Here is an 82,069-nt window from a genome sequence, read left to right as displayed (position 1 = left end):
CCATTCCGAACAGAGCAGTTAAGCCCGTTAGCGCCGATGGTACTACATACCGTGGAAGAGTAGGTCGCCGCCTTCCTTATTTTAAAACCCTTCATTACAAACGTAATGAAGGGTTTTTTAGTTTATAATAAGTTAGTTATAACCAAAAAAATCTGCATAAATTCAATTATGCAGATTCCTGTTTTAAATGATTGAATAAATATCTATATCAACCCGGCTCTCTCGAGAAGAGCCTTTGGATCTGGTTCTTTACCTCTAAACTTCTTATAGAGCTTCATAGGTTCAATAGTTCCTCCCTTTTGTAGTATGTTTTCTTTATACTTTTTAGCTACTATCTCATCAAATATTCCATTTTCTTTAAAATACTCAAAAGCATCCGCATCTAAAACTTCTGCCCATTTATATGAATAATATCCAGAACTATATCCACCTTGAAAGATATGACCAAAAGCAGTACTCATACAGTTATTATTTACTTCAGGTAAAAGTTCAGTGGATCGAAAAGCTTTGTCTTCGTGCGCTTTTACATTAGTTATATCTTCAGTCTTATCTACAGCATGCCAAGCCATATCCAATTTACCAAAACTAACTTGTCTCGTGGTTTGAAGACCTTCCATGAAGTTGGATGATTTCTTAATCTTATCTATATACTCTATAGGTAGTATTTCGTTGGTTTCGTAGTGTTTTGCAAAAAGCTCCAATGCTTTTTCTTCATAACACCAATTTTCCATTAATTGACTTGGAAGTTCTACGAAATCCCAATACACTGAAGCTCCAGAAAGTGAAGGATATGCTGTGTTTGCGTTCATCGCGTGAAGTGCATGGCCAAATTCATGGAACAGTGTAGTTACTTCATTGAATGTTAAGAGTGATGGTTTATCTTTCGTTGGTTTTGTAAAATTGCAAACTATCGAAACCTGAGGTCTCTCCTCTACACCTTCGTAATTTGATTGATCTTTATAAGTAGTCATCCAAGCACCGTCTCTCTTACCTGCTCTTGGATGAAAATCTGCATATAATGTAGCTAGATATTTATCTTCTTCATAAACTTTATAAGTAACTACATCTTTGTGGTAAACATCTAAAGTGTCAACCTTTTTAAAACTTAGATTGAATAATTTAGAAGTGATTTCAAACATTCCATTAATTACCTGATTTAATTCAAAATAAGGTTTTAAGGTTTCTTCATCAAGATCAAATGTTTTTTGCTTAAGCTTTTCTGTATAATAGGCTTTATCCCATTTCTGAAAATCATCAAGACCATCAGTATCCATAGCAAAAACCTTTAGTTCTTCAATTTCTTTTTTTGCTACAGGTAAAGATTTGTCAAGTATATCATCGAGAAATATTTCTACATTGTCTATACTTTTCGCCATCCTTTCTTCAAGAACAAAATTAGCGTGAGATTTAAATCCTAAAAGCTGAGCTCTTTCTAATCTTAGCTTCACAATCTCTAAAACATTTTCTTCATTATTAAACTCATTATCCTTAAATGCTTTGGATCCAAAACCTAAGAACATCTGTTTTCTTAGATTTCTGTTTTTTGCAAACTTCATTACTGGTATGTAGGTTGGAAAATCTAATGTAAGAATATAACCTTCTTCACCTTTGTCTTTGGCAATTTCTTTAGCTGACTCTTTTACAGCTTCAGGTATGCCTTCTAATTCATTTTCATCAGAAATATATAGTTGAAAATTATTGGTTTCAGCTAGAACATTTTCTCCAAATTTTAATGAAGTTAAGGATAATAATTTATCAATTTCTCTCAGTCGGGCTTGCTTTTCCTTATCTAAATTGGCTCCATTTCGTGTAAAGTTTTTATAAATCTTTTCAAGCAACATGATCTGCTCTTCAGTTAAATCATGATTTGATCGATCATCAAAAACTTTCTTGATCTTTTTAAATAATTCTTTATTCAGTAGTAAGTCATTATTGAATTCACTTAATAATGGAGATATTTCCTGAGCTAATTTCTGAATTTCAGGATTTGTTTCAGCTGAATTTAAATTGAAAAAAATACTAGCAATTCTACCCAATTGATTTCCTGAAAATTCTAAAGCTTCAATTGTATTCTTAAAAGAAGGTGATTCAGAATTAGCTACTATAGAGTCAATTTCTTCTCTAGCTTCTTTTAAACTTTTTTCGAAAGCAGGTTTGAAATGCTCTGTTTTTATTTTTGAAAATGGTGGATGATCAAATCTTTCTAGTAACGGGTTTACTTCTACCATAAATATATTTTAATTTAACTTTTTTCTTCTTTATTGAAGTAGACGAGATAATAAAACATCTGTCGGTCTTCATCCCATCCTTTTTCGATGAACTTTTCTGCACTATCACCACTCACAAAGTCCATCTTGATCTGAATATTGGTATCCAGATTTATTACACTTTTAATTTTCTTGCGAGCAGCGGTGACTGCTGTATTTGATATTGGAAAGTCTGAAAGGTCCTCAACCTTATATTTTGGTGCCTTCTCTGTTTTGTAATTTTGAAATTCAGGTTCTAAAGCTGGGTTTTCAAGTACATCATTTAAAAAATTTTGTTCATTAAAATTATCATTGGAAGCAAAGTGGTTCATAGCTTTATTCATGAAGAGCACTTCCTGCTGTTTGTCTTCTGCTGGAAGCACAACGTCTTTCGCAAAATTCTCACAGAACTTTAAATATTTCTTGGTGTAGAAGTTTTCATCTTCAAAAAAATCCACCTGAAGAAATTGCTCTAGCCAATATTTGGTATCATATTTATTGGAATCAACAGATAATATCTTGTAACCGTTTTCTTTTTCAGTATTAAAAATTAAAGCGCCTTTATCCAATTTATTCAGATAAACACCTTGTTGTAGAATTACGTCAAGGTTGTTTTGTTTCTCCTCAAATTGAAGAAAATCGTGTTTCAACTCAGATTTGAAAATTCCAACGGCTGAAACTTTCTCATTGTCAATGAGCATATTTTCAAAATAAACGACATAAACTTCACCACCTTTAATGTGTTGATGTTTGGATTCTTCAAAAAGCAAACGGGTTATTTTCTTTGAAATCTCATGACTTTCCAACGGATTGTTAAAAATATCGGTAGCTAAATTGTAAAGTTGATGAAATTCTAAATCGGTGTCATGTACGAAGTGATAGTAGTTTTCTTCTTTATCCCTAAACGACTTTAGAAAATATTCTTTGATGAGCGGTTTTAATTCATCAGAAAGCTCGTGAGCCTCTTCTGAAATAAATAATGATTCATTTCTGCTTTTATTACCAACCCGATGTATGGACATGCTCTCAATCTGAGCACTGAATAAGTTTATCATATATTAAGTATGTGTTTATCTATTTTTGATACTTTACTGTAATTAATTCCAATTTTCATCAAAATCAAAATCATCTAAATTTTCAAATTCAATATCATCATTAACATCGTCATTATAATCGTCTAATTCTTCGGCTTCAAATTTCTTTTCGGGAGGCGACTCAGGCAATTGACCTTGAGCAAACATAAGGTTTGGGTAATCTTGACCGTCTTCAGGTTCTGCAATATCAGCCAATTCTACATAAAACGTCCACATGCTGAAAAAGTCGTAGACATAAATCATTTTGGTGTTTTCTCTTGAGAATACAGAATCCAAACTGGTTTCGTTCATCATATTCACATCTCCTTGTCCATCGCTCATGTCGAAAAGCAGGTATTCTTCACCTTGATTCCATTCTTCATCACTGTTGTAGAAAGATGCCATTTCTGTGCCATCAAATCCAAATGCCTGAGCAATAGAATTGTGTAGGTCTTCGAGAGTGGAATCATCTTTTATTTCAATATCTCTTATAACGTCATCTAAAGTATCAAAGACAACTCTATATTTATAAATCATAATTTTTACGTTTTCGAAATTAATTTTGCTTCAAAACTTTGCATTAAAATATAAAATTGAATTCCAAATAGCAAAGCTGCAAATACCAAATGTAAAGGTTGAGTAAGATATGGGAAATCAAAATAAAACATGGCAATTCCTGTTAAGATCTCGATGATTAAAATAATCATCATCCAATTAGTGAGCTTAAATCCTAGATTCCTCTTTTTATTTAACCACCAAATTCCAAGATTGATAAGTAAAACTAAAATAGAAAATGACCTATGTGCATAAAAAACCAGAGTGGGATTTTCCAACCACTCGCTTTTATTGGAATAACCTACTAAGTCAACTTGTTCATCTACAAATTGTCTGACTTGAGTTCCCATTGTCACTTGTATTAGGCTAAGTATAGCCGCAAATACCAAAAGATTTCTGAAGGTGAAGGTGCTTTTCAAGCTTATATTTTCTTCTGAAGATAATTTTAGAATATAAATAAGCAGTGCTACAAGTAGAAGAGCTACCAACATATGTATGGTGATTCTCACAGGAGATAAAACTGAATACACAACTGTAGCACCAAGCCAGGCCTGGAAAAGTAACAAGACTAAGCATAAAATTGAGAATAAAGTCAATTTTTTATTATTCTTCCATTGTCCAAAGGAACTGATGGTCATGATCAAAATCGCTATACCGGATAGAGCGCCTAATAATCTATTAAGGTATTCAATCCAGGTGTGTGCAGCATTAAACTCTGCATAATCATGTTTATCATAATTATTCCAGTGGGTTTGCTCAAAATTGTCTGATGAAGTAAAAGCTTCCTTAGCTACTTTTAGCGATTCGTCAACAATGATAACCTGTCCTTTGAAATATTCATGATCTGGAGCCCATTCCAACTGACTTTCCTCTGTTGGAGGAATGTAGTACCCAAAACATTTTGGCCAATCTGGACAGCCCATACCACTTCCAGTCATTCTCACCACAGCTCCAGCGATTATGACAAGGTATATAATGATAATCGAAGCTTTTATAGATTTTCTGAACACGATTTTTGATTTTGTGCAAAGATAATTTATATCCACTAGTTGGACCACTCATTATAAGTTTTACAAGTTTATTTTGGGAGGTTTTTGATAAATATTAAGCCTGTTGTCTAAAGCCGTAAGATTCACCTTCTTTAAGCATGTATTCAAAAGCTGCATCATATTCATTAGGAATAATTCCATCCAGAATGGCTTCTTTTATTTTTGCTTTAATGTTACCAACTGCCTGACAAGGTTCAATGTTGAAAGTTTCCATAATTTCATTACCAGAAACAGGGGGTTGGAAATTTCTAACTTTATCTCGTTCTTCAACTTCTTGGATTCTACCCCGTACCAGTTTGAAATTGTTGTGGTACTTTGTATAACGTTTTGGATTCTTGGTAGTAATATCTGCCTCACATAGCGTCATTAAATCTTCCAGGTGTTCACCTGTATCATGAACAAGTCTTCTTACTGCAGAATCTGTCACGTCTTCATCAACGATAGCAATTGGTCTGGAACTCAGCAAAACAAGTTTTTGGACAAACTTCATTTTGTCATTCAACGGCAATTTCAATCGTTTGAAAATTTGATATACCATTTTGGAACCTTTGAATTCGTGCCCATGAAATGTCCATCCAATCTTCTTGTTAAACCGTTTAGTAGGTGCTTTTCCTACATCGTGCAACAGGGCAGCCCAACGTAACCAAAGATTGTTGGTTTCTTTAGAAATGTTATCCACTACTTCTAGAGTGTGCCAAAAGTTATCTTTGTGTTTTTGACCATCGATTTCATCAATCCCTTCAAGATTTGTTAGCTCCGGGAGTATTCTCTTAAGTAAACCTGTGTCATGAAGTAATTTTAAACCGATAGATGGCTTTTCTGATTCCAAAATTTTATTCAACTCAGTGACGATGCGTTCCTTGCTAACGATATCTATTCTTGTAGCATTTTCTTGAATAGCTTTCAAAGATTGAGGTTCAATAACAAAATTTAGCTGGGAAGAAAATCGAATAGCTCTTAGCATTCTTAAAGGATCATCAGAATAAGTCACTTCCGGATCCAGAGGTGTTTTAATGAGTTGATTTTTAAGATCTTGTAAACCGCCAAAAGGGTCCAGAAGTTTGCCGAAATTGGATTTATTCAGTTGAAGTGCAAGTGCGTTAATTGTAAAGTCTCTTCGATTTTGATCATCCTTTAGGCTTCCTCGTTCAACTTCCGGATTTCTACTATCTTCAGAATAAGATTCTTTTCTAGCTCCGACAAATTCCACTTCCAGGTCAAACACCTTTAGCATGGCTGTACCATAAGTCTTGAATACTTTAACGGGTGGTTTTCCAGGAAGTTTTTCAGATACTTTTTTGGCGAGTTCTATACCACTACCTACAGCAACTACATCTATATCTTGAGCCTTTCCTCTTTTCAAAAAAAAGTCCCTTACGAAACCACCTATAGCATATGCTTCTATATCTAGTTCGTCGGCAGCTTCAGAAAGGAAATTGAATATTTTATGTTGTAAAGCTTCTTGGTAATAAATCTCTGACATATTATTTACGAATCACTTCAACCTTCCCATCAAGGTCTAATTTGATGATAGTCGATGGTTTTTTGTTTTTGTTGGATTGGTGCAAATTTACAACATAGTCAACGCCTTTTAAAATATCTTCTGAAATTTCAAAAAAGTTAGCAGGTGTTTTTTGACCGCTAATGTTGGCTGAAGTTGAAACAATTGGCTTCTTGTATTTTCTTACCAATTCTTTTGCAAAAATATCATTCACTACTCTAATGGCTAAGGTATCATCCTCTGCGATGAGATTGGTGGCCACACGAATGGGATTTTGATAAATGATAGTAGTGGGTTTATCTGCATATTTTAAAATATCATAAGCCACTTCAGGAATTTCCTCTACGTATTGATTTAACATCTTAAAGTCAGACACTAGGCAGATTAAAGACTTATCGTTTGGTCTTTGTTTTAATTGATAAATTTTATCAATAGCTTCTGCATTTGTAGCATCGCAGCCAATTCCCCAAACCGTATCGGTAGGATAGAGGATAAGTCCACCTCTTTTAAGAGTTTGAATACAGTCTTGTATAGTTTCTTTTTGATCTTTCATTTTGTTACTCGAATTATTTTTTTAAATCCTTTGAACATAATGTTTCACAGAACTGAAATGGTGAATATCAATTCTATTGAAAGGATTTATGCAAATGTAGTATCGATTCGGCTTATTTATAAATTGTTATCAATATTATTTTTAAATATCTCGTATCCTTGCTTTTGTAGTTTTTCCTCAGGAATCAGAAACACATTATCAATTTTTAAACACTTATTTAAGGAGTTAATTTTTTTCCACTTGAAATCAACAGGTTTATAAATATTGTAATTTTCTGGAATTATTTTTAAAAATACAGAGTCTAGCTCAATATTCCGGGCTTCATAATAATGTTTGTTTACTTCCATCAAAATACTTGGTCGATGACTTTCAATTGTCTGCTTACCCCCTTTTAGGCAAAAATCTTCGTGGCCTTCAATGTCCATTTTGATAATATCGATTTTGCCTAAATGTGAAAATTCTTTTTCCCATACTTCATCAAGAACTTTCAGTTTTATTGGGGAAAGTTTGAATCCTTTATCCATTTCTTCATTAGTCTGAATAGCAGCATTTCCCGTATTGGAACCGTGCTTGAAATCTTCTCGTAAGGTAATTTTTGTGTCGGAAGATTGGTCGGATAATCCATAATTACCAATCAGACAAAAGTTTTCTAATGAATTGAGTTTTACGTTTTGCATTAAACGCTCGTAATTTCCTGTGAAAGGTTCAAAGGAAACAACTTTACCACTTGATTCGTTTTTCTTCAAATAATTTCCCATCGCTACTGTGTAAAAACCAATATTAGCTCCAATGTCTAGAAAGCACTTCTCAGTTCTAAAAAGTGATTTAATTGTTGAAATAAAAAAAGTATCGTACTTCCCCGTGTAGAAAGATAGTCTTTCAGTTCTAGTACTTAGATCAACTTGAATTTGTGTTCCGTCATTCATTTCTGAAACAACTTTTGTGTCGTGACCGAACGCTCAAACAATTCTATTTATGTGCTTATATAATTGATTTAATTTTCGATGTTCAGGAAACTTCCTTGTTAAACTTGAAATTTTCTTTAATAAACTGGAAGTCTTTTTCATGGCTTAAAATTCAGTTGAATGCTAATTATAAAAATTGATCTACGCCTTTTTCAGCATAAATCAACTTCTTTTCAGTTGTTTGCTTTTCTATTTCTTGATTGATTTCTATATGAGATTTTGATTGTTCTTTGTGGTAGATATGATAGGCAACTCCTGCAAATTTTAACCGTTTTCCTTTAATCCCAACATTATGAAGTCTTTGTGTCATTTCTGAATCGTCAATTCCCCAACCTACCAGATTTTCATTGAACCCATTTATCTTAATAAAATCTTTCCGCCAAAAGGACATATTACAGCCTCTTAATTTTCTGGAACGTTTTTCAACAGGTTTTATTTGATTTGTTAAAAATGGAAATCTTAAGGTTCTACCTCTTTTTTGTATGCCTTTCGAAAAGAAATGAAATCCTAATTTTTGATTTTGAAACAACTTCCCTAAAAATTCCTTTTGAATGTTAACTCTAGAGCCAAAAAGATAAAGCCCAGCTTCAGAAAAACGTAAGTGATCTTCAACGAAATATTTGTTCATAATGATATCACCATCGATTTCAATAATATATTCGTGCTTTGCTTTGGCAATAGCCTTATTCATGATTCTTGGCTTTCTATTTCCTTTATCTTCATGCCAAATATGAATCAAAGGAACAGGAAAGGTTTTTTGAAAATTTTGAATGAGTTCTTTTGTTTCTGAAGATGAACCATCATCTGCTATTATAACTTCATCTGGAGGATGTGATTGGTTTAAAATACTTTTTAGCAATAATTCTAAAGCTTCTGGCCAATTATAGGTTGGAGTGACTAAACTACATTTTGGAAACGGATTCATTGTATTTGAAATATAATATGCGATTTACGATAAAAAAATAAGGATTTATGTCTAATGAGACATTCATTGGCTTTAAATTTGAAATTTAAATAATACCAATGAATTCTGACTATAATCCTGCATTTATTCAATTTAAAGATGCTCTTCTGGAGCTCATTAATTCTTTTGACACTGTAGGAACTGTTTTTGGGAATGGAGATAGGAATATCATTAAAACGGTTGATTTTGAAGATTTAACTCTCAATATTAAATCCTTTAAGGAACCAAATTTTATAAATCAAATCGCTTATCAATATTTTAGAAAATCCAAAGCAAGGCGTTCTTTTGAATATGCTACAATTTTAAGAGAAATAGGGATTGGAACGCCAAATCCAGTTGCCTACTTTGAATTTAAAAAAGGGATTGGCTTTGGAAAGTCTTTTTATATCAGTGAGCATACGGTCCCAGATTTGACCTACAGAGAATTGGTTCATGAACCAAACTATTCCAATCATGAAGAGATTCTGAGAGCTTTTACAAGGTTTACGTTTCATCTTCATGAGAAAGGAGTAGAGTTTCAAGACCATTCCCCTGGAAATACATTGATTTTTATTGAAGACAACGATTATAAGTTTTCCTTGGTCGATTTAAATAGGATGAAATTTAAAGTCTTAAATTTTAAAGAGCGCATGTATAATTTCAGACGATTAACTCCTAAAAAAGAAATGGTAGAAGTGATGAGTGATGAATATGCAAGGCTTATCGATAAACCAAAAGAGGAAGTATTTAAATTGATGTGGAACTACACATCAGAGTTTCAAAGAAAATTTCAATTGAAGCAGAAACGCAAGAAAAAACTGAAGTCAATTTTTTGAAATTTCCTTTAGTATTGGATACCTTTTGTAAACGCTTAAAGCATTTAAATAGCAAATAATAATGCCTTTTCTGCCATCCAGAAAGCCTAATCTTATGATGTAATCGTACAAGAACTTAAAAGTTGGTTTTATGATAAAGTGAAAGGCGTTGGGCTTGATCCCTTTTTCATGCAGCTCTTTTGCTTTCAATCTGGCATAATTAACCATTTTTTTTTTGTAAGATTCGTAGCTGCTGTAGGAATAGTGAATAAGTTTACTTTTCATCGAAGACTTTGACCCTTGCACCTTTAAAACTTCATGAACTAATCGTTCTGCAGTGTACTCAGCTTTACTTTTTTTGAAAAGTCTAATATTTTTATCGGTTTGCCAGCCGCTAAAATGAAGAGGTTTTCCTTTAAACATGAATTTTCTGTAAAAAAAGTAGGCATCAGCTGTTTCTTTTTTCTTTAGAGTATTTAAAATTTCTTTTTTAAGAGGTTTTGTAAGTCTTTCATCGGCGTCCAAAAATAAAATCCATTCATGGTTGGCTTTGCTTAATGCAAAATTTCTTTGAGAGGTGAAATCTTTAAAGGTGTTTTGATAGACAGTAACATTTGAATAGGATTCAGCAATTTCAATAGTATCATCTTCAGAAAAGGAATCCACAATGATAATTTCGTCGGCAAAATTTATATTCTCAATGACTGAAGCAATATTTTTAGCTTCATTGAGGGTGATGATAAGTGCCGAAATTTTGGGCATGCCAGATTTGCGTCTTAAATAGTGGTTATATTCGCAAATGTAAAATAATGTTCAGTTTAGATATAATAATTTGTAAATTGATTTGTGAAGTTTTAAAAAAAATTATTTTTGTACGATAGCCTATTTCTATGGAAGCATCTGTTATCATAAGCACCTATAATTCTCCAGATTGGTTAGAAAAAGTCTTGTGGGGGTATAGTGTACAGACAGAAGATGATTTCGAAATCGTCATTGCAGATGACGGATCTACAAAAGAAACTAAGCAAATTTTAGATTCAATAAAAGAAAAAACTCAGCTATCAATCATTCACGTTTGGCATAAAGATGAGGGTTTTCAAAAAACAAGAATTCTCAATAAAGCCATTTTAGCTTCAAAAGCTGACTATTGTATTTTTACGGATGGTGACTGTATTCCACGTAAAGATTTCGTAGAAACTCATTTAAAATTTAGGTCAAAAAACTATTTTTTATCGGGTGGACATTTTCCATTATCCAAGAACTTATCCAAATTGATTTCAAAAAATAATATTTTAAGTCAGGAGTGTTTTGATTTAAAATGGCTAAAAAGTAAAGGCCTAAAGGCAAGTTTTAAAAACACAAAACTGGCGAAAAGCAAATCAGTTGCACTGTTCATGAATTTTATTACTCCTACTAGGCCAACTTGGAATGGTGGAAACGCATCAGCCTGGAAGAAAGATATTCTTGCTATCAATGGTTTTGATGAGCGAATGAAATATGGAGGAGAAGACAGGGAATTTGGTGAAAGACTCATTAATCATGGAATACGACCTTTGAAAGTTCGCTATTTGGCAATTATTGTTCATCTAGAACATGAGCGGGGATACGTAAACGATGAAGCCTGGAAGATAAATAATGAAATAAGAGAGCAAACTAGAAAAGAAAAAAGAGTAAAAACTTCTTACGGCATTAATTTACATGCTTAATTAAAAATGTTTTCAAGCTTTCTAAATAAAGACTTGGACTAAACTCTTCATACATTTCCATATAATCTGTTCGAGACTTTTCTAAAAAAAGATTTGGTTTATAATCTTTCACATGAACGGATACGTGGTTAAGGTTTTCATCTTCAAAGCCATTCCACCCTTCTTTATTGATTTGTGGAGAAAATATTGAGAATGTAGGAACATCCAAAGCTTTAGCCATATTGATGGCTCCACCTTCATTACCAATTAAAGCCTTGCAAAATTTTGAAACTGACATTAACTCTCTTAGACTTTCAATCTTAAAATTTAATAAAATTTTTCCTTGTGTGTTTTTATCGCAGAGAAAATAGAGTTTTTTAATATCTTCAAACTGTGAAGGCATGTAGTTCATGATTAGCAAAGCATTAGAATTCAAAACAATAAAGTCTAAGACTTTTGCCATGAATCTTAAAGGATATGTTTTTGCTTCACTGCTCCCTAAAGCACTTATCATAATAAAAGTTACAGGCTTAGTCTTTTGAAATTCTTGAATTTTATTTTTAGCATTATCCAGTTCATCAGGCTTTAAATGAATTTTAGGTAGACGGGTAAGTATTTTTGAACCCTTCAATGCGCTCATTAGATTTAGTCTATTTTCTATGGCTGAGCCTAAACCAATTTTTGACTGATTTGAAATTTTAACAGTAGAGGAATAGATAAGATTAGTTAGTGGCTTGTTCCAGCCTATTTTTGTTTTAGCACCAGAAAATAGTGTGATTAAATTACTTTCTAATTTGCCATATGCGTCGATTACCACATCGTACTTTGCCTTATTTATCTGCTTTAAAAACTTGTAAAATTTTAGTTTACTTGACCGATATTCATCTTCAAAAATTACGATTTTATTGATGTACGGATTGTTCTCAATCACTGGAATGGTGAACCTATTGACGAGATAGTGAATCTCTGCCTTAGGATAATTCAATTTTAAATTTTCACAAATCAGACTGGAGACGAGTACGTCTCCAATCATCTTTTGCTGAATAACCAGTATTTTCATTAAGAAAAAATTATAATGATCTCTAATTTAAACCGCTACATCATAAGTTCTCAGTGCGTCATTCAAGGATGTTTTCTTGTTGGTGCTTTCTTTTCGCTTTCCAATGATTAAAGCACAAGGAACATTGAATTCTCCAGCTGGAAATTTCTTGGTATAACTACCAGGAATAACGACTGAGCGAGCAGGAACAATGCCTTTCATCTCTTTTGGTTCATCTCCTGTAACGTCGATGATTTTAGTTGAGGCTGTTAAGACCACATTAGCGCCAAGAACTGCTTCTTTTTCTACTCTAACGCCTTCTACTACGATACTTCTTGACCCTAAAAAGGCGTTGTCTTCAATGATAACTGGAGCTGCTTGCAAAGGTTCTAAAACACCACCAATTCCTACGCCACCTGAAAGGTGAACATTCTTCCCAATTTGAGCACAACTTCCAACCGTTGCCCAAGTATCCACCATGGTTCCTTCGTCAACATAAGCGCCAATGTTGACATAGCTTGGCATCATGATTACACCACTTGAAATGTAAGCACCGTGTCTGGCTACTGCATTTGGAACTACACGAATTCCTTTTTCTTTGTAACCTCTTTTAAGAGGCATCTTATCGTGATATTCAAAAATACCAGCTTCAAGGGTTTCCATTTTTTGGATAGGGAAGTAGAGTACAACTCCTTTTTTCACCCATTCGTTCACTTGCCAACCCTTATTTGTAGGTTCTGCGCAACGTAATTCACCACTATCTAGTTTTGATACTACAGTTCTTATGGCTTCAATTGTTTCTTGTTCTGTTAATAAGTCTCGGTTGTCCCAGGCTTTTAGAATTTTTTGTTTTAATTCTTCCATTGTAATTTTTTTTAGCGAATATAAGGTTTATGGTTAAATTCAAAATACCTCACAGTGCCTTATATTTGCTGGACAATTAAGTTTATGAAAACGAAAGTACTGGCTTTAGATTTTGGAATAAAACGAACAGGTTTAGCCATTTCTGATGAGATGAAAATGATTGCATCCGGATTAAAAACAGTAGATAGTAGAGTTTTAATGGAAGAATTAAAAGCAATAATTCCTTCAGAATTCATTGATACCCTGGTGGTTGGAGAACCCAAGTTTACCGACGGAAAACCGATGCAACTTGAAAAAAACATTTTGTTTCTTATTGAAGACATTCAGAAATTATTTCCATACTTAAACATCGTGAGAATAGATGAGCGTTTTACTTCAAAAATGGCTTTCCAAACTATGATTGATTCTGGTCTTAAAAAGAAAAAGAGACAGAATAAAGGACTCGTAGATGAAATAAGCGCTACAATTTTGCTTCAGAATTATTTGAAATAGATTCAGATTTTTAAAGTTTGTATTTGTCAATTTCAAAAGAAATAAAACCCGTATTTTTGCATTTCTAAATTAAAAGGGTCTATCCCTCTCACTTAAATTTGAGATTATGATATTACCAATTGTAGCTTATGGTTCCCCAGTTTTAAAAAAGAAAGCTTCAGATATTTCAAAAGATTACCCTAAGCTTGATGAGCTTATAGAGAATATGTTTGAAACGATGTATAATGCAAATGGAGTAGGACTCGCAGCTCCTCAGGTTGGTTTATCAATTCGTTTATTTGTCATCGATGCAAAACCTTTTGCACAAGATGAATCTTTGAGTGAAGAAGAAGTCAAAGAGTTGGAATCTTTTAAAAGAGTCTTTATCAATCCGAAACTAATTGAAGAAAACGGAATAGAATGGGATTTTAATGAAGGTTGCTTAAGCATTCCAGATGTTCACGAAGACATTTTCAGAAAGCCAGAAATTAAAATTGAATATCTAGATAGAGATTTGAATCAACAAACTGAAACTTTGAGCGGGCTACCGGCTAGAGTGGTTCAGCACGAATATGATCATATTGAAGGAATTCTATTTACCGACAGGATTTCCAGTTTAAAAAAGAGATTAATCAAAAGTCGATTAACAAATATTACTAAAGGTAAAGTAGATGTAGGTTATAAAATGAAATACCCTCTGGCTAAAAAAATTCGCTAAGATCTTTTCAAAACAAGAACTAATTGCATATTTGCGATCCAAAAAAATAAGATATGAAACTAGACAAAGTATTATCTATATCTGGGAAACCAGGACTTTACGAATTAAAAGCTCAAACCAGAGGTGGTTTTCTGGCGGAATCGTTTATCGACGGGAAGAAAATTCCTGTGAGTATGAGGAATAATGTGAGTATTCTTAGTGAAATCGCTATTTATACGTATACCGAAGAAATTCCATTGAGAGAGGTGTTTCAGAAAATATATGAAAAGGAAGATGGTAAACCTTCCATAAACCATAAGTCCTCTAAGAATGAGTTGACAGATTATTTCAGCGAGATTTTGCCAGAGTACGATGAAGATAGGGTTTATCCATCTGATATCAAGAAAGTTATTCAATGGTATAATTTATTGATCTCAAAAAATGTAACTGATTTTTCTGACCCAAAAGCTGAAGAAGATCCAGGAAAAGAAGAAAAAGAAAACTAAAATCAAATTGCTTGAACCCTCTAAAATTTAGAGGGTTTTTTGGTTTTAAACCTACTCTCAAATAAAGATTATATATTCGCTTTAGGTCAAAATCAAACTATTAAGTGTCTGGTCGAGCGTAGTAGAGGCGTTTTTATTTAACCCTTCAACTTCTTGTAGTTTATTCTGAACGTAGTTGGAGGGCACAGGGAGATAAAAATTATCAAAACGGAAAAGTATGTATACAAGAGAAAAACAACTTAAAGCTTTTGAAAGACTTCTCGATATCATGGATGATCTAAGAGAGAAATGTCCTTGGGACCGTAAGCAAACTATGGAATCTCTGAGAAATCTAACTGTTGAAGAGGTTTACGAACTGGGAGATGCTATTTTAGAAAAGGATACAGAGGAAATTAAAAAAGAGCTGGGAGACGTTTTGTTACATATTGTCTTTTATTCTAAAATTGGAAGCGAAACCAAAGATTTTGACATTGCCGATGTCATCAATTCTCTTTGTAAAAAACTCATAGATCGACATCCTCACATTTATGGAGATGCTGAAGCTAAGGATGAAAAGCAAGTCAAAGAAAATTGGGAAAAGTTAAAGTTGAAAGAAGGGAATAAAAGTGTTTTACAAGGTGTTCCACAATCGTTGCCAGCCCTTATTAAAGCAAGTCGAATTCAGGATAAGGTTGCTGGTGTTGGCTTTGATTGGGAACAACCAAAGCAAGTTTTTGAGAAGGTTAAAGAAGAACTCGAGGAACTTCAGGTTGAAGTAGAGCAAAATCAGCAAGACAAAATTGAAGATGAATTTGGAGACGTTTTATTTTCAATGATCAATTATGCTCGTTTTTTAAAAATTGACCCAGAAACTGCTTTAGAGCGGACTAATAAAAAATTTATTTTTAGATTTCAATATTTAGAACAGAAGGCCAAAGAAAATAATTTGGACTTATCTGAAATGTCTTTAGCAGAGATGGATAAATTCTGGGAAGAAGCTAAATCTTTAAAACTTTGATAAAACTATAAAGCTTATTGTTAAAGCTGTCATTATTTTGCGGATATTTTTTTGACAGCTGTTTAATTTCCATATTATTGTCAATTATAAATCGAAAATTAATTAAAATTAAAATCATGAAAAAGGTAATTTCAACAGTTGGTATGTTTTTGTTTACAGTTTTTGCTGTTACAGCTCAAACAGAAGGAGAAGTAACAGATGCTCAATTGCAAAAGTTTGCGGATGCATATCAGGAAGTGCAAATGTCCAACCAAGCTATACAACAAGAGATGGTTGTTGCTATTGAAAAAGAAGGGCTTACTCCAGAGCGTTTCAACGAATTATATGAAGCCAAAATGGATCCTGAAAAGGAAATAGAAGCTACTGAGGAAGAGATAGAAAAGCAAGATGCTGTAATGGTTGTTATCCAAGAAATTCAGAAAGATTCTCAAGCTAAAATGGAAGAAAAAGTGAAGGAGAAAGGTTTGACTATGGAGCAATTTCAAAAAATTGGAGCACAAATCCAGGAAAGTCCAGAACTGCAACAAAAAATGCAGGCTATGATGATGAAGCAGCAAACCGGAAAAAATCCAATGAAGAAAAATTAATTTTTCCTCATTTATTTTAAAAAGGCTAGAATTTTATTCTAGCCTTTTTTATTTTAGTACAAGTCGCTTTATTTGAGAAATTCCTTCATGCTTAATTCTCATTAAGTAATTACCAGTTTGTAGTTGACTCAAATTTTCAGAATAATTTTTTAAATAGGTTCTTCTCTTTAAAAGTAATCTTCCATTTAAATCGTAAATCTCAATAATTTTGAGCCCTCTTTGATTAAAATCTAAACTGATTTGAAAGTTTTTGGAGGGATTAGGATACAGAAGGACTTCTAGTTTGTCTTTGAAAGTATAATTGGATAAGAGATACTTTCCTTCTCCTTCTACAAGAAAATTATCTATTGTCCACCTAGTAGCACTTTCTCCATTTGTTGTGTCATATTTGAAAGCCATATATACTTCGCCATTTATATCTGAGATATCAATTTTATTTGCTGAATAAACAAACAAATTATTATCGCCTTCAGGATGAAGAGGTATGTCCACATTTGGTATTTCTTGCCAATCAAAATTAGATGGGTTTCCATTTCTATCATAAGATGAAGAATATAAAAGTTGAAGTTTGGTATTACCAAGACTAGCAGAAGCCCAAAAACTAATTTTCTCTACTTCATAATTTTCAAAGTCTATTTTATCTGATGTAATCAGCCAGTCACGGCTAGGTACTTCCTGACTGTTTTGAAAGGCATTCATTTGGTAACCTCGCGTGTTGTCTTTTCCAAAATTATCAACACATTTCCAGTTGATACCGCTTAGCTCGCTTACAGATATGAAATTGCTGGATACAGTATTGCAATTTTCGAAATCTTCCCAAACCAATATATCCGATTCGGATAAAGTTATTACTTCCAGATTTTCACTTGGATCGGAAACATTTCCGCTTTGATCTACAGCATAGATTCTAAAATTATAAAGTGTTTCCGGAGAAAGTTCTTGAACAGTATAATTCAATGTTTGCGAAGACACTTCAACTAAACTGATATCGTCTAACTCTAAGATATATTTTACTATAGCTACGTTATCCTGAGAGAAATCCCAACTAATATTAACACTTGAATCCGTAATATTGCTAGCTTGAAGATTTTGTGGAGCAGTAGGAGGTAGATCGTCTGAATCTCCCCAAATATCATAAGCAAACTCTGGATGATCTATTAATGGATTTCTATTTCCCTGATATTGAAAACCATTATCATTTCGATCTATTTCTTTTTGACTTACAGGATCGTTTAAATGCCATGATAAGAGTAAATTGATATACCAGTCCACAAAAAAGTCCTGTGCATTGTCAGCAAGGACATCATTTGTTTTCCAGCTGCTGTTAAATTCGTCTTCGTACCTAATCGCAAAATAAAGTACAGATCTTGCTATATCTCCTTTGAATTCATCGATCGGTTCAAATACAACACCTGAATATCCTGGAAATGTGTTTACTCCACGTTTTGAGCCGTTGGTCGAAACGTAACTTGGATTACTCACTTCACCAAAAGGATAACTTCCGCGGGCTCCATTCACCTTTCCATCAGATGGAACAACATGGAAATAATCATTTCTCATAGGTGAAGCACTGTTGAATGTGGATTGCGGCACCAAATGTTCGCGATTATAACAATCCCCTTCATTGCTATAATTTCCGCATTGATTTTGAAAATGCTGATAATTATAAGCTTCACTACCATTGGTTACTTCAGAATACATATCTAGTACCGTACCGTCATTTTCATAATAATCGTCGGTATCTCCGCTATTTTCTGAAGCATATGCGTCGTATAAACTTCTATATCCTTGATCTTGGTGAAATGGTAGACCATTTCCATCATCTATATCGTCTATGATATTTTTTAAGGCAGTTTTTAATTGGAAACCACTTAGACCTTCTGCACTTTTATAGTATTCTGCTGGGGCTTGTGCAAAGCTGAAACCAAACACTAAAAAGGATAAGAGAAATAAATATCGTTTCATCACAATATTAGGTCTAGGATGAGGATTTTATGAAGTAGATCTTTGAAGAACGGCATAATAAAAACCATCAAAACCAGATTTATGGGCTAAAATCTTTTTATCCTTATTCAGTTGAAATCCGCTCCCATTTTCAGAATTGAGGAAATCTTGAACTTGCATTTGGTTTTCTGAAGGTAATATGGAACAGGTTGCATAGACCAAAATGCCACCAGGCTTTACCATTTTACTATAATCTCGTAGTAAATCCTGTTGTTTTCTCTTGATTTCTACCAAAAACTCTGGAGATAACTTCCATTTGGCACCTGGGTTTCGTCGTAAGACACCAAGTCCAGTACAAGGAGCATCTATAAGAACTCGATCTGCAGACTCATGAAGTTTTTTTATCACTTTTGTTGAATCTATCACTCGAGTTTCCAAATTATGAGCTCCAGCTCTTTTGGCTCTTCTTTTAAGTTCCTTTAATTTATTGCCATAAATATCCATGGCAATAATTTGTCCTTTATTTTCCATTAAAGCGGCAACATGTAGAGATTTTCCTCCAGCTCCGGCACAGGCATCTATTACTCTCATACCAGGCTCTAGTTTGAGCGCATGGGCTACTTTTTGAGAAGAAGCGTCTTGTACTTCAAACAGCCCTTTTTTGAAAGCATCGGTTTTGAAAACATCGGCACGTTCATAAAGCTCTAAGGCTTCAGGGTAACCCTTTATTGTCTTGGTAGGAATGAATTCTTCATCTAAGATAAGTTGAAGCTTCTTTGGTGTAGTCTTTAAAGTATTGGTTCTTAGGATAACTTTAGCTTGCTCGTTGAGCGCTTTTATTTCTTCCTCCCACAGTTTACCTAGTTCTTTGCGTCCAAGCTCGTCAAGCCAATCTGGTATTGATTCAGCATATTTGGTGATTTTGGAGAGTTCATCAAACCTTCCTTTTATTCTCCTTGTAGGTGTGTCTTCAAACTGTTTCCAATCTGGAATTTCTATGCCTTTCAATGTAGCCCAAACTGTAAAGAGCCTGAATAAATTTGGTCTGGAATATGGAGCATTAACGTCGGCAATTTCAGAATAAAGCCTTTTCCATCTTACTATATCGTAAGTGGTCTCAGCGATAAAGCCACGGTCTCTTGATCCCCAGCGTTTATCACGCTTTAAAGTGTTCGATATTTCTTTGTCGGCGTACTTGCCTTCGTTAAAAATAAGATGTAAAGTATCTATAACGGCGAAAACTAAGTTTCTGTGTAAGCGCATGATTATAATTTAATCTGCAAAAATAGAGTTTTAGTTCTTAGAAGACTTATCAGATTGATATTGTTTCAAAAGTTTTTTGTGAAAATCATATTCTGCTTTTTTAAGCATCATAATCTGCTTTGGAGAAATCACTTCTTTAAGATTGTCTACAAAATCTTCTCTAAGCTCCACTCTCGATTTTTTGTAAGACATGTAATTATCTAAAAGTCGGCTAGCTTCTTCCTGATTCAAATTCTTGATGTTATCAAGTTTCGATTTAATATCAGACCATTCACTATTTCTTAAATTTTCGTAGCGTTTATTATGTTCAGTATAAACGGGCCAAAATCTCTTAGCTTCACTTGGCGTGAGATTCAACTCTTCCGTGAAAAAAGCGATTTTCAATTGCTGAATTTTTTCACTTTCGCTGTTTTGCGCGTTTCCGTAGAAACTACATATAAAAGTGAAAACGAGTAAGAGTATATAATTTTTATTCATTGTCAAAGTCTTGATCTTCAATTTTATCATTCAAATACTCAATAATATCTTTGTCATCCAGTTTTGATATATTTTGGTTGACTAAATCTTTTACAGAAGTATTTTCATAGTCTATAAATTCATCTGGGGTTTCAATGTGATAATCTAAATACCTTTCAATCATATCATTATCAAGATCAGAAAACTGAATATTCTGATTCGGACTTATTCTATCAATATACAAAGCGCCTATGACTGCAATTGCAACAATTGACGCAGCAACCATCCACTTACTAAATTCTTTCAGTTGAATAACTTTAGTTGGTTTTTCTTCTAAAGGAATATTTACTTTAAAACCTGAGAAATAGTCATTTGGAATTTTGAAACCAGATTTTTCAGTGTAAGATTCAGATTTGATTGTATTCAATAAAGAATCCTCCAAGGTTTCAAAATAGTCTTTTGGAACCTTAAATCCTGTTTTTCTATCTTGTATGTGTTGATTGTCTTCCATTACTTATAAGACTCAATTTCAATTTAAAAGTTTAATCTGACTTTAAAAACTTTTCTACTTTCTTTCTGGCATGGTGGTAGTTAGATTTTAGTGCTCCCACACTTGAATCTAAAATTTCCGACATTTCTTCGTATGGTATTTCTTCAAAATAACGCATGTTGAAAACTATCTTTTGTTGATGCGGTAAAGCTTCAATAGCTTTTTGTAGTTGAAGCTGAATCTCACTCCCTTCAAAATATACATCGCTTTCCAATGTTTCTAAAAGATAGTCATTTAATTCCTGATCCGAGAGCTTTAGTTTTTTAGCCTTTTTATTTAAAAAAGTGATAGACTCATTGGTGGCAATCCTATACATCCAACTGAAAAGTTTACTATCTCCTTTGAAAGATTTTATATTCTTAAAGACTTTTATAAATGTATTTTGAAGAACATCATCTGCATCTTCATGAATTTTCACAATAGTTCTTATATGCCAGTAAAGTCTGATCTTGTGTTCAGAAATAAGAGCTCTGAAGGCTTCATCAGTATTGGTGCCTTGTTGCAAATTTTCTATGATTTCTTCTTCTTTCAACTGAATCTTATTCGAAGGATTGCATATTAACTAATTTCTTATAAACACCGTCGCTAGTCATCAATTCGTCATGTTTACCTTGTTCTACAATTTCACCCTGGTGTAATACTAAAATTGTGTCTGCGTTTTTAATTGTGGAAAGTCGGTGAGCTATAACAATAGAAGTTCTGTTCTGCATCATATTTTCCAGAGCTTTTTGAACTAATTGTTCACTCTCCGTATCCAAAGCCGAAGTGGCTTCATCTAGTATCATGATAGGTGGATTTTTCAACACCGCTCTGGCAATAGAAATCCTTTGCTTTTGCCCTCCACTTAATTTTCCACCGCTATCACCAATATTGGTATCTATGCCTTTCGGAAATGCACTTACAAATTCATAAGCGTTTGCAATCTTTAAGGCCTCAATTAATTCTTCGTCTGTAGCATTTGGTTTACTAATCTTTAGATTTTCCTTGATGGTATCGTTGAATAATATAGAGTCTTGAGTCACAAGTCCCATTAAACCTCTTAAAGATTTTTGTTTTATTTTTTTGATATTCATACCGTCGATCTTAATTTCTCCTTCTTCAAGATCATAAAATCTGGTTACCAAATTGGCGATGGTAGACTTCCCGCTACCAGATTGACCAACCAAAGCGATGGTCTTGCCTTTTTTCAATGTTGCGCTAAAGTTTTTAAGGACATATTCTTTTTCATATCTAAATGAAATATGTTCCAAAGTCAATTCTGATGTAAACTCCTTTTTGTCAATTGCATTTTTATCATCTTGGATTATATTTTCAGTTTCCAAAATTTCTAAAATACGTTCGGCAGCAGCATCTCCTTTTTTCACGCTGTAGGATGCTTTAGATATACCTTTAGCTGGTGTTAAGATATTATAGGCTAACCCCATATAAGCAATAAAGGTACTTCCATCTAAGGTTCCATCGATTAATACCATTCGTCCACCATACCAAAGCAAAATAGCGATAACGCTAATACCCAGAAATTCACTGGCGGGAGAGGCCGAATTTTGACGATTCAATAGCTTATTGGAAAAATCATAAAAATTTTGAGTAGAGTCTTTAAATTTTTTGTAAAAAATAGATTCAGCATTAAATCCCTTGATGATTTTGAGCCCACCTAAAGTTTCTTCCAAAATTGATAAAAACTGACCTTGCTCTTCCTGAACCTTATCTGACTTTTTCTTCAATGATTTTCCTATCAAAGAGATAATAAAGCCTGAAATTGGGATGAAGACGAACACAAAAATAGTGAGCTCCCAGCTTATCAACAGCATCATTCCAATGGTAAATAAAATGGTAAGTGGTTCTCTTACGATCAATTCCAAAATCGACAAAAATGAATGTTGTATTTCCAATACATCACTGGTAATTCTGGCAATTGTATCGCCTTTTCGCTTTTCAGAATAATGAGAAAGTGGGAGTTCTATAGTTTTCTTATAAAGTGCATTTCTCAAATCTTTGAGTACTCCATTCCTTAAAAAAGTGATGAAGTACATGGCAATATAATTCGAAATATTTTTCAGGAAAAATAAGATAATTACCAAACTGATGACCAAAATCAAAGCTATGGACGCATCATCCTGTGCAATTTCGTTGACTTGAAAAGACAAATAATCTTTGAAATAGTCCTTGGCTTTTCCAATTCCGTTGTAAACTGGTGGTTCTGTAATCTTCTCGGCATCTTTACCTTTGAAAAGTACATCCAGCATTGGGATAAGTGCTACAAATGAAAGTGCACTAAAAAGGGCATAGAAGATATTGGCTATAATATTGAGTACCGCAAACCGCTTGTAGGGTTGCGCAAAGCGAAGTATTTTCTTGAAATATGTCATAAACTTTTTTACTCAGTGAGCCCTAGTTCCTTTTTTATAGTTTCAATCTTCGAATCTAATTCTTTATCAATGGATTTAAACTCTGAAGTTTCTTTTAAATTAGAATTTACACTGATATAAAATTTGATTTTTGGCTCCGTGCCACTTGGTCTGGCCGCAACTTTGATCCCGTTTTCGGTATAATATATCAACACATTTGATTTTGGCATATCAATAGGATGAGTTTCGTGAGATTGCAAATTTTTTGCTTGAGAAGTCAAGTAATCCTCAATAAGGACTACTCGTTCTCCTACTATCTCTTTAGGAGGATTATTTCTCAGTTCTACCATCTTAGCTTTTATTTCTTCAGCTCCTTCGAGTCCATGCTTTACAAGAGATACTAAATTCTCCTTAAAAAAACCGTGGTCTTTATAAATTTTAATTAGTTGATCATATACAGATGCTCCTTGAGACTTTAACTCAGCTGCCATTTCACAGACTAGCAAAATTGCAGTATTAGCATCTTTATCTCTTACAAAATCTCCAACCATGTAACCAAAACTTTCTTCGCCCCCACCGATGTAATCAAGTTCTGGATTATCTTTTATAAGTTTTGCGATCCATTTGAATCCCGTGAGACTTTCCATGTATTTCACTCCGTAAGCTTCAGTGAGAACCCTCATAAGGGGTGTAGAAACAATTGTAGAGGCAACAAAGTGTGAATCTGTAAGAGCATTATTTTGCTTCATTTTATCCAGCAAGTACCAGGTCATCAATACCATAGTTTGGTTGCCATTGAGTAAAACAAGCTCATTTTCCTTATTTCTAACCGCAATTCCTAACCTGTCTCCATCTGGATCTGTGCCAATTGCTAGGTCGCTATTTTGTTCATTGGCAAGTTCAATTGCCATTTCAAGTGCCTCTGGTTCTTCAGGATTAGGAGATTTTACAGTTGAAAAGTCAGGATCAGGTTCTGATTGTGCGTCAACAAGCTGTAAGTTTTTATATCCTGCTTTTTCGAGTAGTTTTGGGACTGTAGTAATCGATGTTCCATGTAGTGATGTGAAGGTTATATTCAGTGCTTTTTTTACATCATCAGACAGATTGAAATTAACGTTTTTTACTGCTTTCTCCAAATAGGTGTTTTCTACAGAATCATCTAAAACCTCAATTAACTCCGAATTTTTATTGAAATCAATGTCTGTAAACTTTAGCGCATTAATTTCTGAAATAATCTCCTTATCCTCAGGTGGAACAAGCTGTCCGCCGTCTTTCCAATAGACTTTGTAGCCATTATACTCTGGCGGATTATGACTTGCCGTAAGCATAATTCCACACTGGCAACCTAAATGTCTTACTGAATAGGAGAGGAGAGGTGTTGGTCTTAATTCTGGAAAAATATAAACCTGAATCCCATTTGCTGAAAACACATCGGCGACATGATGAGCGAATACTTTACTGTTGCGTCGACAATCGTAGGCTATGACAACCTTCAAATCCTCGTTTGGAAACACAGATTTCATATAATTGGAAATCCCCTGAGTGTTTTTTCCTAAGGTATATTTATTGATTCTGTTGGTGCCAACACCCATTATTCCTCGCATTCCTCCAGTCCCAAAATCTAGATTTTGGAAGAAACTTTCCTCAAGGACTTTCTGGTCGGTGTCAATGAGTCGGCGCACATCATTTACAGTATCAGCATCAAAAGTATCAGTTAGCCAAGCTTTAGCTTTATCTAAAATATTACTCATAATTTTTATATTTTTTCAGAAATTAAATATCGTTTTTGTTGGTGTTTTGTCTTAAGAAGTAATTCACCTATGAATCCAGCTAAAAACATTTGGACACCAATTATCATAGCCGACAAAGCTATGTAAAACCAAGGATTATCCACCACAAGAATATTTGGCAGACCGTTCCAAAGTTTATAGAGTTTGGAAGTTCCTATCCATAAGGCTGATAAAAATCCAACGAAAAACATCAAAACCCCTACGGCACCAAAAAAGTGCATTGGCCGTTTACCGAATTTTGCAAAAAACCACAATGTTACCAGATCTAAAAATCCGTTGATGAAGCGCTCTGCTCCAAATTTGGTTTTTCCATATTTCCTTGCCTGGTGTTTAACTACCTTTTCACCAATTTTGGTAAAGCCAGCTTGTTTTGCAAGAACCGGGATGTAACGGTGCATTTCTCCATTGACGTCGATATGCTTAACGACTTCATTTTTGTAGGCCTTAAGACCACAATTAAAATCGTGTAGTTTTAATCCTGAAGTCCATCGGGCAGCTTTATTGAAAAGTTTGGAAGGAAGATTTTTAAAAATTACTGAATCGTATCTTTTCTTTTTCCATCCTGAGATGAGATCATAGTCTTCTTTTACAATGAGATCGTATAATTCCGGAATTTCCTCTGGATTGTCCTGTAAGTCTGCATCCATGGTAATAACAACATCTCCTTTAGTCTCGCTGAACCCTGCGTGAAGTGCCTGAGATTTTCCGTAGTTAGTCTTGAAATTAATCCCTTTGACGCTATCAAATTCAGAAGAAAGTGTTTTTATGATATCCCAGGATTCATCAGTACTTCCATCGTTTATGAAGATAATTTCATAATCAAACCCATGCTTTTTCATCACTTCTTCAATCCAGCGATGAAGTTCTCTTAAAGACTCAGATTCATTGAGAAGGGGAATTACTATCGATAAATCCATACATTTATCAATTGTTTCGTTTGATCATTCCTACAATAAGTCCTACCAGAAAAGTTTTGAAAATAATGGAAAGTAAGCCGATTGTTCCCAAAACAAAAGGCGAAGCAAAAACTCCAGACATATTTCTGGTCATTTCGGCTTCTTCATTACTCATTTGTTGTTGTTCAATCTGAGCTTCCATCTCTGCTTCCATACTGGTTTTCATTTCAGTAATGTATTCTGGTTCAACAAACTCGTAATGGATATAGGTATAAAAGCCATAAATCAATCCTCCAATCACTCCAACAGCTAGTCCTATTTTAATTGCCGTAGTCAGGTCAATTTGTCCATCATTTTCAATTTTGTAGACATGAATCGCATACCACACTATGGCTGCAGTAATGATAAAATTCAGAACTGAAATTACAGTATTGGTTTCATAACTGAAAGCATAAAGCAATACCAACATAAGTATCGAATAGGCACCGAATATGACACCATAATTTATGGCGTATGGTTTTACTGGAAGATCTTCTTGTTGCATGATGAACTTTTAAAAGTCAAATATACGCAATAGCCTATATTTTCAGTTTTATTTGTAAATCTACTTACTTTTACTTTCGCCAGAAACAGATTCGAGCAGCATTTCTTCTAGTTTTTTCGTGATTTTCTCAGGTAGATTATCCTCAAATTCTTCTAAATGCAATTGAGATGTAAAGGCTAGATCTTGAAAATGAACTAAAGCTTTTCCATCTTCAATTTCTTCCACAAGCACCTTTAAAGGAAGGTCAATAGAAAAGTTTTGATTTTGCTGCATCAATTTTGTTCCCATTTTTGGATTTCCAAATATGAACAAATGGAGAGGCTTCAATTCTGCACCAATTTCTTCAGCATCTTTTGAAAAATCTTTGGATTCAAAAAGAGTGAGATCTTCATTGTTTTCTATCATTTCATTTATGGAAGCCACAGTTTGATCATATGGTTTTGAACTTTCAACCGATCGTATTCCATTAGTATTCAAGGAGTCAATTGGGGAGTCTTGAGTGAAAGCCGCTTTAGAACTTTGTTTCAAAAATGTTTCAGAAAGCGTTCCAATACTTCTTAATGCTGCGCTACCTGTTAAATTGTAGCGGTTCATAAAATAATCTTCACTTCTGGCAACTACATATTGATTGTCGTTGATGCTGTAGAATCCTATTCTTATCGGGAATTCTAAGGCCATTAAAGGATTCTCATCTATCAACGGTACACTGTATCTTGCATTGTCAATAAAGTAAACTTGATTGAAATCTAATTTAAGATCTACATCTGCAGCATTTTGTGAGTGATTTATTTCTGTTGAAACTTGTAAAGTTCTATCAGTATCTACATAGGATTTAAAATCTTTAGAAGCTTTATCTAAATCATCGGTCTTGGTAAAAATCAATCCAGGCGAAATGTTTTCATCAATTTTTGATATGTCTTTTTTTTCAGAATTGTTTTTGCAAGAAATAAAGAAACCGAAAAATATTGTAAGTATTAATAATAGTGGAGTACGTAGCATTTAATTTTTTTTTTACAAAACTACCAAAATACAGGCTATTATATCAGTAATTGATTGAATATATAAAGGAGATGCTTTTAAAATCTTTTATATTTACCCTCAAACTTTATAAAACCATGAAACATTTGCTAAAAGCTAAAGTGAATGATGTACATGAGTTTGAATTTGAACAAGAACAAATTCAAAACTTGGACGTTCAGAAAACTACTTCTGGATCACATCATCTGCTTGTAAACGATAAGTCCGTAATCTCTAAAATTGTCTCTTCAGATTTTTTGAACAGAACGTACACTGTAAAAATTAATGCAAATCTTTACCAAGTTCAGATTTCAAACGAACTCGATGTCCTCATAAAAGATATGGGACTTTCTTTGTCTGCCAATCAAGTCATCAATGAAATAAAAGCACCAATGCCAGGGATGATTCTGGACGTCATGGTAGAAGTTGGGCAAGAGGTGAAAGAGGGAGATAATTTGCTGGTTTTGGAAGCGATGAAAATGGAAAACACTATAATGGCTCCACGGGGTGCAATTATAAAATCTATTAATATCCAAAAAGGCAAAACCGTAGGTAAAAATGAAGTTTTAATTGAAATGGAATAATAAAATTAATATGAAAAAAATATTAGTTGCTAATCGAGGAGAAATAGCATTGAGGGTAATGAAAACTATCAAACAGATGGGAATCAAAACCGTTGCTATTTTTTCTGAAGCCGATAGAAACGCACCACATGTAAGATTTGCAGATGAAGCGATCTGTGTAGGTCCGGCACCGTCCAACCAATCTTATTTATTAGGAGATAAAATCATTGAAATTGCAAAAGCACACCAAGTGGACGGGATTCATCCTGGATACGGATTCTTGAGTGAAAATGCAGATTTTGCAGAAAAAGTAGAGAAAAACGGCTTGAAGTTTATAGGACCAAAATCTCACGCTATCCGAATCATGGGAGATAAGCTTTCTGCAAAAGAAACTGTAAAATCTTATGATATACCAATGGTCCCTGGCATCGATGAAGCTATTATAGATCCCCAAAAAGCAAAAGCTATTGCTAAAGAAATAGGATACCCTATTCTTATAAAAGCATCTGCTGGTGGTGGTGGTAAAGGTATGCGAGTCGTTGAAGAAGAAGGCAAACTTGAAGAACAAATGAAACGCGCCATTAGTGAAGCTGAATCTGCTTTTGGAAATGGAGCTGTTTTTATTGAAAAATACGTAGGATCTCCAAGACATATAGAGATTCAAGTTCTTGCCGACACTCACGGTAATGTTCTGCATTTGTTCGAACGTGAATGTTCCGTGCAAAGAAGACATCAAAAAGTAGTGGAGGAAGCTCCGTCTACAATATTAATCCCAGAGTTACGTGAGAAAATGGGGCAAGCAGCTATTAATGTTGCAAGGTCTTGTGATTATGTAGGTGCTGGTACTGTGGAATTTTTGATGGATGAGAAGAAGAATTTTTATTTTTTAGAAATGAATACGCGTCTTCAAGTGGAACATCCTGTTACTGAATTAATTTCGGGAGTAGATTTAGTTGAACAACAAATACGCATCGCAAGAGGAGAAGTTTTAAGAATCAAACAAGAGGACTTGAAAATAAATGGTCATGCTTTAGAACTTAGAGTTTATGCTGAAGATCCTACCGATGATTTCTTACCTAGTGTTGGAGTTTTGGAACGTTACAGAAAACCAAGCGGAAAAGGAGTACGCGTAGATGATGGGTTTGAAGAAGGAATGGAAATTCCTATTTATTATGACCCCATGTTGTCTAAATTGGTTACTTATGGAGCAAGTAGAGAAGAAGCTTTGCATATAATGCTTGAAGCAATCAATAACTATGAAGTGAAGGGTGTTGCTACAACACTTCCTTTTGGAAAGTTTGTCTTTAATCATGAAGCTTTTAGATCTGGAAACTTTGATACTCACTTTGTCAAAAACTTTTACACACCAGAAATTCTTGAAGAAGAAGCAAAAGAAGAAGCTTACTTAGCAGCATTGATGGCTATGAGACAATATCAGGTGGACCAGAGAAAATTACGATTACCAGAAGTAACATCAGAATCTAAAACCAATGAGTAAAAATATAAAAATACTTCAAGATAAGCTAGAGCAAGCCAAACTTGGCGGAGGGCAAAAACGAATTGACAAGCAACACGAAAAAAAGAAACTTACTGCCAGAGAACGCGTAGAATATCTTCTTGATGAAGGTTCTTTTGAAGAAATGGGAGCTCTTGTTACGCACAGAACTACAGACTTTGGGATGCAGGATCAAATTTATTGTGGTGATGGTGTTGTGACGGGTTACGGCACCGTGAACAATAAATTGGTATATGTCTATGCTCAGGACTTCACTGTGTTTGGTGGTGCTTTGTCAGAAACTCATGCAGAGAAAATTTGTAAAGTCATGGATCATGCCATGAAAGTAGGTGCACCAATTATTGGACTCAACGATTCTGGAGGAGCCAGAATCCAGGAAGGTGTTCGTTCTTTGGGTGGTTATGCCGATATTTTCTACAGAAACGTACAGGCTTCAGGTGTAATTCCACAAATTTCAGCCATTATGGGACCTTGTGCTGGTGGTGCTGTGTATTCACCGGCGATGACCGATTTTACTTTCATGGTAGAAAATACAAGTTATATGTTTGTGACTGGTCCCAATGTGGTAAAAACCGTTACCAACGAAGAAGTCACCTCTGAAGAACTTGGTGGAGCGAGTACGCATTCAACAAAATCTGGTGTGACGCATTTTACGTCGGTTAATGATGTAGAATGTCTGGAACACATCAAAGTTTTACTCAGCTATATACCACAGAATAACACTGAAACTCCGGAGCATTTTCCTGTTGATCTTGAAGATGAAGTTCGAGAAAATTTGGATTCGCTTATTCCGGATAGCCCAAATAAACCTTATGACATGCATGAGGTGATTAAAGGTATCATCGATGAAGATTCATTTTTTGAAGTTCATAAAAATTATGCGGAGAATATTATAGTGGGATTTTCACGAATTGGTGGAAGAAGTGTAGGTGTAGTGGCCAACCAACCGATGAGCTTGGCTGGAGTTTTGGATGTCGATGCCTCCAAAAAGGCAGCAAGATTCGTAAGATTTTGCGATGCGTTCAATATTCCATTATTAGTTCTAGTTGACGTGCCGGGATTTTTACCAGGAACAGACCAGGAATGGAACGGAATAATATTGAACGGTGCTAAGCTGCTTTATGCGTTAAGCGAAGCAACTGTTCCAAGAGTTACCGTGATCACCAGGAAAGCCTATGGTGGTGCTTATGATGTTATGAATTCCAAGCATATTGGAGCCGACCTTAACTTTGCATGGCCAACTGCAGAAATCGCAGTAATGGGAGCAAAAGGCGCTTCAGAAATTATTTTTAGAAAAGAAATACAAGAAGCAGAAGATTCTAAATTAAAACTATCTGAAAAAGAAGCAGAATATGCCGAGACATTTGCTAACCCATTTAAAGCCGCTCAAAGAGGGTTTATTGATGAGGTCATTATGCCTAGGAACACACGTAGAAAGCTTCTAAAAGCTTTTGCTATGCTCGAGAACAAAGACGTACAGCGTCCAAAACGAAAACACGGAAATATTCCATTATAAATCTAAAAAGCCTCAGGAATGAGGCTTTTTTTAGTTTTCCATTTAGGTTTGGTTACTCAATCTTCAAGGTTAAATTTTTTAATTAATCTCAATGCTTTCTATGGGCTTATCCCGTGTTTGCTGTAGTTTGAGAATTTGCAACTAAATCAAAATAGCTACCTTCTCATTTTTGTTTATACTCATCTAAATTCAGTATTAATTTGAGAGTTGAAATATTAAGTTTATGAAAAATGTATTTGTTGTTATTATCCTTATTTTCAGTGTAAGTACTTTTGGACAAAGAGTTTTGATAAAGGGTGTCGCAATTGACACTTTTGAAAATAAAAGTGCAGTTCAAATTTCAGTTAACGATACTCGATTGAAACGTTTTTCTTCAGATTTATCAAAATATGATAAGCAATCAGAAATTAAAAAAAATGAAGATTTATTTGTGAAAACAGATGAAAATGGATATTTTGAAATAGAGGTAAAATTGACTGACTCTTTATTTTTTAAGTCTTGGAAACACATAATCGAATCATATCTCGTTTCAGATTTATTTAAAAGAGATAGTGTAAGAATAGAATTAAAACCAAAAGTTTGTACTGAATATATTCCATGCGATGAAAAACCTAGAATGCTTTATGCATTCATTGGAAAAAAAATAAAAGTAGAGCTTGCAGATGAGATCTTTTATTGCAATATAATTCCAATGGATCCCAAATATAAAGCTAAATATGAAATACTTGAAAATTTGCATGGCGAATATGCTAAGGACACTATTAATTTTGTTTCATACGACCATGCTTCTATAGAACGTTACGATGATTATGATAATGTTCTAATCTATGTTGCTGATTATTGTGGGGAGTTAATTCATGTAAAATACCAATATCACGAATTATTTAAAACTATAGACGGTAAATGGGCTTCACCATATAATCCCCATGATTATAGAAAAATTGATTCCACATTTCACGTAAAGCCACGAAGGATTAAGTTTGAAAAACCAGTAGTTATTGAGTTTAAAAAAGAAAATCTGGAATTAATTGAAGAAAAATATCCTGAACCTTATTATGAAATAAAAAATGGGAAGGTTAAGATTTTATATGGCAATTATCCGAATGAATTATTTGAATTAAAAAAATCAACTATTTTAAAAGATAGGGGGTTTTTTGATTAAAAAACTACAGGCAACACTTAGCATAGCCAATAGCTTCTATGTGCTAAACAGAAAGTTTTGGTATATTTAAAAACATAAAAGTTAAACTTAAAATTAAGCTAATATGTACTCGTTGCTGACTATACTAGAGAAACACTCATTATTATTTTTCAAAATTACATGCGTTGAGGAACTGAAATTCCAAGCACTGAAAAACTCTTTTTTATGACTTCAGCAACCAATCTTGCCAATTCCACCCGGAATTCAATTTGTTGAAGTTCATCGGCTCCCAATATTGAAATGTTTTGGTAAAAAGAATTAAATTCTTTTACCAAATCGTAAACGTAATTGGCGACAAGTGCGGGACTATACTGCTCTGCACTTTGCTGAATTATCTCCGGAAACTGATTTAAAATCTTTATAAGCGCTTTTTCTTTGACATCAAACGTGTAAGTTGATAAATCTAAAGAAGTGGAATCCAGATTTGCTTTTCTCAATATAGATTGAATTCTCGCATAAGTATATTGTATAAAAGGACCTGTGTTTCCTTGAAAATCAACAGATTCTTTAGGATCGAATAAAATGCGTTTTTTTGGATCAACTTTTAATATGTAGTATTTAAGCGCACCGAGACCTATCATTCTGTATAACTCATTTTTTTCATCTTCATCATAACCCTCCAATTTACCAAGGTCTTGAGAAATATTTCTAGCGGTAGAAATCATTTCATCAACTAAATCATCTGCATCTACAACATTTCCTTCACGACTTTTCATTTTTCCGCTTGGTAAATCTACCATACCATAACTCAAATGAAATAGATGGTCCGCCCACTCAAAGCCTAACTTTTTCAAAATCAGAAACAGCACTTTGAAATGATAATCCTGTTCATTTCCTACGGTGAAGACCATCTCATCGATGTCATAATCTGCAACTCTTTGTATGGCAGTCCCAATATCCTGCGTCATGTAAACTGCAGTCCCGTCAGATCTTAATACAATTTTTTCGTCAAGACCCTCTTCCGACAAATCTATCCAAACGCTGCCATCTTCTTTTTTGAAAAACACACCACTTTCAAGTCCAGCTTTAATGTGATCTTTACCAAGAAGGTAGGTTTGACTTTCATAATAATTCTTGTCAAAATCTACACCCAGATTTTTGTAAGTAATTTCAAAACCATCATACACCCATTGGTTCATGGTTTTCCATAACTCAACTACTTTGGGGTCTCCAGCTTCCCATTTTTTCAACATCTTTTGAGCTTCTACAAAAATGGGAGCTTCTTTTTTAGCTTCTTCAAGAATTTTACCCTTTTGCACGAGATCTTCAATTTCAGCTTTATAGGCTTTATCGAACTCGACATAGTATTTACCAACCAAGTGATCACCTTTAACTCCAGATGTTTGTGGAGTTTCCCCATCACCAAATTTCTGCCAGGCGACCATGCTTTTACAGATATGGATTCCTCGGTCGTTGATAATTTGTGTTTTGTAAACTTGTTTTCCAGCTGCTTTTTGAATTTCAGCTACTGAATATCCTAGCAAGTTATTTCTTACGTGACCCAAATGTAGTGGCTTGTTAGTATTTGGAGATGAATATTCAACCATCACCTTGTCACTGTCTTTAGTGACCTCTTTGAAACCAAAGTTTTTGTCCTTTCGAATGTTATCAACCATTTCTGTAAAGAAATTTTCAGACAGAGATAAATTCAAAAATCCTTTTAAAACATTATATTTTGAAACTTCGTCAGAGGAATTTGTAAGGTATTCTCCAATTTGTTCACCTAGCTTGGCAGGATTGGTTTTAATGTATTTTAAAATTGGAAAAACTACTAATGTAAGATCTCCTTCAAATTCTTTTCTCGTCTGTTGAAATTCAAAGGATTCTATTTCAACTTGATAAGTTTCTTGTAAAAAAGTAGTGAGTTGTTTAGAAATTTTTGCTTCTAGGGTCATGCTAATAGAGTTTCAGTTGCAAAGATAATCTAAAAATTAGAGGGCATTCCAAGATGTGACTTTGGAATTCAGTATATTTCAAATAAAAAAATGCTTTTAAATGTTTCTTACAACCGCCCCAAAATAAAACAACAAATCATAGATAAAGTCGGAAAACCATTCACCTTCATGGAAAGAATAAAACTAGGAGGAATTGGATCTGGAAAATTAAATATCAATTCTTCAAGTATTCAAATTTACAATCTTCTAATTTTAGATAATAATTTGAATGTTTGTGGTGTAGAAATGAGACCAAACGGAATAATTGTAACCTTCAGATCCTTATTAGAAACTTATGCACTTGTAATTCCTTACTATAAGTTGAAATTATACAAAGGACAATCCAAGGTTTATTCAATTTATATGGACAATTATTTTATAAAGGTTGAAGCTAAAGAAAAGAGAAATCATGAATTTTTGAAAAAGATTTTAAAATACAAATCAGATAATTTCTCCAACGATTTTGAAAATTACTAATTTATGAAAATACTTCTCACAGGGGCAAATGGTTACATAGGAATGCGAGTTTTGCCATTGCTTCTGGATCTTGGACATGAGGTTGTTTGTGCAGTAAGAAGTGCAGACAGACTTTCTGTGGACAAGGACGTTAAGAGTAAAATTGAGATTATTGAAGTGGACTTGTTGGACGATGTAAAACCAAATCTTTTTCCTAAAGATATTGATGCAGCTTATTATTTGGTGCATTCAATGACGAGTTCAAATTCTAACTTTTCTCAAAAGGAGCAAACCACTGCAGAGAATTTTAATGCTTACATGAAAGAAACCGACGTAAAGCAGGTTATTTTTTTAAGCGGCATCGTGAATGAGGACAATCTCTCTGAACATTTGGAATCTAGAAAAAATGTAGAAAGTATTTTATACAAAGGCAATTACAACCTCACTGTGGTAAGAGCTGGGATCATAGTTGGTTCTGGTAGTGCTTCTTTCGAAATCATAAGAGATTTGTGCGAAAAACTCCCTTTGATGATTACGCCAAAATGGGTGAACACCAAATGTCAACCCATTGGAATCCGTGATGTATTAAAATTTCTGACTGGCGTATTAGGTAAGGAAGAAACTTACAACGACTCTTTTGATATTGGTGGTCCAAATGTGCTTTCCTATAAAGATATGATGAAGGGTTACGCTAAAGTAAGGGGATTGAATCTTACAATTATTAATGTTCCAATAATGACTCCTAAGTTATCTTCCTACTGGTTATATTTCGTAACCTCAACTTCTTATAAACTTGCAGCAAATCTGGTTGATAGCATGCGAATCAACGTTATTGCAAAAGACCATAGATTACAGGATATTTTAGGAATCCAGCCTCACACTTACGAAGAAGCTATTCAAATGGCTTTTGTGAAAATTGAACAAAATCAAGTTATTTCAAGCTGGAAAGATTCTAAAGTGAGCAGCCGCTATTCACAAAAAGATTTGAATAAATACATCAAAGTTCCCAAGTACGGTTGCTTGCACGATAACCAATCTATGAAAGCAGACGATCCCCAAAAAGCACTGGATAAAATATGGGCTATAGGTGGAAAAAACGGTTGGTATTACGCAAATACACTGTGGAAAATAAGAGGATATATAGATAAGCTTTCTGGAGGTGTTGGGTTGAGAAGGGGAAGAACCAATAAAGATAAAATATATCCTGGGGATTCCCTTGATTTTTGGAGAGTTCTTATGGCTGATAAAGAAGAACGCAGACTATTATTGTTTGCAGAAATGAGAGTTCCAGGAGAGGCCTGGTTGGAATTCTATATAGATGAAGACGGAGTAGTTCACCAAGATGCTACATTCAGACCAAGAGGACTCAAGGGAAGATTATACTGGTATTCTATGCTGCCTTTCCATTATTTTATTTTCAATGGAATGTTGACTCAAATTTGTAAAGCATCTTAAGTTAGTTTTCAATTTCAATTGTTTCATTAGTAGTATCAATTTGAAATATCCCGAAACCTTGTGAATTCAGTCGAATTGTACGTTCAGAATCGACGTTTTCCAAAGTTATGTTATTAAAAACAACAGTAATGTTGAATCGCCTAGACAAGATGTTGTTTCTAAAGAAATCGACGGTAAGGGACTCAGTTGAAGTCGGGTCTAAGTAATTTGGTATTCCATTTCCATTACTGTCATCATCTCTAGGATTCAAATCTGTCTGATTTGGAGGATTACGCTGATCTAATGCATTAAGGTCCTCATAGCGAGTAATAACACCATCACCATCATCATCTGGATCCAAGTAATTTGGCACACCATCGTCATCTGAATCAAGGGCAATATCTGGTGCATTTTCGCCACCGATTTCCGTAATAGTTGGAATATTGTCATTATCGTCATCTCTATCCAAGAAATTTGGAATGCCATCTTCATCGGTATCATAGTTGAAAATGTCATTATTAGGTCCACTTTCATCAACATCAGGAATGCCATCATCATCGGTGTCGACATCTGGGCCAGAGACTTTAATGATTTCAAACTCAACGCTTCCACCACTTGTGCTCACAAACTCCTCAAGAACATTGGGATTGCTTGGTGGAATTTCTTGGCAGAAGTAGTCATCGCTATTTACAGTAGCGTCCAATCGTCTGTAATTAATGCGGTTGGAATTATTTATCGGAACTGAAAATGTACCTGGACGGATTACGCCTTCAATATTTTCCAAAATATTTTGTTCAAATGTCAAAGAGATCGCTTCATTAGATTCAGTTACAATATGAAGCACTTTACGATTGCCTTGAAATTCACAAAGATTTAAATCAGAATCCACATCAAAATTAAAGTCGCTTACTATGATATCACCATCATCACAACCCATCAAAAAAACATTGCACGCGAACAGTAAAAAGATTCTTTTCATAATATTAAATTCATCTTCAAATATAAAACAGTTAAGGGATTCCAATTAAATTTGATTTATTTTTGTGAAAGAAATTTTTTATGCAAACAGTTTATCTAGATAATGCGGCAACAACTCAAATCGATAAGGAGGTAATTTTATCTATGCATGAGAGTATGGTTTCCAATTTTGGGAATCCTTCTTCAACTCACGCATTTGGGCGCAAAGCTAAAGCTGTTGTAGAAACTGCCAGAAAATCGATAGCCTCTTTATTAAACATTCAGTCCTCAAACATCGTATTTACTTCTGGTGGTACCGAAGCAGATAATATGGCTATATCCTGTGCTGTAAGAGATCTTGGGGTCAAGCGAATTATTTCTTCGAGGATTGAACATCATGCAGTTTTGAATTGTGTTGAATTTTTAAATTCTGAAAATAAAATTGATTTGCAGTTTGTAAACTTGGATGAAGATGGTTCTGTAGATTTAAATCATTTAGAAAGCCTTTTGGCTGAAGATTCTTCCAAAACCCTTGTCTCTTTAATGCATATCAATAATGAAATTGGAAATATGCTTGACCTAAAGGAAGTTGGAGAACTATGTCATAAGCATGGCGCTTTATTTCACAGTGATACTGTACAGTCGGTTGGTCATTATGAGATGAACCTGGCAGATTTACCCGTAGATTTTATTGCTGTAAGTGCACATAAGTTTCATGGCCCCAAAGGGGTTGGGTTCCTATATGCAAAAAGCAGAAATTTTCTAAAGCCTTTAATCCATGGAGGATCTCAAGAACGTGAACTGCGAGCAGGAACTGAAAGTGTGCATAATATTATTGGCTTGCAAAAGGCGATGGAACTGGCTTATCATAATTTGACAGAAGATTCAGATTACATTAAAGGTTTAAAAAATTATTTTATTGATTCTCTCAAAAATGAAATACCTGGCGTAAGATTCAATGGGCTTTCTGGAGACTTAGATAGAAGCACATATACAATAGTCAATGTTAGCATTCCTCTATCGAATTCAGAATCTGATATGATGCTATTTCAATTGGATCTTAAAGGTATTGCATGTTCCAAAGGAAGTGCCTGCCAAAGCGGTGCTCAGCTAGGGTCTTTTGTCTTAAATGAGGTTTATGGCGAAAAGCTAGATTACCCAGGAATCCGATTTTCGTTTTCAAAATTTACCACCAAAGAAGAATTGGACTATGTTATCTCTACTTTGAAAAGTTTAGCGGTTTCAAAAGCGAGCTGAAAACTTTAGATTGAAGACTCTTGGGCTCAGAAAGTTTGGGATAGCAAATTGATTTCTTGAGGATGCGTCTCTCACAAATGTATTTGTTATTGAATTCAATCGGTCAAACATATTGAAGACTTCAAACCCTATATCCACATTTTCGAAGATATTCAACCAATGATCTTTCCTTAAATTATCGTTTGGTTCTTTTAACGCATAGAAAAAGCCAACATCAAGTCTTTGATAATCTGGCAATCTGCTTTGGAAATCGTAGGGATCCTCAAATTGAGGAGAACCTCCAGGTAAACCTGTGTTGTATACAAGATTAAGATATAATTTCAATTTAGGAATATTAGGGACATAATCCTGGAATAGGGCAGCAAATTTTAATCTTTGGTCTGTAGGTCTTGAAATATATTCGCGATCACCTTGGCGTTCTTCAGTCTTCAAATAACTAAAACTAAACCAGCTTTCAGTTCCAGGGACAAACTCGCCATTTAGTCTCATATCGAGTCCATAAGCATAAGCTTCTGCATCATTTCTCGCTCTATACCTTATCCTCACATTTTCTATGGTGTAGGGATTGACATCATTCATTTTTTTATAATATCCTTCAGTCACAAGCTTGAACGGTCTATTCCATAATTTGAAACTGTAATCGTTAGCAGCTACAATGTGAATGGATTCCTGAGCTTTAACCGTTGGGATAACCGTACCGGTAGAATCTCTAAGCTCTCTGTAGAAGGGTGGTTGATGATAAAAGCCTGCGGAAAGTCTAAATAACATGTCTTTTTCCCAGTTGGGTTTTATAGAAATTTGAGCTCGTGGACTTAAGACCTGTTGTGTGTTAGATTCAATTTCTTCTCCGGAAATACGCCATGCCTGTGTTCTTAATCCTGCGTTCATCCATAGTTTAGAATCACCAAGACTTGTTCTATAACTCCATTGTAGAAAAGCAGTGAGTCTATCGATTTTAGTGGAGTTTAAAGCCCTGATACTTTGAAAAGCTTCTATCGGTGAATTGAAGGGATTGTAAGGTTGGTCGTTTGCAAAATCGGGTAGAGGAGGTCGGATGCTGAAGCCAGCAGAATCAATTACTTCATATTCCTGCAGACGATCTCTTATATCTTCATGAGAATACCTTGCCCCATATTCTATAAGATGTTCATCAATTCTATGACTTGCCAGGTGTTGAGCATTGAAAATTAAAGCGTCAAGATTATTTCTTGCATGCGTAAACTGTGAGCCTGCACCTTCAGTAAATTCGACTTCACCAAGATTTTCATCGCCAAAATCAGTGCTAACACTTCCTAATCTATAATTGGCAAGAATATCAAAATATTCCTGCTCTTTGGTATGGTAAGCAGAAGCTATAAATTTTCCAGTATAATTTTCATTGGGTTTGTAGGTTGCCTTTAAAGCACCAAAGTAAGTTTCATATTTGTCTTCTTCTTCACCTTCATAAAACACTAAAAGAGCCTGAGGATCATCGATGGTTCCAAAATTAGTCTGCCTGGTAAAAGGCTCATATTTATAAGTATTAATAGCAATGTTTCCTAGAAAACTCAGTTCAAATTTTGGGCTGAATTGATAGGTTAAAAAGGTTTGAACATCAGCAAATCTGGGTTTAAAGTTGGCTTCAGTTTCTTTAGAGTTAACAAATAAAGAATTGTCACGATAACGCATACCTACAATTGCAGAAAGTTTTTTGTTTTTTGAAATTCCCTCTACAGAAGCACTTCCACCTAGAAAACTCGCTTCAAAACTTCCTCCAAAACTCACAGGTCTTCTGTATTCGATATCCAAAACTGAAGACATTTTATCACCATACCTAGCTTTAAACCCACCCGCAGAAAACTCCACATTTCTCACTAAATCAGTATTAACAAAGCTAAGGCCTTCTTGTTGTCCACTTCGGATTAAGAATGGTCTATAGATTTCAATATCATTAACATACACCAGATTTTCATCAAAATTTCCGCCTCTTACAGAATATTGAGTGCTCAACTCATTGTTTGAATTGACTCCAGGTAGGGTTTTAAGAAGGTTTTCAACTCCAGCATTTGCTCCCGGAATTTTCCTAACGGTTTCAGGAGTAAGTGTTGTTACTCCTTCAATTCTGGCTCGTCCTTCATTCTGTAAAATAACTTCTCCTATTTGTTCAATATTGGTTTTTAAAACAAAATTAATTTCCTCCACCTGTTCTGGTTTCAGTTTAATTTTAAGAGTAATGGGTTGAAAACCCACGTATGAGATTTTTAATTCAACGGTTTGATTTGAAGGAATTTCTAATTTATAAAACCCATTGCTGTTGGACACTGTCCCAGAAGAAGATGTGCTAACATTTGCAGATGCAACTGTGTTTTTTTCTTCGTCAAATATTATTCCTTGAACCAGTGCTGTCTGAGATTGAGCAGCAGCCAAACTAAAAAAGATTAAAAGTAAGGAGAAGTATTTCAAGCTTATGGGATTAGTTTTTTCTGGAGAATCCTGCTTCAAATATAGCAGTATTTCCAACTTTATCTGTGACAATCACCTTTAAATTATTTCTGGTTTCTGTCACAACACCATCGTTGAAATCGTGAGTAAGGGTTTTGGTTTTATAGTCATATTCCATCAATACGAATTCTCCATTAACTGTAGCTCTATAACTTTCAATTCCTGTTTCCGCATCATCAATTTCCATTTCAAGGTATCTGTAGTTTGACAACCATTGACCATCTTTAAAGTTTTTCGGTTTGATAGTCGGAGGTGTGTTATCTTCAAATAGCTTGTATGTTCCAAACTGGTTTGTTTTTGTAGTTAGTCGGTCTTTTTTCTTGTAAGTGCTTACGTAGTACTTACTGCCCCAGGGTGCAACTTTAGCAATATATAATTTTGCCTGATCTTCTTTTGAATATTGACTAACGTCAAATCCAATAGTGATTGATTTATGAAGAGGTGTGGTTTCTTTATGTAAATCAACACTTAGACCTTCAATAGTTATATCCAAAAATGTATCATCATATAGCGCATTTTTAGGAATATAAATGTCAATCTTTCCTTCTTCAAAAACAGTTGCTGCGTTTGCTTTTGCAAAATATTCAGTTTCATTTATTTCTTTAATGGGTAGATCCTCTCTGAAATCTGTCTCTAGCGGAATTATAATGCTTTGAGAATTTCCCTTGAAGTCTGAAACTATGATTTCAAAATTTTGATCCAGATTGTCTTTTTGAATAGTAATAGTTCCACTTTCAAAAACATCTTTAAACACACTTAACGGATTATTTTCTTCAACAAAAAGCTTGTGAATTTTTCTCTTTTCTGTGGTGTAGTATTCGAAATCAATCAAACGATTGATGTAGCGGGTTTCATAAAAGGAAAATTTGTCAAACGTATTTTCAAAAACAGGTTTACCATTGAGTAAAGTTTTAACCGAATAAACACCATTCTTATTGTAAGTTAAATCTAAAATATCATAAGCATCAATCCCAAAGCCTATTTCACCAAAGGCTTTCACAGGTTCAGTTCTGTAACTTCCATCATTACGTTGTTTTAGTTTTAGCTGAACACGTTCAGTGTGGCCATTGATGTGTGAATTTGCATTTAAAGGATAGGCGTGCAAAGCAAATATTTGCGGTTTTCTAGTATCTTTTATTTCTTCAAATCCAAATATAAAAGGATTCATGGGTTTCGAATTATAATCTCTAATCTCAAAATGCAAATGAGGACCTCCGCTAGAACCAGAATTACCACTATACCCGATTATATCTCCTTGAGAAACTACCAATTCTTTATCTGATGGAAATAGTTCTATTTCATAAGATTCTTTTTTGTACTGGGCTTTTTTGACCAGAGCTTCTATTTCTTTTGAAAAATTTTCTAAATGTGCGTAAACACTTTGATAGCCATTGGGATGATAAATGTAAAGGGCTTTTCCGTAACCTCCATGCTGAATTTTGATTCTTCCAATATAACCTTCTGCAGATGCAGTTACAGCAAGGCCAGTCACTCCTTTAGTTTTGATGTCCAACCCAGCGTGAAAGTGATTCGATCTTAACTCACCAAAGGTTCCAGACAGCAGTAAGGGAATGTCTAGTGGAGATTCAAAATAATTTTTCGGGATTTCATCCTGAGCAAAGGTTATGCTAATGCATAATAGGAAAATTGAAATCAGAAATTTTTTAAACATCGGGAGGTATTTATTTAAATTTAAAATTATTTGTTTAATCGTTGGCGTTTGGCTTCAAAAATCAGAATTGAGGCAGAAACTGACACATTGAGAGAATCAACCTTTCCTTCCATTGGAATTTTTACAATTTTGTAGGCTTGTGATCTCCAACTCTCAGATAAACCTTCATGTTCTGTGCCAACAACTATTGCAGTGGCTTCTGTAAAATCTTCTTGCAGATACGAACTTGAGTTTTGGAGTGCTGCTGCAAAAATATTTATGTTATTTATTTTAAGGTACTCAATTATTTCCGAAGTTGACCCTACAGCAATTTTGTTTGTAAAAACTGTCCCAACGCTTGATCGGATGATGTTAGGGTTGTAAAGGTCTGTTTTGGGATTTGCAATAATTACAGCATCCAGATTTGCAGCATCACAAGTTCTAAGTAATGCCCCAATATTTCCGGGTTTTTCAGGTGCTTCAGCAACCAAAATAAGAGGGGTTTTAGTTATAAAACGTAAATGATCCAAACTTAAACTCTTGGCTCTAGCGATAGCTACAATGCCGCCTGTTGAGGAGCGATAAGCGATTTTTTCAAAAACGTCTTTAGATATTTCAATCACCTCACAGTCTAAGTCAGTTAATTCAATAGTAGTTTCAAAAACATCATTACATACAAGGACTTGCTTTAGTTTATAGTGAGCTTGTATGGCATAAGTTAGTTCTTGAACGCCTTCAATAACAAATTCATTTTCACTATTTCTTAGTTTTGACTTCTTCTGAAGTAAAAGCAAATGTTTGATCAGTGAATTGCTAAGACTTGTGATTTTTTTTCTCATCATATAGAACTAAAAAAGCTTCTGAAATTTGACTTTCAGAAGCTTCAAATGTAATTAAAACTCAACTATTATAAGTGAATTACTTCGTCGTAAGCATCTGCAGTTGCTTCCATCACAGCCTCACTCATAGTAGGATGTGGATGTATAGCTTTTAGGACTTCATGACCTGTAGTTTCAAGCTTTCTACCCAAAACAGCTTCAGCAATCATATCGGTTACTCCAGCGCCAATCATGTGACAACCTAACCATTCACCATATTTAGCGTCAAAAATAACTTTCACGAAACCATCTTTAGCTCCAGAAGCACTCGCTTTACCAGATGCTGAAAATGGAAACTTACCAACTTTGATCTCGTATCCAGCTTCTTTAGCTTGTTTTTCTGTCATTCCAACACTTGCAATTTCAGGATTAGAATAGGTACATCCAGGAACGTTTCCATAATCCAGAGGTTCTACTTTTTCACCTTTAATCTTTTCAACACAAAGAATACCTTCGGCAGAAGCTACGTGAGCTAGAGCTGGACCAGCAGTGACGTCACCAATAGCATAGTAGCCTGGAACATTCGTTTGGTAAAAGTCATTGACCGTGATTTTGTCTTTATCTGTTTTGATGCCAACTTCTTCAAGTCCAATGTTTTCGATGTGAGTTTTGATACCCACAGCAGAAAGAACTATATCCGCTTCGATAACTTCTTCTCCCTTTTTAGTTTTTACTGTAGCTTTTGCCTTCTTTCCAGAGACATCAACACTTTCTACTGAAGAATTGGTCATTACTTTAATGCCTTTCTTCTTGTATATTCTTTCAAACTGCTTTGAAACTTCTTCATCTTCAAGAGGAACGATATTAGGTAAAAATTCTACCAAAGTCACTTTAGTCCCCATGTCGTTATAAAAACTTGCAAATTCACAACCAATAGCTCCGGATCCTACGATGATCATGGATTCTGGTTGCTTATCAAGGGTCATTGCTTTTCTGTATTCGATCACTTTTTTACCATCTATTGGTAAATTAGGAAGCTCTCTGGCATGTGCACCAGTTGCGATAATCACGTGATCTGCTTCGTATTCTGTTAATTTACCCTTATCATCTTTTACAGAAACTTTCTTTCCTTTTTTAAGAGTTCCATGTCCCATGATAACGTCAATTTTATTTTTTTTCATCAGGAACTGAACACCTTTACTCATGCCTTCAGCAATACTTCTACTACGTTTGACGACTTTCGTAAAGTCTTTATCTGGGTTTTCAACACTTAGACCGTAATCTTCAGCGTGATTTAAATATTCAAAAACTTGTGCGCTTTTTAATAATGCTTTTGTAGGAATACATCCCCAGTTAAGACAAATACCGCCTAAGCTTTCTTTTTCAATTACCGCTGTCTTAAAGCCGAGTTGTGAAGCTCGAATAGCTGCAACATAACCGCCTGGACCACTACCTAAAACTATAATATCGTATTTACTCATAACATTTTGTTTGCTAATATTTTTAAAACCGCTAAATTAAGAATAATCCACATATTTAGCACTGAAAACAACAGTGTTATTTATAAGATCAAGGCCAATACAATACCCAAAACTATAATACCAAATTTATAGATATTAAATTTGTGGTCTTTGGAAGATTCAAATAAAATGGTGGTAGATACATGAAGAAAAATACCAATAACGATAGCGTTTAAATACAAACCAATATCGTCAAGTAAAGCTGTGTTAGCCTGAACAAAACTCCCCAGAGGAGTCATGATGCCAAAAAACAAAAGGAAGATTATAATTTTAAACTTTGATAAGTTGGTGTTGAATAAAAATGAAGCGATGATGATGGCAATAGGTACTTTATGAATAATTACTGCATAAAGTAAATGGTCGTTTTCATGTATCGGAATTCCTTCCAAAAAAGCGTGGATACACAAGCTGATAAAAAGAACAAATGGAAAGCTCGTTTTTTCTTTAGATATGTGTAAATGACCGTGTTCTGCGCCACCTGATAAATATTCCAGCATAATTTGAAGCAGTATGCCTCCTAAAATATAAACACCAATAGAATCCACTCCTGAATTGTAAATGTCTGGAAGAAATTCTAAAACTGTAACCGATAATAAAAACGATCCACTAAAGGCAAGAAGTAGATTGATCGTAATTGATTTTTGATACACGAAATATGAGATTCCAAATCCTATAAGTACAGCGAGAATAGGTAAAAGTAGGTTCATATTTAAGGTATAATTCTTTTTGGTTATTTTAAAATTTCGATTCAAAAATTTAAGGGTGCAAAATTAGTGTATTTTTGCACTCCAAAATATCTTCTTCATGGAAAATAATTTCAAAATGATTGCCAAGTGTCTTTATGAATTTGAGGATGACCTTGCAAAAGAATTGAGACAACTCGGAGCTATGGACATTCAGAAAGGAGTAAGACATGTCTCTTTTGTTGGAGATCTTGGTTTCATGTACAAAGCCAACTTAAGTTTGAGAACAGCAATAAGCATTTTGAAACCTATTTTTAGTTTCAAAATTTATAACGAAGAAGATTTTTATAAAAAGATAAATGCCTTTGCCTGGGAGAATTTAATCGATAAGAATGGAACTTTTGCCGTAGAATCTACTGTGAATTCTGAAATCTTCACACATTCCAGGTATGTAGTTTTTAGAACGAAAGATGCTATTGTTGATAGATTCCGGGATAAATTTGAATCCAGACCAAATATTGATACTGATAGACCAGACCTCCAGGTTAGTGTTCACATCGACAGGGAAAATTGTGAAATCAGTTTGAATTCCTCTGGAGATCCTCTATTTAAAAGAGGTTATAAGACTGCAACCAATATTGCTCCTATTAATGAAGTTTTAGCTGCGGGTTTACTTTTGAAGTCCGGCTGGTCTGGTCAATGCGACTTCCTCGATCCTATGTGTGGAAGTGGAACACTTCTTATTGAAGCAGCTATGATAGCATGTAATATCCCGCCAAACATCAATCGTGAGCATTTTGCTTTTCAGACCTGGGAAGATTTTGATGAAAACTTGTTTGAAATCATCAAAGACTCTTCCTTAAAAAAAGTAAGATCTTTCGATTTTGAAATTAAAGGTTATGATAAAGCTCCATCGGCAGTAGAAAAATCAATTCAAAATATTGATAATGCTAATCTTTCAGAATTTATTGATGTAAAGCGCCAAGATTTTTTCGAAACTTCTAAAACATCAGAACGTCATTTGCACATGGTTTTCAATCCTCCATACGGGGTGAGATTGGACGTCGATATCCCTAAATTTTATTCTAAAATTGGAGATACATTGAAGCAAAATTATCCAGGAAGCTCAGCCTGGTTTATTGTTGCTGACCTTGAAGCTATAAAACATGTTGGCTTAAGACCTTCTCGTAAGATTAAATTATTCAACGCCAAATTAGAATCCAGATTATTGAATTATCAAATTTATGAGGGTTCCAAAAAAGCAGCAAAGCAATAATTAATTTTTCGCAGCTTGAGTTTTCATTTTGGTGTAAATAGGAATCAAATAACTTATGGAGTAACCCCATCCAGCGCCTATACTTGAGTTATCAAAGGTTCTTCGGAATCCTGGAACGTAAAGATTATCATAATTTGGAATTTCGGTAGTTGTTATCATATTTTTGAGTTGCACGTGAGCCCCCAGATAAAAATTATCGAAAATATTCACCCTTAGTCCAGCCTGAAATTCTACCCAACTGGCTGTAAGGTTTCCAAAACTCCTACCATCATCCCTTATGTCTGGAGGAAAATAATCGTCCGTTGTGTAGATTCTGTAGTTTTTCAAATTTTGAGAGTAAGCTGCAAAACCGTATCGAAATCCAACGTAAATTAGGTTTTGCATCCCAATCCAGTTATCGTACACATTATAATTGACCCCAATTTTTATGTAACTCCCATCAGATTCATTAAGAATGTTTTGATTGTTAAATGTGGCTTGCTCGTTACCCAATTCACCGGCTATATATAAGTTTTCTGAAAACCTATAGTCAGCGCCAATTTCGAGTCCTTGATAATCCTCGTCCCAAAAACTCTGACCAATTCTACTTAAGTCTAGGCTTAACGTAAGTCCGTATTTATCTTTATAAAAAATAGAATCGCTGACTTGCTCATACTGCACTTCACTCTTCTCTTGCGCTATAACATAACTAGAAAAGAGTAAGAATAATGAACTAGTAAAAGATAAAAAGGTGAGTTTCAGATTCATTTTCTATTGTATTTTCTATGACTTGGATATCTTTTATCCAGCCTTCTGAACTTGTTTCTTGATCTTCAAGGCTTGCTCTAAAATCAAAAAAGTTCACTTTAAATCCGCAAGCTCTGCTCACATAAAGTTCCTCTGTGGCGTAAGAAAAAATGAGCGTATCTCTAAGTCCTCCTGATTCTGCCAATGCATTCAAATTAAAAACATAGCTAGTCTCAATAGTATCAGTTTTTAAAGGAATGGAAATAGTTGAGGTTGAATTGAAAAGTAAAGCTGTATCTTTTTCAAAAGTTCTAACTGCTAAATCTCTTATGTTTTTTGAACTCTCTGTGTTATCGACATCAAAAAACTCTATCACCAGTTTTGGTGTGGTAGGTGTAGCTGCAGGACAAATATCATCCCTTTCACAGGAAAACAAAAGAAGTAACACCGCTGTTAGAAATAAAAATTTAAGAATTATGTTTTTCATTCTCTTAAACTTAAACAAACCACATTCTCGACGTGATGTGTCTGTGGAAACATATCTACCGCCTGGCTTTTTTCAACTTTATAGAATGCATCCATGAGTTGTAAATCTCTTGCTTGAGTCGCTGAGTTACAGCTCACATAAATAATACGCTTTGGTTTGACACTAAGGATTTGTTCAACAACTTCTTTGTGCATTCCCTCTCTTGGAGGATCTGTAATAATGACATCTGGTTGGCCGTGTTCTGAAATAAAATCGGATTTAAAAATTTTTTTCATATCACCAGCAAAGAAAGACGTATTTTCAATACCATTCAATTTTGCATTGGCTTTTGCGTCTTCGATGGCCTCTGGTACGGCTTCAATACCAACCACATGTTTCGCCTTTTTAGCTACAAATTGAGCAATAGTTCCTGTACCTGTGTATAAATCGTAGACAAGCTCGTCACCACTTAAGTCAGCAAAATCTCTTGTTATTTTATAAAGCTCATAGGCTTGTTGAGAATTGGTCTGGTAAAAGGATTTGGCGTTGATCTTAAACTTTAAGCCTTCCATTTCTTCATAAATGAAGTCCTGTCCAAAATACTTGATCACTTCCTGATCATAAATAGTATCATTACCCTTTTCATTGATGACATATTGTAATGAAGTAACACCAGGAAACCCTTCAATGATATAATCGAGGAGAAGTTCACGCTTAGCTTTATGATCTTGATAAAACTGAATTAAAATCATGTATTCACCTGTGGAGCTGGTTCTTATCATTAACGTTCTAAGCAGCCCGATTTGATCTCTGGGGTTGAAGAATTCGATATTATTCTCTGTAGCAAAATCTCTTATTTTATTTCTGATGTCGTTACTGGGATCTTCCTGCAAATGACATTTTTCAATATTTAAAATTTTATCCCACATTCCAGGAATATGAAATCCAAGTGCGTTTTTATTTTGGATATTTTCACCGCTTGCAATTTCTGATTCTGTGAGCCATCTGCTATTACTGAAGGAAAATTCCATCTTATTTCTATAGAAATAGGTTTTCTCACTTCCGAGTATCGGCTTAGTTTCAGCGATTTCAACTTTACCAATACGTTTCAGGTTTTCTAAAACTTCCTTCTCCTTGTAAAAAAGCTGATGCTCGTAAGCCATGTTTTGCCACTTACAGCCACCACAAACTCCAAAGTGTTGGCAGACGGGTTCTGTTCGTTTTGGAGAAAGTTCAACAAAGCGAAGAGGTTTTGCCTGGTAGTAAGATTTACGTTTTTTATAAGTCGTAACATCAACTACATCTCCAGGAACTACCTGATCTATAATCAAAACCCTGCCATCAGTAGCTTTTCCAATTCCTTTTCCCTTGCCGCCTGCATCGAGGACTTTTATATTTTCAAAGGTTTTTCTTGTGTTTTTCCGTCTTGCCATGCGACAAAAATAAAGTAATGTTTTAAATACAGCTTTGTTGTGTTAGATTTCTTTCGATCTTAAAGTGATCCTAGAAAAAATACACCAGAATAACCCATAAGCTGACCAGAATAGGTCCTAGAAGTCCAATGATAATACCACCGTACCTGAAGTCTGCCTGATCAATTTTGCCTGTGCTGTAGGCGATTGCATTTGGTGGTGTAGAAACAGGTAATAGTAAAGCACATGAAGCACTCAATGCGATGACCAGAGGAATTATTTTTGGTGATTCTTCTGGTAGAAGTAGTGTAAATGAAATCGCAAGCGGTACCATAATCGTTGTGGTTGCTGTATTACTCATGATATTGGAAAAAATCACACTAAGTATAGCAAACATTAAGGCTAGCAGATAAAAATTAAAGTCTTGAACATCGATGAAACTGATAAAATAGTCAGTTAAACCTTGTTGTTGTACTGCTAGTCCAAGTGCGAGTCCACCAGCAACAAGCATTAAAGTATCCCACGGGAGTTTTCGCATATCGTCTGCATCTAAAATTCCGAACATCGTAAATCCAACTATTGGTATCCCAGATACAGCTGAAACAGGAATACCAGTCCACTGAGAGGTCAACCAAAACAATAAACTAGTAAGGATGATAATTAAAGTTACACGAATTTGAGTTTTGGAAATATTTTCATCGATATCCTGTTTGGTTTTTTGTAAAAAGCTCAAATCCAATGCTGTGCTCTTGATCTGATATTTTTTGAGCAGAGCACCCCAGAATATAAATATGAGAATGATTGCTACGGGAATTCCAATGAGCATCCATTCTAAAAAACTAATGCGAATACCAATTCCTTCCAAAGCACCAACAGCAATGGCGTTTGGTGCAGAACCAATAATGGTCCCCATCCCACCAATAGCTGCAGCAGTAGGAATTCCTATCAGAAGCGCTTTGGTAAGCGGTGCTTTTTTACCCAAGCTATTAGTGATGGGTGCTATACTGGCAATCATCATGGCTGTTGTTGCCGTGTTACTCATAAGCATGGATAAGAAAGCGGTAATCAACATCAGGCCTAGTAATATATACTTCGATTTTTCGCCAAGTTCCCCAACAATAATTTTAAGTAGAGTTTGGTCCAGCGCTGTTTTTTTCATGGCTTCCGCTATAAAAAAACCTCCCAGGAAAAGCCATATCACAGAATCCGACCAGGTTTGTAAATATTGTGTTACATTTTCGGTTTCCAAATTACTCATGGCAAACACTAGATAACCAATAATGAGAATCCCAACCGCAAATGGCGGAATAGCCTCAGTTACCCATAATCCAATTGCGAAAAGTAAAATAAATAATACTGAGGTTTGACCTTCAGTAAAACCCGGGCCTTTGATTAAATAAGTTAATCCTAAGGCTATGAGAAAACTTAATATAAATTGAAGGGAACGGCTTTGCCATCTGAATTTTTCAGATATTTTCTGATTTATTTTACCAATGATCTTTTTTGAGTAACGCCTAGAATCCTGGTACATAATTTATATTTGAATTGCTAATTTAAAGGATTGACAGTATTTAAAATATGATATATGTTATCTTTTGCTTACTATTTAAATCAAAAATAAATAAGCTTTAATCTTTAGTTTTGGATTTTCTTTACGAAAAATTGAAAATGAGATTGTTAAATTTGCATATTATTTAGAAATTAGAAAAAATATATTATGAAAGTAGTAGAAGAGGTAAAAAATCATATGACTGTAGAAGATGTGAAATCATCACAACAAGCCATTGATTTAGAAGATCAATATGGGGCTCATAATTATCACCCACTACCTGCTGTTCTTACAAGAGGAGAAGGTGTATTTGTATGGGACGTAGAAGAAAAGAAATACTATGACTTCCTTTCAGCCTATTCGGCAGTAAATCAAGGACATAGTCATCCAAGAATTATTGATGCTTTATATGAACAATCCAAAAAAATATCACTAACCTCCAGAGCATTTCACAATAATGTTTTGGGAGTTTATGAAAAATATGCTACCGAATATTTCAAATTCGATAAGCTTTTGCCAATGAATAGTGGGGCAGAAGCCGTTGAAACTGCAATTAAAATTAGTAGAAAATGGGCTTACGAGAAAAAGGGAATTCCTGAAACAGAAGCTCAAATCATTGTTTTTGAAAACAACTTCCACGGAAGAACCACAACTATAATTTCTTTTAGTAACGATGAAGGAGCGAGAAAGAATTTTGGACCATACACCCCAGGATTTATCAAAGTACCTTATAACGATGCTGAAGCTTTAGAAAAAGTTTTAAAGGAAAATAAAAACATTGCAGGAGCACTTATTGAGCCAATTCAAGGTGAAGCTGGTGTATTCACCCCAGCAGATGATTTTATTCCTAAAGTAAAATCCTTATGTAACGAGCATAATGTTTTATTTATGGCCGATGAAATCCAAACGGGTATAGCCAGAACAGGAGCTCTACTGGCTGTATGTGGAAAATGTGATTGTCAGGGACATTGTGAACGTCAAGAAACCTATTCTCGACCAGATGTATTGATTCTTGGTAAAGCGCTTTCTGGAGGAGCATATCCAGTATCTGCAGTTTTAGCTGATGACCACATCATGAATGTGATACAGCCAGGACAACATGGTTCTACTTTTGGAGGAAATCCAGTAGCTGCCGCTGTAGCGATGGAAGCTTTGGAAGTCATCAAAGACGAAAAGCTTGCTCAAAACGCCAGACGTCTTGGAGATCTATTCAGAAGTGAATTGAATAAATTCATCGAAAATCACAACATCGTGAAACTCGTAAGAGGTCGAGGATTGCTTAACGCCATCGTCATCAACGACAGCGAAGACAGTTCAACTGCCTGGGACATTTGTGTCGCCTTGAAGGAAAACGGTCTGCTAGCAAAACCAACTCATGGAAACATTATTCGATTTGCACCGCCTTTGGTCATTACCGAAGAGCAGTTGATGGATTGTGTAAATATCATCACTAAGACGCTAGAGAAATTTGAAAAATAAATCTTTAGAAAGTTTATAAATTTAAGCCCTGATCATTAGATCAGGGCTTTTTTTTGTGCCGAAAAGTTTATCACTCATCGTAATAATTACTTTTTATTCTGAATTTGATACTGAAAGCTTAATGCTTTTCGATAACAAAATTAAGTGTTTTAGATTGACTTAAATTACCGTTTAATGAGCGTAAAAATGTAAAGTGCGAGATTAAGTTTGGTGTTAAGAAAGCAGTTGAAGCTTGGTTTTTCTAAAAATACGGTTTTCCCGTAATAAAAGTACGGTCGAGCCGCAATTGTTTTATATCCTAAAGTTTTAGTATTGCTTTGTCAATAATTTACAAAATGATTTTTCACACACACACACCGCTGAAAAACCTGCTCTTAAAGCATTTAGCGCTGATATATGACTTTCCTCAGTTATTATTTTCCGAACGATTCTTTAAAAAATAATAACTAACACATCTATAAATGAAAACACTACCGATTAAATTACTATTGCTTTTTTCACTTTTGCTGGTTATCTACAGTTGTGAAAAAGATGATAGTATAGTCAAACAGCAGAATAACCTCAAGACCGTAGCTTTGGAAAAGGCAAAAAGTTTCTTAGACCAAAGTCTTGAACAAAGCAAATCCAACCCGAAGGGAAGTTTTATCAATTCAATTTCAGATAATATTAATTATGAAGCGATCACCAATACCGATGAGCAACTGGTCGTAATTCCTGTAACAACTGCTTACAAGAATTTATATAGTAGAATAGTATTGCTGGAAATTGAAGGTAAACTTGAAAGCGTCATTTTAAGTTTAAATCCCTTCGAAAATGCAACGCCCAGCAGCTTCTCAGGAGAACTATTAATTACCGATACAGAAGGCAAATTTTTAAAAGGTTATAAAATAGAAAATAATCTCTATCTGGCGGAGTATGTAAATAATAATTCAAAATCTGAGTATACTAGTAATTTTAAAAATTACCTTACGTCTAAAGATACAAGTGGTAGTTGCGAAGAATGTGTATATTCAGTTTGTGATTATTGTCAACTAGATGAAGTAATTATAGTAGTTGAATCGACACCTCCTCGAATTCCAGCTCCTTACGTTTCTATCACTAACCTATATAATACAGATGGAGGTAGTGCTGAAACTTCTTCAAATGAGTGGGATTTAGGTGGCAGTGGTTCTGGTTACACCGACAATACTCCTGAGCCAGAAGCTGAAAAACCTTGTCCTGGTGATCCTGTCCCTAATCCAGAAATTGCTCCTCAAAAAGGAAAGTCCGGAATTCTAGGTGGCATGTATGGTTGCAACAGATACGGAGGGACATTTAGTGGTCCTGATGATAGAAATAAAAAACATAATGGAGTAGATTTTAGAAACGAAGAGGGCTCACCTGTTTACGCTATGTATGATGGCATAGTTTATTCAACACCTTTTGATAAAGATGCAGGGTTTATGATATTAATTCAAAGTACACTATCAAATGGTCAAACTATTATAAATATTTATTTTCATCTTCAAAAAGAAAACGGGTTAGAAGCAACCACAAACCCATTAAATCGTGTAACAGCAGGTCAAATAATAGGTTATCAAGGTACTTCAGGGAATCTTAAAGGTGCAATAGAGGATGGTTATACAGAATCACACGTACATGTTGAAACAAGATTACATGATGGAAGTTTTAGATGGAATTATGACAATAATTTTAATTTAATAAATACCAAAGACTATTTAGCTACTAAAATAGACGAAAATGGAAATTTAATTGACAATTGTAAATAATAATTTTAAAACTAATAATATGAAACTAATATATTTTTTATTTTCTGAATAGTTTAATCTGCATCCAAGCCTTCAGTTAAAACTTTTCAGTCCTGAAGTTACATTAAGCTAACTTGAAACTGAAAGCTGACTATCTAATTTTATTAAGCTACATCATGACAAAATCAGAAGAAAAAGATTTTTAACTTTTTAAGAAGCTTCTAAAATATAAATCATTCAAATTTATTGTTGTCTACCATCGATTTGTTCACGTCTTCTCATACGCTGTCTTTCTTTTTTGCGTCTTTCCTGTTCTTCGAGAAATAGGTCCCTTTCATTATCATCTTCAAATAGGTATTGATCGGAATTGTGCATGTCTAGTCTATAAGAGACGCCGATGCCAGCTCTCCAACGCTCTGGGGAATCTTTAAAGTTGACCAAGCCCGAAACATCCACCTGTAAATTTTTATTCACAAGAAAAGCAACACCAGCTCTCACGATCTCATCACTATAGTAGTCACTTATAAAGGTTTGGAATTCAGCAAAAATTCCAGTCCTGGCATAAATGGAATGCGTGAGTGTGAAAATTCCTGCGTAAGTCGGAAAGTCTGTTGTAGGTTTATCCACAATGAAGTTGGACACCAGTACCCATTTTCCCCCGGCAAAATTGTTCTGCGTGATGATGGCAGCTTTGGGAGAGACGTTGGGCTCGCCAGAAAACTTGAATGGATTCTCGCCAAATAGCAAGTTGACTCCAGCATATACTGAAACTGCGGGAATTAAATCACTCCATTGGGGAAGATTATTTTTCTTCCAGCTGTAAAGGTTAGGGCCATCTTTTTCTCTTTTGATAAATGGGTCGTAAATCAGATACTTAGCACCTAGTGTATTTGAACGAAAATTGCTGTAATTGCTTGTAGTTTCACTTCCACCTCTCAATAAGGTTTCTTCTGCGTTGACAAAAGTTCCATCCAGGATCAGCTCCAGTTGCTCCATAAACAAACCGTACCTCACCTGGTACTGGTAATCTACTTGAGAGCGGTCCGGAATAAGTGGAAAGGCGTGATTGTCTTCTCCGTAAGCCAGTCCGGTTTCGAACTGTAAAACATTCGTACCAACACTATAGGCTCCGAAAGATTCGCCAGGTCTGTTGGAATTGATCATATCTGTATACTGGGCCTGTATTGTGTAACTTGTTAATAAAAACAAGCCGACGAGTCTAAATTTCATAACTAAAGTTTGAAGTTCAAATATAAATTAAAATCCGATTTTTTGAGCCTGTATACTGCTTTGCATTAAAGTATTGGTATTTTTGCAAATCAAATTGTTTTTATGGTATTCCTCAAGACATTATTAATCATCCTCTTAGTTTACTTCGCCATCAAATTAATGGCGAAATATTTTGGTCCTTTACTGCTGAAGTATATTTTCAAAAAAGTCCAAAAGAATATGGAAAATCAATTCAATCCAAACCAAACTGAAGAAAAGAAAGACACTAGAAAATCTAAGAAAACCTACAACAGAAAATCAAAGGATGATAAAGTGGGGGAGTATATAGATTATGAAGAAATTGAGTAACTTTCACGTTTTTCAAATTAAAATCCACCAATGAAGTCCATATTGTCTAAGTCCTGGAAGCATATTCTTGTCTTGTTTCTATTCATCGTTGCCTCACTGGCTTTTTTCTACCCTGTCTTAAAAGGAAAAACAATATTTCAGAGCGATATTGTTCAATATACAGGAATGGCCAAAGCTCAAAATGATTTTAGAGCTAGTGAGGGTGGAGAACCTTATTGGACTAATTCTGCTTTTGGAGGAATGCCAACCTATCAACTTGGAGCGAATTATCCTTATAATTTTATTAAAGAAATAGACCGCAAGCTTAGATTTCTGCCGAGACCCGCCGATTATTTGTTCTTGTATTTTATTGGGATGTATATTTTGTTTTTATGCTTTAAGGTCAATTATAAATTAGCCTTTCTCGGCGCTTTGGCTTTTGGCTTTTCAACTTACCTGATTATTATTCTTGGCGTTGGCCATAACGCTAAAGCCCATGCGATCGCTTATTTTCCTATCGTAGTTTCTGGAATGGTGCTGGTTTATCGGCAGAAACTATTTTGGGGAAATGTCTTGTTTTGTGTGGGTCTCGCTTTTGAATTGATGGCCAATCACTTCCAGATGACTTACTACCTGATGTTGCTCTGCGTTGTAATTGTGATTGTCAATGCGATTCATGCGTACCAGCAAAAAACCTTAAAGTTATTTTTGAAAGCGTCTCTTAGCTTTTTACCAGCAATTATTTTAGCGGTTTTACTCAATATCACCAACTTATTAGCTACCCAAGAATACGCCGATTATAGCACAAGAGGTGATACCGGACTTACCATAGAACCAAACGGCACTGAAAAGGTAAAGTCGGGCTTGGATTACGATTACATCACCGAATATTCTTATGGAATTTTAGAGACCTTAAACCTATTTATCCCAAGATTTATGGGCGGTTCCAGCAGTGAATCGCTTGGTAAAGATTCTGAAGTTTACGGAGAACTTATACAAATGGGGGCTTCACCTGCTCAAGCCTTAGATTTCAGTAAAAACTTACCCACCTATTGGGGGGATCAAACCTTTATTGGCGCTCCGGCTTACATAGGGGCATGCGTCATTTTTCTTTTCGTATTAGGTTTCTTTCTTACAAAAGGAAAGAAAAAATGGTGGCTGATTGCAGGATCCATTCTAGCATTGTTATTGTCTTGGGGTGATAACTTTTCGCTTCTGACTAAATTTTTTGTTGACTTTATTCCTTTCTATGACAAATTCAGAGCGGTGTCGTCCATTCAGGTCATTATCGAATTTTGCCTTCCCATTCTGGCTATACTAGGTCTTTCGAAACTTGTAAGTGATAAAGTTACAAATCAGAAGAAATGGGAGGCGTTGAAAAAATCGACTATCATTTTAGGAGGATTGAGTGTTTTATTACTGCTTCTTAAATCTGTTCTTTTTGATTTTAGTGGTTCGAGCGATGCTGTATTCTTGGAAAACTATGGCGCGAAGTTCGTTCGAGCGCTCAAAGAAGACAGAAAAGCCATGTTTAATGCAGATACCTTACGTTCGCTGGTTTTCGTTTTACTTTTAGCAGGATCTGTTTATCTATATTTAAAAGAAAAGATAAAGAAACCCCTATTTCTTGGGCTTATTGGGATCTTCATATTAATAGATTTGATCGGTGTTAATACTAGATACGTTAACGAAGAGGATTTCGTTGCAGCTTCTGTGATGGAACGTCCTTTTCAAGCCACTCAGGCTGACCTTGAAATTCAAAAAGATAAATCCCATTTCAGAGTTTATGATTTAACCTCCAATCCACTTAACTCCGCAAGAGCCTCCTATTTTCATAATTCTATGGGGGGTTATCACGCCGCGAAGCCTGGTAGAATTCAGGAGTTGTTTGATTTTTATATATATGAAGGGAAACAAAGTATTCTGAACATGCTCAATGTGAAGTACTTCATATTTGATAATGAAGGACAACCAGTGGCACAAGAAAATCCAGATCATTTAGGGAATGCCTGGTTCGTCAATGAATTGATCACTGTCGATAATGCTAATAAAGCGATTTTAGCCCTGGATACGATCAATCCAAATACAACAGCGATTATTGAAGAAAATCAATTTGATTTTTCTGATAAAAATTATGATAAAAGCTTTTCAGACCAAATTGAATTGACTTCTTACAAGGAAAATGAATTGATTTACACTTATGATGCTAAAAATAAAAGCCTTGCTTTGTTCTCAGAATTATATTATCCTGAAGGCTGGAAGGTCACGATAGATGGGAAAGAGGCATCTCATTTCAGAGCTAATTATGTTTTACGAGCCATGGAATTACCTGCGGGAAAACATGAAGTAAAATTTGCATTTGAGCCAGAAATTGTGAGTTATGGAGGAAAAATAACTTTAGCTAGTTTTATACTCTTGATATTAATTATCCTTGGAGGGTTGGGTTATACCATAAAGCGAAAGCAAATTTAAAAGATGAAAAAGGTTTTAATCATTACTTACTACTGGCCGCCTGCCGGGGGTCCCGGAGTGCAGCGCTGGCTCAAATTTTCTAAATATCTACCAGAATTTGGAATTCAACCGGTGGTTTACAAGCCTCAAAATCCAAGTTATCCTATTATCGATTCTTCTCTGGATTCAAGCCCCCAAGTAAAAGTGATTGAAAAATCCATTTTTGAACCTTATGCGTTTGCAGAAGTTTTGTCAAAATCAGATTCAAAAACCATCAGCAGTGGTATCATCAAATCGAAAAAAAAACAATCCTGGAAAGAGCGATTAATGCTTTATATAAGAGGCAATTTTTTTATTCCAGATGCCAGAGTGCTTTGGGTAAAACCTTCGGTTTCATTTTTAAGAGAGTATATTCAAAATCAGGACATAGAGACCATTATCACTACAGGTCCTCCACATAGTCTACACCTTATTGGTTTGAGATTGAAAGAGGTCAATCCAGAGCTTAGATGGATTGCAGACTTTAGAGATCCCTGGACGACGATTGGTTACCATACCGCTTTAAAACTTACCGAAAAGTCTAAGCAGAAACATCTCGCTTTAGAAAGCGATGTATTAAACTCAGCAGATCAATTGATTACCACAAGTTTTCAGACCAAAACCGAATTTGAGCAAAAAACCAAAACGCCTATCGAGGTTATTACCAATGGCTATGAGGAAATGTCTGTAGATGCTGAGTTAAGCGAGAATTTTACAATTTCACATATTGGTTCGTTACTCAATGAAAGAAATCCGAAAGTGCTCTGGGAAGTTTTGGCTGAATTGATTGATGAAAATCTTGTTTTTAAAGATTTTTTCGAGCTTAAGCTTATTGGTAAAATTAGTGAAAGCGTCCTAGATTCCGCTTATGAATTTGGCTTGAAGAATTTTATTAGTGTCGTGGGGTATTTGAATCACAAAGACGCTGTGGAAAGCCAAAGGAGTTCGCAAATGCTTCTTCTTATTGAGATTGACAAACCCGAAACTTGCGGTATTATTCCTGGTAAATTTTTTGAGTATTTAGCTTCCAGGCGGCCTATTTTAGCCATTGGCCCAGAAGGATGGGACGTAGCGCAGATCATTTCAGAAACCAATTCAGGAGAATGCTTTACTTACAATGAGAAAGCTCGTTTAAAATCTTATATTAAGATGTCTTTCAAGGCTTATTTAAATGGAAAATTAAAAGCTAAAACTAAACATATAGAGCAATTTAGTCGAAAGAATTTAACCAAAAAGTTAGCACAACTTATCGAATAATTCAATGGGAATCGTCGCCAAGCAATCGTTAAATAATCTCATTTCCACCTATTTGGGATTCGGAATTGGCGCGCTCAATGTTTTGATTTTATATCCGAAATTCTTGACTGCAGAATACTATGGCTTGGTCGCTTTTCTGCTGTCAGCAGGGAATTTGTTCTGGCCATTTATGGCGCTGGGCGTTCACAATACCATTGTAAAATTCTACACAAGCTACACAAGCAAACTCGATACAGATAAGCTTCTCAATTTTGCCTTGTTTCTTCCACTATTGCTAGGTTTGCTCATTGGAATTGTCGGTTATATTTTCTATGATTCTCTCCTAAACTATTTTGATGGTGAAAACGATTTGGTACAACCTTACGTTTGGGGAATTTTCGTCATCGCAATGACAACCGCCTATTTCGAAGTTTTTTTTGCGTGGGCAAAAGTTCAGTACAAAAGCGTTTTTGGAACCCTTATGCGGGAAGTATTTCACAGGCTCGCCATTACTATTTTACTTCTTATTTTCTATGCTGAATTTATTAGCGTTCATTTATTTATTTATCTATTAATTGGTGTTTTTGTATTAAGAACAGTGGTGATGCTAGGTTATGCGATAAAATTATATACTCCACGGTTTAGCTTGCAATTGCCACCCAAACTGAAGGATTTACTGAATTACTCTTTACTGATTTTTATTGCGGGAACAGTAGCTGTGGCTTTGTTTGATTTTGATAAAGTGATGATAGAGTATTTTATGCCTATCGAAAATGTTTCCATTTATGGAATAGCAATTTACATCGCCACAGTTATTGCTGTGCCGTCCAAAGCCATGCATCAAATCACCAACCCCATCACAGCAAAATATCTCAATTTTGGAGAAAATGAGTTGTTGAAAGATCTTTATGTAAGGAGTTCCAATACATTATTTGTTATTAGTGGTTTTGTATTTACGCTTATTATTACTAACGTGAATGAACTTTATGAAATTATTCCCGAGGAATACAAGGTAGGAGTGAGTATTGTGTTTTTGATCAGTCTGGTAAAACTGACGGATAATATTTTGGGAAATATCAATAGTATCATTTTCAATTCCAAATATTACAAAACCGTACTTATTGCTGGAGTCGTTCTCGTTGGAGTCGCCTTCTTGCTTAACCTCTGGTTGATTCCCATCTATGGAATCTATGGCGCCGCTTATGCTACGTTTATCTCATTTCTGACTTACAATATCTTCAAGCTTTTGTTTGTAAGACTCACTTTCGGAATTCACCCTTTCAATTTCAAGAGTTTATATATTTTTCTGGTTATATCGGCTTTAACCTCAGGCTTTTATTTTTGGGAGTTTTCTACTGGTTTTCCACTTCTCAATATTATTCTGAAGACAATATTGATTAGCGGTCTCTATTTCATCATCAGTTTGAATGGAGACTTGTCAAAAGACTTGACAAATCTTTACTTTAAAGTTATAAAAAAGAAAACCCCTTAGTATTCATAACTAGGAGTTTCCTAACTAACCAATCAAAACCGTTTTTAAACCAAATGAATCATCCTATATATAAATTAAGTAGGTCAAAAGTTTAAACACTTACATTTTTAAACTTTAGTTTTTAAATATTGACCGGTGTAAGATCCTTTAACTTTTGAAACTTCTTCCGGAGTGCCCTCAGCTACAAGCTGCCCGCCGTTGATTCCTCCACCTGGACCCAAATCGATGACATGATCGGCACATTTGATAAGGTCAATGTTATGTTCAATCACGATCACACTGTGTCCGTTTTCAATCAAAGCTTCGAAGGATTTCAATAATTTACTGATGTCGTGAAAGTGAAGTCCGGTTGTGGGTTCATCAAAAATAAACAAGGTTTTATCAGCATTTTTTCCTTTAGTTAAAAAAGAAGCTAATTTAATACGTTGAGCTTCACCACCAGAAAGCGTAGAAGAACTTTGGCCTAAAGTGACATAACCAAGACCAACACTTTGCAAAGCTTCGAGTTTATTGGAGATTTTAGTTTCATTATGAGATGAGAAAAATTCCATGGCATCGTCGATGGTCATGGATAAAATATCGTCAATATTTTTTCCTTCGAATTCCACATCCAAAACTTGCTGCTTAAAGCGTTTTCCATGACAAGCTTCACACTCAAGGTGAACATCCGCCATGAATTGCATTTCGATAGTCACTTCACCTTCACCTTCACAGGTGTCGCATCGTCCGCCTTCCACATTAAAACTAAAATGCTTGGGCTTGAAATTTCTTATTTTGGAAAGCTTTTGCTTTGCAAATAGATTTCGAATATCATCGTAAGCTTTGATGTAGGTCACAGGATTGGATCTCGAGGACCTTCCTATAGGATTTTGATCTACATACTCAATATGTTTGATGTGTTTGAAGTTTCCATCAATGCCATCAAATTGTCCTGCTTTTGTTCCGTAACCTCCATTATGTTTAATCATCGCCGGATACAAAATCTTTTTGACAAGAGTACTTTTTCCACTTCCAGAAACGCCGGTAATCGCAACAAAACTATCCAAAGGCACTTTTACAGATACATTCTTTAGGTTGTTTTCGCGCGCACCTTTCAGTTCAATATAAGATTTAGACGATCGCCTTTCTTTAGGAACTTCAATTTTCATTTTACCGTTGAGGTATTTTGAAGTCAGTGAGTTTGCCTTTAGGATTTGTTTATAAGTCCCTTCAGCAACAAGATCACCGCCATGGGTTCCAGCTTCCGGACCAATGTCGATAATGTAGTCTGCTTCTTTCATGATGTCCTCATCATGTTCTACTACAATAACAGTGTTGCCCAGATCACGAAGATCTTTTAAAACTCCAATCAGCCTTTCGTTGTCTTTAGAATGTAAACCAATGGAAGGTTCGTCCAAAATATACATGGAGCCCACAAGACTACTTCCTAGTGAGGTTGCCAAATTGATTCGCTGTGATTCTCCACCCGAGAGAGAATTCGATTTTCTATTCAAGGTAAGGTAAGTCAAACCTACATCCATCAAAAATTTAAGTCTGCTATTGACTTCTTTCAATAGGCGTTTTCCAATTTTTTCATCGTGTTCATTAAGCTTTAACTTTTGAAAAAACGAGCTAACTTCATCTATCGGTAAATCTACGAGCTGAGTGATGTCAATATCATTGATTTTCACATAAGTCGATTCTTTTTTAAGCCTGCGACCTTTGCATTCTGGACATCGTGTTCTTCCTCGATATCTCGATAACAAAACTCTATTCTGAATTTTATAGGCTTTAGATTTTACAGCTTCAAAAAACTCATTAACTCCCGTTACATACTGATTTCCGTTCCATATGATATTTTTTTCATCATCGGTCAGTTCGAAATAAGGCGTGTGAACAGGGAAATCAAATTTATGTGCATGCTTAATAAACTCTTTTTTGTACCAACCCAAGGTATCGCCACTCCAGGGAGCAATGGCTCCTTCATACACACTCAATCCCGTATTTGGGATGACCAAAGCTTCATCAATGTCGATGATATCTCCGTAACCTTCACACTTTGGACATGCTCCTATTGGATTGTTGAAACTGAACAAATGCACGTTTGGTTCGGTGAATAACATACCGTCCAATTCGAATTTGTTATTGAAATTGGTGATTTTATTAGTGGCTACTTCTTCAATATTCAGTTCGCCTTTTCCTTCAAAAAATGCATTTTGAATTGAATCTGCTAAACGGTTGTAAAAGTCTTCATCATCTTTAACGACAATCCTGTCTACAACAATTGAAAGTTGACTTTTTTTAGGAATCTTTCGTTCCTGAGCTTCACTTATTTTTAAAACTTCATCATCGACCTTGATTCTACTGAATCCCTGTTGTTGAAGAATTTTAATTTTTTCTTCTACAGTGCGTTTGTTTTCTAAAGTGATAGGAGCGAGGAGAAGTAATTTTTTGTTTTCTTCCTGTGATTTTACAAAATCCACAACATCGGTTACCGTATGCTTTTTTACTTCCTTCCCAGAGATTGGCGAAATGGTTTTTCCAATTCTAGCGTATAGCAATTTCAGGTAATCATAAATTTCAGTTGAGGTTCCAACTGTAGATCGGGGATTTGTAGAATTCACTTTTTGCTCGATCGCAATCGCAGGAGCAATTCCTTTGATGTAATCGACCTTTGGTTTGTCGAGACGTCCTAAAAACTGCCTTGCGTAGGCCGAAAGGCTTTCGACATAACGTCTTTGACCTTCAGCATAAAGCGTATCAAAAGCTAAACTCGATTTTCCTGAACCAGAAAGTCCAGTAATTACTACGAGTTTATTTCTTGGAATGACAACATCAATATTTTTTAAATTATGAAGTTTTGCACCCTTGATTATAATGAATTCTTTGGGGTCAATTTTATCTAAATCTGTGTGTTTCATATATTGTCGGAATGACGCAAATATAAAGATTTGTCCCTCCAATTGAACCTTATACACTGACTCATAATATGTTAAAATTATTAACGGTATGAGGTGTGTAAACATATATTTATATATTAGCTGAATAAACAGAAGCCTATACAGCACTTTTACTTAAACTCAATTAATAACAATAACCAATTTTTTTAGTTGGTTTTACTTAAGTGAAAGATTTATGAATAGAACTTCGATCTCCTCAGAAGCTTATTTGGTTAAGCAATACATTTCAGGTGATGAAAACTCACTTTCCGTTTTAATCAACAGACATCAACAAAAAATTTTCGGTTTTATATTTTCCAAAGTCTACGATAAAGACCTTGCAGAAGATATTTTCCAGGATACCTTCATAAAAGTTATACGGACTTTAAAGAGAGGTAAGTACAACGAAGAGGGCAAATTTCTTCCCTGGGTGATGAGAATTGCTCACAATCTCGTTATTGATCATTTTAGAAAAAGTAACAGAATGCCAAAATTTGAGGGCAAAGGAGACTTTGATATTTTAGATTTTATGACAGACGGCGACATGAACGCTGAACGTAAAATCATAAAAGATCAAATAGATGTCGATTTACACGCTCTTATCAAAAAACTACCACAAGATCAGCTTGAAGTCTTAGAAATGAGAATTTTCAAAGAAATGAGTTTTAAAGAAATAGCATTCAAAACTGATGTAAGTATCAATACAGCTCTGGGCAGAATGAGATACGCTCTTATTAATTTGAGAAAAATTATTGAAAAACATCAGGTAGTTTTAACAAACTAGGACATGCAATAATTCTTTTTTAGTTGCGTTTTTGTTGTATATAAAATCAAAAAAAATATGGCAAAAATTTACTCTAAAGAAGTTTTAAATTCAACTTCAAAACCGATGAGGCCCTCAGCAAAAACCATAAAGTCAATTTTGGATTTTTCTAAGGCGATGACTGTTGTAAAGTATGAAGATTTACAGTTTGAAAGCATTCAAAATTAATTAAGTGTTTTCCCGAAAATAAAAGGTTTCCTTATTTCGATTTGGAAGCCTTTTTTTTGTGGTAATCATGGATGACAGATTTACGACCAATTGTATTAGTAATAATATCCTTGTCCAAATCCCAGCCTCTGGCAGGAGAATATTCTCTACCATACCAGATAATCTGTAAGTGTAAGTCGTTCCATACTTCTTTCGGGAAAAGTCGCTTGGCATCTTTTTCGGTTTGCTGCACATTTTTTCCAGTGCTCAAGTTCCAGCGGTACATTAACCTATGGATATGAGTGTCCACAGGAAATGTAGGAACACCGAAAGCCTGAGCCAAAACCACTGAAGCTGTTTTATGTCCAACTGCAGGGAATTCTTCCAAGGCTTTCATATCATTAGGAACTTTACCCTTATATTTTTCAATTAAAATCTTAGAAAGCCCATAAATTCCCTTAGCCTTCATTGGCGATAAACCTACAGGCTTAATGATTTCCCGAATTTGATCCGGACTCATTTTGACCATGTCCCAGGGATTATCTGCTCTATCAAAAAGCAAAGGGGTAATCTGGTTGACTTTGACGTCTGTACTTTGCGCTGAAAGCAACACAGCGATGAGCAGGGTGTAGGGATCTTTGTGGTCCAATGGAACAGGGATGGTGGGATATAATTCCTTTAACGTATTTATAACGAAGTCTACTTTTTCAGATTTTTTCATTTCCTTTACTTTTAAGCAAAAATAGGAATTATGACAACACTAAAAGCTGGAGATAAAGCCCCAAATTTTGAGGCAAAAGATCAAGATGGAAAGATGCACTCGCTAAAAGATTACGCAGGAAAAAAATTGGTCGTCTTTTTTTATCCAAAAGCAAGTACACCTGGATGTACTGCAGAAGCCTGTAACCTGAGAGATAACTGGGGAACTTTTCAGGAAAAAGGTTACGAGATTCTTGGCGTAAGTGCAGATTCTGAAAAACGTCAGCAGAACTTTAAAACTAAATATGAACTTCCTTTTCCATTGCTTGCCGATGAAGACAAAGAAGTCATTGAAGCATTTGGAGTTTGGGGACCCAAAAAGTTCATGGGAAAAGAATACGATGGCATTCATAGGACTACTTTTATCATCGATGAAGAGGGCAAAATTGAAGAGGTTATTTCCAAAGTAAAAACCAAAGCTCACGCTGAGCAGATTCTGTAATTATTTTAAAATAAAATTTTAAAATAAATTTTTTGATTGATTCTCTCGTTCTTACCTATGCCCTTGAATTACCCAAGAATTAATGTAATTTGGTTCTATGAAGTGGGAGCAAGCAATTCAAGATTTTACATACTACCTAAGGATAGAAAGAGGTCTGGCTGATAATACTATTCAAAATTATCGGCTGGACATCTTAAAACTGACCAATTATCTTTCTGAGTTTGACTTGAAGCTTTCACCTATTGAAATTGTTGAAGAAGATATTCAAAGCTTTATTCATACAATTTCAAAACTTCTAAATGAACGCTCTCAGGCCAGATTAATTTCCGGTTTAAAGAGTTTTTTTGATTATCTCATTTTTGAAGATTACAGAAAAACAAATCCACTGGAACTCATAGAATCCCCACGTTTGGGGCGACAACTTCCAGATACGCTTTCAACTGAAGAGATTGACCGACTCATCGAAGCTATAGACTTATCACATCCTCAAGGCCAGCGTAATAAGGCCATTATCGAAACCCTTTATGGTTGTGGGCTGAGAGTCAGCGAGCTTATAAATCTCAAAATTTCTGACCTTCATTTTGAAGCAGGTTTCTTAAAAGTAGTGGGGAAAGGGAATAAAGAACGTCTGGTCCCTATTAATGCATACACTCAAAAATTTATCACTATTTATAAAGATGAGATTAGAATTCATCAGGAAGTTAAACCTGAATTCACTGATATTCTTTTTTTAAACAGACGAGGGGCTCAATTAACACGAGCCATGATTTTTACTATTGTAAAACAATTAGCTAAAGAGGCTTATATTCAGAAGACAATAAGTCCTCACACGTTTAGGCATTCATTTGCAACACATCTATTAGAAAATGGCGCAAACCTGAGAGTTATTCAACAAATGTTAGGTCACGAAAGTATTACTACTACTGAAATCTACATGCATTTGGATAAAACTCATCTAAGGTCTGTGCTCGAAAAGTTTCATCCGAGAGCTTAAATTACAATTCCATTTGATTCAAAATTTTATAGTTTTTGTAAAGTCTTCTAGTGAGTATTCCATAAAGTACTCGATAAAATAAAATCAATAGGCCAACAACAATGAGAAGTATGAAAACCATGATTCCACATATAATCCAAAATTCTAGAGTATTGAATGTGGTTTGCATCATTATGGCTCTTGCCCCACCTATCAAGAACATAATTATAAAAAGTCCAATGTTGTAACGAACATAGTACTTTACAGATTTCCTAGTGTTAATAATCTGCTTCATTAGTTTCCTTACAGAGTCCGTAACCTGAATACGTAGATAGTTTTTGCAGAATAAATAAATAAATCCAAACAGAACTAAATAGTTTAAAACGGTCAGTATTTTCAAAAACCAAAGGAAAGATTGATTTTCTATAGAGTCCATATATTCTTCTGAGGAGACTAAAACATCTATACCCAACCAAAACGCAAATTCCAGAATACTTACGATAAATATCCATTTGACACTAGACGATGACTTTTTATGCAGCATAGGCATAAGTTCATCTTGAGTGTATTTTGGCAAATCTTCATTTCTTTTTTGCCAGTCTTTTTTAATAAGGTCTAACTCATCCATAGTTAAGGATTCAAAATCTTTTTTAATTTAATCTTTACTCTATTCATTTTCACTCTTGCGTTTACTTCAGAAATTCCAAGCGTTTCGGAAATTTCTGTGTAGGGCTTGTCTTCCAGGTAGAGTAGTACTAAAGCTTTATCAATGTCATTAAGTTCTTTTATAGCAGAGTACATCAGTTTTAAATTATCATCCAAAGTACTATCATAGCCTTCGGCAGATATTTTAAAATCAAAATTCTCCCATGGCAAGGTTTGGACTCCTCTTTTTTTCTTTCGGTATAAAGTAATAGCGGTATTTAAAGCTACACGATACATCCAAGTACTAAATTTTGATTCTGCTCTAAATTTCGGATAAGCTTTCCATAATTGAATAATTATTTCTTGGAAAAGGTCTTTGTGAGCATTGTCATCGTAGGTATACATCCTACAAATTTTATGTGCAATGTTTTGATGTTTCTCTAAAAGGTCAATAAATTTTTTCTCTAGCTCTTTATTCAAAACTTACAAAGTCTTAATCATATGTCGTTAAAATTATCAAAAGTTACAGAACTAGCACTAAATAGAACCAATTAAGATATAAATTGGTACCTATGAATATACCAATTTCAAAATTACCAAGAGTTGTCATCATAGGTGGAGGTTTTGGAGGAGTAAGTTTAGCAAGAAAGCTTGAGAAGAAACCTTTCCAAGTTGTTATGCTGGATAAAAGAAACTTCCACACTTTCCAGCCATTATTGTATCAAGTTTCAACGTCTGGACTTGAGCCAGACTCCATTGCGTATCCTATCCGTAAAATATTAAAAAAGAATAAGGATGCGTATTTCAGGATGGCAGAAGTTGAAAATATTGATGATGAGAATCAACTTGTAAAAACAAACATTGGAGAAATAACTTACGATTATTTAGTCATCGCAACTGGTTCCAAAACTAATTTCTTCGGGAATAAAAGTGTTGAAGAAAACGCGATTTGGATGAAAACTGTGCCACAGGCCCTCAACCTGAGAAGTTTGATTTTAGAAAATCTTGAAGAAGCAACTATCACCACAGATCTTGAAAGGAGAAAAGCACTCTTGAACTTTGTTATCGCAGGAGCGGGACCAACTGGTGTGGAGTTAAGTGGTGCTTTAGCAGAATTGAGAAAAAATGTAGTCCCCATGGACTACCAGGATATAGATACAGATGAGATTCATATCCATTTGATTGAAGGTTTGGATAAGGTGTTACCTCCAATGAGTGATAAATCCTCTGCAAATGCACAAAAATACTTGGAAGAACTAGGTGTAGAAATTCACCTCAATACTTTCGTGAATTCTTATGAGGATAATATTGTAAAGACAAATAATGAGGACTTAAGTTTCAATACTGAAACTTTTATATGGAGTGCCGGAGTTACCGGAGCTGCTATAGAAGGGCTCAAGACAGGAGCTTTGATGGAAAAGGCAAATCGTTACAATGTTAATGCCTTTAATCAAATTGATGGGTATGAAAATATATTTGCTATCGGTGATATAGCATTGATGATCAGTGAAGACTATCCAAAAGGACATCCTATGGTTGCTCAGCCAGCGATACAACAAGGAGATCATTTGGCTAAAAACTTACTTAGAACGATCAATAAACAAAAACTCTTACCTTTTGAATACTTTGACAAGGGAACAATGGCTACAGTAGGGAGAAATAAAGCTGTTGTAGATTTGAAAAAGCTTAGATTTGGAGGGGCATTAGCTTGGTTTATGTGGATGTTTGTTCATTTGTGGTTTTTGGTAGGATTTAGAAATAGAATAGTTACCTTTTTTAACTGGACTTATAGCTACATCAATTACGATAGAGCTGCAAGGCTTATTGTAAGACCTTTTAAAGGGAACAAACAAATGTCGTCTTCAGACTAGGAAAGGATAAAGCAAAAATTTATAAAACAAAAGAGGGCAATTCTCTAAGAACTGCCCGCTTATGTTTGAATTTTCAATGAACTTTTAGTTTCCTAAAACTTCTTCTACTTTTTCTCTCAAGTCGTTGCCTCTTAGGTCTTTTCCTATGATTATTCCATTTTCATCAATTAAAAATGCTGCAGGAATAGCTTTCACCCCATATTTTTGAGCAATAGGTTCTTGCCAGTATTTTAGATTGGATATGTGATTCCACTCAAGGTTATCATCTTCTATAGCTTTTATCCATGAATCTTTGTTATTGGGTTTGTCCAAGGAGATACCAACAACGGTAAATCCTCTATCTTTATAATCATTGTAAATACTTACAATATTTGGATTTTCAACCCTACACGGTCTGCACCAGGACGCCCAAAAATCTATAAGAGTTACTTTTCCCATAGCATCTTGCAGAGATAGCTCATTTCCTTGTGGGGTAGGTCCCGAGAATTTTGGTGCTTCAGCACCAATATCTGTAGCGCCAATTTTAGCAATATTTTGTCCAAGCATTTTTCCAAGGGGGGTATCTTTTACCTCATCTTCAAAATTGTCATACAAAGACTTCATCTTGTTAAGTGGAACTGTTTTAGAATTCATCACGTCAGACAAAGCCATCATGCCAACTATAGAATTATTATTCTCTTTAATAAATTCTAAAGTGGATTGTTTAGCCTCTTCTTTTATTTCTTCAGCATCTAATTCTAAGTCAAGTACCGCAATTTCATCGTTCCTCTTAAGTGCTTCCTGCCGCTTTTTATTTAATTCATTGCCCCTTTCAGAAAAATTAACGATCAAATCCAGATAATCGTTTAATAATTCATTGTGCATACCACCTTCTATTTTGGATTCTCTGAGATTCTCCCGATTAGCTTCTATTTTGATATTCTCATTATCCTTGATGAAGATGATATTACCATTAACACCTTCAATTTTTATAAGATTGATTTGTTGGTTGGATTCCTCAAATTCAAATTCAAATGAATTGTTTTGTACCTGAGTAGTATCGGCAGGAATAGGAATATTCTGCGGTCCTAGGTGTGTAAGATAAACATCGGTTCCATCGGGAACATTATCGATGGTTGCTTCTAGCGTGGGGCCAGGAGAATTACAACTTGCCAAAAGAAGAAGTAAAGAGAGACTGAAAAATAGTTTCATTTTAAATAATTTTATTTACAAAAATAGCATACTCAAGCAGAGTAGGGTAATAACTAAAGAAGAAATTGGCTAGAGATGGTAAATCTATCTTAAGTAAAAAGTTCAATCTTCATTTTATAGATAGTATTGTATTCATTACATTTAGATATGGATCGTTATAAAGATATTTACCCATTTAAGATAAAGCTTAGCTTTCAAAAAATTCGCGATAATTTTCAAAAGCGATTAGAAACTGAAAGCAATCCAATTTCGAAGAAATATATTCAAGGTATATTGGATTATTCGGAGTCTTATCCTGAGCTTTTTGACGGAATTGAAGATTATGAAAACCTAAAGCCTTACGAGAAGCAAATCAAAATATTGCTAGATGATTTGTTTCCAGATGTTTTGACTCATAATGAGATTAAAGTGGCAACGGTTCCCTTCCGAAATAAAATGTTCAGAAAAACAAAACGCTTTGAGTCAATACTGAATGCGGTTCCATATGAAGGATTTGAATTTTTGCCGAGAAACTTCAATATTGAAAAAGATTATATCCTGGCCTGCATCATTATTCTAAATACCTATTATAGTTACAATATTGATTTCTTTAGGCCAGAATATTATGATGTTCCAGATGCTGATGGTCACCTAAAAAATTACAGACTCTTTGTAAATGCAGATTTCGTAGAATTAATTCCTACTGAAAATGCTGTTAAAATTACGCCTAAAGATGTTGATGAATTACTAAACAGACACAATGATATTGAATTTTGGAAGGAAAAATTTCCTCCTAATTCCTGGATTTTTAAAGGCTTTGCAATCTTAAATTTAACCGATGTCACTGCGGATAATAGTATTTCTGAAATTAAAACTCTTCTACTCAACAACAATATTTTATCCGATTCAAAAGCTGTTACGTTGAAAATGGCTAATATTTTAAAGTCAATTTTCAGACTACCAAAACTTGAATTTGGCTTCGCCCTATTCAATGATGAAAAAGAGACATTTCAGCATAGCCATTCCAATTTTATAGACAGTTTCATTTTGGACTCAATATCGGACAATGGTTGCCGTGAGGCTTTTTGTCACGGGGCATATAAAGCAATTGTTGATCAACACAAATACTTCAGTATAACAGATGTTGATTCTTATTCTGAAAAAAATCCAGGTAATAAATTTGCAGATCACTTGAAATCTAAAGGGATTCAGTCTGTTATTCTAGCTCCCGTAAGTAAAAACAATAAACTTCTTGCCATCCTTGAATTAGTTAGCTATTCTAAAAATGACCTAAATAATATTAATGCAACCAAGCTTGACGATATCGTGCCTTACATAGCAGAAACGGTTGAAAATTACGAGCAGGAAAAGCAAAATAGGATTAAAGCCATAATCCAAAGCGAATATACTTCTATACATCCAAGTGTAGAATGGAAATTTGAAGAAGAGGCTGAGAAATTATTCTATGAGACTTCAGAAGACAATGAACTGAAAGAAATTTATTTTCATGAGGTTTACCCGCTTTTCGGTCAAATTGATATTGCGGATTCATCTACACAAAGAAACTCCGCCATACAAAACGATTTAATACATCAGCTCAACAAAGTTCTGGACATTATAAACTCTGCATTTGAAGTCCAGCCACTTCCAGTTTATGAACAGTTAGGCTATAGAATTACAGATTCCCTTTCTCATTTATCAAACGGGATTTCAGCTTCAACTGAAGAAAAGGTAGAGCAACTATTAAGAAATGACATACTTCCTGTTCTAAAACACATTAAAGCCAATGTGCCGAGTTGCCAAAACCTAGTTGAGCATTATTTCAATAAAATTGAGCAAGGAAATAAAACCTTTCATAAAAACAGAGATGAATTTGATGAAACAATTTCAAGAATAAATTCCTGTATGGCTGGTTTTATAGATTTGAAACAAGTTGAAGCACAGAAGTTATTTCCGCATTATTTTGATCGCTACAAGACAGATGGAGTGGAGCATAATATGTACATAGGCCAATCGATAGTAAAAGACCGTAACTTCAATGAAGTTGTTTTGCAAAATCTAAGATTATGGCAAATTACAGTTATGTGCGAAATGGAAAATCGCTTTTATGAAATTCAGGAGACCAAAAATTTCAAGTTGAGTTCAAGGTCACTCCTATTAGCGTTCAATAATACGTTAACCATTCATTATAGAATGGACGAAAAACATTTTGATGTAGATGGTTCTTACAATGCGAGATATGAAATCATCAAGAAGAGAATCGACAAGGCTTTTGTTAAAAATTCACAAGAACGAGTGACAAGTAAAGGGAAGTTGACAATTATCTATTCTCAAAATGAAACTCAAGATGAGTACCTTAAATATATTAGTTATTTACAAAGAAAGAAATACCTGAATGAAGAGGTGGAAATTCTAGATGTGGAAGATTTGCAAGGTGTATCTGGATTGAAGGCTATACGCGTTGGGATTTTGTACCATAAAGGAGATTCAAGTGAAAAAAGAGTCACTTATGAAAGCTTAATAAAATCTTTGAATTAAAACTTATAGCCTAGAGAAAGTTGAAAAACTGCATTTTTTAGGTCGGTGGATAACGTTTGATTTTCGTTTTTAGGGATTTCAGATAATCCCAAGACATATCTTAATTGAATAAACAAGCCATTATTTAGTTCATAACTAGAACCTAAAGCAAAGCCGAAGTCAAAATTATTAATGTCATCTTTTATATCATTTTTTTCATTAAATACGGTTTCAGAACCACCTCCAATCTGCGAGAAAAAAGACCGGTTCTGTTCCACATTTGCATTTAGTATGTAACCTAGCTGTGGCCCAGCTTCAATGCTTAAGCTTTTATAAACTTGGTATTTGCCAAGAATAGCTAGGGTGATGTAATCCAAATTTAAATCAGAATCTACTTTTGCTCCATCAGCAGGTCTGTTATCATAAGCGTAATTTACTCCAACTTGAGAGTATAATAATTCCGTTTGTAATGAAAATTTATTTGAAAGAGATAATTCTGAAATAACTCCAGCGTGAAAACTAGTTCGGCTTTCGTCATATCCTATTTGCGAATTAGAGTCTGAAGCTTCTCCGTGGGCGCTAGCAAAATTGACTCCAGCCTTAATACCATAAGAGAAATCATTTTGTGAAAAGCAGGTTGTACTCAACAATAAAATCACAAATTGAATTAAATGTTTTTTCATAATAAGTTTATTCTGATTTTGATTTGAAAATTTACTCTACGCTGATCACATTTCTGTACCAGGAAAAGAAAGGCACTCTCCATCCGGCTACTTTTATTTTGTTGGTTTTGTCTAGGTGTATTTGATTTTGCACATCAGCGCTGTCAAATTTAAAATAAAGCCAACTATCGGTATTTTCAAAAACCTCTTCCTCACCATAAACCAGAAATTTACTTTCCATATCCTCACCGGTACCGGTTGTAATTCTCTCCTTATCACTTATTACGGCTTTGATGGTCTCTGAACTTAAATAATAACTTACAGGATAGCCAAAAATGAGAATAAGAACAATGACTAATATTAGTTTTTTCATGGATTTGATTTGTGTGAGTATTGGTTTTTATATTGGAATAGTCTTAAGTCAGATGACTTATAAGTAATAAGTTGAGTAGATGAAAAGAAATCAATAAGGTTGCTATTACATCATATAAAAAGCGATAAAAAAACTAACAACAGATATGATAATACCAGCCATAAATATAGTGTAAGTAATTCTGAGTAATCTGTATTTCCTCTCTAAAACTTTACCGAGTAGATAAAGGTCTTTCACCAAAGCTTCGTAAACATAATCTTTGTCTTTAAGGATTTCTTTTACGCCCCATAAGTAATTTTCGAAAGTCATTTTATGAAAATTACCAAAAAATAAGATGTTCACATCTCTTTTTTCGACCTGTTCTTTGGTGAATTCCCCAGACGTGACATTGGGTCTGGTTGATAAAATAGAAAGTATGATGGCGGCGACACTAAAACAAATCAAAATCAACGTAGGAATCATTAAATGCTGATTGCTTGGATTGTCCAACTTCGGAATAATATTCGCCAAGGCTAAAGAAATAATGATAGCATTTACAGACAATAGAATATTTGCCTTCGTATCTGCAATATCACTTAGTTTAAGGTGGTTTCTCAAAGTAGTTCTGAAGAGCGTTTGAATACTTCTCTCTGGATTGTCGTTTTTATATTGAGCCTTATACTTAGCTTTTAGTTTGTCCTTTTCTTTCTTTCTTTTAGTTTTTTCTTTTTCTTCAACAAGATTGATGAGGTTTTCCTGTTTGGCAGCACTCCAGTTTTTCACAGCAAAATCGGTATAATACTGATGCTTAAAGGAGAGCATTTCAATATTCAAATTCATCCATTCATCGGCATTGTAGTCTTGTCCGCGTAAACGCAATTCTTGTCTTAAAAGTTCGCTCACTTCTTTAAAATACTCTTTAGCAAAGTGAGAGCAATCTGCATCTTTAATTACTTTTTCGATTTCAGAAGTAGGCTGTGCTCCAATTTTTGTTACACCAATTGTTTTCTGTACAGATCCAATAATATCCTGAGGTACATCATTCGCCTCCAGAAACTCTCTGGCTATCTGCTTACTTTCTTCTTCATGTTGATTCTCAGAAACTGTATAACCTGTATCATGTAACCAAGCGGAAAGAAGAAGTATAAGTTTGTCCTCTTCATTTAGATTTTTTTGTTCAGCTAAATATTCAGCACTTTCAACAACTCTCTTGGTGTGATTGAAATTGTGATACACATATATATTAGATAACTTATCTTTGAATAATTGAAGTACAAAAGATTCAGTTTTTGAAATGAGATCTGTCATTTTCTGGAATTTTATCGACTACCAATTAAATTATTTTAAATGAAAAACAAATTAGTACTCATCGTATTTGGATTAATGTTTAGTGCATGTGCAACATACGAAGTTAAATATAAAAATTTAGAAAAATTTCAATCAACAGCTTACCCCGCAGACAAAAAACTTTCTCAACGTTTCTATCTAATTGGTGATACAGGTTACGAAAAACTAGAAGATGCACCACCTGGTATTTTAGCTTTTAAGGACTTTGCAAAATCTCTAGATACTCAAGATGATAAGGTCATCATTCTCGGAGATAATATTTATCCAGCAGGCCTTCCAAGCAAAGGAGAGGAAAACCGCAATCAAGCCAAAGAAATTATTGACAGACAAACGTCAAACCTTACCTTTTTTGAAGGTGATGTTCATTTTATTCCAGGAAATCACGATTGGTATTCTGAGGGGATACAGTCTTTAGAGAATCAAGAAAAACAAATCAAGAAAGTTTTGACAGACCAGGATGAACCCTGGTTGCCAAATCCCGGATGCGGACTATCATCTGTGGATATTTCAGATGATGTTCATCTTATTATTTTGGATTCACAATGGATTCTTGCTAACTGGGATCAAAATCCTCTGATCAATAGAAATTGTGATGAAATCAAAACTCTGGATCAATTCTACGAGGAATTTGAAACGGAACTGAAAAAAAATCAAAATAAAACTACACTTGTTGCTTTACATCACCCGCTTTATACCAACGGAGTTCATGGAGGGACTTATGAATTCTCAAAGCACTTGTTTCCATCACAACGAAAATTCCCTTTGCCTGGCTTAGCTTCTTTGGCTACTCTAATAAGGGTTTCCGGTGGAGTTTCAGTTCAAGATACGCAGAACAATCAATACCAATCTATGGTCAAACGAATTTCAGCAATAGCCAGTCGCTGGAATAGAGTGGTTTTTGCATCGGGACATGAACATAGTTTGCAATACATAGAGCATGATAAGATCAAGCAGATTGTTTCCGGATCTGGCTCCAAAAAGTCTTATGCTAAATTAGGGCTTGACGGAGTGTTTGCTTATCCGGGTTATGGTTTTGCAGTGTTTGATGTTTTTGATGATGGCTCTTCATGGGTCCAATTTTATTCTGCAGATAATAAAGAACCTGAACTTATTTTTCAAACAGAAATTTATGAAGGGGAAAAGAATTATGACCTGGAAAGTCTTCCTGAAAATTTCCCAGAAACAGTTACTACTTCAGTATATGAAGATGTAAAAACCGATAGAACAGGTTTTTATGAAAGCGTTTGGGGTCAGCATTACAGAGACCTGTACACTCGCCAGATCACAGTTCCCGTGTTGAAGATAGATACTGCTTACGGGGGTTTGGAGTCGATGCGAATGGGAGGTGGGATGCAAACCAATTCTCTTCGACTCAATGATAAAAACGGCAGAGAATATAATATAAGACAAATCAGAAAAGATGCTGTAAGATTGCTTCAGCAGTTTGTTTATCCTGATAAAAACCTGTATAATGAATTTGATGATACAGTTGTACAAGAAGCACTTCTTGATTTTCTGACCGCCGCCCATCCTTTTGGGTTCATGGCAATACCGGATTTATCCGATGCTATCGGGGTATACCACACCAATCCTCAATTGGTATATATTCCCAAACAAAAGGCATTGGGAAAATTTAACCAAGTACACGGTAATCAATTATATATGATTGAAGAACGTCCAGAGGAGCATTGGATGGGTACTGATGTTTTTGGGAATCCCAATCATGATATTGTAAGCACTGCTGACATGATAGAGCGCTTGAGAAGGGATGAAAAATATAAGCTCGATGAATCCAATTATCTAAGGGCTCGATTATTTGATATGCTTTTAGGCGATTGGGACAGGCATGAGGACCAATGGCGCTGGTCCGAATTCGAACTTGAAAATGGTGATAGAATTTTTAAACCTATTCCTCGAGATAGAGATCAGGTTTTTGCCAATTTTGATGGTGGATTTTTTAATGTGCTGAGAACAATAAGTTCTGCTCCCAAAAAATTTCAACCTTACACTGGAGACATTGAGAATCTAAAAGGTTTAAATACTTCTGGCTTGAGTTTAGACAGAATGATTATCAGAAATGCTACCAAGGAAGATTGGGTTAAAGAAGCTAAATACATTCAAGAGCATTTAACAGATGAAGTGATTCAAAAGGCTTTTTCTAAACTACCGGAAGAAATCAACAAGGAAAAAACAAAAACCCTCATTTCAATTTTCGAATCTAGATTAGGTCATTTGGTAAATTATGCTGATCAGTATTATGACATTATAAGTGAAGTTTCGGTTTTAACGGCTACAGATAAAGATGACTTTATAGATGTCTATCGTCAGGAAAATGGACAAACAAGAGTGAAAATTATGCGGGATATAAAAGGTGACCGCAAAAACACAATTGTTGACAAAGTCTTTGATGATAGATACACCAAAGAAATATGGATTTATGGTTTAGATGATGAAGATACGTTTACTGTTTCTGGAGATTATCCAGCAAAAATTAAGGTTAGACTCATAGGTGGTCATGATAGTGATTTTTACGCTCTTAAAGCTGGAAAAAAAGTCAGAGTTTACGATCACAAAACTTTAGAAAATTCAATAGTAGAAAAGAAAGGAGGTCGAGTGATTAGAACCGATAATTATGTGGTCAATACTTTTGATAAAGATAGGAGTATCAACTGGACAAGTTCGTTTTTACCGCGTTTAGGCTTTAATCCAGATGATGGATTGTTATTTGGAGCTCAAGCGTCACTCGGTTATAATGGCTTTCAATTAAATCCTTTCACTTACAAACACAAAATTAAAGCTGGTATTTATACCGCAACCGGAGGCTTTGATGTAGGTTACGAAGGTGAGTTTGCTAACCTTATAGGTAAGCACAATCTTTTCACTTCTTTGGAGTATACAAGTCCAAATTTCGCCAGGAACTTTTTTGGCTTCGGAAATGATTCTGAATATTTTGATAATGATGTTGTAAGAAATTTTAATCGTGTAAAAATTAGAAAATTTGAATTTGAATTGGGTCTTCGAAGAGCATCGAAATATGGTAGCATTTTTGAAAATAAAGTTTCTTTTCAAAATTATGATGTAGAAAGAACTCAAGGCAGGTTTATAGACTTAGTAGGTGATGAGTTGCTCAGCAATAATCCAATCTTCTTTGATTCAAAAAACTTTGTTTCTTACCAATCGTCTTATCAGTATCACAGTTTTGATGATGAACTTAATCCAAAACGGGGTATGGATTTCAAAGTTGAACTTGGAGCTACAATGAATACTAAAGACGTAGATAAGCATTTTGTTTTTCTGAATCCGCATTTGGAGTTTTATAATGCTATTTCAAATGACCAGAAATGGGTATTAAGAACCAAAGCTACTTCTCAATTGATCTTTAATGATGATTATGAATTTTATCAGGGAGCAATTCTAGGAGCCAGAAATGGGCTAAGAGGTTTTAGAAGAGATCGATTTATAGGAAGAGAAAGTCTGGTCGGTAATATAGATCTAAGACACAGTTTCAATCCAATTAAGACGAGTTTCATTCCGCTTCAGTTTGGAATCTTTGGAGGTTTTGATGTTGGTAGAGTATGGTCCGACGTTCCAGAGTCCAATCAGTGGCAAAACGATTATGGTTTAGGTTTTTGGGTGAATGGCGCTGATTTGTTTTCGGGCACTTTCAATTTCTTCCATAGCGACGACGGATTTTGGTTTTCTTTCGGCTTTGGAGCAAAGTTCTAAACTATTTTCTTGATCACTCTCAAGTTGTGTGAATAGCGACCGCTTTCAACATTGAAGATACCAGAGTGATCTATCCTATCTATTCGGACTTGTCCATGGGCGTGAATGATATAATTATCTTTCATCATAATCCCAACGTGAATTATTTTCCCTTCTTCATTATCAAAAAAAGCAAGGTCACCTGGCTCACTTTCTTCGATAAATGAAAGCGCCTGACCTTGCTTGGCTTGTTCATAAGCATCTCGGTATAATTGGATACCACTTATTTTGTAAACCATTTGTACAAATCCACTGCAATCTATTCCAAATGGAGATTTCCCACCCCATAAATAGGGAGAATTCAGATAAAGCATGGCAGTATCTACTAAATGGTTTTTTGTGTAATTTTTATTAATGGCTCCATCAAACTGATGTCTAAGAAGTGTTGAGGAGTGAATCGAAGACCCAATACAAACGGGCATTAATTGTCCATTTGCGGTAGTCATTAAACTCAATAAATCTGTAGAATATTCATTCTTTTTATGGAGGTTTTTGAAATTTTCTTCATCAATTTCAAAAGCCTGTTTTTTATCCAACCAGCCCTCATAATTGTCAAAAGCTATACGAATTTTAAGCCATTTAGGTTGTGTTTCGATTACTTCAAAATGATCTCCATAAAGTAGCTGAGTAACCATTTCTGAAGAGTCGCTTGCTTCTGCTCTCACAGGAACAACACTTAGGGGACAAATTCCGTATAGCATTTGGACAGATTGAAAAATTAGCGTTCTAAAATCATAGCAGAAGCACCACCGCCTCCGTTGCATATTGCTGCAGCACCAAGTTTAGCATTATTTTGCTTCATTATATTTATGAGTGTAATTAGAATTCTAACACCAGAACAACCTAAGGGATGACCTAAGGAAACAGCGCCTCCGTGTATATTAACTTTTTTAGGATCAAGTTCTAGAAGTTTTGTATTGGCAATTCCGACGACGGAAAAAGCTTCATTGAATTCAAAATACTCGATATCCTCTTTCTTCAGATTAGCTTTTTTAAGGGCAATTGGTAAAGCTTTAGCCGGCGCAGTTGTAAAACGTTCAGGTTCTTGAGCTGCATCTGCGTAACTTTTTATGGTTGCTAAAATTTCAAGTCCTAGCTCTTCAGCTTTTTCTCTTGTCATCAACACAACAGCTCCAGCACCATCATTTATTGTAGAAGAATTGGCTGCAGTAGCCGTACCATCTTTACTAAAGGCAGGTCTTAGTTTACTTATTTTATCAAGTTTAATATTTTTAAACTCCTCATCTTCCTTCATGATTACAGGTTCACCACGACGTTGATGAATTTCAACAGGTACTACTTCATCATCAAATTTACCTTGCTTCCATGCTTCGGCACTTCTTCGGTATGATTCCTTTGCAAATTCATCCTGCTCTTCTCTCGAAATATCATGCTCTGTAGCACAAAGATCTGCACAAGTTCCCATGGCATTATTATCATAGGCATCTACAAGGCCATCGCGTTGCAATCCGTCCACCATTTGAGCTGGTCCGAATTTTTGACCGTTTCTTAAGTGAAGGTAATGGGGAATCATACTCATGTTTTCCATACCACCAGCAATAACAATTTCTGCATCACCTGCAGCTATTGCCTGTGCAGCTTGTGATACAGCTTTCATTCCACTAGCGCAAACTTTGTTGATCGTTGTACATGGCACAGTATCTGGAATTCCAGCACCTATGGCTGCCTGTCTTGCAGGAGCCTGACCATTGTTGGCTTGTACCACATTTCCCATAAGAACTTCATCAACAAGCTCTGGTTTTAGATTGATTTTTGAAAGTGCACCTTTTATAGCGATCTCACCTAACTTTGTTGCAGGAATTGAAGCCAAGCTCCCAAGAAAACTCCCGATTGGTGTTCTTGCAGCACTTACTATAACGATATCTTTAGACATAAATTTGAAATTTTTGTTTGAGCGAATTTAAGAATTTTAACTCAATCGTATGAGTTTAAACTACACGTTAAATATTTTTTGTGAAGACACACTTCTTGATGCCTCTTGAATTTATTATCACCAAAACTATTGAATCCAGATAGAGACTCGAACCATTTAATTTTATATTTTTGAACAACATTTAGTTATGAAAAACCTCCTAGACAAACTTTACAGAAATCAATCTATCATCTTTAAGTTTTTTCTTTTAGCTATTAGTGTATTTCTTATTGTTTATTTTTTCCCAACAGGTGGCCAGTTCAAATATGAGATTATCAAAGGAAAGCCATGGCAGTATGAAAATCTTTATGCTCCTTTTGATTTTGCAATTCTAAAATCTGATGAAGAGATCGCTGCAGAGAAGTCTAGAATAAGAAAAACCCATATTCCTTATTTCCAATATGACGTTTCTACTGCTGAAAGTGTAAAAAATAATTGGCAGGAAAAACTTGATATTTCTCAGGATTCACTTGTAAAATCCGATCAAAAAGCTACTGAATTCATTTCGAAAACTCTAGATGAGATTTATCAGAATGGGATACGAATTCAAGATGGAGATGATAATAACTATTCCATAATATTCCTCATCAAGAATAAGCAAGTTGAAGAATTGTTATATAAGGATCTTCTTACTCAACAAGACTTAAAGCCTTTTCTGATTTCTAAAATTGAAGGGAACAATTTATCAAATTTAAAAAATGAGCTTTTAGAAATATTTTTTGAAGTTTTAGAAGTTAATGTCGAGTATGATGAAGAGCTTAATCAAAAGCAGATTCAATCAAAATTTGAACAAATCTCCTACACCAGAGGACGGGTGACCAAGGGCAGTAAAATAATTGCCAAAGGTGAGATTATAGAGGGAGAGAAGCTCAGAATGTTGAATTCCCTAAAATACGAGTATGAGTCACAAAGCTTGGAGTCTTCTGCGTTTGTAGTAGTGATCACTGGCTATACTTGTCTTGTTGGACTTTCT

72 protein-coding genes and 1 rRNA gene (1 of these 73 running past the window's edge) are annotated in these 82,069 nt (G+C 34.8%); 30 read left to right on the top strand and 43 right to left on the bottom strand.

The genetic code is table 11. The features are described 5' to 3' along the window. Nucleotides 1–76: ribosomal RNA gene (gene rrf, locus LB452_RS13710) — 5S ribosomal RNA — on the top strand; the annotation flags it as partial. A gap of 127 nt (nucleotides 77–203) precedes the next feature. Here rrf and LB452_RS09535 read toward each other — a convergent pair. The 8 genes from LB452_RS09535 to LB452_RS09500 all read right to left on the bottom strand — a co-directional run bounded on the left by LB452_RS09535 (nucleotide 204) and on the right by LB452_RS09500 (nucleotide 8,867). Beyond that, entirely contained in the window at nucleotides 204–2,228 is a 2,025-nt protein-coding gene (locus LB452_RS09535; RefSeq protein ID WP_224461511.1) for a M3 family metallopeptidase, read from the bottom strand. 14 nt (nucleotides 2,229–2,242) lie between these two features. Then, nucleotides 2,243–3,301, bottom strand: coding sequence for a nucleoid-associated protein (locus tag LB452_RS09530; protein WP_224461510.1), 1,059 nt, complete (start codon nucleotides 3,299–3,301; stop codon nucleotides 2,243–2,245). A 42-nt stretch (nucleotides 3,302–3,343) separates the two neighbouring features. Further along, nucleotides 3,344–3,856, bottom strand: coding sequence for a plasmid pRiA4b ORF-3 family protein (locus tag LB452_RS09525; protein WP_224461509.1), 513 nt, complete (start codon nucleotides 3,854–3,856; stop codon nucleotides 3,344–3,346). A gap of 5 nt (nucleotides 3,857–3,861) precedes the next feature. After that, nucleotides 3,862–4,884 carry a COX15/CtaA family protein gene (locus LB452_RS09520; protein ID WP_224461508.1) on the bottom strand — a complete coding sequence of 341 codons (1,023 nt, stop codon included), beginning with the start codon at nucleotides 4,882–4,884 and terminating at the stop codon, nucleotides 3,862–3,864. Nucleotides 4,885–4,978: 94 nt separating this feature from the next. Then, nucleotides 4,979–6,406: a CCA tRNA nucleotidyltransferase gene (locus LB452_RS09515; RefSeq protein ID WP_224461507.1), complete on the bottom strand. Its 1,428-nt coding sequence runs from the start codon at nucleotides 6,404–6,406 to the stop codon at nucleotides 4,979–4,981. 1 nt (nucleotide 6,407) lies between these two features. Continuing rightward, nucleotides 6,408–6,977: an L-threonylcarbamoyladenylate synthase gene (locus LB452_RS09510; RefSeq protein ID WP_224461506.1), complete on the bottom strand. Its 570-nt coding sequence runs from the start codon at nucleotides 6,975–6,977 to the stop codon at nucleotides 6,408–6,410. A 116-nt stretch (nucleotides 6,978–7,093) separates the two neighbouring features. Beyond that, entirely contained in the window at nucleotides 7,094–7,903 is an 810-nt protein-coding gene (locus LB452_RS09505; RefSeq protein ID WP_224461505.1) for an FkbM family methyltransferase, read from the bottom strand. 166 nt (nucleotides 7,904–8,069) lie between these two features. Then, nucleotides 8,070–8,867: a glycosyltransferase family 2 protein gene (locus LB452_RS09500; protein ID WP_224461504.1), complete on the bottom strand. Its 798-nt coding sequence runs from the start codon at nucleotides 8,865–8,867 to the stop codon at nucleotides 8,070–8,072. A gap of 98 nt (nucleotides 8,868–8,965) precedes the next feature. Between LB452_RS09500 and LB452_RS09495 the strand changes: the two genes are divergently transcribed. After that, the gene (locus tag LB452_RS09495) at nucleotides 8,966–9,721 is read left to right on the top strand and encodes a lipopolysaccharide kinase InaA family protein (protein WP_224461503.1); all 756 of its coding nucleotides are present in this window, start codon (nucleotides 8,966–8,968) and stop codon (nucleotides 9,719–9,721) included. On the opposite strand, the gene LB452_RS09490 is transcribed toward LB452_RS09495, so the two are convergent. After that, nucleotides 9,710–10,462 carry a glycosyltransferase family 2 protein gene (locus LB452_RS09490; RefSeq protein ID WP_224461502.1) on the bottom strand — a complete coding sequence of 251 codons (753 nt, stop codon included), beginning with the start codon at nucleotides 10,460–10,462 and terminating at the stop codon, nucleotides 9,710–9,712. The two genes, LB452_RS09495 and LB452_RS09490, sit on opposite strands and share 12 nt — an antisense overlap. 128 nt (nucleotides 10,463–10,590) lie before the next feature. Between LB452_RS09490 and LB452_RS09485 the strand changes: the two genes are divergently transcribed. Further along, complete coding sequence (locus LB452_RS09485) at nucleotides 10,591–11,406, top strand: glycosyltransferase family 2 protein (protein ID WP_224461501.1); 816 nt, start codon at nucleotides 10,591–10,593, stop codon at nucleotides 11,404–11,406. Here LB452_RS09485 and LB452_RS09480 read toward each other — a convergent pair. Both LB452_RS09480 and LB452_RS09475 read right to left on the bottom strand, forming a co-directional pair. Next, the gene (locus tag LB452_RS09480; protein ID WP_224461500.1) at nucleotides 11,390–12,445 is read right to left on the bottom strand and encodes a glycosyltransferase family 9 protein; all 1,056 of its coding nucleotides are present in this window, start codon (nucleotides 12,443–12,445) and stop codon (nucleotides 11,390–11,392) included. The two genes, LB452_RS09485 and LB452_RS09480, sit on opposite strands and share 17 nt — an antisense overlap. A 27-nt stretch (nucleotides 12,446–12,472) precedes the next feature. Next, nucleotides 12,473–13,288, bottom strand: a complete 816-nt coding sequence (locus LB452_RS09475; RefSeq protein ID WP_224461499.1) for a 2,3,4,5-tetrahydropyridine-2,6-dicarboxylate N-succinyltransferase — start codon at nucleotides 13,286–13,288, stop codon at nucleotides 12,473–12,475. Nucleotides 13,289–13,372: 84 nt separating this feature from the next. Here LB452_RS09475 and ruvX point away from each other — a divergent pair, with 84 nt between their 5' ends. From ruvX to LB452_RS09450, 5 genes are all read left to right on the top strand, one after another. Next, on the top strand, nucleotides 13,373–13,780 hold the full coding sequence (ruvX, locus tag LB452_RS09470; protein ID WP_224461498.1) for a Holliday junction resolvase RuvX: 408 nt from the start codon (nucleotides 13,373–13,375) through the stop codon (nucleotides 13,778–13,780). 106 nt (nucleotides 13,781–13,886) lie between these two features. Further along, nucleotides 13,887–14,477 carry a peptide deformylase gene (def, locus tag LB452_RS09465; RefSeq protein WP_224461497.1) on the top strand — a complete coding sequence of 197 codons (591 nt, stop codon included), beginning with the start codon at nucleotides 13,887–13,889 and terminating at the stop codon, nucleotides 14,475–14,477. Nucleotides 14,478–14,530: 53 nt separating this feature from the next. Further along, the gene (locus LB452_RS09460) at nucleotides 14,531–14,962 is read left to right on the top strand and encodes a DUF5606 family protein (RefSeq protein ID WP_224461496.1); all 432 of its coding nucleotides are present in this window, start codon (nucleotides 14,531–14,533) and stop codon (nucleotides 14,960–14,962) included. Between the two features lie 217 nt (nucleotides 14,963–15,179). Beyond that, complete coding sequence (gene mazG, locus LB452_RS09455; protein ID WP_224461495.1) at nucleotides 15,180–15,959, top strand: nucleoside triphosphate pyrophosphohydrolase; 780 nt, start codon at nucleotides 15,180–15,182, stop codon at nucleotides 15,957–15,959. 116 nt (nucleotides 15,960–16,075) lie between these two features. After that, nucleotides 16,076–16,546 (top strand): DUF4168 domain-containing protein, encoded by a 471-nt coding sequence (locus tag LB452_RS09450; RefSeq protein ID WP_224461494.1) that lies wholly within the window; start codon nucleotides 16,076–16,078, stop codon nucleotides 16,544–16,546. A gap of 48 nt (nucleotides 16,547–16,594) precedes the next feature. On the opposite strand, the gene LB452_RS09445 is transcribed toward LB452_RS09450, so the two are convergent. The 10 genes from LB452_RS09445 to LB452_RS09400 are packed head-to-tail and all read right to left on the bottom strand — an operon-like array spanning nucleotide 16,595 to nucleotide 27,336. Then, nucleotides 16,595–18,511, bottom strand: coding sequence for an endonuclease (locus LB452_RS09445; protein ID WP_224461493.1), 1,917 nt, complete (start codon nucleotides 18,509–18,511; stop codon nucleotides 16,595–16,597). A gap of 27 nt (nucleotides 18,512–18,538) precedes the next feature. Further along, nucleotides 18,539–19,753, bottom strand: a complete 1,215-nt coding sequence (locus LB452_RS09440) for an RsmB/NOP family class I SAM-dependent RNA methyltransferase (protein WP_224461492.1) — start codon at nucleotides 19,751–19,753, stop codon at nucleotides 18,539–18,541. Between the two features lie 30 nt (nucleotides 19,754–19,783). After that, nucleotides 19,784–20,230: a hypothetical protein gene (locus tag LB452_RS09435; protein ID WP_224461491.1), complete on the bottom strand. Its 447-nt coding sequence runs from the start codon at nucleotides 20,228–20,230 to the stop codon at nucleotides 19,784–19,786. Beyond that, nucleotides 20,223–20,720: a hypothetical protein gene (locus LB452_RS09430; protein WP_224461490.1), complete on the bottom strand. Its 498-nt coding sequence runs from the start codon at nucleotides 20,718–20,720 to the stop codon at nucleotides 20,223–20,225. The genes LB452_RS09435 and LB452_RS09430 overlap by 8 nt, the downstream gene beginning before the upstream one ends. A 31-nt stretch (nucleotides 20,721–20,751) precedes the next feature. Further along, nucleotides 20,752–21,291: an RNA polymerase sigma factor gene (locus LB452_RS09425; protein ID WP_224461489.1), complete on the bottom strand. Its 540-nt coding sequence runs from the start codon at nucleotides 21,289–21,291 to the stop codon at nucleotides 20,752–20,754. 7 nt (nucleotides 21,292–21,298) lie between these two features. Beyond that, the gene (locus LB452_RS09420; protein WP_224461488.1) at nucleotides 21,299–23,128 is read right to left on the bottom strand and encodes an ABC transporter ATP-binding protein; all 1,830 of its coding nucleotides are present in this window, start codon (nucleotides 23,126–23,128) and stop codon (nucleotides 21,299–21,301) included. Nucleotides 23,129–23,136: 8 nt separating this feature from the next. Next, the gene (locus LB452_RS09415) at nucleotides 23,137–24,858 is read right to left on the bottom strand and encodes a phospho-sugar mutase (RefSeq protein WP_224461487.1); all 1,722 of its coding nucleotides are present in this window, start codon (nucleotides 24,856–24,858) and stop codon (nucleotides 23,137–23,139) included. 5 nt (nucleotides 24,859–24,863) lie between these two features. Further along, on the bottom strand, nucleotides 24,864–25,814 hold the full coding sequence (locus LB452_RS09410; protein WP_224461486.1) for a glycosyltransferase family 2 protein: 951 nt from the start codon (nucleotides 25,812–25,814) through the stop codon (nucleotides 24,864–24,866). A 7-nt stretch (nucleotides 25,815–25,821) separates the two neighbouring features. Further along, nucleotides 25,822–26,337 carry a DUF4199 domain-containing protein gene (locus LB452_RS09405; protein ID WP_224461485.1) on the bottom strand — a complete coding sequence of 172 codons (516 nt, stop codon included), beginning with the start codon at nucleotides 26,335–26,337 and terminating at the stop codon, nucleotides 25,822–25,824. Nucleotides 26,338–26,397: 60 nt separating this feature from the next. After that, nucleotides 26,398–27,336, bottom strand: a complete 939-nt coding sequence (locus LB452_RS09400; RefSeq protein ID WP_224461484.1) for a DUF302 domain-containing protein — start codon at nucleotides 27,334–27,336, stop codon at nucleotides 26,398–26,400. A gap of 116 nt (nucleotides 27,337–27,452) precedes the next feature. Here LB452_RS09400 and LB452_RS09395 point away from each other — a divergent pair, with 116 nt between their 5' ends. From LB452_RS09395 to LB452_RS09380, 4 genes are all read left to right on the top strand, one after another. After that, entirely contained in the window at nucleotides 27,453–27,938 is a 486-nt protein-coding gene (locus tag LB452_RS09395; protein ID WP_224461483.1) for an acetyl-CoA carboxylase biotin carboxyl carrier protein subunit, read from the top strand. 10 nt (nucleotides 27,939–27,948) lie between these two features. Next, nucleotides 27,949–29,415, top strand: coding sequence for an acetyl-CoA carboxylase biotin carboxylase subunit (accC, locus tag LB452_RS09390; protein WP_224461482.1), 1,467 nt, complete (start codon nucleotides 27,949–27,951; stop codon nucleotides 29,413–29,415). Then, nucleotides 29,408–30,949 (top strand): acyl-CoA carboxylase subunit beta, encoded by a 1,542-nt coding sequence (locus tag LB452_RS09385; protein WP_224461481.1) that lies wholly within the window; start codon nucleotides 29,408–29,410, stop codon nucleotides 30,947–30,949. The genes accC and LB452_RS09385 overlap by 8 nt, the downstream gene beginning before the upstream one ends. A 223-nt stretch (nucleotides 30,950–31,172) precedes the next feature. Beyond that, the gene (locus tag LB452_RS09380; protein ID WP_224461480.1) at nucleotides 31,173–32,111 is read left to right on the top strand and encodes a hypothetical protein; all 939 of its coding nucleotides are present in this window, start codon (nucleotides 31,173–31,175) and stop codon (nucleotides 32,109–32,111) included. A gap of 155 nt (nucleotides 32,112–32,266) precedes the next feature. Here LB452_RS09380 and argS read toward each other — a convergent pair whose 3' ends face one another. Further along, nucleotides 32,267–34,045: an arginine--tRNA ligase gene (argS, locus tag LB452_RS09375; RefSeq protein ID WP_224461479.1), complete on the bottom strand. Its 1,779-nt coding sequence runs from the start codon at nucleotides 34,043–34,045 to the stop codon at nucleotides 32,267–32,269. A 90-nt stretch (nucleotides 34,046–34,135) separates the two neighbouring features. Here argS and LB452_RS09370 point away from each other — a divergent pair, with 90 nt between their 5' ends. Both LB452_RS09370 and LB452_RS09365 read left to right on the top strand, forming a co-directional pair. After that, entirely contained in the window at nucleotides 34,136–34,561 is a 426-nt protein-coding gene (locus tag LB452_RS09370) for a hypothetical protein (protein WP_224461478.1), read from the top strand. Between the two features lie 3 nt (nucleotides 34,562–34,564). Then, nucleotides 34,565–35,995 (top strand): SDR family oxidoreductase, encoded by a 1,431-nt coding sequence (locus LB452_RS09365; protein WP_224461477.1) that lies wholly within the window; start codon nucleotides 34,565–34,567, stop codon nucleotides 35,993–35,995. A 1-nt stretch (nucleotide 35,996) separates the two neighbouring features. Here LB452_RS09365 and LB452_RS09360 read toward each other — a convergent pair whose 3' ends face one another. Beyond that, a complete protein-coding gene (locus tag LB452_RS09360) occupies nucleotides 35,997–36,953 on the bottom strand; it encodes a hypothetical protein (protein ID WP_224461476.1) in 957 nt (318 codons plus the stop codon). A gap of 80 nt (nucleotides 36,954–37,033) precedes the next feature. Here LB452_RS09360 and LB452_RS09355 point away from each other — a divergent pair, with 80 nt between their 5' ends. Next, the gene (locus LB452_RS09355; protein ID WP_224461475.1) at nucleotides 37,034–38,188 is read left to right on the top strand and encodes a cysteine desulfurase family protein; all 1,155 of its coding nucleotides are present in this window, start codon (nucleotides 37,034–37,036) and stop codon (nucleotides 38,186–38,188) included. On the opposite strand, the gene LB452_RS09350 is transcribed toward LB452_RS09355, so the two are convergent. The 5 genes from LB452_RS09350 to LB452_RS09330 all read right to left on the bottom strand — a co-directional run bounded on the left by LB452_RS09350 (nucleotide 38,174) and on the right by LB452_RS09330 (nucleotide 45,365). Then, complete coding sequence (locus LB452_RS09350; protein WP_407692605.1) at nucleotides 38,174–40,636, bottom strand: TonB-dependent receptor; 2,463 nt, start codon at nucleotides 40,634–40,636, stop codon at nucleotides 38,174–38,176. The genes LB452_RS09355 and LB452_RS09350 overlap by 15 nt on opposite strands. A gap of 4 nt (nucleotides 40,637–40,640) precedes the next feature. Beyond that, on the bottom strand, nucleotides 40,641–42,341 hold the full coding sequence (locus LB452_RS09345) for a M23 family metallopeptidase (protein WP_224461474.1): 1,701 nt from the start codon (nucleotides 42,339–42,341) through the stop codon (nucleotides 40,641–40,643). Nucleotides 42,342–42,367: 26 nt separating this feature from the next. Then, nucleotides 42,368–43,159, bottom strand: coding sequence for a TrmH family RNA methyltransferase (locus LB452_RS09340; protein ID WP_224461473.1), 792 nt, complete (start codon nucleotides 43,157–43,159; stop codon nucleotides 42,368–42,370). Nucleotides 43,160–43,227: 68 nt separating this feature from the next. Then, on the bottom strand, nucleotides 43,228–44,619 hold the full coding sequence (lpdA, locus tag LB452_RS09335; RefSeq protein WP_224461472.1) for a dihydrolipoyl dehydrogenase: 1,392 nt from the start codon (nucleotides 44,617–44,619) through the stop codon (nucleotides 43,228–43,230). A gap of 80 nt (nucleotides 44,620–44,699) precedes the next feature. Next, nucleotides 44,700–45,365: a ZIP family metal transporter gene (locus LB452_RS09330; protein WP_224461471.1), complete on the bottom strand. Its 666-nt coding sequence runs from the start codon at nucleotides 45,363–45,365 to the stop codon at nucleotides 44,700–44,702. Between the two features lie 97 nt (nucleotides 45,366–45,462). On the opposite strand from LB452_RS09330, the gene LB452_RS09325 reads away from it, so the two are divergent. Next, the gene (locus tag LB452_RS09325) at nucleotides 45,463–46,617 is read left to right on the top strand and encodes a THUMP domain-containing class I SAM-dependent RNA methyltransferase (RefSeq protein WP_224461470.1); all 1,155 of its coding nucleotides are present in this window, start codon (nucleotides 45,463–45,465) and stop codon (nucleotides 46,615–46,617) included. Here the strand turns inward: LB452_RS09325 and LB452_RS09320 are convergent, their stop codons facing one another. From LB452_RS09320 to LB452_RS09305, 4 genes are all read right to left on the bottom strand, one after another. Next, on the bottom strand, nucleotides 46,618–47,364 hold the full coding sequence (locus tag LB452_RS09320) for a DUF6048 family protein (protein ID WP_224461469.1): 747 nt from the start codon (nucleotides 47,362–47,364) through the stop codon (nucleotides 46,618–46,620). Then, nucleotides 47,330–47,830 carry a DUF6452 family protein gene (locus LB452_RS09315; protein WP_224461468.1) on the bottom strand — a complete coding sequence of 167 codons (501 nt, stop codon included), beginning with the start codon at nucleotides 47,828–47,830 and terminating at the stop codon, nucleotides 47,330–47,332. Before LB452_RS09315 ends, LB452_RS09320 begins: the two co-directional genes overlap by 35 nt. Then, complete coding sequence (gene rlmD, locus LB452_RS09310; RefSeq protein WP_224461467.1) at nucleotides 47,827–49,242, bottom strand: 23S rRNA (uracil(1939)-C(5))-methyltransferase RlmD; 1,416 nt, start codon at nucleotides 49,240–49,242, stop codon at nucleotides 47,827–47,829. The genes LB452_RS09315 and rlmD overlap by 4 nt, the downstream gene beginning before the upstream one ends. 70 nt (nucleotides 49,243–49,312) lie before the next feature. Continuing rightward, entirely contained in the window at nucleotides 49,313–50,752 is a 1,440-nt protein-coding gene (locus LB452_RS09305; RefSeq protein ID WP_224461466.1) for an SLC13 family permease, read from the bottom strand. Nucleotides 50,753–50,938: 186 nt separating this feature from the next. On the opposite strand from LB452_RS09305, the gene rocD reads away from it, so the two are divergent. Beyond that, a complete protein-coding gene (rocD, locus tag LB452_RS09300; protein ID WP_322966263.1) occupies nucleotides 50,939–52,249 on the top strand; it encodes an ornithine--oxo-acid transaminase in 1,311 nt (436 codons plus the stop codon). 461 nt (nucleotides 52,250–52,710) lie between these two features. Then, the gene (locus LB452_RS09295) at nucleotides 52,711–54,018 is read left to right on the top strand and encodes a M23 family metallopeptidase (protein WP_224461465.1); all 1,308 of its coding nucleotides are present in this window, start codon (nucleotides 52,711–52,713) and stop codon (nucleotides 54,016–54,018) included. A gap of 222 nt (nucleotides 54,019–54,240) precedes the next feature. Here LB452_RS09295 and LB452_RS09290 read toward each other — a convergent pair whose 3' ends face one another. After that, nucleotides 54,241–55,227: a transporter gene (locus LB452_RS09290; RefSeq protein WP_224461464.1), complete on the bottom strand. Its 987-nt coding sequence runs from the start codon at nucleotides 55,225–55,227 to the stop codon at nucleotides 54,241–54,243. Between the two features lie 102 nt (nucleotides 55,228–55,329). On the opposite strand from LB452_RS09290, the gene LB452_RS09285 reads away from it, so the two are divergent. Genes LB452_RS09285 through LB452_RS09270 form a run of 4 tightly spaced genes read left to right on the top strand, consistent with a single transcriptional unit; the run spans nucleotide 55,330 to nucleotide 60,772 of the window. Next, nucleotides 55,330–55,575 carry a DUF4834 family protein gene (locus tag LB452_RS09285; RefSeq protein ID WP_224461463.1) on the top strand — a complete coding sequence of 82 codons (246 nt, stop codon included), beginning with the start codon at nucleotides 55,330–55,332 and terminating at the stop codon, nucleotides 55,573–55,575. A gap of 30 nt (nucleotides 55,576–55,605) precedes the next feature. After that, nucleotides 55,606–58,026 (top strand): YfhO family protein, encoded by a 2,421-nt coding sequence (locus LB452_RS09280; protein WP_224461462.1) that lies wholly within the window; start codon nucleotides 55,606–55,608, stop codon nucleotides 58,024–58,026. Nucleotides 58,027–58,029: 3 nt separating this feature from the next. Beyond that, a complete protein-coding gene (locus LB452_RS09275; RefSeq protein WP_224461461.1) occupies nucleotides 58,030–59,301 on the top strand; it encodes a glycosyltransferase family protein in 1,272 nt (423 codons plus the stop codon). 4 nt (nucleotides 59,302–59,305) lie between these two features. Continuing rightward, nucleotides 59,306–60,772 carry an oligosaccharide flippase family protein gene (locus LB452_RS09270; protein WP_224461460.1) on the top strand — a complete coding sequence of 489 codons (1,467 nt, stop codon included), beginning with the start codon at nucleotides 59,306–59,308 and terminating at the stop codon, nucleotides 60,770–60,772. Between the two features lie 107 nt (nucleotides 60,773–60,879). On the opposite strand, the gene uvrA is transcribed toward LB452_RS09270, so the two are convergent. Then, entirely contained in the window at nucleotides 60,880–63,672 is a 2,793-nt protein-coding gene (gene uvrA, locus LB452_RS09265) for an excinuclease ABC subunit UvrA (RefSeq protein WP_224461459.1), read from the bottom strand. A gap of 214 nt (nucleotides 63,673–63,886) precedes the next feature. On the opposite strand from uvrA, the gene LB452_RS09260 reads away from it, so the two are divergent. Together LB452_RS09260 and LB452_RS09255 are read left to right on the top strand one after the other, a co-directional pair. Next, on the top strand, nucleotides 63,887–64,474 hold the full coding sequence (locus tag LB452_RS09260; protein WP_224461458.1) for an RNA polymerase sigma factor: 588 nt from the start codon (nucleotides 63,887–63,889) through the stop codon (nucleotides 64,472–64,474). Between the two features lie 57 nt (nucleotides 64,475–64,531). After that, complete coding sequence (locus tag LB452_RS09255) at nucleotides 64,532–64,681, top strand: hypothetical protein (RefSeq protein WP_224461457.1); 150 nt, start codon at nucleotides 64,532–64,534, stop codon at nucleotides 64,679–64,681. 31 nt (nucleotides 64,682–64,712) lie between these two features. On the opposite strand, the gene LB452_RS09250 is transcribed toward LB452_RS09255, so the two are convergent. Further along, nucleotides 64,713–65,381, bottom strand: coding sequence for an endonuclease III domain-containing protein (locus LB452_RS09250; protein ID WP_224461456.1), 669 nt, complete (start codon nucleotides 65,379–65,381; stop codon nucleotides 64,713–64,715). A 30-nt stretch (nucleotides 65,382–65,411) separates the two neighbouring features. On the opposite strand from LB452_RS09250, the gene bcp reads away from it, so the two are divergent. Together bcp and xerD are read left to right on the top strand one after the other, a co-directional pair. Further along, nucleotides 65,412–65,861 (top strand): thioredoxin-dependent thiol peroxidase, encoded by a 450-nt coding sequence (bcp, locus tag LB452_RS09245; RefSeq protein WP_224461455.1) that lies wholly within the window; start codon nucleotides 65,412–65,414, stop codon nucleotides 65,859–65,861. 97 nt (nucleotides 65,862–65,958) lie between these two features. Continuing rightward, the gene (gene xerD, locus LB452_RS09240; RefSeq protein ID WP_224461454.1) at nucleotides 65,959–66,855 is read left to right on the top strand and encodes a site-specific tyrosine recombinase XerD; all 897 of its coding nucleotides are present in this window, start codon (nucleotides 65,959–65,961) and stop codon (nucleotides 66,853–66,855) included. A gap of 1 nt (nucleotide 66,856) precedes the next feature. On the opposite strand, the gene LB452_RS09235 is transcribed toward xerD, so the two are convergent. After that, nucleotides 66,857–67,462 (bottom strand): hypothetical protein, encoded by a 606-nt coding sequence (locus LB452_RS09235; RefSeq protein ID WP_224461453.1) that lies wholly within the window; start codon nucleotides 67,460–67,462, stop codon nucleotides 66,857–66,859. A gap of 2 nt (nucleotides 67,463–67,464) precedes the next feature. Beyond that, nucleotides 67,465–67,959, bottom strand: coding sequence for an RNA polymerase sigma factor (locus LB452_RS09230; protein WP_224461452.1), 495 nt, complete (start codon nucleotides 67,957–67,959; stop codon nucleotides 67,465–67,467). A gap of 92 nt (nucleotides 67,960–68,051) precedes the next feature. Here LB452_RS09230 and LB452_RS09225 point away from each other — a divergent pair, with 92 nt between their 5' ends. Further along, on the top strand, nucleotides 68,052–69,350 hold the full coding sequence (locus LB452_RS09225) for an NAD(P)/FAD-dependent oxidoreductase (RefSeq protein ID WP_224461451.1): 1,299 nt from the start codon (nucleotides 68,052–68,054) through the stop codon (nucleotides 69,348–69,350). Nucleotides 69,351–69,434: 84 nt separating this feature from the next. Here the strand turns inward: LB452_RS09225 and LB452_RS09220 are convergent, their stop codons facing one another. Further along, a complete protein-coding gene (locus LB452_RS09220; RefSeq protein WP_224461450.1) occupies nucleotides 69,435–70,541 on the bottom strand; it encodes a TlpA disulfide reductase family protein in 1,107 nt (368 codons plus the stop codon). Nucleotides 70,542–70,688: 147 nt separating this feature from the next. Here LB452_RS09220 and LB452_RS09215 point away from each other — a divergent pair, with 147 nt between their 5' ends. Continuing rightward, nucleotides 70,689–73,058 carry a GAF domain-containing protein gene (locus LB452_RS09215; RefSeq protein WP_224461449.1) on the top strand — a complete coding sequence of 790 codons (2,370 nt, stop codon included), beginning with the start codon at nucleotides 70,689–70,691 and terminating at the stop codon, nucleotides 73,056–73,058. On the opposite strand, the gene LB452_RS09210 is transcribed toward LB452_RS09215, so the two are convergent. The 3 genes from LB452_RS09210 to LB452_RS09200 form a co-directional block, all read right to left on the bottom strand. Further along, nucleotides 73,055–73,720 carry a porin family protein gene (locus LB452_RS09210; RefSeq protein WP_224461448.1) on the bottom strand — a complete coding sequence of 222 codons (666 nt, stop codon included), beginning with the start codon at nucleotides 73,718–73,720 and terminating at the stop codon, nucleotides 73,055–73,057. The two genes, LB452_RS09215 and LB452_RS09210, sit on opposite strands and share 4 nt — an antisense overlap. 31 nt (nucleotides 73,721–73,751) lie before the next feature. Next, nucleotides 73,752–74,072: a DUF1523 family protein gene (locus LB452_RS09205; protein WP_224461447.1), complete on the bottom strand. Its 321-nt coding sequence runs from the start codon at nucleotides 74,070–74,072 to the stop codon at nucleotides 73,752–73,754. Nucleotides 74,073–74,177: 105 nt separating this feature from the next. Continuing rightward, nucleotides 74,178–75,359: a Pycsar system effector family protein gene (locus LB452_RS09200; protein ID WP_224461446.1), complete on the bottom strand. Its 1,182-nt coding sequence runs from the start codon at nucleotides 75,357–75,359 to the stop codon at nucleotides 74,178–74,180. 39 nt (nucleotides 75,360–75,398) lie between these two features. On the opposite strand from LB452_RS09200, the gene LB452_RS09195 reads away from it, so the two are divergent. Further along, nucleotides 75,399–79,124 (top strand): metallophosphoesterase, encoded by a 3,726-nt coding sequence (locus LB452_RS09195; protein ID WP_224461445.1) that lies wholly within the window; start codon nucleotides 75,399–75,401, stop codon nucleotides 79,122–79,124. Here LB452_RS09195 and LB452_RS09190 read toward each other — a convergent pair. Then, nucleotides 79,121–79,864 (bottom strand): C40 family peptidase, encoded by a 744-nt coding sequence (locus LB452_RS09190; protein WP_224461444.1) that lies wholly within the window; start codon nucleotides 79,862–79,864, stop codon nucleotides 79,121–79,123. The two genes, LB452_RS09195 and LB452_RS09190, sit on opposite strands and share 4 nt — an antisense overlap. 17 nt (nucleotides 79,865–79,881) lie before the next feature. After that, entirely contained in the window at nucleotides 79,882–81,057 is a 1,176-nt protein-coding gene (locus LB452_RS09185; protein WP_224461443.1) for an acetyl-CoA C-acyltransferase, read from the bottom strand. Between the two features lie 187 nt (nucleotides 81,058–81,244). On the opposite strand from LB452_RS09185, the gene LB452_RS09180 reads away from it, so the two are divergent. Continuing rightward, nucleotides 81,245–82,069 carry the start of an HD family phosphohydrolase gene (locus tag LB452_RS09180; RefSeq protein ID WP_224461442.1) on the top strand. Its footprint extends 1,224 nt past the window's final position, so the window shows 825 of its 2,049 coding nt (coding positions 1–825); its start codon is at nucleotides 81,245–81,247; its stop codon lies off the right edge, out of view.

The organism is Psychroflexus longus (assembly GCF_020164595.1).
In the GTDB taxonomy this organism is placed as follows: domain Bacteria; phylum Bacteroidota; class Bacteroidia; order Flavobacteriales; family Flavobacteriaceae; genus Psychroflexus; species Psychroflexus longus.
This window is presented reverse-complemented; position numbering and strand designations above follow the sequence as displayed.

Bases quoted from the DNA above. Each gene is read 5' to 3' on its own strand.
- LB452_RS09410 (WP_224461486.1), bottom strand. From the start codon at position 25,814: ATGGATTTATCGATAGTAATTCCCCTTCTCAATGAATCTGAGTCTTTA.
- LB452_RS09535 (WP_224461511.1), bottom strand. From the start codon at position 2,228: ATGGTAGAAGTAAACCCGTTACTAGAAAGATTTGATCATCCACCATTT.
- LB452_RS09205 (WP_224461447.1), bottom strand. From the start codon at position 74,072: ATGAAAAAACTAATATTAGTCATTGTTCTTATTCTCATTTTTGGCTAT.
- LB452_RS09250 (WP_224461456.1), bottom strand. From the start codon at position 65,381: ATGAAAAAATCTGAAAAAGTAGACTTCGTTATAAATACGTTAAAGGAA.
- LB452_RS09325 (WP_224461470.1), top strand. From the start codon at position 45,463: ATGGAAAATAATTTCAAAATGATTGCCAAGTGTCTTTATGAATTTGAG.
- LB452_RS09460 (WP_224461496.1), top strand. From the start codon at position 14,531: ATGAAACTAGACAAAGTATTATCTATATCTGGGAAACCAGGACTTTAC.
- LB452_RS09345 (WP_224461474.1), bottom strand. From the start codon at position 42,341: ATGTTTAAAAAATTTCTGATTTCAATTTTCCTATTATGCATTAGCATA.
- rlmD (WP_224461467.1), bottom strand. From the start codon at position 49,242: ATGGCAAGACGGAAAAACACAAGAAAAACCTTTGAAAATATAAAAGTC.
- LB452_RS09505 (WP_224461505.1), bottom strand. From the start codon at position 7,903: ATGAATGACGGAACACAAATTCAAGTTGATCTAAGTACTAGAACTGAA.
- LB452_RS09315 (WP_224461468.1), bottom strand. From the start codon at position 47,830: ATGAAAAACATAATTCTTAAATTTTTATTTCTAACAGCGGTGTTACTT.
- ruvX (WP_224461498.1), top strand. From the start codon at position 13,373: ATGAAAACGAAAGTACTGGCTTTAGATTTTGGAATAAAACGAACAGGT.
- xerD (WP_224461454.1), top strand. From the start codon at position 65,959: ATGAAGTGGGAGCAAGCAATTCAAGATTTTACATACTACCTAAGGATA.
- LB452_RS09485 (WP_224461501.1), top strand. From the start codon at position 10,591: ATGGAAGCATCTGTTATCATAAGCACCTATAATTCTCCAGATTGGTTA.
- LB452_RS09320 (WP_224461469.1), bottom strand. From the start codon at position 47,364: ATGAATCTGAAACTCACCTTTTTATCTTTTACTAGTTCATTATTCTTA.
- LB452_RS09295 (WP_224461465.1), top strand. From the start codon at position 52,711: ATGAAAACACTACCGATTAAATTACTATTGCTTTTTTCACTTTTGCTG.
- LB452_RS09355 (WP_224461475.1), top strand. From the start codon at position 37,034: ATGCAAACAGTTTATCTAGATAATGCGGCAACAACTCAAATCGATAAG.
- LB452_RS09215 (WP_224461449.1), top strand. From the start codon at position 70,689: ATGGATCGTTATAAAGATATTTACCCATTTAAGATAAAGCTTAGCTTT.
- lpdA (WP_224461472.1), bottom strand. From the start codon at position 44,619: ATGAGTAAATACGATATTATAGTTTTAGGTAGTGGTCCAGGCGGTTAT.
- mazG (WP_224461495.1), top strand. From the start codon at position 15,180: ATGTATACAAGAGAAAAACAACTTAAAGCTTTTGAAAGACTTCTCGAT.
- LB452_RS09220 (WP_224461450.1), bottom strand. From the start codon at position 70,541: ATGAAACTATTTTTCAGTCTCTCTTTACTTCTTCTTTTGGCAAGTTGT.
- LB452_RS09515 (WP_224461507.1), bottom strand. From the start codon at position 6,406: ATGTCAGAGATTTATTACCAAGAAGCTTTACAACATAAAATATTCAAT.
- bcp (WP_224461455.1), top strand. From the start codon at position 65,412: ATGACAACACTAAAAGCTGGAGATAAAGCCCCAAATTTTGAGGCAAAA.
- LB452_RS09530 (WP_224461510.1), bottom strand. From the start codon at position 3,301: ATGATAAACTTATTCAGTGCTCAGATTGAGAGCATGTCCATACATCGG.
- LB452_RS09490 (WP_224461502.1), bottom strand. From the start codon at position 10,462: ATGCCCAAAATTTCGGCACTTATCATCACCCTCAATGAAGCTAAAAAT.
- LB452_RS09360 (WP_224461476.1), bottom strand. From the start codon at position 36,953: ATGAAAAGAATCTTTTTACTGTTCGCGTGCAATGTTTTTTTGATGGGT.
- def (WP_224461497.1), top strand. From the start codon at position 13,887: ATGATATTACCAATTGTAGCTTATGGTTCCCCAGTTTTAAAAAAGAAA.
- LB452_RS09480 (WP_224461500.1), bottom strand. From the start codon at position 12,445: ATGAAAATACTGGTTATTCAGCAAAAGATGATTGGAGACGTACTCGTC.
- LB452_RS09400 (WP_224461484.1), bottom strand. From the start codon at position 27,336: ATGCTACGTACTCCACTATTATTAATACTTACAATATTTTTCGGTTTC.
- LB452_RS09305 (WP_224461466.1), bottom strand. From the start codon at position 50,752: ATGTACCAGGATTCTAGGCGTTACTCAAAAAAGATCATTGGTAAAATA.
- LB452_RS09195 (WP_224461445.1), top strand. From the start codon at position 75,399: ATGAAAAACAAATTAGTACTCATCGTATTTGGATTAATGTTTAGTGCA.
- LB452_RS09385 (WP_224461481.1), top strand. From the start codon at position 29,408: ATGAGTAAAAATATAAAAATACTTCAAGATAAGCTAGAGCAAGCCAAA.
- LB452_RS09380 (WP_224461480.1), top strand. From the start codon at position 31,173: ATGAAAAATGTATTTGTTGTTATTATCCTTATTTTCAGTGTAAGTACT.
- LB452_RS09185 (WP_224461443.1), bottom strand. From the start codon at position 81,057: ATGTCTAAAGATATCGTTATAGTAAGTGCTGCAAGAACACCAATCGGG.
- LB452_RS09430 (WP_224461490.1), bottom strand. From the start codon at position 20,720: ATGGAAGACAATCAACACATACAAGATAGAAAAACAGGATTTAAGGTT.
- LB452_RS09475 (WP_224461499.1), bottom strand. From the start codon at position 13,288: ATGGAAGAATTAAAACAAAAAATTCTAAAAGCCTGGGACAACCGAGAC.
- LB452_RS09290 (WP_224461464.1), bottom strand. From the start codon at position 55,227: ATGAAATTTAGACTCGTCGGCTTGTTTTTATTAACAAGTTACACAATA.
- LB452_RS09435 (WP_224461491.1), bottom strand. From the start codon at position 20,230: ATGAATAAAAATTATATACTCTTACTCGTTTTCACTTTTATATGTAGT.
- LB452_RS09445 (WP_224461493.1), bottom strand. From the start codon at position 18,511: ATGAAACGATATTTATTTCTCTTATCCTTTTTAGTGTTTGGTTTCAGC.
- LB452_RS09405 (WP_224461485.1), bottom strand. From the start codon at position 26,337: ATGCAACAAGAAGATCTTCCAGTAAAACCATACGCCATAAATTATGGT.
- LB452_RS09255 (WP_224461457.1), top strand. From the start codon at position 64,532: ATGGCAAAAATTTACTCTAAAGAAGTTTTAAATTCAACTTCAAAACCG.
- LB452_RS09370 (WP_224461478.1), top strand. From the start codon at position 34,136: ATGCTTTTAAATGTTTCTTACAACCGCCCCAAAATAAAACAACAAATC.
- uvrA (WP_224461459.1), bottom strand. From the start codon at position 63,672: ATGAAACACACAGATTTAGATAAAATTGACCCCAAAGAATTCATTATA.
- LB452_RS09270 (WP_224461460.1), top strand. From the start codon at position 59,306: ATGGGAATCGTCGCCAAGCAATCGTTAAATAATCTCATTTCCACCTAT.
- LB452_RS09190 (WP_224461444.1), bottom strand. From the start codon at position 79,864: ATGCTATACGGAATTTGTCCCCTAAGTGTTGTTCCTGTGAGAGCAGAA.
- LB452_RS09395 (WP_224461483.1), top strand. From the start codon at position 27,453: ATGAAACATTTGCTAAAAGCTAAAGTGAATGATGTACATGAGTTTGAA.
- accC (WP_224461482.1), top strand. From the start codon at position 27,949: ATGAAAAAAATATTAGTTGCTAATCGAGGAGAAATAGCATTGAGGGTA.
- LB452_RS09440 (WP_224461492.1), bottom strand. From the start codon at position 19,753: ATGCGCTTACACAGAAACTTAGTTTTCGCCGTTATAGATACTTTACAT.
- rocD (WP_322966263.1), top strand. From the start codon at position 50,939: ATGAAAGTAGTAGAAGAGGTAAAAAATCATATGACTGTAGAAGATGTG.
- LB452_RS09495 (WP_224461503.1), top strand. From the start codon at position 8,966: ATGAATTCTGACTATAATCCTGCATTTATTCAATTTAAAGATGCTCTT.
- LB452_RS09340 (WP_224461473.1), bottom strand. From the start codon at position 43,159: ATGAGAAAAAAAATCACAAGTCTTAGCAATTCACTGATCAAACATTTG.
- LB452_RS09280 (WP_224461462.1), top strand. From the start codon at position 55,606: ATGAAGTCCATATTGTCTAAGTCCTGGAAGCATATTCTTGTCTTGTTT.
- LB452_RS09235 (WP_224461453.1), bottom strand. From the start codon at position 67,462: ATGGATGAGTTAGACCTTATTAAAAAAGACTGGCAAAAAAGAAATGAA.
- LB452_RS09210 (WP_224461448.1), bottom strand. From the start codon at position 73,720: ATGAAAAAACATTTAATTCAATTTGTGATTTTATTGTTGAGTACAACC.
- LB452_RS09275 (WP_224461461.1), top strand. From the start codon at position 58,030: ATGAAAAAGGTTTTAATCATTACTTACTACTGGCCGCCTGCCGGGGGT.
- LB452_RS09365 (WP_224461477.1), top strand. From the start codon at position 34,565: ATGAAAATACTTCTCACAGGGGCAAATGGTTACATAGGAATGCGAGTT.
- LB452_RS09525 (WP_224461509.1), bottom strand. From the start codon at position 3,856: ATGATTTATAAATATAGAGTTGTCTTTGATACTTTAGATGACGTTATA.
- LB452_RS09330 (WP_224461471.1), bottom strand. From the start codon at position 45,365: ATGAACCTACTTTTACCTATTCTCGCTGTACTTATAGGATTTGGAATC.
- LB452_RS09420 (WP_224461488.1), bottom strand. From the start codon at position 23,128: ATGACATATTTCAAGAAAATACTTCGCTTTGCGCAACCCTACAAGCGG.
- LB452_RS09415 (WP_224461487.1), bottom strand. From the start codon at position 24,858: ATGAGTAATATTTTAGATAAAGCTAAAGCTTGGCTAACTGATACTTTT.
- LB452_RS09260 (WP_224461458.1), top strand. From the start codon at position 63,887: ATGAATAGAACTTCGATCTCCTCAGAAGCTTATTTGGTTAAGCAATAC.
- LB452_RS09285 (WP_224461463.1), top strand. From the start codon at position 55,330: ATGGTATTCCTCAAGACATTATTAATCATCCTCTTAGTTTACTTCGCC.
- LB452_RS09510 (WP_224461506.1), bottom strand. From the start codon at position 6,977: ATGAAAGATCAAAAAGAAACTATACAAGACTGTATTCAAACTCTTAAA.
- LB452_RS09200 (WP_224461446.1), bottom strand. From the start codon at position 75,359: ATGACAGATCTCATTTCAAAAACTGAATCTTTTGTACTTCAATTATTC.
- LB452_RS09225 (WP_224461451.1), top strand. From the start codon at position 68,052: ATGAATATACCAATTTCAAAATTACCAAGAGTTGTCATCATAGGTGGA.
- LB452_RS09450 (WP_224461494.1), top strand. From the start codon at position 16,076: ATGAAAAAGGTAATTTCAACAGTTGGTATGTTTTTGTTTACAGTTTTT.
- LB452_RS09500 (WP_224461504.1), bottom strand. From the start codon at position 8,867: ATGAATCCGTTTCCAAAATGTAGTTTAGTCACTCCAACCTATAATTGG.
- argS (WP_224461479.1), bottom strand. From the start codon at position 34,045: ATGACCCTAGAAGCAAAAATTTCTAAACAACTCACTACTTTTTTACAA.